This window comes from Pseudomonas cavernicola (genome assembly GCF_003596405.1).
GTDB classification, from domain to species: domain Bacteria; phylum Pseudomonadota; class Gammaproteobacteria; order Pseudomonadales; family Pseudomonadaceae; genus Aquipseudomonas; species Aquipseudomonas cavernicola.
Map to the genome: position 1 here is coordinate 741039 of NZ_QYUR01000006.1, position 114724 is coordinate 855762.

The following is a 114724-nucleotide window of genomic DNA, read 5'->3' on the forward strand; positions in this document are numbered from 1 at the left end:
CAGCTCTTCGCGGCCTTTGGCCAGGTTCATCGCCGCCTGGCGGTCCTTCGAGCACCAGACGCTCACCATGGTGTTGTAACCATGGCTACCCAACCCCTGACGCGGGAAGGCGACATAGCGCACTTCGACACCCCGACGGTTCAGCTCCGGGACTTCGCTGTGCAGTTTCTGGCAGTAGCCACAGTCGGTATCGGTGAACACGGTGATATGCGTTTTCGGACTTTTCGGCGCAAACACCACCATTTCGCTCAGCGGAATCGCATTGACTTCCTTGGCGATGGAGCGGCTTTCGGCTTTTTCCGTCAAGTTCACCGCCTCACCGTCCTTGAACTGGAACAGATAGCCTTGAATGATGAACTGGCCATCGGCGCTGGCATACAGCAAACGCCCGCCCTTCAGTTGAATCTGAAACAGACCGGGCATGGTGCTTTCCGCAATCGCCTCGATCGCCATGTCAGGTTGCAGCGACTGCAGCGTCTTGCGGATGGCCTGATCGGGATCGGCAGCCAGAGCAAGCGTGCTGGCCAAACCGAGGGCTACGGCGGCGAAAATTCGGGTCACGCGCATGGATACTCCTGTCGAGCGGCGGACGGTACAACGGTTGACGAAGCCTACCATAGAAGCCTTTGCAGGCCGACCGCAGCAGGTCGGACGGGCGTCTCAGCCTCGTGGATGGTGCTGCGCATGCAACTCCTGCAGACGTGCACGAGCGATGTGGATATAAATCTGCGTGGTCGACAGATCGCTGTGACCTAGCAACATCTGCACCACGCGCAAGTCGGCACCATGGTTGAGCAAATGCGTGGCGAAGGCATGCCGTAAGGTGTGCGGCGACAGCGATTTAGCGATCCCGGCAACCTTGGCCTGATGCTTGATCCGATACCAGAAAGTCTGCCGAGTCATCTGCTCGCCACGCTGACTGGGAAACAGCACATCGCTCGGTTTGCCGTCCAGCAGAAAGGGCCGCGCCTCCCGCACGTAGCGCTCGATCCAGATGATCGCCTCTTCACCCAGCGGCACCAGCCGCTCTTTGCTGCCCTTACCGAACACCCGCAGCACACCTTGACGCAGGTTGACCTGCTCAAGAGTCAGGCTGATCAGCTCGGTCACCCGCAGGCCACAGGCGTACAGCACTTCGAGCATGGCACGGTCGCGCAGACCGATCGGCTCACCCAACTCCGGCGCTGCCAGCAGCGCTTCGACATCGGCTTCGGATAAGGATTTAGGCAGCGGCCGCCCCAGTTTCGGCATCTCCACCTGCAAGGTCGGATCAGTTGCGATCAGGTTTTCCCGCAGGAGAAAGCGGTAGAAGCCGCGCAGCCCTGAGAGAAAGCGCGCGGTAGAACGCGCCACATAGCCGGCATCCAGACGCCAGGCCAGGTGATCGAGGATCACTTCGCGGCCAGCATCCGGCAATTCCAGGCCACGTTCCTGCAACCAGCCGTTGAAATGCGCGAGGTCGCTGCGATAGGCCGAACGGGTATGTTCTGACAGGCCTTTCTCCAGCCACAGGGCATCAAGAAAGTGGTCAATCAACGGATGGTCAAGAGCGGGCATGTGGGGGCTATGTCTGGCGTGAAGGCGACGGTAGTCTTTCACAGCCTGGCCATGTACGGCCAGGGTAGTCCGCCCCCAAGGAAACTAGATGAACGAGCAACACATCCTTCTCGCCATCGGTGGTATCGGAGCCGCCGCCCTCGCCTGCCAATGGTTGGCCTGGCGCCTGCGGGGGTGCTCTTGCTGCTGGTGATCCAATTCGTCGCGCGGCCGCTCAACGTAGCGCTCTCCACCTGGGGGCCAGCCTCAGTTGGCGAGAACGCGGGCTGCTGGCCTGAATCGCCCCGCGTGGAATCGTTGCCGCCGCGGTCTCGGCCATCTTCGCCATTCGCTTGGCCGAAGCCGGACACGAGGGTGCCGAGTTACTGGTGCCACTGACTTTCGCCGTCATCATCGGCACCGTGGTCCTGCAAAGCGCTACGGCGCGGCCGGTGGCGCGCCTGCTGAAGGTCGCGAAGCCGGCCCCGAGCGGATTTTTGATTGTCGGTGCACACCCGATGGCACGCACCTTCGGCAAGGCCTTGCAGCAACTGGGCAGTCGCGTCTTGCTGACCGACTCCAGCTGGGAAAATATCAGCGCCGCACGCATGGAAAACTTGCCGACTTATTTCGGTAATCCGGCCTCGCAACATGCCGAGGCAAATCTCGACCTGGTCGGTTTGGGCTACCTGCTCGCTCTGTCTCGGGCCGGCGAGTTGAATACCCTGGCCTGCATGCGTTTTCGCCATGAGTTCAGCCAGCAGAGCCTGTACAGCCTGGCCAGCGGCCTGGAAAATCGCCGCAGCGACAAACACCGCGCCAGTCACGAACACCGTGGTCAGGCCTTCGGTAGCGAGGCACTGACCTACTCGCAACTGGTCAGCAAACAACACCAAGGCGCCGAACTGCACAGCACCACTCTGACTCCCGGCTTCGGCTGGAGCGACTACCAAGCGTTGCATGGCACCCGCGCCGTCTTGCTATTCGCCCGCGATGCCGAGGGGCGGGTACATGTCGTGACTCCCGGGCATCGCTTGTTGCCGCAGCCGGGCTGGATATTGGTCGCCTTGATTGAACCTGACAGCAGTGCCGACAGCGACACGCCCAGCCAGTCGCACTAGGCCTACGCTCGTAGAAAAACAGCTCGTCACCCTATCTTTGGGTTGGTGACAGCCGTGCCTGGTAAAGCCATGATTGCATCTCGCCACTACAGCTTGCCGGACGCACTCCATGCCCAATCAACAGCGCTCACGCCTTGGTCAGATCCTGCTCAACAAGGGATTGATCAGCCACGCCCAACTGGAGGCGGCCATTCGACTGCAACTCACCAGCCACGTGCGCCTCGGTGAGATTCTGCTCGAACAAGGTCTGCTGACCGAGCGGCAGCTGACCAAAGCCCTGAAGAAACAAAGCAATCTACGCATCGCTGCCACGCTAGTCGCCGCCCTGCTCAGCCCTTTCCAAATGGCCAGCGCGGATATTCGCCAACCACCCAGCAGCCTCAGCCGCCAGGAAACCCCGCGGGGCTTCCAACCCTTGAGCGACTTGGAGATGAGCGATGTTAGCGCCCAAGGGTTGGACGACGTGCTGCAAGGGCTATTCATGCAGGCGGAAAATGGCGATGGGCTTGGCACGGTCAGTCAGCTGGCCAAGCTAGTCATGCCTGTGCTGAATAATCTTGAAGCGGAAACCTCGATGACTGATGTGCGCTACGACACCAGCAAACTCACGTCAGCCATCAATGCGGACGGCACACTGAACGTGCGCCTGCCCAGCTCCATCGGTGAGCTGCGCTTCGACAACATCCGCGTGACGGCTGCGCCCCCGGGCCAGAGCCTCGGCAACCTGAACCTGCAAGACATCGACTTATCACAGGCCTCACTGAAAATCAGCTTGCACCCCTGAATCGAGTGCAAGCAAAAGGCGCCTGACTGGCGCCTTTTTTATATCTACTCATTTTTGTCTGAATCAGGCTGCAGCGTTGGGCTGTACGACTGAGTCAGGCAACACCGGAACCGGATGTTTGTCCTCGTCGATGGCGACGAAGCTGAACAAACCATTGATGGCCTTCTCGCGACCGTCACTGTACATGCTCTCGACAAACACCTCGACCTCAACCTTGAGGCTGGTATTGCCGACCTTAACCACTCGACCCACTAGCTCGACGATGGAGCCGGCGGGGATCGGATGCTTGAAATCGATGCGATCAGAGGACACCGTTACCAGCGGCAAACGGCAAAACCGCGTGGCGGTGATAAACGACACTTCATCCATCCAGGCCAGCGCGGTGCCACCGAACAAGGTGTTGTGATGGTTGGTGGTCGGCGGGAATACCGCCTTGGTGACGCGGGTTTCCGACAGATCAGTACGCCGGAGGATTTCTTGCTCTCTAAGGGTCATACCACTACTACCTGAATGAATCACTGTGGCTGCCACTGTGCTGCGGATATTGTCGTTGTTGTGCGCTGCCGCCTGGGCAGGCGCTAGTAGCTTGTGTGGCGAGCTCCATTAGTTAATGAACTAACCGTACAAACCACTTGTCACTGGAAAACATGCCTTTGGCAAACTCCAGGCAAGCAGGCAAGAAAAAAGCAGCCCGTGGGCTGCTTTTTTCGCAAAGAAAACCGGGATTAAGCCAGTTTTTCCTTGATACGTGCTGCCTTGCCGGACAGGTCACGCAGGTAGTAAAGCTTGGCTTTACGCACGTCACCACGACGCTTCACAGCCAGGCTATCAACCAGCGGGCTGTAAGTCTGGAAGGTACGCTCAACGCCAACACCGTTGGAAATTTTACGAACAGTGAAAGCACTGTTCACACCACGGTTACGCTTGGCAATTACCACGCCCTCGAACGCTTGCAAACGCGAACGATCGCCTTCTTTCACTTTAACCTGAACGACTACGGTGTCGCCCGGAGCAAAAGGAGGAATCACTTTGCTCATCTGCTCTGCTTCGAGTTGCAGAATAATTTTGTTAGTCATGCTGTGCTCCTAAGACAAACCAACTGGCTTGCCATCGATACGTTAACTATCGTCCCGTTGTCGGAGATACTCCGCCAACAGCTTTTTCTCTTCTCCAGAAAGCGAGCGGCTTTCCAGAAGATCGGCGCGCCGTTCACTAGTCCGACCAAGGGACTGCTGCAAACGCCAGCGCCGGATATGTGCGTGATTGCCACTCAGCAACACGTCGGGAACGCGCTTATCCGCATACACCTCCGGTCGGGTGTAGTGCGGGCAGTCGAGCAAGCCATCCGTAAAGGAGTCTTCCTCAGCCGAATCCGCATGACCCAATGCACCGGGCAGCAGACGCGTCACCGCATCGATCAGGACCATCGCCGGTAGCTCGCCACCGGAGAGTACGTAGTCACCAATCGACCACTCTTCATCGACATGCGCTTCAATGAAACGCTCATCGATGCCTTCATAACGCCCGGCGATGAGGATCAAAGCCTCCTCTTTCGCCAGTTCGCGGACCGCCGACTGCTTCAGTTGGCGGCCTTGCGGCGACAGGTAAATCACCTTCGCCTTCTCTCCGGCGGCTTGCTTGGCATCCGCCAAAGCGCCTTCCAGAGGCTTGATTTTCATCACCATGCCCGGACCGCCACCAAAAGGCCGATCATCCACCGTCTGGTGGCGATCTTCGGTGTAGTTCCGTGGATTCCAGCAGGTCAGCTGCAATAGCCCCTGTTTCACCGCGCGGCTGGTAATGCCATATTCGCTGATGGCTGCAAACATTTCCGGGAACAGACTGATGACTTCGACGCGCAGGCTAGCCATGATTACTACTAACCAGTTGCTTAAAAGTCCGCATCCCAGTCAACCCGCATCTCGCCGGCCGCCAGATCAACCGTCAACACACAGTGCGCCGTGTAGGGCAGCAAGCGTTCACGATCATCCAGGCTGTCTGCACAGGGCTTGACCACCATCACATCATTAGCGCCAGTTTCCAGCAGGTGATCGATGCGCCCGAGCAATTGCCCGGCCTGGTCGATGACCTTCAAACCTTTTAGCTGGTACCAGTAGTACTCGCCGTCGGTCAGATCTGGGAGCAAGCTGCGGAGCACACAAATTTCGAAACCCGCGAGAAGGCGTGCCTCTTCACGGTCATCGAGCCCCTTCAGCTTTGCCACGAGGACCTTGTTCTGCAAGCGCCCGCTGGCAAGCTCAACCTGTCGAACCTCACCGTCACGCCTAAGCGTCCAGCGATGGTAATCCAGCAGGTTGTCAATCGGATCGGTAAAGGAAAAGACCTTCACCTCGCCGCGAACACCGTGCACCGAAACAATCTTACCGATGACGATCAAATCATCGGCGGGAGCTGGCGTCGCGTTCATGCTGCTTAGGCTGCTGCCTTAGCGGCATCCTTGAGCAGCTGAGCAACACGCTCAGACGGCTGTGCGCCCTGGCCGAGCCAGTAGGTAGCGCGTTCCTGATCAACGGACAGACGCACTTCACCACCAGCGGCAACCGGGTTGAAGAAGCCAATACGCTCAACGAAACGACCGTCGCGCGCATTGCGGCTGTCGGTCACGGTCAGGTGGTAAAACGGGCGCTTCTTGGAGCCGCCACGGGCAAGACGGATGGTTACCATGTGAACATCGTTCCTGTAGTCGGTGCTGCAAAACTAAAAATGCATGCTGGGCACTAGGCCCGAAAGGCCGCATATTCTAAGGATTATCAGGCTTTTTGCAAATCTCTTTTTCAGCCGCCTTATGACAGCCCCCCTTACATCTTCGGCATGCCGCCAGGGAACATCCCGCCCATGCCGCGCATCATCTTGGCCATACCGCCTTTGGCGGTGACCTTTTTCATCATTTTCTGCATTTGCTTGTGCTGCTTGATCAATCGCCCAATGTCCTGCACTTGAGTGCCGGAACCCATGGCGATGCGACGCTTACGCGAGCCGCTGATCACGTCCGGGTCACGCCGCTCGCCTGGAGTCATCGAGTTGATGATGGCTTCCATCTGCTTGAACTGCTTCTCCGCCGCGCCCTGGGCGTTACCCATTTGCGCCAGGTTGACCCCACCGATATTCGGCAACTTGTCCATCAGCCCACCGAGGCCGCCCATGCTTTTCATCTGTTGTAACTGATCACGGAAGTCTTCCAGATCGAAGCCTTTGCCTTTCTTCAGCTTCTTCGCCAGCTTGTCGGCTTTCTCACGATCGAGGTTCTGCTCAGCCTGCTCGATCAGGCTGAGCACATCCCCCATGCCGAGAATGCGCGAAGCGATACGATCGGGATGGAAAGGCTCAAGCGCATCGCTCTTCTCGCCCATACCAATGAACTTGATCGGCTTGCCGGTAATCGCCCGCACCGACAGTGCTGCGCCGCCACGAGCGTCACCATCGACCTTGGTCAGCACTACGCCAGTCAGCGGCAGCGCCTCGCCAAAGGCCTTAGCGGTGTTGGCCGCGTCCTGACCGGTCATGGCATCCACCACGAACAGTGTCTCGATCGGCTTGATCGCGGCGTGAACCGTCTGAATTTCGGCCATCATTTCGGCATCGATATGCAGACGACCGGCGGTATCGACGATCACGACATCGATGAACTTGAGCTTGGCTTCCTTGATCGCCGCTTCAGCGATGGCCACCGGCTTCTGGCTGAGGTCCGAGGGGAAGAAGGTCACGCCAATATCGGCAGCCAAGGTTTCCAGCTGCTTGATCGCCGCTGGGCGGTAAACGTCCGCCGAGACCACCATCACCGTCTTCTTTTTGCGCTCTTTCAGAAAGCGCGCCAGCTTGCCGACCGTGGTGGTCTTACCCGCACCTTGCAGGCCCGCCATCAACACGACCGCAGGTGGCGTTGTGTTCAGCGCCAGATCTTCGTTGGCCGCGCCCATTAGCTCTTCGAGCTCGGCGCGGACGATCTTCACGAAGGCCTGCCCCGGCGTCAGGCTTTTAGATACTTCTGTGCCGACTGCGCGGTCTTTGACCTTATTGACGAAGTCTTTGACCACCGGCAACGCGACGTCGGCTTCGAGCAAGGCCATGCGCACTTCACGCAAAGTATCCTTGATGTTGTCCTCGGTCAGCTTGGCCTTGCCAGTGACATTACGCAGGGTCTGGGAGAGGCGGTCGGTAAGATTTTCGAACATGCGCGTTCCTTTCAGGCTCTCTGGAGCCGAGGTTGAGCTTGCGGCAAGCGGCAGATTATAACGAAGACTCAGCAACGCCGACACCGCCAGCGGTCTTTCGTGAATTGGCGGTTTTATGCCACACTCACGGTCTTTCGGGCTCGCCTTACAAGGATTTATGCACCCTCTGCTGCCCAGCCTCGCTGCCGCCTGCCTATATGCCGGCGCTACGGCCTACCAAGGCATTCGCCTGTCCCAGCGCGTAGCGCCGGACAAACGCTTGCTGACCCTACTCGGCGTCCTCGCCCTGCTCGCCCATGGCTTCAGCCTGTTTATCCAGCTGATCACCCCGGCCGGTCTCAACCTCGACTTCTTCAGCGCCGCTAGTCTGATCACGGCTTCGGTGATCCTCTTGACGCTGCTGGCGTGCATACGGATTCCTGTGGAGAACCTGCTCCTGCTGCTGTTCCCACTGGCCTGCTTAACAGTTTTGCTAGCGCTATTTGTCCCAGCCGGCACGGTGCAAGTGATTGACGAAGAGCCTGGCATCCTGGTGCATATCCTATTGTCGATCCTGGCTTACGGCATGCTGACCATCGCTGCACTCCAGTCGCTGCTGTTGCTGCTGCAGGATCACCAACTGAAGAATAAACACCCGTCCGGCCTGAGCAAAAACTTCCCGCCGCTACAAACCATGGAAAGCCTGCTGTTCGGTTTTCTCTGGGCCGGCTGGGTGCTGCTGTCGTTGTCGCTGCTGTCCGGCTGGCTGTTCCTCGAAGACCTATTCGCCCAGCATCTGGCACATAAAACCTTGCTCGCCGGCGTGGCGTGGGTGATTTTTGCCGTGCTGCTGTGGGGCCGGCATCAGCGCGGCTGGCGCGGGCACAAGGCCATTCGCTGGACGCTGGCCGGCTTCTGCCTGCTGATGCTGGCGTATTTCGGCAGCAAGCTGGTACGCGAATTCATTCTGCACATGTAGGTCGCCGCCTGTGTACGACTTAAATCCTGCGTTCCTGATTGGCTTGCTGGTATTCCTGATTGCTTGCTCGGCGTTTTTCTCCAGCTCCGAAACCGGCATGCTCAGCCTCAACCGCTATCGCCTGCGGAATTTGGCCAAGCAAGGACATCGTGGCGCCAAGCGTGCCAGCACCTTGCTGAACCGCCCGGATCGCCTGCTTGGGATCATTTTGGTTGGCAACACCTTCGTCAACATTTTCGCCGCCGCGATCGCCACCGCCCTGGCCATACAGTTGTGGGGCGATGCAGGCATCGCGATCGCCACCGTGGCACTCACCATCATCCTGCTGATTTTCGGTGAAATCGCCCCAAAAACGCTGGCCATCCTGCGCCCGGAAGCGGTCGCCTACCCCACCAGCCTGCCGCTTATGCTGCTCTTGAAGATTCTTTCGCCGCTGGTGTGGCTACTCAATGGCGTAAGTAATGGCCTGCTCAAGCTGTGTGGTGTCGACCCGAGCAGCAAACGCAATGACGGCCTGACCACCGAAGAGCTGCGCAGCGTGGTGCGCGAATCGAGTCACGAGCTGCCGCAGAACCGCCAGAGCATGCTGCTCGGCATTCTCGACCTGGAAACCGTCACGGTGAACGACATCATGATCCCGCGCAATGAAGTCGCCGGGATCGATCTGGAAGATTCACTGGAAGACATCATTACCCAACTGCGCACCACGCCCCACACGCGATTGCCGGTGTTTCGCAACGACATCAACCAGATCGAGGGCGTGGTGCATATGCGCCAGATCGCCCGCCTGCTGACCCACGACCAACTGACTAAAGAAGCCCTCAGCCAAGCCAGCCACGAACCGTATTTCGTCCCGGAAAGCACGCCGCTGTCGATTCAGCTGGTCAATTTCCAGAAGCACAAGCGGCGCATCGGCATCGTTGTCGACGAGTATGGCGATGTGCTCGGCATCGTCACCCTGGAAGACATCCTCGAAGAAATCGTCGGCGACTTCAGCAATCAGGACGCCCTGCGTAGCCCGGACATTCACCCGCAGGACGACGGCACCCAGGTCATCGACGGCGCGGCCTATATCCGCGAAGTGAACAAGGCGCTGGGCTGGAGCCTGCCCTGCGATGGTCCCAAGACCCTCAACGGCCTGATCACCGAGGCACTGGAAAGCATTCCAGAGAGTGCCGTCTGCCTGAAGATCGGCCCGTACCGCCTGGAAATCCTGCAATCCACAGACAATCGAGTGAAGAGCGTGCGGGTCTGGCGGCCCACACCAATCGCTCAGCCCACACCGCAAAGCGAATCAGACTGAAATCGAACTGGCCAAGCCTGACGCACACCGCCTCGTTGTGCCGCGCTTAACTTAGTTGGGCTCTTCACTCAGCCACAGCGCCAGCGCCTCTCCCCAAACCCGATAACCAAGCACCGACGGGTGATAACCGTCGATCGCAAGGTAATCCTTGCGCATGGTGACTGCTGCGGGGCAATACGCCGCGCCCAACCGCTGCGCAAGCAGGCACAACTGGTTATCGAGCAGGCTTGCACGCCAACCGAGCAACTGCCGCAATAGCCAGGGTAAAGCGCTGAAATGCTGCAGGGGTGGCACCGCGGTACAGACCACTTGCGCGCCCTGCGCACGGAAATGATTAATCAACCGCTCGAGAGCGTTATGCCAGGTACGCGAAGAGCTGCACTGCGTGGTGTCGTTGACGCCAAACACCAACACCACCAAATCGGCGGGCGGCTCCTGCGCCAAGGGCAGCCAGTGCCTGCAGGCCTGCTCGGCCGTGATGCCATTCTCGCCCAATGCCCGCCATGACACTGGCCGCCCCAGCCGTTCAGCCAGAGCGCTCGCCAGTTGCCCCACCAAGGCAAAATCCAGACACGAAACGCCAACCCCCGCTACCGTAGACTCCCCGAGCAACAACAGACGCAGCGGCGCAGCTGGAAACGCCACACCTGCCAATCCATGAGTCGGACCCGCGGCCGGAGCAAGACGCAATGCGCTACGTCGAGTCTGCAGCGCTAGCGGCAGCAGCACCGGCAACAGTGGCAGCGCGACCGCCCACCAGGCCCAGCCGCGCCAAGATCTCAAAATGCGACAGTCACCGCCTGTGCCGCGCGAGTCGCCTTGGCCCGAGCGGCCTCGATCGACTCATCACGCGCAAGGGCTACGCCCATGCGGCGCTGGCCACTGACTTCAGGTTTACCGAACAAGCGCAGCGCGGTATCCGGCTCACTCAGAGCGGCGCCAAGGTTGGCGAAACTGGTTTGCGTCGATTTACCTTCGACTAGTACTACCGCAGAAGCCGAGGGGCCGAGCTGACGAATCGCCGGAATTGGCAGGCCAAGAATGGCACGGGCATGCAGGGCAAATTCGGAGAGATCCTGGGAAATCAGCGTCACCAGTCCGGTATCGTGCGGGCGTGGCGAAATTTCGCAAAACCACACCTGGTCACCTTTAACGAACAGCTCAACGCCGAACAATCCTCGCCCACCCAACGATCCGGTGACGGCAAGGGCAATCCGCTCGGCCTCGGCCCGCGCCTTCGGACTCATCACCTGCGGCTGCCAGGACTCTTGATAGTCACCCTTGACCTGGCGATGGCCGACCGGCTGACAGAACGTAGTACCGCCGACATGCCGAACGGTGAGCAAGGCAATCTCATAGTCGAAGTCGATAAAACCCTCGACGATCACCCGCCCCTTTCCCGCACGGCCACCCGCCTGGGCATAGTCCCAAGCAGCTTGCAGGTCATCCAGGCTTTTCAGCACCGACTGCCCCTTGCCCGAGGAGCTCATGATCGGCTTGATCAGGCACGGAAAGCCCAGCGCTTCAACCGCCTCCTGGCACTCTTGAAAAGAGTCGGCAAAGCGATAAGGCGAAGTCGGCAAACCCAGCTCTTCCGCCGCCAGCCGACGAATACCTTCACGATTCATGGTCAGCTGCGCCGCACGCGCCGTAGGAATCACGGTGAAGCCTTCGACCTCCAGCTCGGCCAAGGTGGCGGTGGCAATGGCTTCGATTTCCGGAACGATGTAGTGCGGCTGCTCCTGCTCGATGACCGCGCGTAGCGCCGCCCCGTCGAGCATGTCGACGACATGGCTGCGGTGCGCCACCTGCATGGCCGGCGCATTGGCATAACGGTCGACGGCAATCACTTCAACGCCCAGGCGCTGCAGTTCGATCACCACCTCCTTGCCCAGCTCACCAGAGCCGCAGAGCAAGACGCGCGTCGCACTCGGCGACAAAGGGGTTCCGATACGGGGCATGGGAGCATCCTTAGAAATAAAAGGGTTCGGCAATCAAAAAGATTTTGTCGGCTCAATCAACAACTGGCCATTGGCGCGGGCGCGCTCCAGGCAGAGGCTCAGCACGTGGCGCCGCTCGCGGTTATCCATGCGGCTCCAGCGGGTGATTTCCTCCACATTGCGCTGGCAGCCGATGCAGATATCCGCATCGTCCAGCGCACAGACACTCACGCAAGGCGAGGCCACTGGACGCTCAACGTCCATCAAGCGTCCTGCTCGACCAAATCGCGCGCGTAGCGCTGGGCGTTATGTACGTAGTGCGCGGCGCTGGCTTCGAGCATTTTCTTCTGAGCTTCAGTCAGCTCGCGCACCACCTTACCCGGTGAGCCCATCACCAAAGAGCCGTCCGGAATTTCTTTGCCTTCGCCAATCAAGGCGTTAGCGCCGATGATGCAGTACTTGCCGATCTTGGCGCCGTTGAGCACCACGGCGTTAATCCCGATCAGGCTGTACTCGCCGACCGAGCAGCCATGCAGCATGGCGTTATGACCAATGGTCACGCCCTTGCCGATGGACAGTGGATAGCCCATGTCGGTGTGCATCACCGTTCCGTCCTGCACGTTACTGTTCTCACCGATATGGATCAGTTCGTTATCGCCACGCAGCACCACGTTGAACCAGACACTGGCCCCAGGCTCCAGCTTGACCTTGCCAACCAAGGTGGCATTCGGCGCAACCCAACTGTCCGGATGCACGTCGACACTCGACTGTCCCAGGCGATATTTCATGATGTTGCCCTCAAAACTGCGACCATTCAGCCCAGGTTGATAAAGGATTCGGAAGGCTGATGCAGGGAGATCCCTGCGTCGTAAAGCAGATTGACCAATTCAACCACCATGATCGCGGTCAGGCCCCAGATTTTATATTCGCCATAGCGATAACTCGGTACATACCAACTGCGGCCGAGGTAGTCGATGCGATGAGTCATCTCCCGCGGATCGTCGCGAAAGAACTCCAGCGGCACCGTGAAGACCGAGGCGATTTCGCCATCGTTGGCCTGATACTCGACGTAAGCGGGGACAATGCCAACATAAGGTGTGACCTGAATGCCGTGCCGCGACACCAGGCTACTGAGCGGGCCAATCACTTCGACCAAACCCGCCGGCAGACCGATTTCCTCCTGCGCCTCACGCAGCGCGGTATCAATCAGATCGCGGTCTTCCGGGTCGCGCCGCCCACCGGGGAAGGCGACTTCGCCGCCATGGGTCGACAGACCACTGGCACGCAAAGTCAGCACCAGTTCCGGCGCGTCGCTGCGGGTGATAGGCACCAGCACCGCCGCCTCTGGGAAGCTATGGTCGGTCTCCAGAACGCGCGGCGTATAGCTGCGCACACGGTGGAGTAGCTCATCGAGCATGGGCATTCTCGGTCTTTTGTTCTGCTCGGCATCATGGCATGAAAGAACCGGCTCGCCCAAGCCCTGCGCCACCAGGTGGCATCATTCAGCAGCGTGACTTTGCCTCCTCGACAACTTGCCGCCAAGGCCACCCGCGCGCCAAGATGGACGACGAACACAGAGGATCCGGCATGAAGTTTTGTAGCCAGTGCGGTAGCCCCGTGACGCAGCGCATTCCGGAGGGCGATAACCGCCCGCGCTTCGTCTGCGTTGAGTGCCAGACCATCCATTACCAGAACCCGCGAATCGTCGCCGGCTGCGTGCCAGTATGGGGCGAGCAAGTACTGCTCTGCCGTCGAGCGATTGAGCCGCGCCGCGGCTACTGGACGCTCCCCGCCGGCTTTATGGAGAACGGTGAGACCATGCAGCAGGCTGCCGCCCGGGAAACGCTGGAAGAGGCTTGCGCCCGCGTGCAAGGGCTGAGCCTCTACACCCTGTTCGATCTGCCGCATATCAGCCAGATGCATGTGTTTTTTCGCGCCGAGCTGGTCGACCTGGACTTTGCCGTCGGCGCCGAAAGCCTGGAGGTGAAGTTGTTCCACGAACGTGACATCCCATGGTCAGAGCTGGCTTTCCCGACGGTCGGCCGTACCTTAGAATGCTACTTTGCCGACCGGGTAGCGCAGACCTACCCCGTGCGCAATGAGTCCGTTGAGGCCTTGCGCGCGCACTACAAGAAAACGTGACCGCCATGGCGGCTCCGATGACCTGGGATATAGCTCCGATGCGCTGGTTGTTAGCGGTTCTCTGTTTATCTTTTGCCACTTTATCCCACGCCAATGCCGCGCCGACTCTCGACGGCAAAGCCGTGGACAAGGTTCTAGTGGTGAAATCCGAGCGCAAGCTGCTGCTAATGGGACACGGCCAGGTGCTGAAGGCCTATCGCGTTTCTCTCGGCAAGCAACCCGAAGGCGCCAAACAGCGCGAGGGCGATCGCCGCACTCCAGAAGGTTTCTATTGGATCGACTGGCGCAAGAACAGTGACAAATACAACCTGGCCATGCATATCTCCTACCCGAATATCCGCGACCAGGCTAACGCGCGCAAAGAAGGGGTTCCGCCTGGCGGCATGATCATGATCCACGGCACGCCATTGGATGAGGAGTACCCGGAGTGGTATTTCCATACCCTGGATTGGACCGAAGGCTGCATCGCCATGAAGAACAGCGACATGCGTGAAATCTGGAATGTGGTAAAAGATGGCACCCTGATCGAAATCCGCCCGTAGGGTGGGTGAAACCCACCATCCAGCACCATTGGTGAGTTCCCCCCTACATCAAACAGCAAAAAGGCGCCCTCGAGCGCCTTTTTTGCTGGATGCATTTCAGAAGACCAAGTCCGACAAGCGCCACACCTCGAATGCCGGTGTCTCGTAGGGATGCGCCGTGCGCAACGCCTTCACCGCGTCGTGGATCAACTCGTCAGCCACCACCAACTCGACTTTCCACTCTGCCACTTGCTCGAGCAGACCGGCCTGACCGATGAACGGCTGACTGCCCGCCAGCGGCCGGAACTGCCCCTGCCCGAGGGCCTGCCAGCAGCAACTGTCATAGGCGCCGATACGCCCAGCACCAGCGGCAAAAACAGCATTCTTAACAACGTCCAGATGAGTTTCCGGGACATAAAAACACAGTTTGTACAATATTGCACCTCCAGCCCTGCAAACACCGGCCATTCAAGGGTTTTGATATATTTTGGGTAGAAATATTGGGTAGAATTGGTGGGTAGAATCCCCCTCCAGTGGTGTCATTATGCCAGCAAAATCCAATCACCTTGTGCAGCGCTCCACAACGTGGCATGTCCGCATAGATGTACCCGCCGACCTCCGCCACGCCTTTGGTAATCGTCGAATCCTTAGCAAATCCTTGAAGACTGGCGACAAGATGCTGGCCAAGACCATTGCCACTCAAGTGATTGGACAATGGAAAGCTTCATTTAGATCAATACGTGACGCCAAGCTGGCTAAGGGGGACGCATGGCGCGAGGAATTGGCAGACAATGCTAAAGCTCTAGGTGCAAGAATCGACAACAGCCTGCTATCAGCGATCAAGAACAAGCCCCACCCTAGCGATCCATTCTTTGCACTGTCCGAGGCAGAACAGAATGCAAAACTATCCGAGGCAGCCGCCGACCTAGCTAAAGTCGTGGCCCTCCTTTACAGGGATGGTGCAACCAGCCTCCCCTCTGAATTGATCCCCAGCTTGGAAGCTGCCCAAAAGGGCGACAGTATTGGCTTTCTCAGCTCAGCACTTAGCACCCTTCCAACCGCCCAATCACAGATCATTGCCAGACACTACAACCTGTCTCCCACCGAGGCAGCAGAAGCCCTTTCAATAGCTATCGATCCCAAGACCTATAAACCCAAGTCACCAATCAGCGCGGGTGCCATTGCAGCATTCAGGCAGCATTACGAAAGCCAGAACGACAACGCCCGCACTACCGCCGTACTCATCAGCAAGCTAGAAGCCTTCTCCTCATACCTGACCACACAGGTCAAGCCGCTGACGTTCGATACAGTGGCCGAGTACCTGGACACGATCAGCGACAAGCGCCAGACAAGGCAGGGCCACCTATGGGCCTTGCGCAAGTGGCATAAGTACGCCTGCCGGTATGTTCAGACCTACCGTGATCAGTTCGCCCACCTCCCCAGTCCATTCGCAGAACACACCCACGCAAGGGTAGGCAAGGCCGGGGGTGAATCATGGGAAGCGTACACACGACAGGAAGCAGAACAGCTACACGCCGCAGCAGTGGCCAAGGGCGACCAAGAATTAGCCGACCTAATCAAGTTTGCTTGTCTGACAGGTTGCCGGATTGAAGAGATTGGACGAATCAGCACCAGCACCACCGTGTTTGACGATAACCACCAGCCAATCGCTTTTAACGTGGAAGATTCAAAAACTGCCGCAGGTATCCGAACACTACCAATCCACCCGTCATTGCTCCCGCTGTACGTCCAGCGCCTCAAACAGACGAAGGATGGGTTCTTGTATGCAGCTAAACCAGATGCAGCCGGTAAACGCCTGAACGGCCCACAGCAACGGTTCACCAAGCTCAAGAAGGCCGAAGGGTTCACAGATCGCCACGTTTTCCATAGTTTTCGCAGCAGCACGGCAACGCAGCTAGAACAAGCCGGGGCCAGTCCACTGGTTATCTCAAGCATTTTGGGTCATCGCCGTGGAAGCATAACCTTCGACGTTTACAGTGCAGGCGCTTCACTTGGGCAGAAGGCCGAGGCAATCAAGCTACTTGAGTTCAATTTCTAACCCAGCACCAGCACACAGGCTAAACATGCCCCATCTTCCCCTATAACGTAGGGAAAATGGGGCTCTAAAATCGTTTTCTCGCTTTCTCCGTGTCCGACAACACCAAAACAAGAGAACGCGCAAAACACACTGTTTTTCCCGTATGTTTGTATTTCGTATGGTAGTGAAGTTATCCACAGAGTATGTAAAGTTTATAGAAATAGCTTTACAGAATTTCAGACCACTGTAGAGTGCTCTACCCGCTTTTGAAAACACCACAGATCGTAGTAGCGGTGTATGATCCACCGCAGATGCTCAGGTAAATAGAGTAGAATGTAAGAAAGTAGAGAAGATTAAGATCAACAGCGGTATAGCGTTAAGACAAATAGAGACAGAGATTGTGTTAAATTTCCGCTCTTGCGGGTGATCTTGGTTGCGTAATCGGCAAAAGAGATTGTATTAGCAGTACCGTTCGTCGCATATTGAAAAATAATGAATTCAATCAAATATGGCTGCGAGCCTTTAGATATGCGGGTTTCACTTGTTTAGTATATGTAAGTTAGTTTTCACCCTATTGCAATTTCGTTTGTAAGTATGATACTTTAAACTGACTGAATAAGATAAAGGTTTGGTGCAAGTATTCCGCAATGGACTTCCTACAATAGCTCTGTCCTTTCGCTCTATCCTCTTGATTCAAACTGTAATACCTCCTCTTCGCTTCACCCTCTGCTGTAAACAAACGCTGTCACTTACAAGACTGCCAGCGTAAATCAAAAAACTGTAGCCTCGACTTTCCCACTCTGTGGGTTTTGTCGTTCTTGGCGTTAGATACCGATAGACCTACAGTTATTTTGTTATCGCCATTACACACTGGCATTCAGGTTACCTCATCCCTTCCGGGTGTTGGTGTGTTCTGGCGTTTTGTTTACCTTTAATTCGTTATTCCACCCATACAATCTAAACATCACCATTAAAACGGAGGCCTATTTATGGCTGTTATTACCATTCGAAACTGCCTCATGTGCAATGCCGAAATGCAATGCACCAGGGCAAGTAAACTAATCTGCTCAAACGTCTGCCACAGCAAAATGCACAAATTCCGTGTAAAACTCGGCCTAACAAATTCCGAAATGCTCGACATTCTTAAACAACAACAAAAGGAAAATGAAAATGACTCCACCGCAACAAAATAAGCACTACCCGAGCACACCCCGCGTAAGGCTTCACCGTGCACGCCGAAAGCTACAGCTTACTTTTAAAGACTTGTTGTTCAAGCTTGATACAACTGAACAGCTTTTCACCCTTCAAGAGCAGATTGAACAGCTTTTGATTGAAGCAGAATCAAACCAGCTCTAAGCACCCCTCTAAACATCGATCAAAACAGCATTGTTATTAGTGTTTTTCAACACTAATTTCATCGAACACATCCAAGACAAGCCAACTACAGCTTATTCAGTGTGCGGGATTTTATCGCCTATAAACAAAGGATTTAACAATGAGATCAGATTATCTGTATATCGGTAATGACGTATTCAGTAAAGAGTTGATGCTAATCAGCTTGGAAAACCTCCACTACCTGCAACGCCAAGCAATTCTACTGGGCAAGTCGCCAAGTGAATTGGTTAATGAATTTATCAACCACAAGAAGAAGGAGGTAGAAGTTAATGAGTAAACGTAAATGGCCAGATGGTTCAATTCGTCGGCATCAATCCTTCCGTTTATACATCGACACTGAGGCTCTCAAGCGTCTTGAAAACTTACCAGATACAGAACACCCATCCTTAAGCTACCTAATTAATGAATTGCTTGAAGACTATCTAACAGAAAAGGAAAATACAAAACAATGAGCGTTACACATTACGCCAGCGGTGAACCACGAAAATATAGGACTTGCCGCATTTGCTTAAGCATGAAGTTTGTAAGTGAATATGAAGCCATTGAAGGTGACAAGCCTCCGTTGTCAGGTCTTCTGAATGAGCTACTGGAAGACTGGATTATTACTGAACAACTGAAAATCGAATTTAAGAAGGTGAACAAATGAAATCTAGCATCCGAATCACCCTTAGCGAGCGCTGCACACAAGAGTTAATCAAACTTATGAACCAACTCGATATCGACAGCCCCACCCACTGCGTCAATACCATCATCACTGAATACTACAAAAACCATTGTCTATCCCTGAAAGAGGAAAATTCTAATGAATCAAGCAACACCAGCACCAACCAATAACAACAAAGCAATTGCTGCCGTAAAATCTCGTTTTGTTCGCCTACCATCTGCTAATACCTACCCTCGTTTCCGTGACATTATCACAGGTATTGAGCAAGCAGACGCCGCCATTCTTTGCCATTACTACCGCAAGCATAGTAATAGTGCTGACAACACCCCTGAGGCCCAATATCTCGTTAACTGCCTTGAGTGGGTATATGGCGAAGGCTTCCAGCCTAATGCTGGCAATGTAATCAATGGTGGTTTACTAAACCTTTGGAAGCCTTCCAGCATTCAACCAAGCGGCCAGCTTGTTAAGCCTGAACAAGTACAACCATTCTTAGAATTCCTACGCCGCTGGTTTCCTAATGACCTTGAACGTCAGTATATGGGCTGGTGGCTCTCTCACACAGTACGCAAACCAGAAGTTAGAATTATCGCCACGCCAGTATTGAGAAGTGAACACGGCATAGGTAAGGGGTTTTTAGTTGAGACTCTGCTTTCTACCCTACTCGGTAAATCTTCTGTAGCGGTATGCGGCCTAAAGGACGTTGTAGGCGATTTTAACGACGTTGTAGAAGGTAAGACGCTGCTATTGATCGATGAGGTGTACAAGAGCAAAAAAAGCACTACAGACGCGCTCAAGAGCTTCCAGGGCAACGCCACTATCCCGCTGCACAGAAAGCACAAGCCAACGATCACCATTGATAACTATCTGAATTTCATCATCACCAGTAATGACCACTTACCGCTAATACTTGAGAAAGGCGATCGCCGCTTTTGGATTCCCGGTTTTATCACTCATAAAGAATCAGTCACCGAGACAGCCGAATTTATCAACACGGTGTTGAAGCCTTGGCTACAGAATGAAAATGGTTTTCAGCTTGTGCGGGATTATTTGGAGCAAGTGGATTTGTCGAAATTCCGCCCAACTGATGCACCACCTATGACAACCAGTAAGCAGGAACTTATGGGCTTTAGCACTACTGACAAGCTGGAAGAGGTGTTAGCGGACGTTGTAGAGGCTAACAAAGTGCTGACCGTTAAGTGGGTGAAGGATACTTATGGTGGTGATTTTGAGCATGGCTTGTCTGAGATGGCCATTGCTAACGCCTTGCTTGCAATCGGTTGTAAGCAGCGCCGCACTAAAACCTGCCGGTTCTACATTACTCCCGCTGGCTTTGAGTCGGGGATGTCGTTGGAATCAGGCACTAAAGAACTTGAGAAGGGTATGCCCGCACGGGGTTTCTAAGCAAAAGGTGACACTAAAAGGTGACAGGGTGACAGGTTGGGTGACAGGTTGGTGTTATAGGTGTCACCTCTGTAAAGCCCAGTATATGCGGGCTGTAGAGGAAAGGTGACAGGGTGACAGCTTTACAGCATCTTTTTCTAATTAGATGTTAGTAAGTCAATAAGAGCGAAGCGATTATTGACGTAAGCGAAGCGAAAGCTGAGCGTAAGATTCTTTCCCGCCCCTCAAAGGCACATCTAAACAAACAACTAAACCAAAAGAATTTGATTCATCAGAATCAATGCACGGGAGCGCTTTGCTCCAAATTCAATAAAAAGAGGTATTACAAATATGAGCAACAAACAAGTAGTTAAGCAAGCAATGGTATTCAGTCAAGCTGAGCTTGAGCAACGTCAAGAAGTAGCCAAAGAACGGATTATCTCCGGTTATTACCAAGAATACTCCCACACTGGTGGTCGCTGGGTATTCCCCGCCGCCGCACCAACTGAAAGTTTCTCCAACTTTGAAGCATTCCTTGATTTTGTAGGTGAGATGGCCGTAAAGGGCATTAAACGCTTTCCGCACGAATCTCCTTGGCACAGCCCTACACTTTGGCAAGTGACATATTACAAGCCAGACAAAGATATTGCAGAACTGATCGAACAAAGCAATCAGGAAGTAGAACAAGCCTACCGCCAAGAGGTTGAAGATTTTAATCAAGCTCAAATCGACCTGCTGACAGAACAGCTATTTGAACAAGAAAAGCGTAAGCAACAGAAGTTGATCGAAGAGAAAGAAGCCAAACAGCTTGCAGCAGCCCGTGTCGAGGCTGAGAAGTATGTTAAATCCCAGCTTGCAGCAGGTGCTAAGTAATATGTCTAATCTAATGAACATCCTTAAAGCAAAACACCACCCCGAGCAATACGCAGCAGAACAAGCCAAAAAGAAACAGGAAACAGCTGAGCTACTCGCATTTGTGGACGGGGTGCTTGCAGAGCATAATCGAAAGAAGGCCGAGGAAGAACAGGACACAGAAGATAAAATTCTCTTTAAGTCTGATCCATCCTCGCCGACTAGCTTCATCCCCACCGAGAAGGGGCACCAAGAATTGAAAGAGTCGATCAAGAAACTCTTTCATCGCTAGTCGACGATATTAGCAACACAATATATAGATAGAAAAACAGATAAACAATTAGGCAGCCACCTCTGGAGACCCCATGTAAACTGGCCTTGATAGCATTCTTGCTAAACCGGATAGCTTCTCCCTACACAATATATTGTGTTTTCAATCAAACAAAACAGCTCAGCCTAAAAACCTGGGCTGTTTTTACATCAAATGGTTAAATTTACAATGCCCAACACTAATTATTGGCATGTGCTCAACACTTTCTTGAAGCTCACGAACACCATTGCTCTAGGTCTGATCTGTTTTCTTATCTACAACCCTCAACCCCAAGCAGAAACACCTAGCGACCTGTCGGCTGTACACAAGCGGATAGACGGACTCATAACATACAGTGACTCTAGAATTAATGGAGTTGCAGATAAGCTAGATACCTCCATCTCAAGACTGGAATCTAGACAGTCCATCATCGAGCAGAAGATTAAAATCATTGAAGAACGGAGGTTTAAATGATTTTAATCTGGTGAATCATCGAATGTCTTAACGGGTTAAAGTCTACATCTAAATAGGTAATAGATAAATCCGCCTGCAAGGGCGACGCTGTGTACAGCTCCAAAAAGTAGCGAGTAGGTGAGTAATGCGGGATCAGTAAGAGTGCTTGAGTAAATAGCTAATCCTGCCCATATCGCAAGCAAGATAGGCCCAAGGAGTATTGCAAAAACTCGTAACGGGGTGGAGGTGCACTGCCATTTAAACTTAAGTTCTGCGAGCAGTGGAAGGCGTGCTGATGAGTATTCTAACCAGACCTCTTCATACGCAAGGGTTTTCTGACTAACCATACTTTCTTTTTCCTTTAGTGCAGAGTTTACATTTGCTGCCTGATTTCGGATCTTTTTAACAATCTCCCCTTGCTGCCGGAGAAACTCAGTAACGCTTTCGTTTCTTGAGCCCCTAGCATTGATCGCATCGCGGAGCTTTCGAAGGTTCTCTTCAAGCTTGATTTCCGCAACAAAAGACCATGCATAGCCCGGCCCTGCAACCTCAAATTCAAGTTGGCGAGTATCTATTTCGCGTATTTGTGTTTTTACTTCGTTCTTACGCGTGGCAAGCACGCCAGCAGCAGCGCCTACAGGCCCCAGAAGCACGCCACCGACTATCCCGCCACCTAAGCCGCTTTTCTGCTTGCTGCTAACGTCGCTCACTTGCTGGAGGCTGCCATGCTGAGTCAACTTTGCTTTGGCGTCCTTAATAGGTCCGCTGTATCCTGGAAGGTCAATCCAAAATTCATAGATTTTGATTGCTCCCTCTGATCCAAGTAAGGCTCCCCTGCCGGATTCAAGATCTTTCAAGCGAGCAAGCTCAAAGTCTAGTGTCTGCTGGAGACTGCTCAATAGCTCTTTAGTTTCTTTGTACTCAATCTGGGACGCTTTGAGGAGTTTCCGCTGATGAAGTACCTGTGCACGGAGTACCATCGCTGAGTCTTGTCGTAATTCTAGCTCTTGGGTTTCCATATCAGCATCTCCTAGCAGTTACATCGTGCTTTCTGCTGGTCTTTTCTTAGAGGCTATTTCAGTCTAATGATTTCCACATCATGGAGGGGGCGTAAACTACTCTTGTACGCCCCGTACGTGATTTTACCTACTTCAGCGCTCTCTAAATCTTCTGTAGTAGGGTCGTAGTTATCGTCGCTTGGGTGGCCTACTACTTTCTTGCCAGTGAGGATTGCAATGTTGGCTTTTGTAGCCAAGTCTCTCATTGCATCTACCCACAATGGGCTATACGGGGAAAAAAGCCGTGGATCGATTTCAACCTCTCCTTGATAAGACTCTCCAGTACCTAATCCCGGTCCTACCGTGAGCTTGTAGTACGTGTGCGAATACTCAGCCATTTCCAATCCCTCGGTTGTTTGTGGTAAGGGCAGATTGCCAGCAGCCAGCGGTTAGAAGCAAGCTGTGTCTGGCTTGCAGGCTTATGCACACACACTAAGGTAGTCACGGTGCTTCGCTCCCTCCCCATCGCGAATGCTCGCATGCCGTGGGGCATCTTTTCGTCCCTCATCCCCCCGCCTGTGCATCCAGAAGCTAACAGCAGCCGCTGCAAGCATGGAGTTCGTGTCTCGTCCTTCTGGTGTCATAAACGACCGTTTTTGAACCTACCTGTATTTCGAGCTTAACTAGTTTCACAAAATAGGGTTTGCACTTATGACACCGACAGGTATAATGAACCTACCTTTATGACACCAAAGAGGAATCAGGCATGAGCCGCTCCTTCCTTTACTGCCGTGTATCAACCGCAGACCAAACCACTGCCAACCAAGTTAAGGAAGTGAAAGCAGCCGGCTTTGATATTCAGCCTCAACGCATTGTCGAGGAGACTATCTCAGGTAGCACCAGCACCAGCGAGCGTAAGGGCTTCCAAAAGCTTCTTGAGCGTATGGAGAGTGGTGACGTTCTGGTGGTCACTAAGCTAGACCGTCTTGGCCGTAATGCCATCGACGTGCAGAGCACAGTGCAGATGCTAGAAGGTAAAGGTATCCGGGTTCACTGCCTCGCCTTGGGTGGCGTAGACCTCACCTCATCAACCGGTAAGATGACAATGGGCGTCCTCGCCGCTGTAGCAGAGTTTGAGCGTGATCTACTCATCGAACGTACCCAAGCTGGTCTTCAGCGCGCAAAGGCAGAAGGCACCACCCTTGGCCGTCCTGCTGCGACGAGCAAGGATGCAGTACAAGCACTGAGGCTTGAGGGTATGAGTCAGAGTCAGGTAGTTAAGGAACTTGGTGTAAGCCTTTCTACAGTTAAACGTCTATGGGCTTAGCCACTACCCACCAGCACAACACACCACACACAAGAAAGCCCCTTAGTCGGGGCTTTTCTATTGCGGGAAATAGAGCCATTTGAAGGGCTTTCAACATCACCCAAGCCCCTGCACGGAATGAAGCCAATCCCTTCAGTCTGAACGCTCTAGCCCCTGATAAATTGGGTTAATGCCCCATGCCTGGGCTACGTCAGCGGGTACAGCAGAGAGGGGCGACGATATTTGATTATCCTGTGACCGCACCACCCGACGCCCGTCCGTATAGCTTGACGATGGGTCGCCCGCGCCAAGTAAATCAACAGAACCATTCCCCAGGTGCATCGATATTTTCAGCCCATCCCCTACAGATTATTTCTCACAGGCACACAGGCTGAAAATTGGGGCTGGTGGTATGCCTTGCGGCAGGGGGCTATGTAGGAAGCACCACCTCTTCACGCATTATCAGCACGCAGTCAGGCGCTTCCTGACTACCACCAATCAAGGAGCGAACTGTGGGCAGACTTGCACTGACAAGGAAGGAAGCGCAGGGGCTTAGATTTACGATCAAGCCTGAGCATGTGGCAGAGCTGGGCGACCTGATCCGCGACGGCATCACCATTACCTTTATCGACTTAGATAGAAGTACAGCCAACCGGATGCATCAGGACGCTTGCAGCGATATTTTGGGTAGAAATATTGGGTAGAAAGGCTGGGTAGATAATGCAGCAAACTATTGATATATAATGGCTTTTCATAAGACCATTAAAAACACAGTTTGTACATCAAACTCTCCGCAAGGAAATGGCAGGGTAAACAGCAACCAACAAATGATGGCACTTTGCCTTGAGTCGACCAAGCGGCGCAGTTCACAAGTCTGTAATTGGACTTACCGACAGCCGCAGCGTTCAGCCAGACATAGAGCGCTTAGCCATAAGCCGCAGCAGCCTAATACCCGACCCAGAAGCGTCGCCACTTAGCGGTTAGTGAAGGTGCAGGCGGATTGTGACTGCCATCGCAATACGGCAGACGCCTGGATTGGCCGCAGCGACAGAGCAATAGATGTTGCTCACGCGCGATCGGCACGCTCAACCCCAGCGAGCAGTCGGCAGAGCAGTCAGGTAATTGCGGCGAGCTGCCGCAGGTACACAGCCGTAAGGTCGCACCCGGCTGAACCAGGCGCACCTCAGGAAGGATGGGAAGAACAGCGGGCGTTAAGGCCTGGGTGAAAGCGGCTGTATTCGGAGACCCGACGCTTTCACCCGGGCAGACCGGCGGCTTGCGCATGCCGGCGCCTCTTGACGGCTTAGTTAACCCAGACGCGAGCGTTGCGGAACATTCGCAGCCAGCCGCCATCTTCCTGCCACTCTTCCGGGCGCCAGGAGTTCTGTGCTGCGCGGAACACTCGTTCCGGATGCGGCATCATAATGGTGACGCGGCCGTCGCGACTGGTCAGGCCGGTAATCCCGCGCGGCGAGCCGTTCGGGTTGGCCGGGTAGGTCTCGGTAACCTTGCCGTGGTTATCAACGAAGCGCAGAGACACGCAGCCGGACAGATCGGCCTCAAGCAAAGCTTCCTCGCTTTCGAACTCGGCATGCCCCTCGCCGTGAGCGATGGCGATTGGCATCCGCGAACCGACCATATCGCGCAGGAAGATCGATGCCGACTCCTGCACCTGAACCATCGCCACCCGCGCCTCGAACTGCTCCGAACGATTACGCACGAAGTGCGGCCAGAACTCACTGCCAGGGATCAGTTCGTGCAGATTGGAGAGCATCTGGCAGCCGTTGCACACCCCAAGGGTGAAGCTGTCTTTGCGTTCGAAAAACGCGCTGAACGCATCACGGGCGCGGCTGTTGAACAAGATCGACTTGGCCCAGCCCTCACCTGCACCGAGTACGTCACCGTAGGAGAATCCACCACAAGCGACCAGACCTTTGAATGCTTCGAGGTCGACACGCCCGGCAAGAATATCGCTCATGTGCACGTCGATCGCGTTGAAGCCGGCACGGTCGAAAGCCGCCGCCATTTCCACCTGACCGTTAACACCTTGCTCACGCAAGACGGCAATCTGCGGACGGACGTTTTTCTTGATAAAGGGCGCGGCGATGTCCTGGTTAACGTCGAAGCCGAGTTTGATGCTCAGGCCTGGGTTGTCTTCGTCCAGCAGCGCATCGAACTCCTGCTCGGCACACACAACGTTATCGCGCAGGCGCTGGATCTGGTAACTGGTCTCGGCCCACTGACGCTGCAACAGACGACGCTGACCGGCGAATACCGGCTGGCCGTTGAAGCTGATAGCGACCTCAGCGTTGTTCACCGGCTGACCGATCACCGCAACGCAATCACCCAGACCCGCAGCGCTGAATTGCGCCAGCACTTCCGGGGTCGAGTCCTGATGCACCTGAATCACCACGCCGAGCTCTTCGTTGAACAACACGGCTGCCAGCTCTGCGCGATTGTCGGCCAGGGCATCGAGATAGATGTTCAGACCGCAATGCCCGGCGAACGCCATTTCCAGCACGGTGACCAGCAAGCCACCGTCAGAGCGGTCGTGATAAGACAGCAGGCGGCCATCGGCATTCAAACCCTGGATCACGGCGAAGAAGGCCTTCAGGTCTTCGGCATCGTCCACGTCCGGCGCCTGGCGCCCCAGTTGACCATGCACCTGAGCGAGGATCGAAGCGCCCATGCGGTTCTGCCCACGGCCCAGGTCGATCAGGATCAGATCCGTCTCGCCCTTATCCATACGCAGTTGCGGAGTCAGGGTCTGACGCACGTCGAGCACCGGAGCGAAGCCGGACACGATCAGCGACAGCGGCGAAGTCACGCTCTTCTCCGTGCCCGCATCCGTCCAACGGGTTTTCATCGACATCGAGTCTTTGCCGACCGGGATGGTGATGCCCAGTTCCGGGCACAGCTGCATACCGACCGCTTTGACCGTGTCGTAAAGACGGGCGTCTTCACCCGGGTGACCGGCGGCAGACATCCAGTTGGCGGACAGTTTGATGTCGGAAATCTTGGCAATTCGCGCCGCCGCAATGTTGGTCAGGGTCTCGCCTATCGCCATGCGCCCGGACGCCGGGGCATCCAGCAGCGCCAGCGGCGTGCGTTCGCCCATGGCCATTGCTTCGCCGCTATACACGTCGAAGCTGGTGGCGGTCACGGCGCAGTCGGCCACCGGTACCTGCCAGGGGCCGACCATCTGATCGCGCGCTACCAGACCGGTGATAGTGCGGTCGCCGATGGTAATCAGGAAGCTTTTGCTGGCCACGGCCGGGTGGCGCAGCACGCGCTCCACGGCCGCGTCGATATCCAGGGTCGAGGCATCGAAGTCATCGCCCAGCTCGGCTTCTCGGCTCGCCGAACGGTGCATGCGCGGTGCCTTGCCGAGCAGCACTTCCAGCGGCATGTCCACGGCATTGTTGCCGAAATGGCTGTCGGCCACAGTCAGCTGCGGCTCTGCAAGGGCCTCGCCGACCACTGCAAACGGGCAACGCTCGCGCTCGCAGATCGCTTTGAAGCGTTCGAAGTCCGCCGCATCGACCGCCAGCACGTAGCGTTCCTGGGATTCGTTGCACCAGATTTCCAGCGGGGCCATGCCCGGCTCGTCGTTTGGCACCGCGCGCAGTTCAAAACGGCCGCCACGGCCAGCATCGTTGACCAGTTCCGGGAAGGCGTTGGAGAGACCACCGGCGCCAACGTCATGAATGAAGCTGATTGGGTTGTGCTCGCCGAGCTGCCAGCAACGGTCGATCACTTCCTGACAGCGGCGCTCCATCTCCGGGTTTTCCCGCTGTACCGAAGCGAAGTCCAAATCTGCCGAACTGGTGCCGGTGGCCATCGAGGAGGCTGCACCGCCACCCAGGCCGATCAACATCGCCGGGCCGCCGAGCACAATCAGCTTGGACCCCACGGTAATCTCGGCTTTCTGCACGTGTTCGGCGCGGATGTTGCCCATGCCCCCAGCCAGCATGATTGGCTTGTGGTAACCGCGGACTTCTTCGCCACGCGGGGTAGTGATCGCCTGCTCGAAGGTACGGAAGTAGCCGGTCAGTGCCGGGCGACCGAATTCGTTGTTGAACGCCGCACCGCCAAGCGGGCCTTCGATCATGATGTCCAGCGCCGTGACGATGCGCTCGGGCTTGCCGTACGGGGTTTCCCACGGCTGTTCGAAACCCGGAATTTGCAGGTTGGAGACGGTGAAACCGGTCAGGCCGGCTTTCGGCTTGGCTCCGCGCCCGGTGGCACCTTCGTCGCGAATCTCGCCGCCGGAACCCGTCGATGCACCGGGGAACGGCGCGATGGCGGTCGGGTGGTTATGGGTTTCCACCTTCATCAGTATGTGTACCGGCTCCTCGACCGCGCCGTACTGGCGGGTTTCTGGATTCGGGAAGAAACGTCCGGCGACCGAGCCTTCGATCACCGCAGCGTTGTCCTTGTAAGCCGACAAGACCCCTTCGCCGTGCATCTGGAAGGTGTTCTTGATCATGCCGAACAGGCTTTTTTCCTGATTCTCGCCGTCGATATCCCAGCTGGCATTGAAGATCTTGTGCCGACAATGCTCGGAGTTGGCTTGGGCGAACATCATCAGTTCGATGTCGTGGGGGTTGCGTCCCAGGCTGGTGAAGCTGGTCACCAGATAGTCGATCTCGTCTTCCGCCAGGGCCAGGCCCAGCTCGACGTTGGCTTGCTCCAACGCCGCACGGCCGCCGCCGAGGACGTCGACCACGGTCAATGGCTTGGGCTGGGCATGGCTGAACAGACCAGCCGCCTGCTCCAGGTTGTCCAGTACCAACTGGGTCATGCGGTCATGCAGGCTGGCGGCGACCAGCTCGGCCTCAGCCTCGCTGAATTCGCCAACGATGTAGTAGGCGATCCCGCGCTCTAGCCGCTGAACCTTCGCCAGGCCACAGTTACGGGCAATGTCGCTGGCCTTGCTCGACCAGGGCGAAATGGTGCCGAAACGCGGCAGCACCAGGAACAGTCGGCCGCTCGGCTCTTGTACCGGCACGCTAGGGCCGTACTTGAGCAGGCGGGCGAGCACTTTCTCTTCTTCGCCGGTCAATACGCCGGTGACCTCGGCAAAGTGGGCAAATTCGGCATACACACCGCTTACAGCGGGGACCTTCTGGGTCAGTTGCTCGAGTAATTTGCCGTGGCGGAAGGCAGAAAGGGCAGGAGCGCCGCGCAGGATCAACATCTTCGGGACAGCCTCGGGAAGGGGGATGCTTTGAGGCCGTGCATTCTAGCGCAAACCGCCCGCCAAGGCACTCGTGACGGGTACTCTGCTGGTGCTGCGGCGTGAGTACCTCGACACACAAGGTTCGGACAAATCCTGGCGGCGTCTTTTGCCGCCATATGGCGTTGCCACGGAACAAAGTAGCTGGGTTATGACTCATCGTGGCGCCTTGCCTGACGACGAAGTCCACTCGCCATCCCTTCGCCAATCCTATGAGTCGAGGCCCTAACAGAGAAGCGCTGCGGCTGTCGAGATGTGGCGACCTCGATCCTTTGCGTATACTGGGCTGATGTTTGCACAAACTATGTTCCGCAGGCGCGGCCCGAAATGGCTGCTGGCGACCGGAATCCTTCTGCTGCTCTGGGGCTGTAGCGAGCCACAGCCCTCGGCCCTAGAGCGCATCCAGAAGGATGGCGTGCTGCGCGTGGTTACCCGCAACAGCCCCGCCACCTATTTTCAGGATCGCAATGGCGAAACCGGTTTCGAATACGAACTGGTTAAACGCCTTGCCGACGATCTTGGCGTCGACTTGCAAATCGAAACCGCCGACAACCTCGACGAACTGTTTGCCGGGCTAAGCCGAGAGAACGGCCCCGTCTTAGCCGCCGCCGGCCTGGTCAGCAGCAGCGGCCGCCGAAGCCAGGCGCGCTTTTCCGAGCCGTACCTGGAAGTGGCCCCGCAAGTCATCTACCGCAATGGCCAGAGCCGCCCGACCCGCCCGGAAGACCTGCTCGGCAAACGCATTCTGGTGCTCAAAGGCAGCAGCCACGCCGAGCAACTGGCCGCACTCAAGGTGCAGTTTCCCGAACTGAATTACGAGGAATCCGATGCGGTGGAGGTCGTCGACCTGTTGCGCATGGTCGATGAAGGAGAAATCGACCTGACCCTGGTCGACTCCAACGAACTGGCGATGAATCAGGTGTACTTCCCCAATGTGCGCGTGGCCTTCGATCTCGGTGACGCCAGCAGCCTGAGCTGGGCAGTGGCGCCCGGCGCGGACGATAGCTTGCTGAAGGAAGTCAACGCCTTCCTCGAGCGGGTCAAACAGAATGGCACCCTGCAGCGCCTGAAGGATCGCTATTACGGCCATGTCGACGTATTGGGTTATGTCGGCGCCTACACCTTCGCCAAGCATCTGCAGCAACGCCTACCGCGCTATGAGCAGCACTTCCGCCAGACTGCCAAGACCCGTGAAGTCGACTGGCGTCTGCTCGCCGCGATTGGCTACCAGGAATCACTCTGGCAACCCAACGCCACCTCCAAGACCGGTGTACGCGGACTGATGATGCTGACCCAGCGCACCGCCCAGGCGATGGGCGTGGCCAACCGCCTTGATGCCAAGCAAAGCATCAGCGGCGGCAGCAAGTACTTCAGCATGATCAAACAGGACTTGGCCCCCGAGCTGGAAGAGCCGGATCGCACCTGGTTTGCCCTCGCCGCCTACAACATCGGCATCGCCCACCTGGGCGACGCGCGCAAGCTGGCCGAGGCCGAAGGCCTCAATCCGAACAAGTGGCTGGACGTGAAAAAGATGCTGCCGCGCCTGGCGCAAAAGCAGTGGTACAGCAAAACCCGCTATGGCTATGCCCGTGGCGGCGAAACCGTGCACTTCGTGCAGAACATCCGCCGCTACTACGACATTCTCACCTGGGTCACTCAACCGCAGCTGGAAGGCAGCCAAGTTGCCGAAAGCGGCCTGCATGTTCCGGGCATCGACAAGCGCAAGCCCGACGCAACCACCCCACAGATGTAGGCTGGGTAGAGGCTAGGCAGAACCCAGCCTACCCACGGCGCGCCTTGAAAAACTCACTCAACATCGTGCTGCACTCCTCCGCCAGCACCCCACCTTCGACCAACACTCGATGATTGAGAAAGCCCTGGATGAAGAACTGGCCGCGGCTTTGCACCACGCCCGCCTTTGGCTCCGTCGCCCCGAACACCACTCGATTGATCCGGGCATGCACGATCAAACCGGCGCACATGCTGCACGGCTCCAGCGTCACATACAGAGTGCTGCCAGGCAGGCGGTAATTCTCCAGGCTTTGCGCCGCCGCACGGATCGCCACCATCTCGGCATGGGCGCTGGGGTCATGTCGGGAAATTGGGCAGTTGAAGCCGCGCCCAATGACTTCACCGTTTTGCACCAGCAGCGCGCCAACCGGCACCTCGCCCAGGCTCGCGCCCTCGGCAGCCAACGTCAGGGCCTCGCGCATAAAGCGCCGATCCTGACTGCGGTCGATGATCTGCGTTTTCTTCATAAATATTCAGACTTCAGATTCAAATCGTAAGCGGGCGTAGAGCGAAGCTAAGCCCAGCGCTATCCTCGCTGGGTTTCGGCAAAAAAAAGCCTCTACCCAGCTTACAACCAGAGCTTCTGCCTTCCACCTCTTCTATACCACCGCGATAGACGCCATCAGGCCGGTTTCCATGTGGTCGATCACATGGCAGTGGAACATCCACACACCTGGGTTATCCGCCACCAAGGCGACGCGTGCACGCTCGTTTTTGCCGAGCAGATAAGTGTCGGTGAAGTACGGAATGATCTTCTTCCGGTCCGAGTTCAACACCTTGAAGCTCATGCCATGCAGATGAATCGGGTGCTGGTACTGGGCCATGTTGCGCAGCTCGAAGATGTAGCTCTTACCGAGCTCCAGCTTGGCGATCGGCCGATCGGCGCAGGTCTTGTCGTTAATATCCCAAGCCTTGCCATTGATCTGCCAGAAGCTCGGCGCGGCACCATTGGCCGCATTCGCCGAGACCGCCCCGACCCACTCGAAGTTGAAGCGGAGGGTTTCAGCATTGGCCAGATCCGGCTCAGCCACCGGGTTGGCCGGCAACGCCGGTGGCCAATCACCCGCAGCGTCTGTGCTCGCCAGCGAGCGTAGCGTCGCCAGACGTACCGGGCCATTACGCAGCGACAGTTCTTGTCCCGCAGCCGGCACTCGCAAGGCCAGATCCATACGCATCCCCGGCCCTAGCCAATACTCCTTGCCCAACGGGCGCGGCGCGACCGGATTACCGTCGAGCGCATAGATCCGCGCCTCGGCGTCCGGCAGGTTGAGCCGATAGGTCAAGGTGTTATCCAGATTAAGCAGACGCAGGCGCACGACCTGGCCAGCCGGCAGATCCAAAGTCGGCAAATGCTGGCCACTGACGGTGGAAAAACTCCCCGCCGTACCACCGCGCGCCGCCTCCCGCGGGATGCTGAATGGGGTGAAGGCGCCCTGCTCGTCAATATGCCAAGTCTTCAAGCTGAGCGTGCGCTCATGCAGAAAACCGCTTGGCTCACGCTCTTCGACAATCAGCGGCCCGACCAGGCCGTGCCCAAGTTGCTGGCTACTGGAAACATGCGGGTGATACCAGTAGTTCCCGGCATCCGGCGTCTTGAATCGGTAGTCGAAATATTCGCCCGGCAGCACCGGTAGCTGCGAGACGTAGGGCACGCCATCCATTTCCAGCGGCAAACGGATGCCGTGCCAGTGAATGGTGGTTGGGTGATCGAGCTTGTTGATAAAGCGCACCCGCAACCACTCGCCCTGCTTGGCGCGCAACTCCACACCCGGCGCCTGGCCACCATAAGCCCAGGCCGGAGTGAGGTGGCCCGGCACCAACTCGAGATCCACGGGTGCAGCAATCAGTTCGTAGTCATGGCTTTGCCCATCCTGCATGCGGCCCAACCAGTAGCGCGCACCACCGGCACCGAGCCCGACAACGGCCAGCCCGGCCAAGCCACCAAGAATCTGTCGACGTGAGAAAGACACGGGGTCAGGCACCTCAAAGAAAAGGACTTCGCTGGCCCATCAGGTAATAGCGCCAACCTCTAACGGGCGGCTCACACGGGGCGGACAAAATACACCTAGCCGCAAACGACGATGAGGGCGACCTCGGCCGCCCTCATCTCTAGCTACATCATTCCCACTCGATAGTGGCCGGCGGCTTGCTCGACACATCGTAAGTCACGCGGGAGATACCTTCGATTTCGTTGATGATCCGACCGCTCACCGTTTCCAGCAGTTCGTAGGGCAAGTGCGCCCAACGGGCGGTCATGAAGTCGATGGTTTCCACCGCACGCAAGGCCACGACCCAGGCGTAGCGACGGCCATCACCGACAACACCCACCGACTTGACCGGTTGGAACACCACGAAGGCCTGGCTGACCTTGTGATACCAGTCGGCCTTGCGCAGTTCTTCGATAAAGATGTGGTCGGCGCGACGCAGCAGGTCGGCGTACTCCCTCTTCACTTCACCGAGGATACGCACGCCCAGGCCCGGCCCCGGGAACGGGTGGCGGTAGACCATGTCGTACGGCAGGCCAAGCTCCAGACCGAGCTTGCGCACCTCATCCTTGAACAGCTCGCGGAGCGGTTCGACCAGCTTGAGGTTCATCTCCTCCGGCAGGCCACCGACGTTGTGGTGCGACTTGATCACGTGGGCCTTGCCGCTCTTGGCGCCAGCCGACTCAATCACGTCCGGGTAGATGGTGCCCTGAGCGAGGAATTTGATGTTGTCCAGCTTGCAGGACTCGGCATCGAACACATCGATAAAGGTGCGGCCGATGATTTTGCGTTTCTTCTCTGGATCGGCTTCGCCGGCCAGGTTAGTCAGGAACTGCTCTTCGGCATTGGCGCGAATCACTTTGACGCCCATGTTCTCGGCGAACATGGCCATCACCTGCTCACCTTCGTGCAAGCGCAGCAGACCATTGTCGACGAACACGCAGGTCAGCTGATCGCCAATCGCCTTGTGCAGTAACGCCGCCACCACGGAGGAGTCCACCCCACCGGACAGCCCTAGCAGCACGTTGGAGCCACCGACCTGGGCACGCACTTGAGCGATGGCGTCGTCGACGATATTCGACGGTGTCCACAGCGCTTCGCAGCCGCAGATATCGAGAATGAAGCGCGACAGAATGCGCCCGCCCTGCTTGGTGTGGGTCACTTCCGGGTGGAACTGCACACCGTAATAACCGCGGTGATCGTCGGCCATGGCCGCAATCGGGCAGTTCGGGGTGCTAGCGAGGATATGGAAGCCTTCCGGCAGCACGGTGACCTTGTCGCCGTGGCTCATCCACACATCGAGACCGAGCACGCCATCGACGTCCACATGATCTTCGATGCCATTGAGCAGACGCGCCTTGCCGACTACGTCGACGCGCGCATAACCGAACTCACGCAGGCTGGAACCTTCGACCTTGCCGCCCAGCTGTTCGGCCATGGTCTGCATGCCGTAGCAGATGCCGAACACCGGTACGCCAAGGTCGAACACCGCCTTGCGCGCACGCGGGCTATTGGCCTCGTGCACCGACTCCGGGCCACCGGCGAGGATGATGCCGCGCGGCGCGAACGCGCGGATGTCGTCATCGCTCATGTCGAACGGATGCAGCTCGCAATACACGCCGATTTCGCGCACGCGACGGGCGATCAGCTGGGTGTACTGGGAACCGAAGTCGAGGATCAGGATGCGGTGGGCGTGGATATCGTGGGCCATGGCCGTCTCTCGTAGCGGAATTCACAAATGACTCGGGGCTGAATAACAGCCCCGTGACGATTCAATGCAGTGGACCTTAGCCCACGCGATAGTTCGGAGCTTCCTTGGTGATCTGCACATCGTGCACGTGCGACTCGGCCATGCCAGCGCCCGTGATGCGCACGAACTCAGGGGTCGTGCGCATCTCTTCAATAGTGGCGCAACCGGTGTAGCCCATGGAGGCGCGCAGGCCGCCCATCAACTGATGCACGATGGCACTCATCGCGCCCTTATACGGCACGCGACCTTCGATACCTTCCGGCACCAGCTTCTCAGCACCGGCCGAGGAGTCCTGGAAGTAGCGGTCACTGGAGCCTTGCGCCTGCGCCATGGCGCCCAGCGAGCCCATGCCGCGGTAAGCCTTGTAGGAACGGCCCTGGAACAGCTCGACCTCGCCCGGCGCCTCTTCGGTACCAGCCAGCATGGAGCCGATCATCACGCAAGATGCGCCAGCGACCACGGCCTTCGACAGGTCACCGGAGAAGCGAATACCACCATCGGCGATCAGCGGCACACCGGTGCCTTCAAGCGCGGCGGCAACGTTGGCGACTGCGGAAATCTGCGGTACGCCGACACCAGCAACGATGCGTGTGGTGCAAATCGAGCCTGGGCCGATGCCGACTTTGACGGCATCCGCGCCGGCTTCGGCGAGCGCCTTGGCGGCCGCGCCGGTAGCGATGTTGCCACCGATCACCTGCACTTCAGGATAGGTCTGTTTGACCCAGCGCACGCGCTCGATCACGCCCCTGGAGTGACCGTGGGCGGTGTCGACCACCACCACGTCGACGCCGGCGGCGACCAGCGCAGCGACGCGATCACCGGTATCGACACCGGTGCCCACCGCAGCGCCGACACGCAGACGACCCTGGTCATCCTTGCTGGCCAGCGGGTAGGCCTTGGCTTTCTCGATGTCGTTGACCGTCATCATGCCTTTCAGGTTGAAGGCGCCATCGACGATCAGCACGCGCTCGATACGGTGCTTGTGCAGCAGCTCGCGGGCCTCCTGCTTGTCGGCGCCTTCCTTGACGGTGACCAGACGCTCTTTCGGCGTCATCACCTCACGCACCTTGGCATCCAGGCGGGTCTCGAAACGCACGTCACGGGAGGTGACGATGCCGACCAGGTCGCCGTTGGACAACACCGGCACGCCGGAAATGTTGTTCTGTCGGGTCAGGTCGAACAGGTCACGCACGCTGGCGTCGGCGTCGATGGTGATCGGATCCTTCACCACGCCGGATTCGAAGCGCTTGACCTTGCGCACTTCGGCGGCCTGCTGCTCGATGGTCATGTTCTTGTGGATGATGCCGATGCCGCCTTCCTGCGCCATGGCGATGGCCAGGCGGGCTTCGGTGACGGTGTCCATCGCCGCGGACACCAGCGGAATGTTCAGCTCGATGCCGCGAGTCAGTCGAGTCTTGAGGCTGACGTCGTTAGGCAGAACTTCGGAATAACCTGGAATAAGAAGGACGTCGTCGAAGGTTAGAGCTTCTTGACTGATACGCAGCATGGCGGGGGGCTCCCGGACGGGAAAATGGAAGCGCGCCATTATACCCACGCAGCCCCCCTGGCTCAATGCAAACCGTTAATTAGATAGGCGCCTCACCATTTAATGCGCCAGCCCCGACGCTCAGCCCAGGCATAGCCGGGAAAGCCCTCGAGTTGTCTGGCTAGAGAAGCACCTGCACCACTGCGATCGGATAACCCAGGCGCTCGGCAAACTCCTTCAAGAAGCTTTGCTTGAAATAAGCGCCGGCCCAATTGTTGAAGATGAACCCCAGATCGGAAAAGCCGCAAGCCTGCTGGAACGGGAACGCATTGATATCGTCCTCGTATTCGCACACTGGGCAGATGAAATTATCCGTCTCGGCCGGCATCCAGTTTTCCAGATGCTCCAGCAACACCTCACCCACCTCCGCCCTGCATTCTGGGCAGCTCGCCACCCCGTCAAAACCCTGCATGGGCGTGAAGATGCAACGCTTGGTGACGATCTCCAAGCCATTCACCGTGCGACCGAACGGCAGATACCGCTCAACCGCCGCGCCCGCTGGAATATCCATGACCCGAGTCGCCCCGGCCGCCACGGCATAACCCAGCTCGCCAGGGCCCAAGCCGCATTTCGACAGTTGCCACTCGACAATATTGTTGCTCGCCAGCCAGCGCAGTACTTCCCGCGCCTTGGCCTCATGCCCGGGATAGCTGGAGATTTGCGGAACGATGATGGTCTGTTGATCACTCATGGCACAGCCTTACTTTATCCAGAGAAGAGAGGGGCGGCGAAAAAAGCCGGCAGCTTAATCGCCCGCGCCGTCGGGTCAAACTATTGCGGCTAGGGGCACTCGCAAGCAGCTGGCCCACGCTTCGAAGTGCAACGACCTTTGGCCTGACTCACAAAGCCTTTATGATGCCTTCCATGATTAAAGACCCCTTCCAGCGTCTCGGCCTCGATCGCGAAGTACTTACCGTCAGCCAACTCAACGGCCGCGCCCGCGTGTTGCTGGAGGACGTGTTCGCCAATATCTGGGTCGAGGGTGAAATTTCCAACCTGGCCAAACCCGCGTCTGGCCACATCTACTTCACCCTGAAAGACAGCCAGGCGCAGGTACGCTGCGCCCTGTTCCGGCAGAACGCCGCTCGCGTACGCCAGGCATTGCGTGACGGCTTGGCGGTGAAGGTGCACGGCAAGGTCTCGTTGTTCGAAGGCCGTGGCGATTATCAGCTGATTCTCGACAGCGTCGAACCCGCTGGCGATGGCGCTTTGCGCCTGGCGTTCGAAGCGCTGAAGGAGAAACTCAGTGCCGAAGGCCTGTTCGCCACCGAACAGAAGATCCCGCTGCCTGCGCACCCACAGAAGATCGGCATCATCAGCTCACCGACCGGCGCGGTGATTCGCGACATCATCAGCGTATTCCGCCGGCGCGCACCGCACGTCCAGTTGACCCTGATCCCCACCGCCGTGCAGGGCCGCGAAGCCACCGCGCAGATTGTCCGCGCCCTCGAACTGGCCGATGCCCGCGGCTTCGATGCACTGATCCTGGCTCGTGGCGGCGGCTCGCTGGAAGACCTCTGGTGCTTCAACGAAGAAGCCGTCGCCCGCGCGGTAGCAGCCTGCCAAACACCAATCGTCAGCGCCGTTGGCCATGAGACCGATGTGTCGATCAGTGATTTCGTCGCCGATGTTCGCGCGCCCACGCCGTCCGCCGCCGCCGAGTTGCTAGCCCCGGACTCCAGCGATTTGCAACAACGCCTGAACAGCCTGCACCGCCGTTTGATTTTGCGCATTCAGGATCGCCTCGGTCGCGAACGCTTGCGCCTGGAGGGCGTCACCCGCCGCCTGCGCCATCCCGGTGAGCGCCTGCGCCAGCAAGCGCAGCGCCTGGATGATCTGGACATGCGCCTGCGACGCGCCTTCGAACGGCAACTGAATAACCGCCGCGAACGCCTGGCCCGCTTAGATACACGCCTGGCGGCGCAGCACCCGGGGCGCGTCCTGACCCTGCTGCGCCAACGCCTGGACAGCCTGGCCGAACGCCTCCCGCGGGCGATTCGCGAGAGCCTGAAAGAGCGTCGCCTACAGCTGCAAAGCCAGGTACAAACGCTGCATGCCATCAGCCCTTTGGCCACCCTTGGCCGTGGCTACAGCATCCTCCTCGACGAACGCGGCCAGGCTATCCGCAGCGCCGGGCAAACCCACCTCGGCCAACGCCTGAAAGCCCGCCTGGGTGAAGGTGAACTGGACGTGCGCGTTGAGGACAACCACCTGACGCCGGTCACCCTTTCCCTGCTTGATTGATAATCTGCCGGCGGATGAGTCAAAGCGTCATCCGCCCTATCAGGACCAAACCATGCGATTACTTCTCGCCGTTCTGCTCTGCTTTGCCTTGCCCGTTCACGCCGAAGGCTTCATCAGCCGCCTGCTGAACAAGCCAGTGCCCGGCGGCGTAGCCGTGATTCCCCTGGGTGACGGCCCCCAGCCACCGCAGGCCAGTTACCAAGGCAAACGCGTGCTGGTGGTACGTGAAGAGGCGAAGCAGTGGATCGCGATTGTCGGCATTCCGCTGACGGTCAAGCCGGGTAATCAGAGCCTTCAGATCAAACTGCCGAGCGGCTCACAGGCCGTGCCGTTCAACGTGGACGCCAAGCTCTACAAGGAACAGCACATCACCTTGAAAAACACCCGGCAGGTCAACCCAAACCCCGCCGACCTGAAGCGCATCGAGCGCGAACTGGCCGAACAGACCCACGCCTATCAAAGTTTCAGCGCCGGCACGCCGAGCAACCTGATGCTCGATAAACCGGTCAACGGCCCGCTCTCCAGCCGCTTCGGCCTGCGCCGCTTCTTCAACGGTGAGGAACGTAATCCCCACGCAGGCCTGGATTTCGCTGTAGCAGCCGGCACTCCGATCCAATCCCCGGCGGCGGGAAAAGTGATCTTGATCGGAAATTACTTCTTCAATGGCAACACGGTGTTCGTCGACCACGGCCAGGGCTTCATCAGCATGTTCTGCCACATGTCGAAAATCGACGTGAAGCACGGCCAGCAACTGGGCCGTGGCGACGTGGTCGGTCGCGTCGGCGCAACTGGCCGAGCGACCGGCCCGCACATGCACTGGAACATCAGCCTGAACGACGCGCGCGTCGATCCGGCAATCTTTATCGGCGCATTCCAACCCTGACTTGGATGGGCATGCCCCCTCCACACGCGGAGGGGCATGCACGGGTCAGAAGCTGAAATCCACTTTGCTCCAGAGGGTGCGGCCCGGCTCATGGAGAGCCTGCGGATCATCCGCCGGATAGCCAAAGCCGGCGTTACCCGCCAGGTTCAGGTGCTCGGCGTAATCCTTGTCCAGCAGGTTGTCGATGCCGACACTGAGCTTGAGGTGCTTGCTCATACGATGGACTCCGTTGACGGACAGCACGCCGAAACCGGCGCTTTCACCGAAGTCCTTGCCGACCACGTTGCCCTGCCCTTCGGCGATTCGACCCTGGCGGGCGACCACCCGCCACAGGCCACCAGCGCTCCAGTCACCCTCCTCGTAAATCAGCCCGAAGCGCGTTTCCAGCGGCGGCATTTGCGGCAGCGCGCGGTCATCGCTGGTGTTCTTGCCCCAGGCATAAGCCAGGGTCGCGTCGGTTTTCCAATTCGCGCTCAACTGATAGGCCGCACCGAGTTCGCCACCCATGGTCCGCGCATCGACATTGTTCGCCCGGGACGACGAACCCATCATGCCGCCGCTGCTGTAAGTGAACAGGATGTAGTCGCGGATCTCGCCGACATAACCGGACGCCCAGGCCTTGAGCTGCTCGCCCTCGTACTGCGCGCCGAAATCGAACTGGGTGGTCTTCTCCGGTTCGATGCCCTCGAAGGCATTCGGCGAACCCGCCGGCCCACGGATCGGGGAAAACAATTCCCAGTAGTCGGGGAAACGCTGCACATGACCGAGCCCGGCGTAGAGGGTGGTCGGGCTGTCCTGCAGGTCATGCTCGTAGCGCAGGAAACCGCCGGGCAGGGTATCGCTGCGGGTAGTGTCGGCGGTCGGATTGGGCAGCGTCATCATCCCGGAACCTAGGGTTTGCCGGTAATCCTTGGTAGAGGCCCGGTCCAGGCGTGCACCGCCGATCACCCGGCCGCGCTCGGCGGCATACCAGGTCAGTTCGCCGAAGACGCCATAGTTGTGGAAGTCGGCGTCCTTGTTCCACGGCTGGTCGTCGTAGGTGCCGATGCCTTTGCCGCTGCGCTTGCGGTGCTCATTGGTCTGCGCATCGACGCCGGAGATCAACTGCAAGTCATCCCAGCGCAAAGTGGTCGCCAGGCGACCGCCGAGAGTACGGCGATCGACATTGGAAGCCCTCGGCCCGGCCATCCTCCCAGTGTTCGGCGGCGTGCGCAGGCTGTAGTTGTCCATCACGTGGTCGGCATAGTTGTAGTAGAGCTGCGCTTCGAGTGTCTCCAGCGTTTCACCGATGTTCGCTTTGACGAAGCGCAGCCCCAGGCTTTCGCGCTCGAACTGCGCGCCATCCATGCCGCGCCCGGCATAGCGCGCCTCGCCATCGCCCTTGCCGGCGCTGAGTTCTACCAGGGTGTCCGCGTCCGGCGTCCAACCGACGGCGACATCGCCGTTCCACTTGTTCCAACGCGAGGGCACGGTATCGCCCGCACCATCCTCGTAGTCGTCGGACTGCGAACGATTGCCGATGAAGCGCAGGTAACCTTCCGGGCCTCCCGCCGCCGCATCCAGCACCCGGTCGAAGCGACCATTGGAACCGCCGACCAGGCTGCCGCTGACTCGCGTACCCAGCTCACCGAAACGCTCGGGCTCGCGATCGAAGCGAATCGTCCCGGCCGAGGCTCCCGCCCCCCAGAGCACCGTCTCCGGGCCTTTCACAACGGTCAGCTTGTCGTAGGTTTCCGGCGAGATATAGGAGGTCGGCGCGTCCATCCGCCCTGGACAGGCACCGAGCATCACACCACCGTTGCTGAGGATGTTCAGGCGTGAACCAAACATCCCCCGCAGCACCGGGTCGCCGTTGGTGCCACCGTTGCGGATGGCGGCAAAGCCGGGAATGGTCTTCAGGTAATCGGCACCGTCACTGGCCGGGATCGGCTGGCGGGCCTGTTTCGGGTCGGTGACGATGGTCAGCGGCGAGCTTTGCGCGACAGCCGTGATCACGCTCGGCTCGAGCTGGACGGCGTGGCCGGCGTGAAGATCGACTTCATCAGCGAAGACAGCGAATGGGAGGCCGGCGAGACCGCCAATGGCGGTGAGTGCATGAAAAGCACACAGGGAGCGCAGGCGTGCAGGGCCTTTCCGCCCACAACGAGAATGTCTGGACATACGGTTTCCATGATCGGGAAAGGTGTTGCTTGGCCGACGAATGCCCACGATCAGCCGGCAGGCAAGCTGCGGACTTCAGGCAGACGACGACAGTGAGAACAAGCGATCAGGCGACCGGGAACGGCGGCGCACGGGTTCGGGCTCCGGGGAACACCGGGGAGGTGGGGACAATCTGGCTAACGACTAACAGCGACGACACGCTGACCGGCAAATCCGCCGAGGTAACGAGTGCGGGCGACGTGAGCGGTGGGCTATGGATCAGCAGACTGCAATAGCCGCACTTCTCCATGAACAGCTCAGCGGACGGCTTCTGCGTGTGGGGCACGGTCGTCGCCATCTGCTGCGCCGGGGCGTATTGCCCGTCGGAACAGGCCAGCTCGTCCATGCCGCTGAGCATCGGCATGGCGTGATCCATCGGCATCGACTGGGACACCAGCGGGCCGACATAGATCAGCAGCATGGCGAAGAGCGCCAGCCGTGTACCGATGCCTTGTCGTTGATGCCGAGTCACTGCGAGCCCTTCCCTAGGTGGCCATCCTGGGCCGCACGGGCGTTAGTAGCGCGTGCTGCATAAGGCGTAATGATCACATATGTCAGCTCCACCCCCCTGTGCGGCATGAAGACGCATAGGATCAGCCGCCCCCAAACGCAGCGCAATTCATTGCGAGTTAAGCAGGGTAGCTAGGCAGATAAAACCAAAAAACCAACGTATAAAGTTATTTCTACCAATTTTTCAACAATGTTTGCCATTGCCACGAAGCCGCACTAGGGTGAAGCCCATGAAAACCTCACATACCCTCATTTTGCTGCGCCAACACGCCTGCCTGCGCTTGGTCAGCCCGCGACTGCAGTGCTGAACAGCACGCCTCGCCCCTCTCTCGTTTCATAGGCAGGCCGCCGTTATCAGGCCTCGACTAAAAGGATTGCCCCATGAGCATGCTCAAAGACCCGTCGAAGAAATACCGCGCCTTCCCAGCTATCGACTTGCCCGACCGTACTTGGCCGTCGAAAACCATCACCGAAGTGCCGATCTGGTGCAGCTCAGATCTGCGCGACGGCAACCAGTCGCTGATCGAACCGATGGACGCGGAGAAGAAGCTGCGCTTCTTCCAGACCCTGGTGAAAGTCGGGGTGAAGGAAATCGAGGTGGCCTTCCCGTCCGCCTCGCAAACCGACTTCGATTTCGTGCGCACCCTGATCGAGGACAAGCACATCCCTGACGACACCACCATCCAGGTGTTGACCCAGGCCCGCGATGACCTCATTACCCGCACCTTCGAATCCTTGAAGGGCGCCAAGAAGGCCATCGTCCACGTCTACAACGCCACTGCGCCGGCGTTCCGCCGCATCGTCTTCAATCAGGACAAGCAGGGCGTGATCGATATCGCCGTGAACGCCGCCAAGCTGATCAAGAAGCTCGCCGCGCAACAGCCAGAAACCCAGTGGACCTTCCAGTATTCGCCGGAAATCTTCACCTCCACCGAGCTGGATTTCGCCGTGCAGGTCTGCGATGCCGTGCTCGACGTCTGGCAGCCGACCCCGCAGAACAAGGTCATCCTCAACCTGCCGGCCACCGTGGAAGTTGCCACGCCGAACATCTACGCCGACCAGATCGAGTGGTTCGGCCGGAACATCAGCCGCCGCGACAGCGTATTGATCAGCCTGCACACCCACAACGACCGTGGCACCGGCGTGGCCGCTACCGAGTTGGGCCTGATGGCTGGCGCCGACCGCGTCGAAGGTTGCCTGTTCGGCAACGGCGAGCGCACCGGCAACGTCGACCTGGTGACCCTGGCGCTGAACATGTACACCCAGGGCCTGCACCCGCAGCTGGACTTCTCCGACATCGATGGCGTGCGCAAGGTGGTCGAGGAATGCAATCAACTGCCGGTACATCCGCGTCATCCCTATGTCGGCGATCTGGTGCATACCGCGTTCTCCGGCTCGCACCAGGATGCGATCCGCAAGGGCTTCAGCCAGCAGCAGGCCGATACCTTGTGGGAAGTGCCCTACTTGCCGATCGACCCAGCCGATATCGGCCGCAGCTACGAGGCGGTGATCCGCGTCAACAGCCAGTCCGGTAAGGGCGGCATCACCTTCCTGCTCGAACAGGAATACGGCATCAGCCTGCCGCGCCGCACACAGATCGAGTTCAGCCAAGTGGTGCAGCGCGAGACTGACCGTCTCGGCCTGGAAATGAGCGCCAAGCAGATCTACGAACTGCTCGACAACGAATACCTGCGCGCCACCGCGCCTTACGCCCTGAAGGGCCATCGCCTACAGGAAGAAAACGGCACCAGCGCGGTGGATATCGAAGTCAGCGTCAAGGGTGAAACCCAGCATTGGCGTGGCATCGGCAACGGTCCGCTGGAAGCGCTGGTGGCCAGCCTGCCGCAGAAAGTCGAGATCATGGATTACGCTGAGCACTCCATCGGCGCCGGCACCAACGCCAAGGCCGCGGCCTACATCGAACTGCGCGTCGATGGCGGTCGCGCCCTGCATGGCGTCGGTATCGACGAAAACATCACTACCGCCAGCTTCCGCGCACTGTTCAGTGCATTGAACCGCGCCTTGAGCCAGGCTGACGCCCAAGCGGCCTGAACTGACTGAGCCTTAAAACAAAACCCCGCCAAATAGCGCAGTGCTGTTCACTTAAGCATACGTCTTCGCCTTTTATCCCCTCGCCCCTCTGGGGAGAGGGTTAGGGAGAGGGGTGCATGCCAGATGAATTCACTTTTGCCCGCTATTTACCCTCTCCCCCAGCCCCTCTCCCGTAAACGGGAGAGGGGAGCTCAGGCGCACATCGCTTAAGTGAACAGCATTGCGCCAAATAGCGGGGTTTTGTTTTAAGGCGGATTACTCAGCGAACCCAGATCAAGCCACATCAAGCAACAGAACCAGCGGTACAACCAGCACAAGCAGCGCCAGCAGGATCAACAAACCAATACCCACCGCTCGCCAGTTGGAATAGAACACACCGCCCCGCTGAGCATGCCCCGCCACCTGCTCGGCCCACGTCACTTTGCCGTACTGGTACATCCCCACCACCTGAGCCGCCGTGAAAGCAGCCGCCGGTATGTTCTCCGGCAGGATAAACGCCAGCACTAATAGTGCGACGAGCACCCCAACACCGGTTAGCCAGACTTTGCGCACCTCGGTGCCGCGGCCAAGGATTCGAAGATTCTGCGCAATGATATAGGCACCTGCCAACGGTGAACCAAAGACCGTCGCCCACCCCACCGCCGCCAGGCTATAGAGACGCTGCCCAGCATCGGTGCTGAGGGGAGTACTTAACTCGGCGTTCGGCGTTTGATAGGGATTGTCGGCGTCCATGCGGCACTACTGCTGATCAGTTGATAAGGAAGCTATCGGCATCCAGATACGCCGGAAAACGCTCGCGATAAGCCGCCAACGCACTAGCCGAGAGGTCAAGCAGAAAGACGCCATCACCCTCAATGGCATTCAGTAAAGACTCGCCCTGGAAATCCAGGACCTGGCTGTCACCGCTATAGGCAAAACCTTTGCCATCCGTGCCGACTCGGTTGACCGCGGCCACATAACAGAGATTCTCGATCGCCCGCGCCGGTAACAGCCGGTTCCAATGCTGGCGGCGCGCGGCCGGCCAGTTGGCGGTGTAGAGCAACAAGTCGGTGTCATGCGGATCACGGCTCCACACCGGGAAGCGCAGGTCGTAACAAATCAGCGGGCGAATCCGCCAGCCTTTCAGCTCCAGCTGCACCTGACGCTCGCCCGGGGTGTAATGCTTGTGTTCGCCGGCCATGCGGAACAGGTGACGCTTGTCGTAGTGCAGCACTTCGCCATCCGGGCGCGCCCACAGCAAGCGGTTGCGATGGCTGCCATCGGCGGCCTGGATGATCACGCTACCGGTAACCACCGCATCGAGGCGGCGCGCCTGCTCACGCAACCAAGCGTAGGCGGCGCCCTCTTCCGGCTCGGCCAGAGTGGCCGAATCCATGGAGAAGCCGGTGGTAAACATCTCCGGCAGGATGATCAGATCCGCGCCGCGTGCCTGCTCGAGCAAGCGTTCGAAATGCGCAAAATTAGCGGCCGGGTCATGCCAGGCCAGCGTGGTCTGGATCAGCGCCAGCTTCAGATCGGGCAAATCACTTAGATCGCGCATAGTTTTTCTGCCGCCTGGCCCAGAGTCTCTTCGCGCTTGGCAAAACAGAACCGCACCAGACGCAAATCCTTAGGCGCTTGCTGATAGAACACCGATACCGGAATGGCCGCGACCCCATGCTCGCGAGTCAGCCACTCGGCCATCGCCACGTCGTCCAAGTCCGGACGAATCAATGAATAGTCGACCAACTGGAAGAAGGTCCCGGCCGCCCGGGTAAAGCGAAATTTCGAGCCGGCCAACAAATCGCAGAATAGATCACGCTTGGCCTGATAGAACCCCGGCAACTCGCTGACATGCTCGGGATGCTCGGCCATGAAGTCCGCCAACCCCCACTGCACAGGGGTCACGCCACAAAAGCTGACGTATTGATGCACCTTGCGCAGTTCGGCGCTCAAGGCCGGCGGCGCCACCACATAACCGGTCTTCCAACCCGTGACGTGGTAGCTCTTGCCAAACGAGCTGACCACGAAGGCGCGCTGATACAGCTCTTCATGGCTGAGCACGCTGTCGTGCTGAGCACCGTCGAACACTAGGTGCTCATACACCTCATCGCTGATCAGGTAGATATCGCGCTGGCGGATCAACTCGGCCAGGCGATCCAAATCTGCCCGACTGATGAGTGCACCGCTAGGGTTGTGCGGGCTGTTGAGAATGATCAGGCGCGTGCGCGGGCTCAAGGCATCGCTCAGCCGCTGCCAGTCAATCGCAAATGCCGGCTGGCTCAGCGGCACATGCACGCAGCGCCCACCCGCCAACTCCACCGAGGGCTCATAGCTGTCGTAGCTAGGGTCGAAAACGACGACCTCATCGCCCGGCTGAATCAGCGCCTGAATGGCGCAGAAAATTGCCTGGGTCGCTCCCGGCGTGATAGTGATTTCATGCTCGGCGCTGACGCTGCTGCCATAACAACGGGCAATCTTTGCCGCCACTTGCTCGCGCAGCGCCGGCAGGCCAGTCATTGGCGCATATTGATTATGGCCAGCCGCAATATGCCGGCAAACCGCATCACGCAGGGCCTGCGGGCCGTCAAAATCAGGAAAGCCTTGGGAGAGATTCAGCGCACCGACTTCGGCGGCGAGCTGGGACATACGAGTAAAGATAGTGGTGCCGACATTTGGCAGTTTGCTATGCAACATGATCTCTCCTACGAACCCCTCGTAGGGTGGGTTAGGCCAGCGGCCGTAACCCACCAACCGGCCAGGGAGGGCCGGCGTTTTATCTGCTTGGCGCAAGGTCAGTGCCCTGGCGATTGGGCGGTGCCTGCGGCACCGATGGTGGGTTACGCCGCACCCGGCTAACCCACCCTACGGATGACTGCCAGACGTACGCTAATCAGCGCTTGTCTCTACGCTTCTTGTCGGCTTTCTTATGGTGCGACATCAACCGGCGCTTCTTGTTGACCTGGCGATCGGTCAGGGTGTTCTTGTTGCCTTCGTACGGGTTTTCACCGCCCTTGAACTCGATACGGATTGGCGTACCGACCAGTTTCAATACGCGGCGATAGGTGTTCTCCAGGTAGCGGACATAGGACTTGGGCACCTTCTCTACCTGATTGCCGTGAATCACGATCAGCGGTGGGTTGGCCCCGCCCAAGTGGGCATAGCGCAGCTTGATCCGGCGGTTATTAACCATCGGCGGCGCGTGCTCACTGACCGCATCTTCGAGGATCTGGGTCAGGCGGCTAGTCGGCCAACGGGTGATCGCCGACTTGAACGAGGCCTGGACCGACTGGTACAGATTGCCGACACCGGTGCCGTGCAACGCGGAAATGAAGTGAATGTCTGCGAAGTCGACAAAGAACAAGCGGCGTTGCAGCTCGGTCTTCACATAATCACGCTCGCCCGGCTCCATGCCGTCCCATTTGTTCAACGCGATGACCAGCGCACGACCGGTTTCCAGCGCGAACCCCAGCAGGTTGAGGTCGTGGTCGACCACGCCTTCGCGGGCATCCATGACGAAAATCACCACGTTGGCGTCTTTGATCGCCTGCAGGGTTTTCACCACCGAAAACTTCTCGACCTCTTCCGAGATCTTGCCGCGCTTGCGCACCCCGGCAGTGTCGATCAGCGTGTACTTCTCGCCACTACGCTCGAAGGGAATATAAATACTGTCGCGCGTGGTGCCGGGCTGGTCATACACGATCACCCGGTCCTCACCGAGCATGCGGTTGACCAGGGTCGACTTGCCGACGTTGGGCCGACCGATGATGGCGATCTTGATGCCATCCTTCTCGCTCGGACCAGGGATGCGCTTGGCTTCTTCGCCTTCGGCAACCACCTCACCCTCGAGTGGTTCGTCTTCGACCGCATCCTTGGGGAATTCCGACAAGGCCGCTTCGAGCATCTGGCTGATACCACGGCCATGGGCGCCGGCAATCGGCAACGCATCGCCCAGACCCAGGGGGCTGAACTCGGCACGCGCCAGGTCCGGGTCAATGCTGTCGACCTTGTTCGCCACCAGGAAGCAACGCTTGTTGCGCTTGCGCAAGTGCTCGCCAATCATCTGGTCGGCGGCCGACATGCCGGCTTTGGCATCCACCAGGAACAGCACGGCATCGGCTTCTTCAATGGCCAGCAGCGATTGCTCGGCCATTTTCGAGTCCATACCGTCTTCGTCACCGGAAATACCGCCGGTATCGATCAAGATGTAGGTTCGCCCTTGCCACTTAGCCTCACCGTACTGGCGATCACGGGTCAGACCAGACAGATCGCCGACAATAGCGTCGCGACTCTTGGTCAGGCGGTTAAACAGGGTGGACTTGCCGACGTTCGGACGGCCCACCAGGGCGATTACGGGAACCATGCGGCCCCTCCACTCAATTTCAGAAAACACAAAGGCCGCTGCCGTCAAACGGCAGCGGCCGGACACTAAATCACAGCTTAGCGGATGGTCAGCGCGACCAGATCTCCGCTATTGCCGAAGGCATACAGCCAATCACCGACCACCAGCGGACGTGCGCGCAAACCGTCGCTGTCGATACGCTCGCGACCAACAAAACGGCCATCCACCTGGCTGACCAGGTGCAGGTAGCCTTCAAAATCGCCGAACGCTACGTAACTGGAGAACACTTCCGGAGCTGACAGCTGGCGACGAGCCAAGGCTTCGTTACTCCACAGCGCCGACGCGGAACGCTCGTCGATACCTTCGATGGTGCCATTGGCCAAGCTCACGTAGACGTTGCCGAGCCCCTGAGCCAGACCGACGTTACTGGATGCTTCGCGCTGCCAAAGAATCCGTCCACTTTCCAGATCCAGCCCAGCGACACGGCCTTGGTAGCTCACGACATAGAGCACATTGTCAGACAGAACCAAACCGCCATCGATGTCGACCACGCGCTCCAGCTCGGAGCGGCCTTGCGGTACAGCCACGCGCTGCTCCCACACAGGCAGGCCACGCTGAGTATCAAGCGCGATCACCTTGCCACTGGAGAGACCAGCAAACGCCAAACGACTGGTGACAATCGGCGCCCCGGTGCCACGCAGCGTCAATACTGCCGGGGTGTTTTCGTAGATCCAGCGCTGATTGCCGGTTGCCGCATCAAGCGCGATCAAGCGGTCATCCTGGGTCTGCACGACGACTACGTCACCATTGGTAGCCGGTGCCGCCAGCACTTCGCTGGTAACCCGCGAGCGCCATTTTTCTTCGCCTGTGGCAGCATCCAGAGCAATCACTTCGCCCTTCAGCGTACCCAGCAGTACCAAGCCATAACCCGCCCCAACCGCGCCCGACACCGGCAAGTCGAGGTCTTGTTCCCAGAGCTTGTCGCCACTGAAACGGTTGAGCGCCATCACTTCGCCGTTTACGTCGGAGGCGAAGATCTGATCGCCATCCACCGCCGGCACCAGCATATTGAAGGAGTCGCCTTGGCCATCGCCCACCGAACGGCTCCACTCTTTTTTCAACTCGACCTCTTCAGTGAAGTCGGGCAGCTCGGCCGGCGGCAGTTCCTTCTTGCTATTGCTGCTGCAACCCGCGGCCAGAACGGCCAGGGCCAGCAGTGCGGCATATTTCCAGCGCATCACGTCACGCATCCCCTTTCGCCAAGTCGTCGAGCTTCATTTGCAGACTGCCTACCGCAGCTTCGTCCGACAGCGCTGCCTTGGCCTTCTCGTAGGCAGCATGCGCCTCATCGCGACGACCCAGCTTGACCAGCAGATCACCTTTGAGCTCTTCGCGACTGGCCAAGAAGGCCTTATCCGCATCGCCTTCAAGCAGCTTGAGCGCGTCTTCCGCCTTATTTTGCGCGGCCAACACACGGGCCAAACGTTGACGAGACAGCTCGGCCAGGGTGTCATCGGCCGGTTTGGCGACAATGGCTTGCAGCTCAGCCGCCGCATCGTCCAGCTTGCCCGTGTCTACCGCGACTTTAGCGACGAACAGGCTGCCGTACTGGGCGTAATAGGTACCACCGAAGTCTTTCTTCAGTTTGTTCGCCAGCTCAGCCACTTGGCCCGCATCCGGCTCGCCACTCGGATTAAACGCGGTTTCCAGCAACTGCTGGTAAACCATCGAAGCACCTTGAGCCTGGTTGGTCTGGTACTTCTGCCAAGCCTGCCAGCCAAAGACCACGACCAGCGCCAAGGCGCCCCCTGTCAGCAGGGGTTTGCCATTGCGCTCCCACCAGTCTTTGATCAGCGCCAGCTCTTCATCTTCAGTACGCGACGTCACCCCAATACTCCTTATTCGCTGAATGCTCAAACCTGCTTCAGGCAGGCTACCAGATGCTCAGACAAAGCATCCCAGGCAATATTTTGTTGTTCGCCCTGACCACGAAGGGGCTTGAAACCTATCACTTGCTGAGCCAGCTCGTCCTCGCCCAATACCAAGGCGAACAATGCACCGCTCTTATCGGCCTTTTTCAACTGACTCTTGAAGCTGCCAGCCCCGGCATTCACCTGCAAACGCACCCCTGGCAACTGATCGCGTAAACGCTCAGCCAGCGAGAGCCCCGCCAACTCGGCCGGCTCACCAAACGCACAGAGGTACACATCGACTTGGCGGGAAATTTCGGCGGGGACCTGTTCCAGGGTTTCCAGCAGCAATATCAGCCGTTCAATACCCATGGCGAAACCAACACCAGCGGTCGACTTACCACCCATCTGCTCGACCAGGCCATCGTAACGACCGCCCGCGCACACCGTACCTTGAGCTCCGAGCTGATCAGTGACCCACTCGAACACGGTCTTGCTGTAATAATCGAGGCCGCGTACCAGCTTGGGGTTGAGCACATAGGGAATGCCGGCGGCATCCAGGCGCGCCTTGAGGCCGTCGAAGTGGCTCCGCGACTCTTCGTCGAGATAATCCGCCATCTTCGGCGCATCGGCCAACATGGCCTGAGTTTCCGGCACCTTGCTGTCGAGAATCCGCAACGGGTTGCTGGCTAGACGCCGCTTGCTGTCTTCATCCAGCAGGTCGAGACGCGCCGACAAATATTGCACCAGGGCTTCGCGGTAATTCGCCCGCGCGGCACTGGTGCCGAGGCTGTTCAACTCCAGCTTCACCGCATCGCGAATGCCCAGCAGGCCCCAGAGGCGCCAGGTCAGCACAATCAGCTCGGCATCGATGTCCGGCCCGTCGAGGTTAAAGACCTCCACGCCAATTTGGTGGAACTGGCGATAGCGACCTTTCTGCGGCCGCTCATAGCGAAACATCGGGCCGATGTACCAGAGTTTCTGCACCTGGCCGCCACCGGAAATACCGTGCTCCAGCACCGCGCGAACGCAGCTGGCAGTCCCTTCCGGGCGCAGGGTCAAGGAGTCGCCATTACGGTCTGCGAAGGTGTACATCTCCTTCTCGACGATATCCGTGACTTCGCCGATAGAGCGCTTGAACAGCTCGGTGACCTCAACGATCGGCATGCGGATCTGCCGATAGCCATAGCCATCCAGCAGGTTTGCCACAGCACCTTCGAAGTAGCGCCAGAGCGGCGTCTGCTCAGGCAGAATGTCGTTCATGCCACGAATGGCTTGTAGAGACTTACTCACACAAAATCCTTAGTATTCTTGGCTCTAGCCACGGGCGATTAGCGCCGCGTCGGCTTCGACCTTCTCGGCCGCCTTCTGGCGTATCAGCCTTTCCAGCTCATCGACCAGATTGTCATTGGTCAGTTTCTGCGCCGGCTTGCCGTCGATGTAAATCAGGTTATTCGGCGTACCGCCGGTGAGGCCGATATGCGCCTCCTTGGCTTCGCCAGGACCATTGACGATACAGCCGATCACGGCCACATCGAGCGGTACCAAGAGGTCTTCCAAGCGGCCTTCAAGCTCGTTCATGGTCTTGACCACATCGAAGTTTTGCCGCGAGCAGCTCGGGCAAGCGATGAAGTTGATGCCACGGGAACGCAAGCGCAGCGACTTGAGGATGTCGTAACCGACCTTGACCTCTTCCACCGGATCGGCAGCCAAGGAGATGCGGATGGTATCGCCAATCCCATCGGCGAGCAGCATGCCCAAACCGACGGCGGACTTCACGGTGCCAGAACGCAGACCGCCTGCTTCCGTGATGCCCAAGTGCAACGGCTGCTCGATCTGCTTGGCCAACAGTCGATAAGCCGCAACCGCCATAAATACATCAGAAGCTTTGACGCTGACCTTGAAGTCCGGAAAATTCAGGCGATCCAGATGTTCAACGTGTCGGAGTGCCGACTCGACCAAGGCTTCCGGCGTTGGCTCGCCGTATTTCTTCTGCAGGTCTTTTTCCAGGGAGCCGGCGTTAACGCCGATGCGGATGGAAATGCCACGGTCACGCGCCGCATCAACGACCGCCTTGACGCGATCTTCGCGGCCAATGTTGCCTGGATTGATCCGCAAGCAATCAACCCCCAACTCGGCAACGCGCAACGCAATCTTGTAGTCAAAATGGATGTCGGCAACCAGGGGTACCTGAACCAGTTGCTTGATCTTGCCAAACGCTTCAGCAGCATCCATATCCGGCACAGACACACGGACGATATCGGCGCCGGCTTCTTCCAAGCGACGGATCTGCGCCACTGTGGCGGCGACATCGCAGGTATCGGTATTGGTCATGCTCTGCACAGCGATAGGCGCATCACCGCCCACCGGAACAGTGCCGACCCAAATCTTGCGCGATTGACGACGGAGGATTGGTGATTCGCCGTGCATGGTTTATTGCCCCAACTTCAAGCGTGCAGTTTCGCCACTGGTGAAGGGCGCGACATCCACCACCTGACCGTTGTAACGAACTTGTGCGCCGCGCGCATAACCCAGACGCAACTCCAGAGGAGCTTTTCCACTCAATTCCAGCTTCTCACCCGCGCGTTTCAGGCCGCTAACCAGCACTTTGCCAGAAGCATCCGTAAGTTGAATCCAGCAGTTGGCGCTGAATTCAAGAGCCACCAGACCTTCACCCACCGCTGCGACCGCAGGAGCAGGAGTAGCGGCAGCGGCAGCAGGCGCTGGAGGGGCGACAGGAGTTACAGGAGTCACAGGAGTTACAGGAACAGGTGTTACGGCGGCGACCGGCGCACTAGGCACAACCAAAGGGCTGATAGCTGCCGGCGGTGTAGCTACAGCGCCCGGCAGTTCCGCCTCGGGCTGCGCAGCCAACTCGGGAGACATTTCCGCCAAGCCAGATTCACCCTCGCTCTGCGCATCGGCTACGGCTTGATCTTCCGGCTCGTCCAGCGGGTGAATTTGCGTAGTGCCGTCGGCGCTCTCTACTTCAACGTGCTCCAGGCTAACCTCGGCCGACTCGCCAGAGCGGCCTGCCGACTGATCCTGCCACCAGAGAAAACCGATACCGGCCAGCACTAGCAGCAAGACAAAGCTGACCAAGCGCAACACGCTCTGCGACAAACGCACGGGCTCTTCGATGCGCCCCAGACCATGCACGCTGCTGCCAGTGGCATCAGTTCCGGTGTATTGGTCGAACTCCTGCACCACAAGACTCTGATCCATACCGAGCAACTTGGCGTAAGCACGCACATAGCCACGGGCAAAGGTATGCCCCGGCAGCTGATCGAACGCACCCGCCTCGAGCTGGCTCAGACGCTGAGTAGTCAAATTGAGCTGCGCAGCCACTTCGGCTACCGACCAGTCCTTATTTTCGCGGGCCTTACGCAGAGTCTCGCCTGGGTTGCTGCGAGTCACAGCTAGAGCTTCGGGATGCACCGCTTTCATCATTGCTCCGACAGGTATTGCTGATATTCCGGTGTACCGGGATAAAGGCGTTTGAGTTGCAGGCCTAGGCTAGCTGCTTTATCCCGATCTTCGAAGATGTTTGCGAGGCGCGAGCCGAGCAGCAAGCTGCGTGAGTTCTGCTCGCTGAGCGCACTAAAACTCTCATAGTAATCACGCGCGGGCACATACGCTTTGCCCTCAAAGGACAACTCGGCCATCTCTAGCAGGGCTCGTGGCTGACGCTTGTTCAGCCGCAGCGAACGCTCAAAATATTTCTTCGCTTCATCACTCTTATTCAGCTTGAGCGCTGTCATACCCAGATTTTCAAACACCCGCGAGCGCTCGGGGTACAGATTATCTTGAGCCGCTTGCTGGTAACGCTCAAAAGCTTCTTTGTAGCGCCCTTGCTCAAACAGGAAGCTACCGTAATTATTCAAAAACCGCGGGTCGTTGCTGCGCTCCGAAATCGCTTTGCGAAAATGCTCGTCAGCGAGTTCAGGCTCCATCTCGATCTGGAACAGCAACGCTAGTGCTGCGTGCGCATCGGCATTTGAGGGATCAAGCTGCAGGGCTTTCTTCAGGGGAACCTTTGCCTGCTCGGTTGAGCCTTGCTGCAGGTAGCCAATCCCAAGCTGGACGTAGGCATCACGCGCTTGGTCGCGGCCTTTACCGGTTTTCATCGGATCGACGTTGCCAGTGGACACGCAACCTACCAATAAGCTGGTGAAAAACAGAAGCAGCGCAGCGCGCAAGGTCATAGATATCCTACCTTCAGGTTCGGTTTACAGCGGTACGGGGCGTGTCAGCCTCGCTGCTCAGCTCGCGCACGGCAATGTAGCGCTCGCTACGCCGAGTACGGTCCATGACCTGACCGACCAACTGCCCGCAAGCTGCGTCAATGTCTTCGCCACGGGTCGTGCGTACGGTGACATTGTGCCCAGCCTTATACAGCAGGTCTTGGAAGCGACGAATGGCGTTGTTGCTCGGCCGCTCATAACCGGAAAAGGGGAAGGGATTAAACGGGATTAGATTGATCTTGCAAGGCACATCCTTGAGAAGTGCGATCATCTCCTCAGCATGCTCAGGCTTATCGTTCACATCTTTAAGCAAGGTGTATTCGATCGTCAGCACACGCTTCTCGCCAAGCCGTGCGACATAACGCTTGCAGGCAGCCAGCAACATCTCCAGCGGGTACTTCTTGTTGATCGGCACCAGCTTGTTGCGCAGTTCATCGTTAGGCGCGTGCAAAGAAAGCGCCAGAGATACGTCGATGACTTCGCCCAACTTGTCGATCATCGGCACCACGCCCGAAGTGGACAGGGTCACCTTGCGCTTGGAGATGCCATAACCGAGGTCATCCATCATCAGGTGCATGGCGGCGACCACATTATCGAAGTTCAGCAGCGGCTCGCCCATGCCCATCATCACCACGTTGGTGATGGCGCGATCGATCTTCGCCGGCACACTGCCGAACGACTTGTTGGCAATCCACACCTGGCCGATCACCTCGGCGGCAGTGAGATCGCTATTGAAACCTTGTTTACCGGTGGAGCAGAAACTGCAATCCAGCGCGCAACCGGCCTGTGAGGAAACACAGAGGGTGCCGCGATTGCCTTGCGGGATATACACGGTCTCGACACAGCTGCCAGACGCCACGCGGACGACCCATTTACGGGTACCGTCGGTGGAAATGTCTTCACTGACAACCTCTGGACCGCGAATCTCGGCGCAGGCCTTGAGCTTTTCGCGCAAGGCCTTGCCGACATTGCTCATGGCGTCGAAGTCATCGACGCCAAAGTGGTGAATCCACTTCATCACTTGACCGGCACGGAAACGCTTCTCCCCGATAGAGTCGAAGAACTGTTCCATTTCAGGCTGGGTCAGACCCAGTAGATTGATTTTGCCGGTAACTTCAGTCATGGCCTCACCCTCGCACGTTCGCCTTAGCGAATGCGCGCGCACACTTCGGTAGCGGAGAAGAAGTAAGCGATTTCACGAGCAGCAGCAGCTTCGGAATCCGAACCGTGTACAGCGTTGGCGTCGATGGATTCAGCGAAGTCGGCACGGATGGTGCCGGCAGCAGCTTCTTTAGGGTTGGTAGCGCCCATCAGCTCACGGTTCTTGGCGATTGCGTCTTCGCCTTCCAGTACCTGAACGACAACCGGACCGGAAATCATGAAAGCAACCAGATCGCCGAAGAAGCCACGTGCACTGTGCTCAGCGTAGAAACCTTCAGCTTCAGCCTTGGACAGCTGTTTCATCTTCGAAGCGACGACGCGCAGACCGGCTTTTTCGAAACGAGTGACGATCTCGCCAATGACGTTTTTAGCAACGGCATCAGGCTTGATGATGGAGAAAGTGCGTTGAACAGCCATGTGAAACTCCAGAAACTAAGGATTAAAGCCAAAAATTAAACCCGCGAATTATACGCGGGTTCAGGTTAAATGCGTAGGGCTCACGCCCGAGGGCTGTACGAGCTCAATCGGCTTCTTCGATCCAGGCCGCCTGAATCGCCTCAAGCACCTTCTCGCCACCGTGCCGCGGGTCATCATTGAACTCCGGCAGCGCCAGCACCCATTGATGCAAATCAACGAAATTAACGAATCGCGGATCGACCCCTGGTCGGCTATCGACCAGTTGGATGGCGATTTCCTGCACATCGACCCATTTCAGGCTCATGAACAGCTCCTTAATGTTTTTCCGAGACTTGGTTGAGGGTGTATTTGGGGATCTCTACCACCAGATCCTTATCCTTCACTACCGCCTGGCAGGACAGCCGCGACTCCGCCTCAAGCCCCCAAGCCTTGTCCAGCAAGTCATCTTCCAGTTCGTCAGATGGCTCCAGCGACTGAAAGCCCTCGCGCACGACCACATGACACGTGGTGCAGGCACAGGACATTTCGCACGCGTGCTCAATATCCAAACCGTTGCGCATTGCCGCCGCAATAATGGTCTCGCCAGGTTGCGCCTCAACCACCATACCTTCGGGGCAATGGTCGGCATTGGGCAGAAAAACGATCTGCGGCATCAGTTATTCCTCAATTTCATTCAGTCGGCGCCCAGCCAGCGCCGCCTTCACCGTGGCATCCATTCGGCGCGCGGCAAAAGCATCGGTAACCTGGGATAGGCGCTTGGTTTGCCGCTCGATAGCCGGACCATCAGCCCCAACCATCAACTCGCGCAAGTGCTGCATTTGCAACTCGATCACAACGCGCTCTTCCTCACTCAGCAGACGCTGGCCATCAACTTCCAACGCAGTCTGCACAGCTTCGAGCAGACGTTCGGCATCCACCTGCTGCTCACGCAGAGCACGAGCAACCTTGTCATCACTCGCGTTCTGGAAAGAATCCTGCAGCATGCGGGTAATTTCGCCATCGGTCAGACCATAGGACGGCTTCACCTGAATGCTCGCCTCCACGCCCGAACCGAGCTCGCGCGCAGCGACGCTCAGCAGGCCGTCAGCATCTACCTGAAAGGTCACGCGAATCTTCGCCGCACCCGCCACCATCGGCGGGATACCGCGCAATTCAAAACGCGCCAGAGAGCGGCAATCACTGATCAGCTCACGCTCGCCCTGCAGCACATGAATCTTCATGGCCGTCTGGCCGTCTTTATAAGTAGTGAAGTCTTGCGCCCGCGCCACCGGAATAGTGGTGTTGCGCGGAATGACCTTTTCCATCAGCCCGCCCATAGTCTCCAGGCCGAGCGACAGCGGAATCACATCGAGCAGCAACAGCTCTTCACCCTCGCCTCGCTTATTACCGGCCAGAGTATCCGCCTGGATCGCAGCCCCAATGGCCACCACTTGATCCGGGTCGATATCGGTCAACGGCTCACGCGCAAACAGCTCGCCCACCGCCGAACGCACGCGCGGCACACGAGTGGAGCCGCCGACCATCACTACCGCTTCGACGTCTTCAATCTCGATCCCTGCATCACGCAGCGCCCTGCGGCAGGACTTGAGGCTGCGCGCCAGCATCGACTCGATCAACGCCTCGAAATGCTCACGCGTGAGCACGCCACGCCATGCACCATGCGCCACATCAACCGACGCTGCACTGGTCAACGCCTCTTTGGCGGCACAAGCGCTGTGCAACAAGCTGCGCTGGGCACCCGGCTCGATATCCGCGGAGAGTCCCGCTTCCTGCACGATCCAGCCAGCGATCGCGAGATCGAAGTCATCGCCACCCAGCGCGCTATCGCCACCAGTCGCCAACACCTCGAAGACCCCGCCTGTCAGACGCAGAATCGAAATATCGAAAGTGCCGCCGCCCAGGTCATAAATCGCCACGACCCCTTCGGCCTGCTGATCGAGACCATAAGCCACCGCCGCCGCCGTCGGCTCATTGAGCAGGCGCAGCACATTGAGCCCAGCCAGCCGCGCAGCATCTTTCGTGGCCTGGCGCTGGGCGTCGTCGAAATAGGCGGGCACCGTGATCACCGCACCGACCAATTCGCCACCCAGAGTGGCTTCGGCGCGCTGACGCAGCACTTTCAAAATATCGGCCGACACCTCGACCGGGCTTTTCGGCCCCTGTACGGTGCCGATAAACGGCATATGCGACTCACCATCGACGAAGCGGTAAGGCAATTGCTCGCCCAGTTGCTTGACGTCAGCCAGACCACGCCCCATCAGGCGCTTGACCGACAACACAGTATTGAATGGGTCGCTAGCAGCCGCCGCCTTGGCGGCTTGCCCCACTTCCACGCGATCTGCGTGGTAGCGCACCGCCGACGGCAGGATTACCTGACCATCAGCATCAGGCAAAGGCTCGGACAGGCCACTGCGCAGTGCAGCGACCAGTGAATTGGTAGTCCCCAGGTCAATTCCCACCGCCAAACGACGCTGGTGCGGCTGCGGGCTCTGTCCGGGTTCAGCGATCTGCAGTAGGGCCATGCTTGTCTGCGTATCAGGCGCGCCGCCGAGGCAGCGCGGAGGTTAATCGTCGAGGCGCTCTTCCAACTGGCGCACTTCGTAGCTGAGCTTGTCGAGGAACTGCATGCGCCGCACTAGGCGCTCGGCCTCTTCACGACGCGCAGTTTCATCCCAACAGGCAGCAAAGCTTTCATTCAGCTCATCCTGAGCAATCTTCAGGCGGCGCTTGAAGGTTGCCACCCCAGCCAGATCCGCACTGTCCTGGAGGTCTTCCAACTCTTCACGCCAGTGCATCTGCTGCAGAAGAAACTCAGGGTCTTTTACCGTCACTTCTAGCGGCAGCTCATGACCGCGCAAAGCCAATAAATAGCGCGCGCGCTGCGGAGCATTTTTCAGCGTTCGGTAGGCTTCATTGAGGCTGGCGGAGTGTTCCAGCGCAAGCCGCTGCTCACGCTCCGAAGCATCTGCAAAGCGATCCGGATGAACACTGCGCGCCAGCTCGCGATAACGCGCGGCTAGCTGCTCAAGATCCAAGCGGAAGCTCGGCTGCAGATCAAATAAGGCGAAATGACAAGGGGTACCCACAGCAGCCTCAGATATTGAAGCTCTCGCCGCAGCCACATTCGCCGCGCACGTTGGGGTTATTGAACTTGAAGCCTTCGTTCAAACCTTCCTTGACGAAGTCGAGCTCAGTACCATCGAGGTAGACCAGGCTTTTCGGGTCGATAATCACCTTGACGCCATGACTCTCGAACACCTGATCCTCACTCTGAGCCTCATCAACGAACTCCAGCACGTAGGCCAGGCCAGAGCAGCCCGTGGTGCGAACACCCAAACGAATGCCCTCACCCTTGCCACGCCCATCAAGGGAACGACGCACGTGCTGCGCAGCTGCTTCGGTCATGCTGATAGCCATCGGAACTCCTTACTCGTAGAGCGGTTACTCGTAGAACCGTTTACTTAGAGCAAACCTTTCTTCTGCTTGTAGTCATGCACGGCCGCCTTGATGGCGTCTTCGGCGAGTACAGAGCAGTGGATCTTCACCGGTGGCAGCGCCAGTTCTTCGGCAAGCTGGGTGTTCTTGATGGTCTCAGCCTCATCCAGCGTCTTGCCCTTCATCCACTCAGTGGCGAGGGAGCTGGAAGCGATCGCCGAACCGCAGCCGTAAGTCTTGAACTTGGCATCTTCAATCACGCCTTGCTCGTTGACTTTGATTTGCAGACGCATCACGTCGCCGCAAGCCGGTGCGCCGACCATGCCGGTGCCGACATTGGGGTCTTCCGCATCCATCTTGCCGACATTGCGCGGATTCTCGTAGTGGTCAATGACCTTTTCACTGTATGCCATGGTGCTATTCCTCTCTCATCAGGTGCCGCTCAGCGGCAGCGTTAGTGTGCCGCCCATTCGACCTTGGACAGATCGACACCCTCTTTGAACATGTCCCACAGCGGCGACAGTTCGCGCAGCTTGGTAACCGCCTCGCAGACTTTCTTCGCGGCGTAATCGACTTCTTCTTCCGTGGTGAAGCGGCCGAAGGTGAAGCGGATCGAGCTGTGCGCCAACTCATCATTGCGGCCCAAGGCACGCAGCACGTAAGACGGCTCCAGCGAAGCCGAGGTGCAGGCCGAACCGGACGATACCGCCAGATCCTTGAGCGCCATGATCAGCGACTCGCCTTCGACGTAATTGAAGCTCAGGTTGAGGTTGTGCGGCACGCGGGCAGTGATGCTGCCGTTCACGTACAGCTCCTCGAGGTTCTCGACCTGCTTGAAGAAGCGATCGCGCAGGGCACGAATACGCTCGCTTTCCTGGGCCATGTCTTCCTTGGCGACGCGGAACGCCTCGCCCATGCCGACGATCTGGTGAGTCGCCAGGGTGCCCGAACGCATGCCGCGCTCATGGCCACCGCCATGAGTCTGGGCCTCCAGACGCACACGCGGCTTGCGGCTTACATAAAGTGCGCCAATGCCTTTCGGGCCGTAGGTTTTGTGGGCGGAGAAGGACATCAGATCGACCTTGAGCTTTTCCAGGTCGATCTCCACTTTGCCAGTGGACTGAGCCGCATCAACATGGAACAGCACGCCACGGGAGCGGGTCAGCTCACCGATGGCCGCGATGTCGTTGATGGTGCCGATTTCGTTGTTGACGTGCATAACCGACACCAAAATGGTGTCTTCACGCAGGGCTGCCTCGACCATCGCCGGAGTGATCAGACCATCTTCGCCGGGCTCGAGGTAGGTAACTTCGAAACCTTCGCGCTCGAGCTGCCGGGTAGTGTCCAACACGGCCTTGTGTTCGATCTTCGAGGTAATCAGGTGCTTACCCTTAGTCGAGTAGAAGTGCGCAACCCCCTTGATCGCCAGGTTGTCGGACTCGGTAGCGCCGGAGGTCCAGACGATCTCGCGCGGATCGGCGTTGACCAGTTCAGCCACATGGCGACGCGCATTCTCCACCGCCTCCTCAGCCTTCCAGCCAAACACATGGGAGCGCGACGCCGGATTACCGAAGTTGCCATCGACCAACAGGCACTCGCTCATCTTCTGCGCAACACGCGGATCGACCGGTGTCGTCGCGGAATAATCGAGATAAATCGGCAATTTCATTGATGCTCTCCTATCAGGTATAGGCCTATCAGCCAGGCGCCCTGCTCAGTCAACGGCGGACGCTTCAATCTTATCTAGGCGCGGCGCCCTGCCATTGCAGTGACGCTGATCCTGGCGCTGGGCGACTTCTTGCACCTCATGACGAGTAACAAGGTCAGCCAGGCTGATACCACTCAGAAACTCATGAATCTGCTGGCTGAGGTCGAACCACAGATGGTGAGTCAGGCAGGTGTCACCGGCATGGCAATCGCCCAGCCCCTGGCAACGAGTGGCATCAACCGACTCATTGACAGCATCAATGACCTGCGCAACCTGGATGCCGTGCATGTCTCGCGACAGCCGATAACCGCCACCTGGACCGCGCACACTGGAGACCAAATTGCCGCGACGCAGCTTGGCGAACAACTGCTCCAGATAGGACAGGGAAATGCCTTGGCGTTCGGAAATATCAGCCAGAGACACTGGCCCGTGCTGCGCATGCAGCGCTAAATCGAGCATGGCGGTAACGGCGTAACGGCCTTTGGTAGTCAGTCGCATGGCTTGTACCGCGAGTTCACTGGTTTGGCGCGAGTATGCTATTTCCGAGTATTTAGGTCAACTATAAGACCTATCAAGACACTCGGAATTAACCTTGATAAGGGCGCGCATCATAGCAAAACAGACCTAGCGCCGCATTAAGCTGCCGGCTTGTCGCCCGACTCTTTAACGTCCGCGAAATCCTCGTCACGCAAAGCTGGCAACTCTTTTGCGCAGTAGTCACTACCCAACGCTTTGAGGGCAGCGCACATGCCCTCCAGGCGACCATCTACGGCTTGCAGATGATCAAGCAGCTGACCAATGGCTTTAGCTATAGGATCCGGCATGTCCTGGCTGACGCCATACGCATCGAACCCCAGCTTTTCGGCGATAGCCTGGCGCTTAGCCTCCAGCTCATCATCAACCTTAACGATGATTCGCCCCGGAATCCCGACCACGGTAGCGCCAGCCGGCACTGCCTTGGTCACCACCGCATTGGAGCCGATCTTGGCCCCCGCACCGACAGTGAACGGCCCCAGCACCTTGGCCCCCGCCCCCACGACCACACCATCCTCCAGCGTTGGATGGCGCTTGCCTTTATTCCAGCTAGTACCGCCAAGCGTCACACCCTGATAAAGCGTGACGTCGTCACCGATTTCCGCAGTCTCGCCGATCACAATGCCCATACCGTGATCGATGAAAAACCGCCGACCTATCTTCGCCCCCGGATGAATCTCAACCCCGGTCAACCATCGGCCAAAGTTAGAGACCACTCGCGCCAGCCATTTCCAACCCGCCAGCCAAAGCCAGCCGGACAGGCGATGCAACCAGATCGCATGCAAACCGGGATAGCAAGTCAGAATCTCGAAAGCATTGCGCGCAGCCGGATCGCGATGGAATACGCTCTGAATATCTTCTCGCACGCGCTCAAACATCATCATCTCTCCGCTTATGGGGCTCACCGCGGGCAGCCTTCTGAGCTTCAGTCAAAATGCCGCGCAGGATGTTCATTTCAGACTTGTTAACCGCACTGCGACCAAATAGGCGACGCAGGCGAGACATCAAATGCCGCGGCTTCTCCGGATCAAGAAAACCAATAGCAACCAGGGTACTCTCGAGATGCCCGTAGAACAGTTCCATCTCATCCATGGTAGCCAGTTGCCCACTGCGCACCGAGGTCACCTCGAACTTCTCCACCTTCGTCGGCAGCCCCTGCGCAGCCAACCAGGCCATGCGCACCTCATAACCCAATACCTGTACCGCTGCAGCAAGGTTGAGCGAGCTGAACTCAGGATCAGAAGGAATGTGCACATGAAAATGACAGCGCTGCAGTTCGTCATTGGTCAGCCCGGCATACTCTCGACCGAACACCAGCGCTACCTCTGCACCCTGCCCAGCATGCTCACAGGCAGCTGCTCCACATTCACGCGGATCCAGTAGAGGCCAAGGAATTCGCCGATCTCTTGCACTGGTACCAAGCACCAGACTGCAGCCGACCAAAGCCTCTTCAAGCGTGGCGACTACCTGGGCGTTATCCAGAATATCGTTTGCTCCGGAAGCGCGGGCGACAGCCTCGGCACTGGGAAAGTCCTCTGGATCCACCAGCACCAAACGCGACAAACCCATGTTCTTCATGGCGCGCGCAGCCCCGCCGATATTGCCGGGATGACTGGTATTGACCAAGATCACGCGAATATTTTGCAGCAACGCAAGCGCTCACACAGACAGCAAAGGGGAGCAAATCTTACAGAACCCCCCCAGCAAACGCCATGCAGGGCACAGGCGACCCTACTTACTTGGAGGTTTTCTGCTAGAATGTTCGGCTTTCTTTAACGACCCAGGTGAAACCTCCATGCAGCCCATGCTGAATATCGCGCTGCGCGCAGCCCGCAGCGCCGCAGAACTGATTTTCCGCTCCATCGAGCGCCTGGACGTCATCTCGGTCGACGAGAAAGATGCCAAGGATTACGTGACCGAGGTCGATCGCGCCGCCGAGCAGAGCATCATCGCCGCGCTGCGCAAAGCCTATCCCACCCATAGCTTCCTCGGCGAAGAAGGCGGCCTGATCGAAGGCAGCGGTGATGGCGCCGACTACCTGTGGATCATCGACCCGCTCGACGGCACTACTAACTTCGTGCGCGGTGTGCCGCACTTTGCCGTCAGCATCGCCTGCAAATACCGCGGCCGCCTGGAGCACGCAGTCGTGCTCGACCCGGTTCGCCAGGAAGAATTTACCGCCAGCCGCGGCCGCGGCGCCGCACTCAATGGTCGTCGCCTGCGCGTAAGCCCACGCAAGAGCCTGGAAGGCGCGCTGATCGGTACCGGCTTCCCGTTCCGCGATAGCCAGATCGACAACCTGGACAACTACCTCAACATGTTCCGCAGCCTGGTCGGCCAGACCGCCGGTATCCGCCGCGCAGGCGCCGCCAGCCTGGATCTAGCCTACGTCGCCGCCGGACGCTTCGATGCATTCTGGGAGTTCGGCCTATCCGAATGGGACATGGCCGCCGGCGCACTACTTATCCAGGAAGCTGGAGGCCTGGTCAGCGACTTCAGCGGCGGCCACGAATTCCTTGAGAAGGGTCATATCGTTGCAGGTAACACCAAGTGCTTCAAAGCCGTGCTGACAGCCATCCAGCCACACCTGTCACCTTCGCTGAAACGCTAAATCCGACAGCGAATAAGAAACCCGGCCCAGCGCCGGGTTTTTTCTACCATCGGGTAGGAGGCGGGGTCACCCCCGCCGTCCTCCCACACCACCGTACGTACGGTTCCGTATACGGCGGTTCCTGCCTACTGACAAACTGCATCAGCGAGCTTGGTTTCGTTCGATGTGTCGCCCGCGTAGTCTAAGCACCCGGACAGGCTCTCGGGACTTCCGGCCCCTACCTCCTGATTGTCCAGGCCTCCGTATAAGGGAGCTTGTGCCTGCGACCCGCTCAGAGAGCACACCTGACTATCCGCTCATGGCAGGTTCAGCCCTTCATTGCTCCGGTTCCGAGCAACTACTACGGCCTCGGCTGACTTCTGCTCGCCCATCCCGTCACCTCACGATGCCGGTAGCACATGGCAGGCGAACAGATCTCCCAGGGTAATTCGCGCGACCTTCCTGCTTATGCCTGTCGGATATACGTCGTAGCGTTCCGTGCAAGTATCGGGCTTTGGCAATTATGGCTACCTCACCCTGCTACGCCGCCTAATCCGCTTCCTGTTCGTCAGGCCAGCAGTTTGCCTTCGGCTTCCTTCAGATTCGCAGTCGCCCGCGACACCCTTGCCTTCAGCTAACACTTCCCCTTGCCGGGTGTGTAGAGGACTTCCACCTCCAAGTCATCCAGCTCACCACCACAGTGAGCCAGACAGCGCCAGTCACGGCGCTACGCGCCATGCCTGGCGCACCATAAAAAAAGCGCCTCGAAAGGCGCATTTTTATTTGCATCCAAGCTACTGAGCAACCTGCCCCAGCACCAACTGCCCTTCTTTGTCGACCGGAATCCGGGCGCCCGGGTCGCGATCCATACGGACCTGCCCAACCTTACCGTCCAACTCATATTTGACGTTGTAACCCACCAGCTTGTCACTGGTATCGGTCACGGTGTTGCAGCGCGCTTCAGTAGTGGTGTAAGTGTCGTTGGCCTGCATGTTTTCCTGAACTTTGTTACCGGCATAGCCACCACCAACGGCACCAGCCACGGTGGCAATCTTCTTGCCAGTGCCACCACCAACCTGGTTTCCGAGCAAGCCACCAGCTACCGCACCTAGCACGCTACCAACAACCTGGTGCTGATCCTTGACCGGTTTCTGCCGAGTAACGGCGACATCTTTGCAGACCTGACGAGGAGTTTTGATGATTTCCTTGATCGGCTCTACAGCAAGCACTTCAGCGTACTCGGGGCCGCCACCAACCAAACTGTAAGTAGCCACAGCACCACCGGCGGTAACACCTACCGCACCAAGCACCGCACCAACGAGCATCGACTTGTTCACTTGAACCTCCTGGTTTCACTCAAACAGGCATTTACACGCCTTACTCCTAGCCTTGGAGTCAGCTATACACCCCAAGTTCCCTGCCCATGCCCGCCGTCACGCGACGACCGAGATATGCATCACAGCCCTAGGGGCGCTCATCGACCTCTTCAGCGGCGACCGGCGGAATCAGGTCCTCGACACCCAAGTTCAGCCAAATCAGCACCACGTTGGCGATATAGATCGAGGAGTAGGTACCAGCCAGCACACCAATGAACAGAGTTATGGAGAAACCAAACAAGTTATCGCCACCCCACACCAACAAAGCCACGATGGCCAGCAGGGTAGAGATAGAGGTCGCCATGGTTCGCAGCAGCGTCTGAGTGGTCGAGATATTGATGTTCTCGATCAAACTGGCTTTACGAAGCACGCGGAAGTTCTCACGCACCCGGTCAAACACCACGATAGTGTCGTTCAACGAGTAACCGATGATAGCCAGCACCGCAGCCAACACCGTCAGGTCGAAGGTAATTTGGAAAAACGAAATAATCCCAATCGCAACCACCACGTCATGCACCAACGACACGATGGCGCCGACCGCGAACTTCCACTGAAAGCGAAAAGCCAGGTAGAGCATGATGCCGCCAAGGGCCAGCAACATACCCAAGCCACCTTGATCGCGCAGCTCCTCCCCCACCTGCGGCCCAACAAATTCGACACGCTTGATCTGCGCCGGATTGTCCGCGCCAGCCTGGCGTAATGCCGCGGCCACCTGATTGCCCAACTGCGGATCATCACCAGGCATCCGCACCAGCAAATCAGTAGTGGCGCCAAAGCTCTGCACCACAGCCTCCTCATAGCCAGCCTTGACCAGCTGCTCACGCACCTTGGCGAGATCGGCCGGACGCTCATAGGTCAGCTCGATCAGCGTCCCCCCGGTAAAGTCCAGGCCAAGGTTGAGCCCCTTGTGGAACAAACTGAACAACGCCAAGGCCGTCAGGAACAGAGTCACGGCGAACGCAACGTTGCGCACGCCCATAAAGTTAATCGTACGTTTCATAGCCGCCCCTTAAACCCACAACTTCTTGAAGTCACGACCACCGAAGATCAGGTTGACCATGCCACGAGTCACCAAGATGGCGGTGAACATCGAGGTAAAGATGCCGAGCGACATGGTCACCGCGAAGCCTTTAACCGGCCCGGTACCCATAGCGAAGAGAATCCCGCCCACCAACAATGTAGTCAGGTTGGCATCCAGGATCGCCGTGAAGGCTCGATCAAAACCCTCGTGAATCGCGCGCTGCACGGACATACCGTTTTCGATCTCCTCACGAATCCGCGAAAAAATCAGCACGTTGGCGTCCACCGCCATCCCCATGGTCAGCACGATACCGGCGATACCCGGCAGAGTCAGCGTGGCACCCAGCAGCGACATCAGCGCCAGCAGCATGACCATGTTGAGCCCCAGGGCGACCGTTGCCAGCACACCGAAGAAACGGTAAATGGCGATGATGAACAGGGAAACTAAAAGCATGCCCCAAAGCGACGCATCGATCCCCTTGGTAATGTTGTCCGCACCCAAGCTCGGGCCAATGGTGCGCTCTTCGGCGAAATACATCGGCGCCGCTAGACCACCGGCACGCAGCAGCAGGGCCAGCTCAGAGGACTCACCCTTGCCCTCCAGACCAGTGATACGGAATTGGCTACCCAATGGCGACTGAATAGTTGCCAAGCTGATGATCTTTTTCTCTTCCTTGAAGGTCTGTACCGCAACCTCCTTCTCGACGCCGTCGACCACCTGCTTAACGTAACGGGTCAGCGGTCTCTGCTCGATAAAGATCACCGCCATGCTGCGCCCGACATTATTACGGGTAGCGCGGTTCATCAGCTCACCACCGTGACCATCCAGACGGATGTTCACTTGCGGGCGGCCATTCTCATCAAAGCTCGCCTGGGCATCGGTAACCTGGTCACCGGTGATGATCAGGCCGCGCTCCAGCGGCACGGCCGGCCGGCCAGGCTCGCGAAATTCGAAGGATTCGGTCGTTGCCTTGGTCGCGTCCTGGCTAGCAGCCAGACGGAACTCCAAGTTAGCGGTCTTACCGAGAATCCGCTTGGCCTCAGCCGTATCCTGCACGCCCGGCAACTCAACCACGATGCGGTTGGCGCCTTGGCGCTGCACCAGCGGCTCGGCGACGCCCAGTTCGTTGACGCGATTGCGCACGGTGGTCAGGTTTTGCTTGATCGAGTATTCACGGATCTCCGCCAGCTTGGCCGGAGTCATCTCCAGACGCAGCACCTGCAGGCCATTACGCTCGCTCGCCGTCAGCTGAAAGTCGGTAAAGTCTTTACGGATCAAGCTCTGCGCCTTTTCCAGACTTGCCTCATCGGTAAAGCCCAACTGAATCGCACCACCCTGCTCCGGTAGACTGCGATAACGCAGACGCTCCTTACGCAGCAGGCTCTTTACATCGCCCTCGTAAACCTTACGGCGCGCGTCGAGCGCCTTGTCCATATCCACTTCCAGCAGGAAATGCACACCACCGGACAAGTCCAAGCCCAGCTTCATTGGGCTCGCACCCAGACTACGCAGCCAGTTCGGCGTGGTTTGCGCCAAGTTCAGGGCCACCACATAGTCGTCGCCCAAAGCCTTACGCGCGACATCCTTGGCCGGTAGCTGATCTTCTTTCTTGAGCAGGCGCACCAGCCCACCCTTCCCCTGCGCAGCCAGGCTTGACGCTTTGACAGCGATGCCGGCGTCATTCAGCGCCTTGCCCACGCGATCCAAGTCAGCCTGCTCGACCTGCAACGCCGTGCTCGCCCCTGTGATCTGAATAGCCGGATCGTCCGGGTACAGGTTGGGCGCAGAATAAATAAAGCCGATCGCCAGCACTGCCAGGATCAGCAGGTATTTCCACAGAGGGTATTTGTTCAGCATGACGCCGCCCGCTTATGACGCGGGGCGCCTATAGCGCCCCGTCGAATGGTAAAAATGTGAAGTTAGATGGCTTTCAGCGTGCCTTTGGGCAGCGTTGCGGCAATTGCCGCTTTCTGAATCTTTAGCTCGACGGTATCGGACACTTCGATCACCACAAAGTCATCGGTAACTTTGTTGATCTTGCCCGCGATGCCGCCGGAGGTGACCACTTCGTCGCCCTTTTGCAGGTTGCCCATCAGATTCTTGTGCTCTTTGGCGCGTTTAGCCTGCGGGCGCCAGATCATCAGATAAAAGATGACCAGGAAACCGACCAGGAAAACCCACTCGAAGCCAGTACCGGCAGGACCAGTGGCAGCCGGCGCAGCGGCATCCGCAAAAGCGGCGGGGATCAGAAAGCTCATGTAACACTCCTGTTAACAAGGTCTTAGAAAGTTGATTTATCAGTCCAGCGGCGGTGTGCTAAGGCCGCGTCGGACATAGAAGGAATCGACAAAGGCGGCCAATGTACCCTGTTGAATAGCCTCACGCAAACCAGCCATCAGGCGCTGGTAATGGCGCAAATTGTGGATGGTATTCAACATGCTACCGAGCATTTCATCGCACTTATCCAGATGATGCAGATACGCGCGGGAGAAGTGTTTACAGGTATAGCAATCACAGGTCGGATCGAGCGTCGAGTCATCATGCTTATGCGCCGAATTACGAATCTTCAACACGCCGGTATCGACGAATAGGTGACCGTTACGCGCATTACGGGTCGGCATCACGCAATCGAACATGTCGACCCCGCGGCGCACGCCCTCGACCAGATCCTCTGGCTTACCGACCCCCATCAGGTAGCGCGGCTTATCGGCCGGCATCTGCCCTGGCAGATAGTCCAGCACGCGGATCATCTCCTCCTTCGGCTCCCCCACCGACAGGCCGCCAATCGCCAGGCCATCGAAGCCGATTTCATTCAGCCCATCGAGCGAATGCATGCGCAAATCCTGATGCATGCCACCTTGAACAATCCCGAACAGAGCCGCGGTGTTATCGCCATGGGCGATTTTCGAACGTTTGGCCCAGCGCAGCGACAGCTCCATGGAGACTCGCGCGACATCCACATCGGCGGGGTACGGAGTGCACTCATCGAAAATCATCACGATGTCCGAACCCAGCTCACGCTGCACCTGCATCGACTCTTCCGGCCCCATGAACACCTTGCTGCCATTCACCGGCGAGGCAAAGGTCACGCCCTCCTCCTTGATTTTGCGCATGGCACCCAGGCTGAACACCTGAAAACCACCGGAGTCGGTAAGGATCGGCCCTTGCCATTGCATGAAGTCATGCAGATCGCCATGGCGCTTGATCACTTCGGTACCGGGCCGCAACCACAGATGGAAGGTGTTGCCCAGGATGATCTGCGCACCGCTCGCTTCGATATCGCGCGGCAGCATGCCTTTGACGGTGCCGTAAGTACCGACCGGCATGAAAGCCGGAGTCTCGACGACACCCCGCGGAAAGGTCAGGCGGCCACGGCGCGCCTTGCCATCGGTGGCCAACAACTCGAAGGACATACGGCTGGTGCGAGTCATGCGGAGAACCTATCTGTTAATAAATCCAGCCTGCGTTGCCGCCCAAAAACACGCCAGGCAAGGCGCTGGACGCAGGCAATGGTCACCCCCTTGCCAAGTCCCGCAACGCCGCATGGCGTGTTTTTGGGCGCAACCCGAAGGGACGGGGCCATTTTTCCGCATGGCTGCGTCAGTCGTCGCTCATTTGGAATGACCAAACTTCTCTCCTCCTTCCTGGCCCTGCGGAAAAATGGCCTCCGTCGCAGGCAGGATCTATTAATAGATAGGTTCTAACCCTCGGGTCCGCGCGGTGCGGGATTGCGGGTAATGAACATCGCATCACCGTAACTGAAGAAGCGGTAGCCGTGCGCCACGGCCGCCGCATAGGCCGCCATGGTTTCCGGGTAACCCGCAAACGCCGAGACCAACATCAACAGAGTGGATTCGGGCAGATGGAAGTTGGTGACCAGGGCATCGACCACATGAAAGGGCCGCCCGGGGTAGATAAAAATATCCGTATCGCCACGGAAAGGCCTGAGCTGGCCGTCCCGAGCCGCGCTTTCCAGCGAGCGCACACTGGTCGTGCCCACGGCAATCACCCGCCCGCCGCGCTGACGGCACGCAGCGACCGCATCCACCACATCCTGGCCCACCTCCAGCCATTCGTTGTGCATGTGATGGTCTTCGATACGCTCGACCCGCACCGGCTGAAAGGTGCCCGCGCCGACATGCAACGTAACAAAGGCTGTCTCTACGCCCTTATCGCGAATCGCCGCCAGCAACGCCTGATCGAAATGCAGCCCGGCCGTAGGCGCAGCGACAGCCCCGGCGCGCTCGGCATACACGGTCTGATAGCGCTCACGATCCGCCGCGTCGTCCGGACGATCTATATAAGGAGGTAAAGGCATATGGCCGACGCGCTCCAGCAGCGGCAATACATCCTCACTGAAACGCAGTTCGAACAACGCATCATGCCGCGCCAGCATCTCTGCCTCGGCGCCGCCATCGAGCAAAATCAGCGAGCCTGGCTTGGGGGATTTACTCGAGCGCACATGCGCTAACACCCGTCGCGTATCGAGCACCCGTTCAATCAGCACTTCCAGCTTGCCGCCTGAGGCCTTCTGGCCAAACAGTCGTGCGGGAATCACTCGGGTATTGTTGAACACCATCAAATCGCCAGGACGCAGATGTTCCAGCAGATCGGTAAATTGACGGTGAGCCAGTGCCCCAGTCTCGCCATCGAGGGTCAGCAGCCGGCTGGCATGGCGCTCGGCCAGCGGGTGACGAGCAATCAGGGACTCAGGCAGCTCGAAGTTAAAATCGGCAACACGCATGATGAGGGGTCATTTTGCAGGGCCGCGAAGTTTAACGGAAATACCTCAATTTGACCACGCAACACGATTGACCAAGGGCAAACCTCTCCCTATACTGCGCGCCCAATGTGCCCCGGTGGCGGAATCGGTAGACGCGGCGGATTCAAAATCCGTTTCTTCACAGAGTGGGAGTTCGAGTCTCCCCCGGGGCACCATTCATCTCGCAGCGACTTTTTTACAGTCGCTGGTCAGACCCGCAACACCCCATCATCAATGCAGTTTTGCCCTCGCCGAATCGGCTCGAAAGCAGCGGAAAGCGGTGCAAAACCACGCTCAAAACTCGCCGTTTTCGGGGTTGTTTTCCATCCTGAAGTTAGCGTAGAGTGCTCCCACTGTGTTTGCATGGGTCGCTTTGAATCGTGACCTGGTGCAGTAGATCCTTAGATTTGCTACATCCCGCCCGACTTCTCTTACTCTCTGCAACCAGTCCAGCCCTCTATTGTTAGAGGCTGTCATCAACTCTAGTTCCAAGGAAATAAGATATGTCGAATCGTCAAAACGGTACCGTCAAGTGGTTTAACGACGAGAAAGGTTTTGGTTTTATCACCCCAGAAAGCGGTCCGGATCTGTTCGTACACTTCCGCGCTATCGAAGGTAACGGCTTCAAGAGCCTGAAAGAAGGCCAGCGCGTTAGCTTCGTTGCGGTACAAGGTCAAAAAGGCCTGCAGGCTGACCAGGTTCAAGTCCTGGCCTAAGCCTCCGCCTGAACGAAAGAGCCTCTGATCGCAACATCAGGGGCTTTTTTGTGCCCAGGCTTTTTGCCAGTCTGAGCCCGTAGAATCGCGCACCTCCTTTCGCAGCGAGCCCGCCATGCCGAAACATCAGCTACGCCCACAAGGCGACTTCCCCATTGCCGGCCTACCACGCCGCCTGGCGGCAATGTTTTACGACTCGCTACTCTGCGTGGCGCTGTTAATGGTAGTGACCCTGGCCTACCAGCAGATTGTCTTGAGAATGATCTTCGGCGTAGAGCGCCTAAGAGAAATGGCCGACAGCGGCGCCCTCAACGGCGACCCGATTCTTTCCACCCTGCTGCTTTTCAGCCTGTTCGGCTTTTTCAGTAAGTTCTGGACTCACTCCGGCCAGACGCTGGGCATGCAGGTTTGGGGGGTTCGTGTGCAAAATGCCGACGGCACTGCGATTACCCTGTGGCAGGCACTACTACGCTTCATCGTCGCCATCGCCTCCTGGCTGTGCCTGGGCCTGGGTTTCTTCTGGATACTCTGGGACAAGCAAAAACGTAGCTGGCATGACATTTATTCCGACTCCCGCCTCGTGCAACTACCAAAGAACTCGCAGAAAAAGTAAAAACAGCCCCCTACACAGCCGGCATCTACCGGCCGTGTGAAAACTCCAGCCCAGTCCTGAGGTTCGCGTCGCTACGCGTAATCCTCAGAAGTTTTCCGAGCTGACTTGCTCAGAAAGAGTGAGGGAGCGCCGGACTTGATCATTAATTGATCAACGCATGGCGCTCAAATAGTTTTCACACGGCCGATCTAGCCGGCTTTTTTATGCCTGAAAACCCAGTGCTGTGGGATCTCTGCAACCCAGACATCTCCAACCCATACCTCAGCCCATACATTCTAGATGGCTGCAAAAACGGCACTGTCAGCGAACCACTCGACCGGATCAAAACGACCGATCCAATATAGATAGTCCGCCCCGCCTTCCGTGATACTCGGTACGGGCAAGCCTTCCTGGCAGTTCAGCCTCTGGATAGGCGCTGGAGGATCGAGCCCCCTTCACATTGCTTCCTCTACCTCTGGTACCTCTGCGCGCAAAGGCTCGACTCTGACCGTAAAGTTTCTCTGCTGACCCTGCTCCTCAATCTGATGGACGCCAATGCCCGTAACGGTGCCGGACGTACCGGCGGCAAACGCGCCTTGCTCGACCCTGACCTTGAAATCGTGTCTGGATTCGCAGTCACAGTCCGCGGCTCCCGCGAACGGGCCTGGGTTGAAAGTTGCATCCTGGTGAAAATGCGCAAATCCAGGGTGCGCGTCTGCCACAAACTCGTTCTGGTCTTCGTCGAGCTCGTCACTGGGGTCGAGTGCCCGGCCCCTGATTCCTCTCAGCAATTGAAATTGGTTGTCCAGTGTCAGGTCCCAGGTGATGCGCAGACCAAAACTGTCCACGGTTGCCGCGACCTCCTCCACAAACTGAATGGAGATGGGCGTTCGGTCGGCGATCTTCAGCGTCAGGCTAAGCGTGCCCTTGTTGCGCCCCTCTCCGGGATTGCCGGTAAAGACACAATTGCTCACTTGGGCGTCATCAAACGTTATCGACCAGCCGGTATCCCGATTGGCGTCTGCCAACTCACATACGCCAGCGCTTGCCGGGCTTGTATAGAGCCCCACGCCGGCCATGCTGATTGCAAACGGAAGTGAGTAGATCTTTAACCATTGAGGAAACATGGTTTTTCTCCTTCGCAAGAATGAGAAATAACGTCTTCATCCGTTTCTGTCCGCCGTGCAATGGCTTCTGCCCTCGCCCTGTGCGAGCTAAACACCGCTTGGAATGCTTGAACGCTCGCATGCACAGATCGGTCGATGGTCAACACCAAGCCTTGTCGCACACCCTAACCGCCGCTGGTGGGAGTTCGTGCCCGCGATTGTCGGCCTGATGGACCCGTTGGTAACTCTAGGCGCTACAAAAGCTGACTGCTGTGCACATCTTGCAGAACGCTATGCGTTTTTTGCGGAGTTATGCCAACTGGAGGGATTCAGTCGATATTGGGATGGTGTGACACCGATACGTTGGTGAAACATCCGGGTGAAATGAGATGCGTTAGGGAAGCCGACGGCGCAGGCTACCTCGGAGATCATGGCATGAGGGTTGCTCAACAGCTCCAAGGCACGCTGAAGCCTGTATTGGCAGAGATATTCGCCGAAGGTTAGGCCATAGGCATGCTTAAAGGCCCGGCTGAACTCGTAGATGCCCATGTTGCAGAAGCTGGCAACATCTTGCAGCCGAAGCGGCTCTCCATAGTGAAGTTCTACATAGGTCACGGCGCATTGAGCCTCCTGCTGGGCAAGATCAGGGATGCCGAAGCGGCTCTCCAATGGGATGGGCGGCGCGGGCATCGCGATTTCCCGCCCACCGTCGCGACCTAATGGCAAAACCGACAGAAGTGGCTCGATCCGACTCCAGAGTTCTTCAGCTGATACCGGTTTTACCAGATAGTCCCAGACCCGGGTGCGAAACGCCCAGACAGCCAGCGCCTCCGAGTGATGGACCGTGAGCATCAGGATAGGCAAGGAAGGGTGGGCCTGTTTGGTCGAGCGTAACGCCTTCAGGGCCGCTAGGTTAGGGTAATCGTACTCAAAGCATGCCAACAGCGGTGATGTCTGGTCGATACTCTGAGGTATGGCAGCCATCTCAACGACGTGCTGGATGCGAAAATGCGCGTCCAAGTCACTCACCGAACTGTGTTCTATCCTGCTGGTGCGAAGGTCTGTCCAGACGAGACACGGCAAATTCATCACTTTGCCTCCTGTCGCTCTTGTTGTTAGGGCAACTATTGTAGTTGAACAGCGCGACGACGCCGCCCATCAGCAGGAATGCCTGCCGAAGCGACGGATATCCAACTGCCCTTGCTGCCCGCAGTGACCTTGAAATACAGCCCGTGACCGTCGTTCGCGAGCCCTTTAACGCCCGACTTCAGCAGATGGCTGACCTTCACAGCAGACAGCTTGCTCATATAAGAATCTCCCAGCCCATACCATCACTGAGCGGGGATGATGGACGCTCTGGATTCCAGCGGAAGATTATTTTCTAGAGACCCCGTATTTAATGGCTCGCGAAGAAATCATACGGAGGAAGGCGGATGCCAGTGGATGATTGGAACGCCGGCATCTAGCCGGCTTTTTTACATCAGAGCCAATCAACCCGCGCGGCGCAGCATCCAAATACCCGCCAGACCGCAGATCGCGCTCGGGATCAGTATCGCCAGCAACGGCGGGAAGCCAAATACCAAGCTCGAAGGCCCCAAAAGATCCTGTGCGATACGGAACACAAAGCCGACCAGCACACCAGTGAACACCCGCTGCCCGAGGGTTACCGAACGCAGCGGGCCAAAGATGAAGGAAATCGCCATCAACACTAGCGTTGCGGTCACCACGGGTTGCAGCACCTTGGTCCAGAAGGCCAGCCAGTAACGGCCGTTGTTCAGCCCTTGCTCCGCCAGATAGTGGATGTAACGCCACAACCCGGTGACCGATAACGCCTCTGGCTCCAGCACCACGGTGCCGAGCAGTTGCGGGCTCAACTCGACATCCCAGCGCTCACTGGGCGACTCGACCACTTCGGTCTGGCGCTCACGGAAATGCGTGGTCGCCACATCTTCCAACTGCCAATGATCGCCCTGATACAGGGCGCGCTTAGAGAAGCTGGACGACAGCAAATGCCGCTGATCGTCAAACCGGTAGCGTGTCACCCCGTAGAGCACGCCATTCGGCTGCACCGCGTTGATATGCACAAACTCATCACCTTGGCGATGCCACAGACCGCGCTTCGCACTCTGCGCCGCCCCTCCACCTTGCGCCATGGAGCGACTGGCCTGCCCCAAATTCTCACTCCAGGGCGCCAGATATTCACCGATCAGGATGCCCACCAGCATCAACACCAGCATCGGCTTCATCACCGCCCAGACGATTCGCCCGACCGAGACACCTGCCGCCCGCATGATGGTCAGTTCGCTATTGCTCGCCAGATTGCCAAGACCAATCAAGCAACCAATCAAGGCCGCCATTGGCAACATGTCGTAAACCTTACGCGGCGCCGTCAGCAGCACATACCACGCGACATCAGACAAACCATAACCACCCTCGATATCAGGCAGCTCGTCAATAAAGGAAAACAGCATGGCCAAGCCGACGATGATGCCCAGCACCGCGAGAATCGCGAAGAACACATTAGTGCCGATGTAGCGATCCAACCTAACCATGAGCCAGCTCCTGCGCAGCACGACGACCCGCCCACTTCAGACGCAACGGCTCCCAATACAGCAGCGCAAGACCAATCAACAAGAACACCCCATGCACCCACCAGAGCCCTAGGCCCATAGGAATCTTGCCCTTGTCCAGCGCACCGCGCGCGGCGATCAACAGGGACAGGTAAGCCATATAAAGAAGAATCGCCGGCAGCAGTTTAAGGAAGCGACCTTGACGCGGATTGGCCCGGGACAGCGGCACCGCCAACAAGGTAACGATAAAGACCAGCAACGGAAGCGAGAGACGCCACTGCAACTCTGCCTGGTACTTCGGATTATCGCTGCCAATCAGCTCGCCCGTAGGAACCGCCTCGCGCTCACTGATCTCACTACTGACCTGTGGCTTGAGCAGCAAGACGCCGTAGGTGTCGTACTGAATCGCCCGGTAGTCGGCCTGACCGGGATTTCCATCATAGCGGTAGCCTTTTTCCAGAATCAGGTAACGACTGCCATCGGCCTGGATCTCCTGGCGCCCCTTCTGCGCGACCAGTACTGTGATGCCGCGCTCCTTGTCACCCGCTGTGGAAAGACGCTTTTCCGAGATGAAGATACCGCCCAGCTCACTGCGATCGTTCGACATGTCCTGGGTATAGGTGACCCGCGAACCACTCTTCATCGCCTGGAAGCGCCCAGGCACCAGCGTGTCGAACTCGGTCAGGGCATCCTGCTCATTGAGGATCCGCGCCACCTGAGTCACCCCTTGCGGTGCCAAGCCCAGGCTCAACCAGGCCACCAACAGCGCAACCAGCGTCGCCGGCGCCAAGCTGTAGGCCAGCAGGCGCTGCTGGCTCATGCCGGTCGCCGACAGCACTGTCATTTCACTGTCGAGATAGAGCCGACCGTAAGCCAGCAAAATACCGAGAAACAAGCCCAGCGGCAGGATCAACTGCAGGAAGCCTGGCAGCCGGAAGCCCATGATCAGGAACAACACGCCCGGATCTAGAGCCCCTTGCGCGGCCTGAGCCAGGTATTTGATGAAGCGCCCACTCATGATGATCACTAAGAGCACGGCACTCACCGCGCTCAAGGTCACCAGCACCTCGCGAGACAGATAACGGAAGACGATCAAACCAGACACTCCAGGGTTGTCAGGCTCAGGCGGCTAAGCTCAAACTAGCTGCCTGTTGCCGGCCCGCCTGAGGCGGACCACCGAAAAAATACGCGGCATTATCCTGCAATACCGACCTGTTGTCTTGGGGACACCTCGCCATGGAATTTGTTGTCAAAAGCGCACGCCCAGAATCTCTGAAAACCGCCACCCTGGTCGTCGCCATCGGCGAAGGCCGCAAGCTCAGTGAAGCCGCCAAGGCCGTGGACAGCGCCAGCGACGGCGCCCTCACGACCCTGCTCAAACGCGGCGACCTGGCCGGCAAGCTTGGCCAAACGCTACTCCTGCACAGCCTGCCCAATCTCAAGGCCGAGCGCGTACTGCTGGTCGGCGCCGGCAAGGAAAGTGAACTCTCTGACCGCCAATTGCGCAAATTGATCACCGCCGTGCAAGGTGTTTTGAAAAACCTAGGCGGTAATGACGCGGTACTCGCCCTCGATGAGCTGAAAGTCAAAGGCCGCGACGCTTACGCGAAAACCCGCTTGCTGGTGGAAACCCTGGCCGATGGCGAATATGCCTTCGAACGCTTTAAAAGCCAGAAAAGCGAAGCCCTCGCCCTGAAGAAGCTGACCCTACTGACCGAGAAAGCCTCTCAGGCTGACGTCGAGCGCGGCGCAACCCAGGCCCAGGCGATCGCTGCCGGCATGGCCTTCACCCGCGACCTCGGCAACCTGCCGCCAAACCTCTGCCACCCGAGCCACCTGGCCGAAGAGTCCAAGGCCCTGGCCAAGGCGCACAAGAACCTCAAAGTCGAAGTGTTCGACGAGAAGAAGCTCAAAGAACTGGGCATGGGGGCATTCCTCGCGGTAGCCCAGGGCAGCGAACAGCCACCCCGGCTGATCGTGCTCAACTACCAGGGCGGCAAGAAGGACGACAAGCCCTTCGCCCTAGTCGGCAAAGGCATCACCTTCGACACCGGCGGCATCAGCATCAAGCCGGCCGCCAGCATGGACGAGATGAAGTACGACATGTGCGGTGCTGCCAGCGTACTCGGCACCTTCAAGGCCGTGCTCGAACTGCAGTTGCCCATCAATGTCGTCGGCCTGCTGGCCTGCGCCGAGAACATGCCGAGCGGCGGCGCCACCCGCCCGGGTGACATCGTCACCACCATGAGCGGGCAGACCGTGGAAATCCTCAACACCGACGCCGAAGGCCGCCTGGTGCTGTGCGACACCCTGACCTACGCCGAGCGCTTCAAGCCGCAAGCGGTAATCGACATCGCCACCCTCACCGGTGCCTGCATCGTTGCGCTGGGTAGCAATACCTCGGGCCTGATGGGCAATAACGATGCCTTGATCCAGCAGCTGCTCAAAGCCGGCCAAACCGCCGACGACCGCGCCTGGCAACTGCCGTTGTTCGACGAATATCAGGAACAGCTGGACAGCCCCTTCGCCGACATCGCCAATATCGGCGGGCCGAAAGCCGGCACCATCACTGCTGGCTGCTTCCTCTCGCGCTTCACCAAAAAGTACCACTGGGCGCATCTGGATATCGCCGGCACCGCCTGGGTCAGTGGCGGCAAGGAAAAAGGCGCGACTGGCCGCCCGGTTCCGCTACTGACCCAGTATTTGCTGGATCGGGTCAAATAATGTTTTTTGGCTCTCAAAGCGTTGCGAGAATGTAGGGTGGGTTAGCCGCCTGGCGGCGTTACCCACCGCCAGGCAATCGCATTGTTTCAGGAACGCCCGACAGACCATGACCCGCGTTGAATTCTACGTCTTATCCTCGACCAGCTCGGCGGATCGTCTGCGCGCCGCCTGCCAGTTGGCTAGCAAGGCCTGGCGCCATGGCATGCCGGTCTTCCTGCGCTGCGCCGACGAGGCCCAATGCGCAGAGGTCGACGAACTGCTCTGGCGCTTCAAGGCGGAAACCTTTGTGCCACATAGCCTGTATCGGGATGACCCACTGGCGCCCGTCGTGCTGGGGCTTAATGATGAGCCGGCCGCGCAGCAGGGCCTGCTGATCAACCTCGACCCGAGCCTTTCGCCGTTCATCGAACGTTTCAGCCGAGTGATCGAAATCGTCAATCAAGAGCCCGAGCAACTGCACAGCTCGCGCGAGAATTTCCGTACCTATCGTCAGCGGGGCTATGACCCGCAACGAGTCGAACTGTAGCCTTACCCCATGGACACGCCAAAACCACCGCAAAAGCCCACCCACTTGCTGGATGACCTCGAGTCGATCCGCGAATTTCTGGCGGGCGATGAAAGCCTGGAACCACCGCTGCTCACCGACTCCATCGAGCTAGGCGAGATTCCACTGTTATCCGATATCGTCTCGCCAGGTGAACCGCCAGCACCGCCGGTCAGCCCGACTGCGCCGCCTCCCAGCGCACCAATCGCCCCTGCACCACGGCCGACAACGCTGGCTGAGAGCGTGCAACAGGCAGTTCTTGGCAACCGCTCCAGCGAACTGCTGCGCCTGGACAACGAACTGCGCGCCGCCGCACAGTTGATCCTGCAGGATGTCATCGACGACTTCGTACCGCAGATAGAAGCCGAGCTCAAACGCCGCCTGGAAGCGCGCCTGACCCGCCTGCTGCCCCCGCGCAAGCCGTAGGGCAAGAAAATATAGCCCCGCGATTTTTCCACCGTGCAAGACATTCAGCCGACCCACCAAGAGCTGGTGGATAAACAGAGCGTTATCCATATATGGACTCCTCCCGGTTTGCCTGCCAGGCCAGCCGTCGCTACGGATAACGCCACGCGTTATCCGCCTTACGCCCCGAACGCCATCCCCGTTATACTTGTCGGCTTTCCGATTAGCCGCCAATAGGGTCCCGCCCCGCATGGACAAGACCTACCAGCCGCACGCCATTGAAACCTCCTGGTATGAAACCTGGGAATCGAAGAACTATTTCGCCCCGCAAGGCGCCGGCGACTCTTACACCATCATGATTCCGCCGCCGAACGTCACCGGCAGTCTGCACATGGGTCATGGCTTCAACAACGCCATCATGGACGCGCTGATCCGCTTCCGCCGCATGCAGGGCCGCAACACCCTATGGCAGCCGGGCACCGACCACGCGGGCATCGCCACGCAGATGGTGGTGGAGCGCCAACTGGCCGCCCAGGAGATCAGCCGCCACGACCTCGGCCGTGAGAAATTCTTGGAGAAAGTCTGGGAGTGGAAGGAGCAGTCCGGCGGCACCATCACCCGGCAGATTCGTCGTCTCGGCTCCTCCGTGGACTGGTCGCGCGAGCGCTTCACCATGGACGATGGCCTCTCCGAAGCGGTCAAGGAAGCCTTCGTGCGCCTGCACGAAGACGGCCTGATCTACCGTGGCAAGCGCCTGGTCAACTGGGACACCAAGCTGCACACCGCGATTTCCGACCTCGAAGTGGAAAACCACGACGAGAAGGGCCACCTGTGGAACCTGCGCTATCCGCTGGCCGATGGCGCCAAGACCGCCGAAGGCCAGGACTACCTGATAGTCGCCACCACCCGCCCGGAAACCATGCTCGGTGACGCCGCCGTCGCCGTGCACCCGGACGACCAGCGCTACCAGGCGCTGATCGGCAAGTTCATCGAGCTGCCACTGGTGGGTCGGCGCATTCCGATCATCGCCGACGACTACTGCGACCCCGAGTTCGGCACCGGCTGCGTGAAGATCACCCCGGCCCACGACTTCAATGACTACGAAGTCGGCAAGCGCCACAACCTGCCGCTGATCAACGTGCTGGACAAGAACGCCGCCATCCTGGCGAGCGCCCAGGTGTTCAACCTGGACGGCAGCGTCAACGACGAAGTGGATGCCAGCCTGCCGCACGAATACGCCAGGCTCGACCGTTTCGACGCGCGCAAGCAGATCGTCGCCGCTTTCGAAGCCCTAGGCCTGCTGGAAAAGGTCGACGACCACGCACTTAAAGTGCCGAAAGGCGACCGCTCCGGCACCGTGATCGAGCCGTGGCTGACCGACCAGTGGTACGTCTCCACCAAACCGCTGGCCGAGCCGGCGATTGCCGCCGTGGAAGATGGCCGCATCCAGTTCGTGCCCAAGCAGTACGAGAATATGTACTTCTCCTGGATGCGCGACATCCAGGACTGGTGCATCAGCCGCCAGCTCTGGTGGGGCCACCGCATTCCGGCTTGGTACGACGAAGCCGGGAATGTCTACGTCGGCCGCGACGAAGCGGAGGTGCGCAGCAAACACAACTTGGGCGACATCCCGCTACGCCAGGACGACGACGTCCTCGACACCTGGTTCAGCTCGGGCCTGTGGACCTTCTCCACCCTCGGCTGGCCGGAACAGACTGAATTCCTCAAGACTTTCCACCCGACCGACGTGCTGGTCACCGGCTTCGACATCATCTTCTTCTGGGTCGCGCGGATGATCATGCTCACCATGCATCTGGTGAAGAACGACAACGGCAGCCCGCAGGTGCCATTCAAGACCGTGTATGTGCATGGTTTGGTGCGCGACTCCCTGGGGCACAAGATGTCCAAGTCCAAGGGCAACGTCCTCGACCCGCTGGACATCGTCGACGGCATCGAACTGGAAACCCTGGTGGAGAAACGCACCATCGGCATGATGCAGCCCAAGCTGGCCGAAAAGATCGCCAAGCAAACTCGCCAGGAATTCCCCGAAGGCATTGCCAGCTACGGCACCGACGCCTTGCGCTTCACTTTCTGCTCGCTGGCTTCCACCGGCCGCGACATCAAGTTCGATATGGGCCGCGTCGAGGGGTATCGCAACTTCTGCAACAAGTTGTGGAACGCCGCCAACTTCGTACTGGAGAACACCGACAACCAGGACTGCGGCGTGAACGGAGAAGCGGTCGAGCTGTCCTCGGTCGACCGCTGGATCATCTCCCAGCTGCAGCGCACCGAAGCCGAAGTGACCCGTCAGCTCGAGCAGTTCCGCTTCGACCTGGCCGCGCAGGCACTCTATGAGTTCATCTGGGACGAGTACTGCGCCTGGTATCTGGAGCTGGTCAAGCCGGTGCTGTGGGACGAAAGCGCGCCTATCGAGCGCCAACGTGGCACCCGCCGCACGCTGATCCGCGTGCTGGAAGTCGTACTGCGCCTGGCGCACCCGTTCATGCCGTTCATCACCGAAGAAATCTGGCAGCGCATCAAGGCGCAGGCCGGCGCTTGCGGTGAAACCATCATGCTGCAGCCTTGGCCGGTGGCCAACGAATCGCGCATCGATGCCGCCGCCGAAGGTGATATCGAGTGGGTGAAGGCGCTGATGCTCGGCCTGCGGCAGATCCGAGGCGAGATGAACATCTCCATGGCCAAGCGCATCAACGTGGTATTGAGCAATGTCAGCGCCGAAGACCAGCGCCGCCTGAGCGCAAATGAGCCACTGCTGAACAAGCTGGCCAAGCTGGAGTCCGTCACCGTACTGGCGCACGGCGACGAAGCACCGATGTCCGCCACCGCCCTGGTGGGCGAGATGCACGTGTTGGTGCCGATGGCTGGGCTGATCGACAAAGACGCCGAGCTGGCCCGACTGGACAAGGAAATCCAGCGCCTGAGCCAGGAGGTACAGCGCGTCGGTGGCAAGTTGAACAACGCCAGCTTCGTCGACAAGGCGCCGCCGGAAGTGATCGCCAAGGAGCGCGCCAAACTCGCCGAGGCCGAACAGGCCGTCAGCAAGTTCAATGAGCAACGCAAACGTATCGCCAGCCTGTAAGCATTGAGCCTCAGCACAAGGCCCGCAGCATGCGGGCCTTGTGCTTTATCGACGGCACAACTCGTAGGGGGACAACGCTTCACCTGTCCACCGATTCCGGGTCATCATCCGGTCACCAATGGCACAGCCTGGTGGAAGGATGAAGCGTCATCCACCCTACCCGCCTGACCTGGCGCATATGAGGAGCCTAGATGGACGTCAGCAAAACCAAAACCAGCTTCTACCGCCGCCTCTATGTGGCCTATCTGATCGACACCGACGTGGCCAGCGTACCCGCGCTGATGGACGCCACCGGTATGCCCCGGCGCACAGCCCAGGACACCATCAGCGCATTGGCCGACCTGGATATCGACTGCGTGTTCGAACAGCAGGACGGAGCACGCAATCATACCGGGCGCTATGTGATCCGCGACTGGGGCGCCATCGATAAATGCTGGATCAAAGCTAACCTGAAACAGATCAAAGCGGTTCTTGAATACCCCTGACAGGCATCCAAACACTGCTTCACTTCTGCACGCAAAGTAATACCGCGGGTGACTTGTTCGGCCCTTAATGCAAAACCTGCGTTCCCCCGAGAGCTCATTGGCGAGAGCAAAACCGTGCACAAATACAAGCGACTGCTCATGGTGCTGCTGTTTCTCGCAGTGCTACTCGCCGTGTTCCAGCTTTCCGGCCTGCGCGAACATTTCAGCCTGCAGTTTTTGCGCGAGCAGTTGCTGGAAAACAAACTCAGCGGGCTACTCATTTTCATCCTGCTATTCGCCCTGGGTAATCTGATCCAACTGCCTGGCTGGATCTTCCTCGCCGCTGCCGTGCTGGCCTTCGGCCGTACCTGGGGTGGGCTGGCGACCTACGTGGCGGCGACGTTCTCCTGCATCGTCACCTTCTTCACTATTCGCTGGATGGGTGGCGACGCCTTGCGCGAGCTGAACAACCGCTTCGCGAATAGAATCCTGAGCCAGCTCGACGCCCACCCGGTTACCAGCATCGTCTTGCTGCGCGTGCTGTTTCAAACGGTGCCGCCGCTGAATTACGCTCTCGCCCTCTCCGGCGTGAAGTTTCACCAGTACTTGCTCGGCACCCTGCTCGGGTTACCCTTGCCGATCTTCCTGTACTGCCTGTTTTTCGATTATTTGGCTAAAACGCTGCTTGCGGTTTAGCAGGCCGTTGAACTCAGCATGGCCGACGTAACGCGGCCACCCAATTGCACATGAACGGGCTCAGCCCACCAATCAGGTTGTCATGCGAAATAAGCACCAAGGCAAGCATCCCGCGAAGAACACCAGCGCCGCGCCGGTCGAAAAACCCAGCCTGCACCCGCGCAATCGACATCAGGGCCGTTATGACTTCCCGCAGTTGATCAAAAGCAGCCCGGAGCTGGGCGCATTCGTGATCATCAACCCATACGGCAAAGAGAGTATCGACTTCGCCAATCCGGCGGCGGTGAAGGTTTTCAATCGCGCCTTGCTGCAACAGTTCTACGGCATTCGTGGCTGGGATATTCCCGATGCGTATCTGTGCCCGCCGATCCCCGGTCGCGCCGATTACCTGCACTATCTGGCCGACCTGCTTGGCGTCAGCCATGATGGCGTGATCCCTCGCGGCCCAGCCCTGCATGTGCTGGACATCGGCGTGGGCGCCAACTGCATCTACCCGCTGATTGGCCAGCACGATTACGGCTGGCGCTTCGTCGGCGCAGATATCGACGCCGTCTCGCTGGCCTCGGCCGCGGCCATCCTGAAAGCCAATCCGCCGCTGACAGAGGCCATCGAACTGCGCCGCCAAACCGACGCGGGACATATCTTCCAGGGTCTGATCGGGGCCGATGAGCGCTTCGATGTCACCCTGTGCAACCCCCCCTTCCACGCCTCGCTGGACGAAGCCCGGCGCGGCAGCCAACGCAAATGGAAGAACCTCGGCAAGCTCGACCCGAGCCGCAAGCTGCCAGAGCTGAACTTCGGTGGTCAGGGTGCTGAACTGCATTGCGAAGGTGGGGAAGCCGCCTTCATCGCGCGGATGGCCGAAGAAAGCGCAGATTTCGCCCAACAAGTCTTCTGGTTCAGCACATTGGTCTCCAAGGCCAGCAACCTGCCGGCCATGCAGACCACCTTGAAGACCCTGGGCGCCACCGATATTCGCGTGGTCGACATGGCTCAGGGGCAGAAGCAAAGCCGCTTCATCGCCTGGACCTTTCTCGACAAGAATCAGCGCCGCGCCTGGCGCAAAGCACGTTGGGCTGCGGCTAGCCAGGACTTACCGTAATTTCAGTAGGGCGCTCACATTAATGTGGGCGCCTCACCGGGCTGCCAGAGCGAGTACTTGCGCATGGCTGAGGTAAATAAAGCCGACTGCAGAAACTCATCCAGCCAGCGCCGCAACTGTGGGTAGGGGCTTTGCTCGAACCAGGCGCTATCCACTTGGGAGAACTGGCGGATGAAGGGCGCGATGGCGATATCCGCCAGACTCAGTTGATGACCCAGCAAGTAAGGTTGGTCAGTCAGCCGGCCTTCCAGCAGCGCGAGAAACTCTTCGCCCTGCGCACGGTAATGCTCGAGCGAGTGCTCTGGATGGCGCACGGCGTACTTGTAGCGATCCAGATGTTTTTTGAAGACCTGATCATTTTCCTGAATCAGCTCAATTGCCTGTTCATAACCCGCTGGCACATTCGATAACAGCCAGTTATCCGGGTCATTGTTGGCCAGCGCCCAGTGCATGATCTCCAGACTTTCTTCGAGCACCGTGCCCGCGCTGGTTATCAACACCGGCACCGTGCCTTTGGCTGAGCGGGCCAGCATCTCTGCCGGTTTGCTTTTTAAACTGACCTCACGCAACTCGACCCGGCAGCCGGCATAGAGCAAGGCCATCCTGGCTCGCATGGCATAGGGGCAGCGGCGGAATGAATAAAGAATCGGCAGTGGCATGCTTCGGTACGCTCGGTGTGCGGGTTGTGAGTTCGAAAGAGCTAAGTGTTAGACCGCGATGAGGGTCGACGCTAGAGCGTCGAGGGCTGCGCTCCCACGCGGAGCGTGGGAGCGATCAACTAGCCGGCGACCGCGAAGCGCCGATCAAGCGAGCTATAGCCCATCCCCACCGCCTTGTGCACCTTGAGCTGCACCGGAATGCGTTCCTTCAGCGCCTCGACATGGCTGATTATGCCGATCATCTTGCCGCTGGCGTTCAACGCATCCAAGGCGTCGAGGGCGACTTCCAGGGTTTCGCCGTCCAGGGTGCCGAAGCCTTCATCGAGGAACAGCGAGTCGATGGAGGTTTTATGGCTGACCAGATCGGAGAGGGCCAACGCCAGCGCCAGGCTGACCAGGAAGCTCTCGCCGCCGGAAAGGGTTTTGCAGTCGCGCGCCACGTCGCCTTGCCAGGTGTCGAGCACTTCCAGTTCCAACTCACCGCTGCTTCTGCGCGCCAACTGGTAACGCCCATGCAGGCGTTGCAGTTGCTGGTTGGCCAGATAAACCAGGTGATCGAGGGTCAGGCCCTGGGCGAATTTACGGTACTTGGCGCCGTCGGCTGAGCCAATCAGGCTGTTGAGGTGCTGCCAGAGGTCGTACTCGCCCTCTTTGGCGCTGATCTCGCTGAACAGCGCCTGCTGGCCCTGCCGCCGCGCTTCATCGCCTTGCAGCTGAGCGCGGATTTCACCCTGGCGTTGGGTCAGGGTTTTGATCGCGCTATTCAGGCTTAGCAGCCGCTCATCCAACTGCTCGCAACTGAGTTCGGTTTGCGGCGTGGCCTGCAATTGCGTCAAAGCCTGCTCGCTCGAGGCTTTGAGCGCCTGGGCTTCGGTCAGGGCTTTTTCCAGGCGGGTCTTGAGGCTATGCAGAGCGGCCTGCTGTTCATCCGTCAGCAGAGCGGCGCGGAAGCTTTGCTCGTCGGCGAAGGGGCTTTGCGCCAGGGCGTTGCTCCAGGCTTGCAACTGGCTTTCGAGGTTGAGCCGCGCCTGGCCCAGTTGCTCATTGAGGGTCTGCTGCTTACCGATCAGTTCACTGGCCTGTTTCTGCGCCGCGCTGTACAACGCCTCTACCTGAGGCAGTTGGCTTTGCGCCTCGGAGGATGGCTCAAGCGCTGGCAGCTCAGCCAGATCCAATTCGTCCCAGCGGTGCTGCCAGACAGCTTCCTGCTCACGCGCGGCATTCAGCGAATGTTCAAGATCGCGTTGCGCGGCTTCGAGTTGTTGACGTTGCTGCTGTTGCTGCTGCCAGGCCTGCCATTCCTGATCACGCTGGTGCAGCCAACTGGCACCGTCTGCGGGCAAGCTGTAACCCATCGCGACCAGGGCGCTACTCAGCGCAGCCTCCTGCTCGGTGTGCTGTTGCTGAAGCTGTTGCAGGCGCGTGGCGGTATCGGCTTGCTGGCTTTGGTTGTTCTGCTGGTCCTTGTGCAATAACGCCTGTTTTTGCTCGGCCTCGTTGCAGGCATTTTCACTCTGCTGGCGTGCGGAGCGGGCGCTTTCCAGTGCGGCTTTGAGCGTATCCAGCTGACTAAGGCGTTGCTGAATGCTGCCGAGCCGGGCTGCGTGTTGCTGCTTATGCGCAGCCAGAACCTGAGCATCGGCAAGCTCAATGCCCAGGGTCTGGCACTGCTGCTGCCAACGCTCGGCCTGTTGCTGGCGCTCCTGTTCACAGCGTTCCAGTTGCTGGCGTTGCTGTTCGATGCGCTCGACCAGGGTGGCGAATTCGCCCTTCAGGGTTTCGCCCTTGTCCCGCACGGTTTCAAGCTCGGCCGTCTTCGCGTCCAGGGCCTTTTGCGTGTCGGAGACGTCCAGTGCCTGGTACGCCGTGACCGCCGGGTGTTCGAGCGAGCCGCACAGCGGGCAGGCTTCTTCCGGCTGCAGTTGGGCTCGGTAGACCTCCAGCGCCTGGATGCGCTGCTCCTGTTTCAGCAGTGTTTCCTTATCGCGAACCTGCTGTTGCAGGTCTTTGTACTGGCCGCGCAAGGTGCCCAGCTCCAGCTCTTTATCCGCCTGCTGGCGGCGCTGCTCGGCCAGTGTTTTTTGCAATTGCGCGGCTTGTTGCGCGAGCTGTTGGCGGACCTGAGCGATCTGCTCCAGCCGCTCCAACCCATGGCCCTGACCGAGCAACGCCTGCCACTGCTCACGCAGGGCGGCTTCGGTTTTGGCTTCCGGCGCACCCCTACCGTCCACCTCACCGGCCAACAGGTGTTCCAGCCCCACCTGCTGCTCGGCTTCGCTGTTGCGCGCACTGGCCAGGCCCGACTGTGCGCTGGCCAACACGAGGGCTTGCGCCTGCAACTGGCCGCTTAGCGCTTCGGCTTCGCGTAGCCCTTGCGTTTGTTTGTGCAACTGGGCGTTGAGTTCATCGCCCAGTTGCTGCCGCGCGGCGAACTGGCTGCGCCAGGCGCCCAGTTGTTCGCCCAGTTGGCTGCGCTGGGGATGCTCGGCGAGTGCTGCTTCGAGCTGTTGGCGCTGCTGACTCAGTTGAGCCAGCGCCCCTTGCCGCGCCTGGGCGATCTGTCGGCTCAACTGGCTGGCCTGCCAGAGGCTCTGACTGACTTGCCGGACGGCCTGCTGCTGCGCCGTATTGGTCTGCGCCAGTGCTTGTTCGATCTGGGTCACGGTCTGCTGCGCGCGCTGCCAGGCGGCATGGCTGGGTTGCAGTTTTGCCGCTGGCTCGCTGGCGGCCAATTGCTCGAGTTGTGGCCGGGCCTCGTTCAGCGCCTGCCAGGCTTGCTGTTCGTTGCTGTGCGCAGCGTGCTGCTGGCTTTCGGCCTTGGCCAGGTCGTCGCGCCACTGGCGCTGCGCCTGCAACTGGCGTTGCTGGGTGACCAGGGCCGCTTCCTGGGTGATCAGCTCAAGCGCTTCGGCTTCCAGGTTTTGCCGTTGCTCGAGCGTCAGCAGCTCGACGCCTTCGGCCCTGGCGCGCAGCTGATCCAACACGGCTTTGACCTCACGGGTCTGCTCGAACACCCGCTGGGAAATCTGCCCGTAGATGTCGGTGCCGGTCAGCTCCTCCAGCAGCTCGGCGCGTTGATTGGCGTTGGCTTCGAGGAAGGCGGCGAAACCGCCCTGGGCCAGCAACATGGATTTGGTGAAACGCTCGAAATCCAGCCCGGTGAGGCTTTCGGTCAGGCGGTATTTTTCGTTGATCTTGTCGGTGAGAATGCTGCCTTCGCCGCTCTCTGCGTCAATGCGAGCCAGTTCGACCTTCGGCGCTTGCAGGGCACCGTCACTCTTGTCGCGGGCGCGGCGCTGGCTCCAGAAAGCGCGGTAACGCAGGCCTTTAACCTCGAACTCGACCTCCGCCAGGCAATCGGCGGTGTGCCGGGTCATCAGCTCGTTGCTGCTTGCCGACAACGTGCTCATGCGCGGCGTGCGGTGGTACAGCGCCAGGCAGATGGCATCGAGCAACGTGGTTTTGCCGGCCCCGGTCGGCCCGGTGATAGCGAACAGGCCGTTGTCCTTGAAGGGTTCGGCGTTGAAGTCGATCTTCCATTCGCCTTTCAGCGAGTTGAGGTTCTTCAAGCGCAGGCTGAGGATTTTCATGCCTTGCCCTCCTGCAACTCGCCGACCACCTGGCGGTACAACCCCTGCAAGCGGGTTTGCAGGGCCTCGTCCAGCGCCTCACTGCTTAACCGCTGAGCGAATACGTCATCGGTACTCAGCTCGTCCAAGGTCTCTTTGGCGCTGACCTGCAAACTGGCTTGGGCGTTGCCGCGCTCGCGGCGGATGCGCAGCACTTCGACCGGCAAACCTTCGGTAAGCGTCTGAATGCGTACCTGCAGATCACTCAGGTAATCATCGGCACTGACCAGCACTTCCAGCCAGACCGGTTGCTCCGGCCGGCCTTGTTTAGCCGCCTCGGCGATGGCGCTTTGCAGTTCGCTCAACGAACCGCGCACCGACAACAACGGCTGAAAACGTGGCACCGGCAGCGCTGTGATGCTCTGCAAACCGCGGCCATCGAACTCCACCAGCAGCACTTCCTTGGTCTGCTTGGCCTCATCGAAGCTCAGCGGAATCGGCGAGCCGCAGTAGCGGATATGCTCCAGCCCACCGACCTTTTGCGGCCGGTGAATATGCCCGAGGGCGATATAGGCCGCCGGCGGAAAAGCACTAGTGGGGAAGGCCTCCAACGCGCCGACGTAGATCTCCCGCACCGACTCGCTGGCACTGGCGCCGACGGTGGTCAGATGGCCGGTGGCGATGATTGGCAACTCGCCGCCCAGTTCGTCGCGCTTGGCTTCGGCCAGTGCGTAGAGTTTCTGGTAATGCTGGTGAATCGCTTCCTGCAGCGACAGTTGTTTGTCCTGTGCGCTCTGCCCCGCCTGGCTTTGCAGCACGTCGCGCGGGCGGATAAACGGGATGCCACAGAGGAGCGCGCCCGGCTGGCCATCACGCGTGTGCAGCACCAGCAGTTGTTCCTCCAGCTGCTCACTGACGCCGGGAATCACTCGGGTATTGAGGTGGGCCAAGAGGCTTTTGCTCTCGCCGAGCATCGCCACCGAGTCATGGTTGCCGCCGAGCACCACCAACTCCGTGCTGCTGGCGCGCAGGGCGACGATAAGGTCATTGTACAACTCACGGGCATAGCTCGGCGGCGCACCGGTATCGAAGATATCGCCGGCAATGATCAACGCATCTACGCAATGAACTGAGCACTGCTCGATCAACCAGGCGATAAACGCCTGATGCTCGGCCTGGCGAGTTTTACCCATGAAATGCTGGCCAAGGTGCCAGTCGGAGGTGTGCAGAATGCGCATGCCGGAAAATCACTTGTGCGGAAGCGGGATAGAAATGCCTGCAACCATGTCATCTACTTCGAGACAGTGCAAAGGGAGTCGCGGGGCGACTCCATGTTGGGCATCGCGGCGCTCAGCGCCAACCTACGGGGCGGCGTAAAGCTATCAGGGGAGCGCAAGGTAGGTTGGTGCTGAGCCGAAAGCAATGCCCAACAACCGGCCTACACGGCCGGGCTTTTGGGTGGGACGCCGTTCGTTCATTGAATTCCCGCCCCAGGCGGGAATTCAATCAAGTTCGAGACCGAGCATTGGGAGCCGCTGGCGACTCCATGTTGGGCATCGCTGCGCTCAGCACCAACCCACGCCTGCGAGCTGTCCTTAAGTGAACGGGCAATTCGCACTGGTTACGCTATACAGACAGTTGAAAAACGCCGATAGGACATCACATGCGCCGCATCATCAAAGACCTGAAAATCATGTTGCTTGCCAACCTCTGGATAGTGCCGGTGTTGGCCGCCCTGGTGGGCGCGGTGTTCTATTTCGTGGCGCCGCCACCGCCGATGTCGGCGACCATAGCGACCGGGCCGGAAGGCGGGGGTTATGCGGCGTTTGCCGAGAAGCTGAAAAGCGAGTTGGCCAAGCAAGGCTTTGCGCTGACTTTGGTGCCCAGCGCCGGCTCGCAAGACAACCTGCAGCGCCTGCTCGCCAAGCACAGCGAGGTGCAGCTTGCGCTCGTGCAAAGCGGCCTGGAGCGCCAGCTCAGCGACCAAGAGCGCACCCAGCTGCGAAGCCTCGGCGCGGTGTATCAAGAGCCGTTGTGGTTGTTCTACCGCACCGCGGTGAACCTCGACCGCATTGCCGATCTCCTGCCTCTGCGCTTGGCCCTTGGCAGCCCCGGCAGCGGCACGCAAGCGGCCACCGAGGCCATTCTCAGCGCCAATGCGATCAGCCCGGAGGAGTATCCCGCCGGCTGGCAGGCGATTGGCGGTACGGTGGCAGTCAACGCGCTGAGCAACGGTGAGCTGGATGCGGCATTTCTGGTCGGCCCAGCGGAAAGCCCCCTGGTGCAGCAACTCGCCGCAAACCCGCAAGTGACCCTGGCTAGCTTCCGCCGCGCTGCGGCCTACGAGGCACGTCTGCCGTTCTTCGCCCGCGTCACAGTCGGTGAGGGGCTGCTCAACTTGGCGCAAAACACCCCGCCGCAGGACATCGTCACCCTCTCGCCGGTCGCCACCCTGGTGGTCAACTCGGACTTCAGCCCGGCGCTGGCACCTTTGATTCTGCAGGCCACGCGCGAGGTGATGAAGAACGGCACCTTACTCGACAAGGCCGGCGCGTTCCCCACCGCCATGCCGGTGACCTTCGAGCTCTCCAGCGATGCCGAGCATTACTACACCAGCGGCCTGCCGCTGTTGCAGCGGCATCTGCCGTTTCGCATTGCCTCGCTGGCGGATCGCTACATCATTCTGCTGATCCCACTGCTGGTGATCCTCTTCCCGCTGTTCAAAGCCATCGGCCCGTTGTATCGCTGGCGCATCCGCGCGCGGATTTATCGCTGGTACAAGTACCTGCGCGAAGTCGACCGGCAGATCGACTCCGGCACGCTGCCGGAACAACTCGACGTCGAAATCGAGCGGCTGGAGCAGCTGGAAGACAAGCTAGCCAAGGTCGAGGTGCCACTCTCCTATTCCAACGAACTGTACGAGTTGCACGTCCACCTGCGCTATGTGATCGAACGTTTGCAGGCCTTGCAGCGCAGACGGGCGACCAAGGCCGAGCAGGTCGGGTAAACTGACGCGCCTCGCCCTGTCCGCCCCGATACGAGAACGCCATGCCGATCCGCCATTGCATTGTCCACTTGATCGACAAAAAACCCGACGGCACGCCCGCCGTGCTGCACGCCCGCAACACCGAACTGGCCGAATCGCAAGCCATCGAGAACATGCTGGCCGACCTCAATGAGAGCTACAACGCCAAGCAGGGCAAGGCCTGGGGCTTCTTTCAAGCGGAGTCCGGCGCCTACCCGTTCAGCGGCTGGTTGAAGGAATACAACGAGGGCGGCCAGGACTTCACCGCCTTCAGTCGTCAGGCGGTGGAGCATCTGCAAAAGCTGATGGAGGAATCCAACCTCTCCACCGGCGGCCACGTGCTGTTCGCCCACTATCAGCAAGGCATGACCGACTACCTGGCGATCGCCTTGCTGCATCACAGCGAAGGGGTGGCAGTGAACGCCGCACTGGACGTGACCCCGGCCAAACACCTGGATCTTGGCCAGCTGCACCTGGCGGCGCGGATCAATATCTCCGAGTGGCAGAACAACAAGCAGTCCAAGCAATACATCTCCTTTATCAAGGGCAAGAACGGCAAGAAGGTCTCCGAGTACTTCCGCGACTTCATCGGCTGCCAGGAAGGCGTCGACTCGCCAAGCGAGACCCGCACCCTGCTGAAAGCCTTCAGCGACTTCGTCGAAAGCGAAGACCTGCCCGAAGAGCAGGCCCGGGCGAAAACCGACACATTGGTCGACTACGCCACCAGTCAGGCCAAGCTGGGCGAACCCATGACCCTGCAGGAACTCTCCGGGCTGATCGACGAAGAACGCCCACGGGCCTTCTACGACCACATCCGCAACAAGGACTACGGCCTGTCGCCGGAGATTCCGGCGGATAAGCGCACGCTGAGCCAGTTCCGCCGCTTCACCGGCCGCGCCGAGGGTTTGTCGATCAGCTTCGAGGCGCACCTGCTAGGCTCCAAGGTGGAATACGACGAGGCGCAGGACACCCTGATCATTCGTAACCTGCCGACCCAATTGCGCGACCAGCTCAAGCGTCGTAAGGACTGACCCCGTGAGGTAAAGCATGCCGCGCCTGCCCGACGCCCTGCTGGAAGATTGCCGGTGCGATCCGGCGGCGCCCTTTGCGAAGGATCCGGTGCGTCACGTTGACTTCGTCAAGCAACGCCACCGGGCTGGAGCAGGCCTGAACCCATGCGTCCATCCGCTATCAACCTGTTGAGCGCCCTTGTGCTGCTGAGCGCGTCGGCGTCCCCACCGCAAGACGTGCTGCACGCCGATGAGGTGCGCTTCATCGTCGCCAACGCCGAGTTCACCCTGTTGCACGAGATGGGCCATTTGCTGATCGCCGAACTGGAACTGCCGGTGCTCGGCCGCGAGGAGGACGCCGCCGACCAACTAGGCTTTATCAGCCTGTACCTCTCCAACGGCCATCAGCGCAACGCCGGCTTCTACGCCAAGCTCTTGGATGTCGCCGATTACTGGCGCCTGGAGTGGCAACGGCCGAAACCCGACAATGAGGAAGTCCATGCCTGGGACAGTCACGGCCTGGATGCCCAGCGCTTCTACAACCTGGCCTGCCTGATCTATGGCAGCGACCCGGATGTGCTGGAATGGGTGCCGGAGATCACCGGTCTGCCAGTGGAACGCGCCCTCTACTGCGATCAGGAATATGCCCAGGTGCGCCGGGCATTAGCCTGGGTCGAGCAGCACCACGGGCGGGCGCCGGGCACGCCGATCCAGCATCGCCTCCAAGTGCTCTACGACCCGCCGGGCCCGCGCCTGGAAAACGGCCCGCGCCTGCTCGAGCAGATCCGCAGCACCGGCGTGGTGGAAGCCATAGCCGCACGCGCCAGCGAGACCTATCAGTTGCCGCGCGATGTGGTTCTGCGCCTGACCAATTGTGGTGCGTCGGACGCCTGGTACGATCGCACCGGCGGCGAACTGGTTCTCTGCTATGAGAGCCTGGCGCACTTCCAGACTCTCGCCCGACAGCTGCCGCGCCTGCGCCAGGCTATGCCGGATTAATGCGCCTCGAGACGAAAGCCCAAGCGCGGAAAATGCACATGCAGCAGCCCGGCGCGCTCGTCCTCGCGGCGCAGGATCAGCTCTTCGCTGCCGGCAAAGACCAACTCGCCTACCACCGGATCGATGCCATAGTCAGTCGCGGCCACAGTCACCTGCTGGCCGATCTTGAAACCGTTGGGTTCATTGAATACCTCATCCGGCAGCGCCGCCGGAGTCGCCGCACGGGCGATTTCAATGGCATCAAAGGCAGCCAGCTCACTGGCCGAGCCGTGACCGAAACCCAGCACGCGACCGAGCCAGACAGCCACGGCCGGATAATCGTCCACCAGTGGCGCGGTGACTGGCGTGGCCCTGAGGAACCACAATGGGTGCGCCAGGGCGAAGTCGGCAAGCGACGGCTCGCCGAACAGGAAGTCACCGTCTTCGCGGGCTAACTGCTGCTGCAGACGTGCCATCAACGTCGGCCACTGGTGCTTGGCTTGCTCCAGCGGTAGCCGGGTTGTCGTGCCGCCACTGAATAGCCCGGCACGGTCGGCCATGAAGCCTTTGATCACCTCAGGCGGTAGTTTGCCGAACCGCACGGCGATGGACTCCGGCTGGAACGCCAGGCTTACCGCATGCTGGAACACCAGCGAGTCGGCCCAACTGGCAAAACTGGCGACGTTGAACTCCTGACCCTCTGGAAACAGCGCCGGAGTGGCTTTTTCGGCCTCCAGGCGCCGGGCGATCAGCGCGCTATCACAGTAAATGTCAGCACCGACTTGCAATACCGGGGTCTTGCGGTAACCGCCAGTCAAGGCCGTCACGTCGGGTTTCGGCATCACCGGCGGAATCATTACCGAGCGCCAGGACAGTTGCTTGAAGCCCAGCATCAGCCGGACTTTCTCGGCGAACGGAGAGGTAGGGTAATGGTGCAGGATCAACTCGTGCATGACAGGCTCCGAGGCACTGAGGGAAGCCAGCAGCTTACTCGCCAGCGCGACTGCGCGCCTACCCGATCAGCTTGATGGACTGCTATCAAGCTGGCCGATAACACCGGCTGTGTGAAAACGACTGCAGGCTTCGCGCGTCATACAGCCTGAACAGCCGCTGCCAACACCAAAGCTTCCTTGGCTTTTTTCGTCAGTTGCTTGATCGAGCGCTCGCGTCGCAAGGCTTCGCTTTTGTCGCGGCATGCTTCGACGTACACCAAGGCGACCGCCGGGCTGGAATGGAAGAAGCGCGCACCGCGACCACTCTGATGGGTAACGAAACGCCGCTGCGGGTCATCACTGATGCCGCAATACAGCGCACCATTGGCCGCACGCACCAGGTAGACGAACCAGGGCTTGGGCTCTGCCGCACTCATGTCCAAAACTTGTCCCGCATCCGCTCGCAGTAGGCCACCAACGAGGGAAACTCGCGCGCCAGCCGGCCCAACGGAGTGTCCAGGCTGCACAGGGTCAGGTTGGCCAGGATGCCGTAGGCCGACGCGTCCGCACTGCACGGCTGCACGCCGCCAAAAAACGGTGCAGCGCCGAGCAGATCGCTCAGCGCCTGCAGATCCTCACGAGCGAATGCCAGCAGCTCCACCGCTGAATGCCGAGCAATGCCCTGAGCCAGCAGCGACTTGCGGATTTTCTTCTGCACTAAACCCGGCACCAGCAGCCGTAAAGGCGCCGGCAATTGGCCGAAGAATGCCGGTTTGAGCTGCCCCCAACCCTCCGCGTCGAGCCAGCGGAAATACACCATCAAAGGGCTCAGGTGCTCGTCACACAGGCGGGTAATCGCCACCATCCGGCCACGGCCTGCGGCATCCAGATGCCGATCCAGCGGCAGCTCCAAACGCTCGCTCAACGTCCGCAGGATCACCGCCGAATCGGCGATCAGCTCATCGTCCAGCTTGATAAACGGCAGTTTGCCTTTCGGGGCTTTGCGCGGGTCGAATAGCGTTTTTACCTGATAGTCCAATCCGCACATGCGCAGAAAGGTTTCCACCTTGAGGCAGTACGGGCTGGGGTTGGGTACATTGAAAGCCGCGGGGAATTGGCACAGCGTGATCATCGGCAGCATCCTGCATGGAGTTCGTCGGCGAGCTTAGGCAATATTCATCTCCACGGCCACAAGCCACCTACGCAAATGGGAGCCTTGCATGAATATTCAGATCTTCACCACCGGTGGCACCTTCGACAAGGTCTATTACGACGCGCTTTCCGACTATCAGATCGGCGAACCGATGGCCCCGGAAATTCTTCGTGAGGCCGGGGTGACCTTTGACTTTCAGGTCGAAAGCCTGGTGAAAAAAGACAGCCTGGAGATGACCGATGAAGACCGCGAACTGATCCGCGTCAAGGTCGCCGCCTGCCCGGCCAAGCACATCCTGATCACCCACGGCACCGACACCATGACCTTGACCGCTGATGTGCTGAAGGACATTCCCGGCAAGGTGATTCTCTTCACCGGCGCCATGCAGCCCGCACGCATGCGCAACACCGATGCGCCGTTCAACCTCGGCGTGGCCATCGGCGCGCTGCAATGCCTGGCCGAGGGCATCTATGTGGCTATGAGTGGGCGCATCTTCGAGGCCGGCAAGGTCAAGAAGAACCGCGCCGCCGGACGTTTCGAGGACAGCGCCGGCTGATTCGCTACCCTGTAAGACTGCAGGAGCGAGCTCTGCTCGCGAACAGGCTCAACGCCTAGTTGATCGCGAGCAGAGCTCGCTCCTACATCCGTCAAGAACACCCGGCCCGATAGATCTCCAAGCCCTTCATCGCCTGCTTACGAATCGCACCCTGCACGGGCGGCGCCCAACCGAGCAAAACACCTTTCATGCCCAATGCCTGACGCGCCCAGCACCACAGGTCGAAGTGATCGTGGTGCTCGATAATCTTGCCGTCACGGAAGACAAAGCGCGCCTGGATCCGATTGACCACCGTGCGGCCGGTCTGGCTGAACAGGTAAGTCGCAACCCAGCGCGCACTGCCCTGCTGGTCGTCGGCCTGCACGTCGGAGTAAGTCAGGGAAAAGTTCTGCGCACGGCTCGCCAGCATGCGCCACATGTCACCGGCCTCCCGACCCTGCAGGTCGGTGAACACCGGATCACTGAAGCGCACATCTTCGGCATAACAGGCCGCCATGGCCTCGCCATCCAAACGCTGGAAGGCCTGGTAGAAGCAACTGATCAATTCGGCGTTGGGGTGGCTCATGGAGGGCTCCGGCTCATGGGATGTTGGCCATTGTGGGCAGATACGCAGCAGCCGGCGATTGGCTATATCGACAACTTTGTGTCAGAAATAGCCAAACTTCTTTATTGGCCGCCGAGCATGCTGAACATCGCTATTTATGTGTGTCCGCAAACGGTTTGCTCCAGCCTGAGCATGGCTAACGATGCGTTTGTGCTGGCCAATCAGTTGGCCGGACAAGCGTTGTTCAAGCTGCAGCGCTTCAGCCTGGACGGTCAATCGGTGGATCTGGGCTTTGCCAGCATCCGGGTGGATGGTGATTTGAGCCTAGCCGAGCAAGCAGACCTGATCCTGCTCCCCGCGACCGGCAGCGCTATCGAGCAAACCCTGGCCGCCAACGCCGGCCTGCTGCCCTGGCTTGCCGCTCGCGCACCAAACCAACAGCTTGCCAGCCTGTGCAGCAGTGCCTTTCTGCTGGCGGCGGCAGGCGTGCTCGATGGCCGCCACGCCACCACCCACTGGGCCTTGGCTAACCCATTCCGCCAGCGCTTCCCGCAGGTGCAATTGGAAATTGACGAGCTGCTGACCCATGACGGCAACCTGCTCTGCTCGGGCGGCGCGCATGCGGGCCTGGATTTGTGCCTGTATCTGATCGGCTGGCATGCCGGCGACTGGCTGGCTCAGCGAGTCGCCGCGGCGCTGGTGTTCGAAACCCAGCGCGGTCGCCAGTCACGCTTCGCCCCGCTGCTGCCGGAATCCGACAGCAGTGACAGCCAACTTAATCCGCTGCTGCAATGGTTACAGCGGCACTACGCCGAACCCGTGGATTTACAGCGCCTGGCCGAACGCGCGAACTGCTCGCCGCGTACCCTGCTGCGGCGTTTTCGCGCCAGCACCGGGCTGACGCCCAACGACTATCTTCAACGGCTGCGCATCAGCGCCGCGCAAACGGCCCTGCGCCATTCTTCCCGCTCGTTGGAACAAATCGCCGCCCAAGTCGGTTATGCCGACCGCGCGGCCTTCGCCAAGCTGTTCAAACAACTCTGTGGGGAAACACCAGGCGCGTTTCGTCGGCGCTTGCGCGATAAACCTGTAGGGGCGAATTCATTCGCTGCCCCGAACAACAACTGCCTGACAACAACGCCGAACCCGTAGGAGCGGGCCATGTCCGCGAAGCGCATACGCCTGTGTTCGCTAGCAGAGCTAGCTCCTACAGAGAGTGGCAGTGGCGCAATTGCCTGGCAACAATGCCAAATCCGTAGGAGCGAGCTCTGCTCGCGAAGCTCTCGCGTTGCAGCTTTTCGCGGGTATGGCCCGCCCCTACAAAGAGTTGCAGCCTGACGTAACAGATAGCGGGTACAGAACCAATCAATTCGCCCCTACATCAGCCGCGTTGCGCTGGACAAAAAAGGGAGCCTTGCGGCTCCCTTTTTCAACTCGGCGTTACTCAGTGCAGGATCTGACTGAGGAACAGCTTGGTCCGCTCGTTCTGCGGGTTGTTGAAGAACTCGTTCGGCGGCGCCTCTTCGATGATCTCGCCCTTGTCCATAAAGATCACCCGGTTCGCCACGGTGCGGGCAAAGCCCATCTCGTGGGTCACGCAGAGCATGGTCATACCGTCCTCTGCCAAGCTGACCATGGTATCCAGCACCTCCTTGACCATTTCCGGGTCGAGCGCCGAGGTGGGCTCGTCGAACAGCATGATCTTCGGCTTCATGCACAGCGCGCGGGCGATGGCCACCCGCTGTTGCTGACCGCCGGAGAGCTGTCCCGGGTACTTGAGGGCCTGCTCGGGGATACGCACGCGCTCGAGGAAGTGCATGGCGGCTTCCTCGGCCTGGCGCTTGGGCATCTTGCGCACCCACATCGGCGCCAGGGTGCAGTTCTGCAGCACGGTGAGGTGCGGGAACAGGTTGAAGTGCTGGAACACCATGCCCACCTCGCGACGGACCGTCTCGATGTGCTTGAGGTCGCGGGTCAGCTCCACCCCGTTCACCACGATGCGCCCCTGCTGGTGTTCCTCCAGGCGGTTGAGACAGCGGATCGCCGTGGATTTGCCCGACCCCGAAGGTCCGCAAATGACGATGCGCTCGCCCTGCTTCACATCCAGGTTGATGTCCTTCAGCACATTGAACTGGCCGTACCACTTATGCACGCCCTGCATCAGGATCATGCTCTGATCGGCGGCGGCGGACTGCTTGATCGGTTCACTCATAACAAACTCCTAACGCTTGTGGCCGGTGTCCAACTTGCGCTCCAAATGCATGGAGTAGCGGGACATGCCGAAACAGAAGATCCAGAACACCAGGGCGGCGAACACGTAGCCCTCGGTGGCCATACCCAGCCAGACGGGGTCGGTGGTGGCTTGCTTGATGCTGTTCAACAGGTCGAACAGGCCGATGATGATCACCAGACTGGTGTCCTTGAACAGGGCGATAAAGGTGTTGACGATGCCCGGGATCACCAGCTTGAGCGCCTGCGGCAGAATCACCAGGCCCATCATCCGCCAGTAGCCGAGGCCGAGCGCGCCGGCCGCTTCGTACTGGCCCTTGGGGATGGCCTGCAGGCCACCGCGCACTACCTCGGCGATATAGGCCGACTGGAACAGGGTCACGCCGATCAGTGCGCGCATCAGCTTGTCGAAGCTCAGCCCTTCCGGGAGGAACAGCGGCAGCATCACCGAGGACATGAACAGCACGGTGATCAACGGCACACCACGCCAGAACTCGATAAAGGTCACGCTGATCACGCGGATCGCCGGCATGTCCGAACGCCGTCCCAGGGCCAGCAAGATACCCAGAGGCAAGGCCCCGGAGATACCGACCGCGGCGATCACCAGGGTAAGCATCAAGCCGCCCCATAGGCTGGTGGACACAGTGCTCAGGCCGAAGAAGCCACCGTGCAGCAGCCAGTAGGCCAGCAGCGGATAGACCACCAGGAAGCCCAGCCCATAGACAGCTTTGCGCGGCATCGCCGGAATGAACAGCGGCGCGGCGCCGATGACCGCCAGCCAAGCTGTCAGATCCACCCGCCAACGCAACTCGGACGGGTAGAAGCCATAGATAAACTGGCTGAAGCGCTCCTTGATGAACACCCAGCAGGCGCCCTCGCTGGTGCAGTCGGCACGGCTGGTGCCAGTCCAGTCGGCCTGAATAAACGCCCATTGCAACAGCGGCGGGATGATCAGCCAAACCAGGTAGATGGCGAACAGGGTCAGCAGGGTATTGAACCAACTGGAGAACAGATTGGCACGCAGCCAGCCAACCACGCCGACACTCAGGAGCGGCGGTGGTAGATCCGGTTTGAAGGTATGAATGGTCATGCGCTTTTCCTCACCGCTCGATCAGCGCAATGCGCTTGTTGTACCAATTCATCAACATTGAAATGCTGAGGCTGATGGCCAGGTACACGCTCATGGTAATGGCGATCGCCTCGATCGCCTGTCCGGTCTGGTTGAGCACCGTGCCGGCGAACAGCGAGACCATATCCGGATAACCGATACCGGCGGCCAGCGAGGAGTTCTTCGCCAGATTGAGGTACTGACTGGTCAGCGGTGGGATGATCACGCGCAGGGCCTGCGGGATGATCACCAGACGCAGCGTGATCCTCGGCTTTAGGCCGAGGGAGCGGGCGGCCTCGGTTTGCCCGTGGCTGACCGCCTGGATGCCGGAACGCACGTTCTCGGCGATAAAGGCCGCGGTATAGACCGTCAGCGCCAGGACCAACGCCATCAGCTCGGGAATCATCACCCAGCCGCCGCGGAAGTTGAAGCCTTGCAACTCGGGCACGCTCCAGGTGAAGGGGTTGCCGAACAGCAGCACGCACAGCCCCGGCACCGCCACCAGCAACGCCAGAGAAACCCAGGGTGTGGGGAAAATCGCCCCGCTCGACTCGCGCCGCGCCTTGGCCCAGCGCACCAGCACGACGATACCGACCAGGGTCAGCAGCACGGCGATCAGGAACGGCAAAAAGCCTTCGGCCGCCCCCGGCGAGGGCATATTGAGCCCGCGGTTGCTGAGGAAGAAGGTCTCACCGACGCTTATGCTCTGCCGCGGCCCCGGCAGCGGCAGCATCACCGCAAAGTACCAGAAGAAGATCTGCAGCAAGGGCGGAATATTGCGGAAGGTCTCGATGTAGACGGTGGCCAACTTGTTGATCAGCCAGTTCGGCGACAGCCGCGCGACGCCAATGATGAAACCGATAATGGTCGCAAAGACGATGCCGATGACCGAGACCAGCAAAGTGTTGAGCAGACCGATGACGAACACACGGCCGTAGGTATCGCTTTCCGTGTAGTCGATCAGGTGTTGGGCGATGCCAAAACCGGCACTGTTCTGCAGGAAGCCGAAGCCGGAAATAATCCCCCGTTGCGCCAGGTTGTGTTGCGTGTTGTCGAACAGGTACCAGCCAAACGCCACCACGGCGATAACGGCAATAATCTGGAATAGCCACGCGCGCACCTGTGGGTCGGTCCATACCGAACCTCGGGCGCGTGGGGCATTAGCAATAGTTTGCATAGCAACCCTCTTGGAAACCTCACGCCCGCAGGAGCGGGCGCAGAGTTCACGGAATCAAGAAAAACAGCAGCGCTCCAGACCCGGAGCGCTGCTGCAGATGGTCAGCGCACCGGCGGTGCGTATTGCAGACCACCCTTGTTCCACAGGGCATTAAGGCCACGCTCGATCTTCAGGTCACTGCCGGCACCGACGTTGCGATCGAAGATTTCCGCGTAGTTACCGACTTGCTTGACGATCTGCACGGCCCAGTCTTTCGGCAGTTTCAGATCCTTGCCGAACTCGCCTTCAGTGCCGAGCAGGCGGGCGATATCCGGGTTCTTGGTGCTTTTGGCGGTCTCGACGACGTTCTTCGAATCGATGCCCAGCTCCTCGGCATTGACCAAGGCGAACAGCGACCAACGCACGATTTTGAACCACTCATCGTCACCCTGACGCACTGCCGGGCCGAGCGGCTCCTTGGAGATCACTTCCGGCAACACCACGTACTGATCCGGCGCGGCCAACTTGATGCGCTGCGCATAGAGCTGCGATTGGTCCGAGGTCAGCACGTCGCAACGACCAGCCTCCACAGACTTGGCGCTCTCATCGGAGGTGTCATAAGTGATCGGGGTGTACTTCAGGCCATTGGCGCGGAAGTAGTCGGAGAGGTTCAGCTCAGTGGTGGTCCCGGCCTGAATGCAGACGGTGGCGCCATCGAGTTCCTTTGCGCTGGAGACGCCCAGCTTTTTGTTCACCAGGAAGCCTTGGCCGTCGTAGTAGGTCACGCCGGTAAAGCTCAGACCCATGGCCGCATCACGCGAACTGGTCCAGGTGCTGTTACGCGAGAGGATGTCGACTTCACCGGATTGCAACGCCGTGAAGCGTTCTTTGGCCGTCAGCGGGCTGAATTTAACCTTGCTGGCATCGCCGAAGACCGCAGCGGCTACAGCGCGGCAAACATCTACGTCGATCCCCAGGTAGTTGCCCTTGCCGTCGGCGTAGGAGAAGCCTGGCAAGCCATCACTGATACCGCATTGCACGAAGCCTTTTTTCTTCACCGCGTCCAGGGTTGCGCCCGCCTGAGCGAAGCTGCTGACGCCGAGCACCGCTGCAGCGGTCAGCACAGCCAGGGTGGATTTCACCATCTTCATTAAAACCTCCAGTTGCTGTTGTTGTGTTTGGAGTCTCGGCCCTACCGCCGTACCCTTATGAGGCACGTTCAACCCTCTCGATAACAGCAGGGTCAACCGGGGTGCAGACCTAAGGAGTGAGTCTAGTTGGCGATAGTCCTCTCGGCCAAAAACTCACCCCCGCCCATTGTTCGAATGGACTGGAGAGGGATTATCTCGTTCGCTTGAGCGCCAACCTGCGGCGCGTGACGAATCTGTTGAGAGTCCCAGATCGTTTGCTTTGACTACGCAGCGCCCAGAAATCCGGAGTGTTACCCGCTGGGCCTTGCGATCAGTCAGCGCAAAACATAGCAAAGCCCGTACCAGCGCCTTCTGCAAAGCACTATTCAGGCAGGTCAAGGGCAAAACTTGTAACCTTGCGACAACTTCTTCACTGATTCGCCAAACCCTCGGCGAGTCCACGCCCTGTCTAAGGGCGCTCGCACCGCACTGGAGCCGCTCATGCACGAAACCCTGATACTTCAGCCCACACACGCCGCCGACGCGTGCGTCATCTGGTTGCACGGTCTGGGTGCCGACCGCTATGACTTTCTGCCGGTGGCCGAGGCATTGCAGCAACGTCTGCTCAGCACCCGCTTCGTGCTGCCGCAAGCACCAACCCAAGCGGTGACGATCAACGGTGGCTATGTCATGCCCAGCTGGTACGACATCCTCGCCATGAGCCCAGCCCGGGCGATCAATTGCGAGCAGTTGGAAGCCTCGTCACAGAAAGTCATCGAGCTGATCGAAGCGCAACGCGACAGTGGTATCGATCCCGCACGGATTTTCCTCGCCGGCTTCTCCCAGGGCGGCGCAGTCGTGCTGCACACCGCTTTTATGCGTTGGCAGGGGCCACTGGGCGGCGTGCTGGCACTGTCCACCTACGCCCCCACCTTCAGCGCTGAACTGCAGCTGTCGGATACAAAAAAACAACTGCCGGTTTATTGTTTGCATGGCACTTTCGATGATGTGGTGCTGCCAGCGATGGGCCGCGCCGCGCATGATTGCCTGGTCACACAGGGAGTGCCGGTGACTTGGCAGGAATACCCGATGAGCCACGAGGTGTTGCCGGAAGAAGTGCGCGATATCGGCACTTGGCTGGCGGCGCGCTTGGGCTGAACTCTTAGAGTCTGTTCACGAGCTCGCGAGCTAAGGTCAGGCAAGGCGAAGTCGGGCGAAAAAGCGCAGTTTACGAGTTGTAAATGAGCATTTTTAGCCCGATTTCAACGCCGCATGGCCGACGCGCAGCAGATCATGAATAGGCTCTTACAAACAGGCAGCAAAAATCACCATGAGCCAAACCGCCGTTCCCGCTATCGGTTCGCTGCGCGATACCGAATCGATCGAACAGATCTCTCTTCAAGACCGCGGCATGCCGCCCAGCACTTATGAGCTGCTGCGGCGCAGTGCGGCACGCAGCCCGGATGCCACGGCGTTGACCTTCCTGTTACAGGGTAATAGTGAAGAGACGCCCTATCAGCTGAGCTACGCCGAGTTGTTCGGCAAAATCACCCAGACCGCCAACGCCTTCCACCGCCTCGGCGTGCGCCCAGGTAAAGCCGTGTCGTTCCTGCTGCCGAACCTGCCACACACGCACTTCACCCTCTGGGGTGGCGAGGCCGCGGGTATCGTCAATGCGATCAACCCGCTGCTGGATGCCGAGCACATCGCCGAACTGATCCGCGCATCTGACTCCGAGGTGCTGGTGACCCTGGCGCCCTTCCCCGGCACCGATCTGTGGGACAAGGTCGCCGGCCTGCGTGAACGGCTGCCGGAGTTGAAATCGATTGTCACCGTCGACCTCGCCAACTACCTGCCAGAGCCGCAACGTAGCGGCTTGCAAGCCCAGCGCGGCGCGCTACCGACGGACGTGCTGGACTTCGACGAACTGATTGGCGCCTGCCCGGACGATCACCTGGAAAGCGGCCGGGTAATTCAGCCGGACGACATTGCCTCGTACTTCCACACCGGCGGCACCACCGGCACCCCGAAGCTGGCGCCGCACAGCCATCGCAACGAAGTCGCGATGGCGATGATCCTCGCCATGGCGATCGACCTGAACGAGCAGGACATCACCCTCTGCGGGCTACCGCTGTTCCACGTCAACGGCGTGATGGTCACCGGCTTGGCGCCGTTCTATGTCGGTGCCGAAGTATTGCTGGCGACGCCGCAAGGCTATCGCAACAGCAGCCTGATTCAGAACTTCTGGAAAATCATCGAACGCTACCGCGTGAGCTTCTTCAGTGGCGTACCGACTATCTATGCCGGCCTGCTGCAAGTGCCGAGCGCTGGCCACGATCTGTCCAGCCTGCGCTATGCCCTGTGTGGCGCGGCGCCGATGCCAGTGGAGCTGATTCGGCAGTTTGAAGGTAAAACCGGGCTCAAACTCATCGAAGGTTATGGCCTCACCGAAGGCACCTGCGGCAGTTGCGGCAATCCCCCGGCCGGCGAGCAACGGCCTGGCTCGATTGGCCTGCGCATGCCGTATTGTGAAGTGAAGATCGCCGTACTCGACGAGCAGGGCCAGTACCTGCGCGATGCTGCGCAGAATGAGATCGGCAACCTCTGCCTGCGCGGCATCACGGTGTTCAACGGCTACCTGCAAGCCGACAAGAACAAGGGCATCTGGGTCGACGGCGATTGGTTCAATACCGGCGACCTCGGCCGTATCGACGCCGACGGCTACATCTGGCTGACCGGGCGCAGCAAGGATCTGATCATCCGCGGCGGGCACAACATCGACCCGCAGATGATCGAAGAGGCCCTGCACAAGCACCCGGCCGTGGCCATGGCGGCCGCGGTGGGCAAACCCGACGTCAAGGCCGGTGAGCTGCCCGTGGCCTACGTCCAGCTCAAACCCGGTGTGACGGTAACCGAAGCCGAACTCCGCGAGCATGCCGCCGCGCATATCCCAGAACGTGCAGCGATCCCCAAAGAGGTGTGGATCATCGATGCAATCCCGGTCACCGCGGTGGGTAAAACCTTCAAACCGGCCCTGCGTTTCGATGCCATTCGTCGTGTTTTCGAGGAACACCTGCGTCACCTTGATCCGACCATTCGGGTCGAAGTCGTCGCCGATGATCGGCATGGGCAGCTGGCACGGATCCATGTAGCGCAGTTGGATACGGCGCAGCGGGCGGCCATCGAAAGCTGTCTGGCCGGCTTTGCGGTGAGATGCGAGCTAGTCGCAGGTAGGGTGGATTAGCCGCGCAGCGGCGTAATCCACCAAACCGGGCAACACCTAGCGGCCTGTTGGTTCGCGACAAGCGGTGGAAGCCCCTCCGGGGATTCCACCCTACTAATCTGAACGCCGAGCGTTCAGGAATCCGCTAAGCGCCTGGGCGACCATTGGTCGGCCCAACTTTGCGCGAGGATTTCGCGCTACTAATGTCATTCAAGGTAGCCGCCCACACGAAAGGAAGCGTACGCGATGCCCTCCGTCTCCCGCAGCCAGCCTGGCCAACCGCCCTTGCGATGAAAACCGCGCATTGGCAGGGAGACCTGCAGCAAATCCGGCACCTGCGACTGTTTCAAAACGTCGCCGCCAGTAGCCTTGCACTGCTACTCAAAGAGTTTTGCGCCTGCGAATTAGAGGCCGATGAAGTCCTGCTGTCACCGTTCAACCGCAATCAGCACCTCTATCTTCTGCTCGAAGGCCAGCTCAAGGTCTACCTCGGCTCGCTGGATAACCAGGCGGTCAGCACCCTAGAAGCGGGTGAGTGCGCCGGCGAGATCAGCTTTATCGACAACCACCCCCCCTGCGCCTATGTGGTCGCCGCCGTGCCGAGCCTGGTGCTGCGCCTGCACCGGGAATCCTTGATCACCCTGTTCACGCAATCGCCGCAACTGATGCAGAACCTGCTGGAGTTGCTCTGCGAGCGCGTGCGCCAAGGCAACCAAATCATCCTCGACAGTGAGCAAAACGCCAATATCGACGCCCTTACCGGCGCCTTTAACCGCCGCTGGTTGGAGCAGGTGTTTGAGCGCGAGAACACGCGCTGCGCCTTCAACAGCCAACCGATGTGCCTGTTGATGCTGGATGTCGACCATTTCAAAGCCTACAACGACCAGCATGGCCATCTGGCCGGCGACTATGCCTTGTGCCTGCTCGCGCATACCCTGCGCAACCAGTTACGGCCGAAGGACAGCCTGACCCGATATGGCGGCGAGGAATTCGTCATCCTGTTGCCGGAAATGACCGCAGAAGAAGGCCGCAGCATCGGTGAACGACTGCGTCAGAGCCTGGAGCAAGCCAGCTCCTTCTACTCCCCAGTCGGCGTATTGCCAGGTGTCACCATGTCCATCGGGCTGGCGCAAATGCGCGCCAGCGATAGCCTGCAAAGCCTGATCGCACGTGCCGACAGCGCGCTTTACCAAGCCAAGCAGCAAGGCCGCAACTGTCTCTGCGGCTAAAACCTGCGCTGGCAACGGCTGCGCCGCGCCGATGCTGCGGTGCGTGGTGCTTGCCATCCTCATGCACTGCAGCTCACTGCGGTGTCTGCGCTCCAGGCTTCTTGCCTTGACCCGGCTCGCTCGCTGCCAATCCCAGGTTTAATCACGGGAAAATGCCTGTATAGCTCTGCTAGAGTCGGCGCATAACAACAACAGGGACGCCCCCATGCGCAAACTCCTGATTGCCCTCGTGCTCCTAACCATCCTTGGCCTTGGCGTGTTCTTCAGCCTGCCTAACCTGCTCGACCGCAAGCTCAATAGCGTTGCTACGCCTGCGCCGTACCCGGCCAGCGCCGATGCAAAACAGCTGCACAGCACCTTGTTTATCGCCGACTTGCATGACGACGCCTTGCTCTGGGAGCGCGATCTGCTCAAACGCGCGGATTACGGCCACTCGGACTTGCCGCGGATGCTTGAAGGTCGGGTTGCCCTGCAGGTGTTTTCCACCGTGACCAAGACCCCGCGCGGCCTGAATTATGAGAAAAATGCCAGCGACAGCGACAACATCACCCTCTTGGCCATGGCCCAGCGCTGGCCGCGCGCGACCTGGACCAGCCTCCTGGAGCGCGCCCTCTACCAAAGTCAGAAACTGCATCAGGCCGCTGCCGATAGCGCGGGCCGCCTGGTGGTGGTGAGAAATCGCGCCGAACTTGCCAGCTTTATCCAAGCCTGGAAAAAGGATCCTCAGCGCCTCGCGGCCATTCTCGCCACCGAAGGGCTGCACCCGTTGGAGGGCAAGCTTGCGAATATCGACCGCCTGTATGACGCGGATTTTCGCATCGCCGGGCTGACCCACTTCTTCGACAACGAAGTCGGCGGCTCCGCCCACGGTCTGGAAAAGAGCGGACTGACGCGCTTTGGCCGCCGCGTGATTGCGCGCCTGGAAGAGAAAGGCATGCTCATTGACCTGGCCCACGCCTCACGGCCACTGATCGACGACGTGCTGGCCATCGCCACGCGCCCGGTACTGGTCTCCCATACCGGCGTCGAAGGCACCTGCCCAGGCACACGCAACCTCAGCGACGCGCACATCCAGCGCATTGCCGCCACCGGCGGAGTGATCGGCATCGGCTACTGGGACGCCGCCGTGTGCGACACCTCGGTCGCCGCTATCGTCAAAGCGATTCGTTACACGGCCGATAAAATCGGTGTCGAGCATGTGGCCCTGGGCTCTGACTTCAACGGCACCATCCATGCGCCCTTCGATACTACTGGCCTGCCCCAACTGACCGAAGGTCTGCTAAAGGCGGGCTTCAGCGCCACAGATATCGCCGCGATCATGGGTGGCAACGTGCAACGCCTGCTCCTGCAGAGCCTGCCGGATGCCTGAGAGACTGTTTTGAAATTGTCTGCGCATCGGTGATGCTGCGTTGTGCCTTGTGACCCACATGGATGTGGGGAATGCCGCTACCCGTAGGCGACCCCATGGATGGGGGAGGTAGGAAAAATGCCGGGAGCATTTTCGAGAACGGGTGCGGCCCTGACCTTCGCTCGACGATTTCAACAACAGTCTCTAAGCAACGCTCAACAGCCCGCAGCGTCGGAGCCTGAAGGTTCTGGCGCGCATCCAGCCGCAACATTTCGCCACACCGGCTTCTTGCTTTACACTGGCAAGCGTTCATTCCTTAATCAATTGAAGAGATTCCCGTGCTCAAAGCACTTAAGAAAATGTTTGGCAAAGGCGAGGGCGAGCTGCCCGCGTCTGGCCCCGTTGCAACCTCTTCCGCTCCCACTACCGCAGTCGATGGCGCCGCTCGCCAGCGTCAGCCTAAGCCTGCGCAAACCGCTCGCGAGCCACAAGCCGCCAAAGCCGACAGCCAAGCCCGCAGTGCCACGGCCAAGAGCGACGGCCCGAAAACCGAGAAGCCGCGGCGCGCACGCCCTGCGCAAGCGCCGGCCAGCACCTGGAAGCTGGAGGACTTCGCCGTCGAACCGCAAGCCGGCAAGACCCGCTTCCATGACTTCAAGCTCTCGCCAGAGTTGATGCACGCCATCCACGACCTCGGCTTCCCTTATTGCACGCCGATCCAGGCCGGTGTTCTGGGCTTCACCCTGCAAGGCGAGGACGCCATCGGCCGGGCGCAGACTGGCACCGGAAAAACCGCGGCCTTCCTGATCTCGATCATCACCCAGCTGCAGCAAACCCCGCCGCCGAAAGAGCGCTACATGGGCGAACCGCGGGCACTGATCATCGCGCCAACCCGCGAACTGGTGGTGCAGATCGCCAAGGACGCCGCCTTGCTGACCAAGTACACCGGTCTCAACGTGATGACCTTCGTCGGCGGCATGGACTTCGACAAGCAGCTCAAACAGTTGGAAGCCAAGCACTGCGATATCCTGGTCGCCACTCCCGGCCGCCTGCTGGACTTCAACCAGCGCGGCGAAGTGCATCTGGACATGGTCGAAGTGATGGTGCTGGACGAAGCCGACCGCATGCTCGACATGGGCTTTATCCCGCAGGTACGGCAGATCATCCGCCAGACTCCGCCCAAAGGTGAGCGCCAGACCCTGCTGTTCTCCGCGACCTTCACCGAAGACGTGATGAACCTGGCGAAGCAGTGGACCACTAACCCGGCCATCGTCGAGATCGAACCGGAAAACGTCGCCAGCGAAACAGTCGAGCAGCACATCTACGCCGTCGCCGGCAGCGACAAATACAAGCTGCTGTACAACCTGATCTCCCAGAACGACTGGGAGCGGGTGATGGTCTTCGCCAACCGCAAGGACGAGGTACGGCGCATCGAGGAGCGCCTGGTCAAGGACGGCGTCAGCGCCGCGCAGATGTCCGGCGATGTGCCGCAGCACAAGCGGATCAAGACCCTGGAAGACTTCCGCACAGGCAAGATCCGCGTGATGGTCGCCACCGATGTCGCCGGCCGCGGCATTCACATCGACGGCATCAGCCACGTGATCAACTTCACCCTGCCGGAAGTGCCGGACGATTACGTGCACCGCATCGGCCGCACTGGCCGGGCCGGCGCCAGTGGCGTGTCGATCAGCTTTGCCGGCGAGGACGACTCGTACCAGCTGCCACTGATCGAAGCGTTGCTGGGGCGCAAAATCACCTGCGAAACCCCGCCGACCGAGCTGCTCAAGTCGGTGCCGCGCAAGCATTGAGTCTTGGTGAATAAAAAGGCGAAGCTTGGGCTTCGCCTTTTTTGTGCCCAGGCCCCCAGTATTCCGGTTGTGCCTAAGCCAGACTCAGGCAACGTCAAACGGGGAAACGGAGGCCTGTCATGACCCGCAAACTCGACGCCCATGATCTCGCCCGCGCGGTCACCGCCGGCGTGCTGCAACCTGGCCAAGACCAGGCGCTACTGGCCTTCCTGCGCCAGCAGCCGGACAGCCGCGCCAGTTTTCAGCTGGCGCATATTGCTTACTACTTCGGGGCGCTGCTGATCATGGGCGCCCTGGGCTGGCTGCTCACCGAAGCCTGGATGCGGATCGGCGATGTCGCCCTCCTTACAATTGCCCTGATCTATATGAGCCTGTTCACCGCCTGCGCCATCAGCCTGTGGAATCGCGGCCAGCCGATTCCCGGTGGCCTGCTGGGGGCGGTGGCGGTCAGCCTGACGCCGCTGGCTGTGTTCGCGTTCGAGCGACTGACCGGGCTCTGGCCGTTGGACGATGGGCAAGGCGACTACCACAACTATTACCTTTACGTGCAAGGCGGCTGGCTGGCCATGGAAGCGGCCACCGTCATCGTCGGCCTGCTGATGCTGCGCCTGCTGCCCTTCCCCTTTATCGTGATGCCGATGGCGGTGGCGCTATGGTTTATGTCCATGGACCTGACCGAGCTGGCCTTTGGTAGCGCGTTCGACTGGGAGCAGCGGCGCTGGGTATCGCTGTGGTTCGGTCTGGCGCTGATCCTGACCAGCCTCTGGGTCGACGGCCGCACTCAGCAAGATTTTGCCTTCTGGGGTTATCTCGCAGGACTCGCGGCGTTCTGGGGCGGGCTGAGCCTGATGGACAGCCACAGCGAACTGGGCAAGGCGCTCTACTGCGCGATCAACCTCGGGCTGATGGGCCTGGCGGTGCTGTTGCGCCGCCCGCTGTTTATGGTGTTCGGCGCCCTCGGTGTAGCCGGTTATCTAGGCTATCTGGCTTATGAGGTGTTCGAGGATTCGCTGTTGTTCCCGATCATTCTCACCCTGATCGGCCTCGGCGTGATCGGTCTGGGCCAGGCCTACCAGAAACGCCGTGATGTCCTCACTGCCAGACTGCGCGCTCAACTGCCGGAAAGCCTGTTAGCTTTTCTCCCAGCCCTGGGCCGCTAGCGGCACCGACTCGTCGAGCAAACATGGCCTCGCTTTGCCCACCCGACAAGCCCCCAGCCATCGGGCCGGTGTGCCCTTGCCAGCGGTCGTCTCTGCTCTTGCTGAAAAATACTTAAAAGTCCAATATGGACAAATTAGTTTGTTTTTCAGCCCCGGAGCGGAACCATGCCCAGCGCCACCCCCTATGTGATCCAGCACGCCGAGGCCGAGCAATTGCTCGCCAAAGTCGACGTACACCAGGCCATGAGCAAGATGTTCCGCGACCTGGCTGCCGCCAATGCCGTGCAACCTGCACAGCAATTGGTAGAGTTCCCCAACGCTGCCGGCGACTTTATCAATTACCTGGGAGTACTGGCGGCAGAACGGGTCTACGGGGTCAAGACCTCGCCCTATATCAAGAGCGAGCACGGTGCGCTAGTCACCGCCTGGACCCTGCTAATGTCGATGGACAGCGGTCAGCCCTTGCTGCTCTGCGATGCCGGCGCGCTGACCACCGCGCGAACGGCCGCCACCACTGCCGTGGCGGTAGACGCGCTGGCTGTACCACAGGCCAAACGCCTCGCCGTGATCGGCAGCGGTCCCGTAGCGCGCGCCCATGTGCAGTATGTGAAAGGCCTGCGTGACTGGCAGAGCATCCACCTCTACTCACCCAGCCTCGCCCAGCAAAGCGCGGCTGCGCGCACCGAACTGAACAACCTCGACCCACGCCTGCAACTGAGCGCCAGCCTGGCGGAGGCGGTCGCAGACGCCGATGTGATCATGCTCTGCACCTCGTCGGCCAGCCCGGTATTGGACCCGGGCACGCTGAGCAAACCGGCGCTGATCACCTCGATCAGCACCAATGCCGTGCGTGCCCACGAGGTGCCGCCACAGGCGCTGGCACAAATGGATGTGTACTGCGACTACCGCGCCACCACGCCAGGCTCCGCCGGTGAAATGCTCTTAGCCCGCAGCCAGCATGGCTGGAGCAACTCCGCCATTCTCGGTGACTTGCCGGAACTGCTGACTGGCACGGCGCGCCGACCCGATTATCAGCGCCCGGTGTTCTTCCGTTCCATCGGCTTGGGCCTGGAAGATATCGCGCTGGCCAATGCGCTCTACCAGCTTCATCGGCAAACCCAGTAAGAACCTGTCCAAGATCGTCGCGAGCGCAGCAGATATTGAACAGGCACTAATACCGCCGCAGGACGCAATAGGAGCCCCCATGCTCGAAGCAGATTTCATCATCATTGGTGCCGGCATTGCCGGGGCCTCCACCGGGTTCTGGCTGTCCCCGCATGGTCGCGTGCTCGTCCTCGAGCGTGAGTCGCTGCCCGGCTATCACTCCACCGGCCGCTCTGCCGCGCTCTATACCGTGGCATATGGCAGCCCACAGGTCCGCGCGCTGACCGCCGCCAGCCGGTCCTTCTACGATGCGCCGCCGACAGGCTTCAGCGAGCACCCGATCCTCAGTCCCCGCGGCGAGATGGTGGTGGATTTCAGCGGCGCCCCCGAAGAGCTGGAGCGCCAATACCTGAGTGGCAAGACCAGCGTCCCCGAGATACAACTGCTGAACGCCGACCAGGCCTGCGCCATCGTGCCAGTATTGCGCCGGGAAAAGGTGCACGGCGCGATGCTCGACCCGAGCGCCGCCGATATCGATACCGATGCCCTGCATCAGGGTTATCTGCGCGGTATCCGTCGCAATAATGGGCAGATCCACTGCGACAGCGAAGTCACTGGCATCGATCGCGTAGACGAGGCTTGGGAAGTACGTACGAGCAAGGAGACCTACCGCGCGCCGGTGCTGATCAACGCCGCTGGTGGCTGGGCCGACAAGCTGGCCGAACTGGCTGGTGTGCAGCCTTTGGGGCTGCAGCCGAAACGCCGTGCTGCATTCATCTTTGCGCCGCCGGAAGGGCTGGATACACATACATGGCCGTGCCTGGTGAGTCTCGACGACTCCTTCTATATCAAACCGGACGCCGGAATGCTGCTCGGCTCACCCGCCAATGCCGACCCGGTCGAGCCGCATGATGTGCAGCCGGAAGAACTGGATATCGCCATGGGTATCTACCAGATCGAAGAGGCCACCACGCTGAGCATCCGCCGGCCAACTCGTACCTGGGCAGGATTGCGCTCCTTCGTCGCCGATGGCGATCTGGTCGGCGGTTACGATCTGCAAGCACCGGGTTTTTTCTGGGTGGCGGGACAAGGCGGGTATGGCATCCAAACCTCCGCGGCGATGGGTGAAGCCTGTGCAGCACTGATCCGCCAACAACCGCTACCACAGCACCTGAGCCGCTTCGGATTGAACGCAGCCATGCTCTCCCCGGC

The 114724-nt window shown here is 59.2% G+C and carries 109 protein-coding genes, 1 tRNA gene and 1 pseudogene (2 of these 111 only partly in view); 42 read left to right on the plus strand and 69 right to left on the minus strand.

The features are described 5' to 3' along the window. On the minus strand, positions 1–567 hold the 5' portion of the coding sequence (locus D3879_RS19590; protein ID WP_119955915.1) for a DsbC family protein. It extends 159 nt beyond the left edge of the window; the window shows 567 of its 726 coding nt (coding positions 1–567); it begins with the start codon at positions 565–567; the stop codon falls past the left edge of the window. A gap of 93 nt (positions 568–660) precedes the next feature. Then, entirely contained in the window at positions 661–1557 is an 897-nt protein-coding gene (xerD, locus tag D3879_RS19595) for a site-specific tyrosine recombinase XerD (protein WP_119955916.1), read from the minus strand. A 174-nt stretch (positions 1558–1731) separates the two neighbouring features. Between xerD and D3879_RS19600 the strand changes: the two are divergent. Next, positions 1732–2657: pseudogene (locus D3879_RS19600) on the plus strand (cation:proton antiporter); the annotation flags it as partial. 109 nt (positions 2658–2766) lie between these two features. Continuing rightward, entirely contained in the window at positions 2767–3441 is a 675-nt protein-coding gene (locus D3879_RS19605; protein ID WP_119955917.1) for a cyclic di-GMP-binding domain-containing protein, MshE-related, read from the plus strand. Positions 3442–3504: 63 nt separating this feature from the next. Here the strand turns inward: D3879_RS19605 and D3879_RS19610 are convergent, their stop codons facing one another. The 6 genes from D3879_RS19610 to ffh all read right to left on the minus strand — a co-directional run bounded on the left by D3879_RS19610 (position 3505) and on the right by ffh (position 7634). Further along, positions 3505–3936 (minus strand): acyl-CoA thioesterase, encoded by a 432-nt coding sequence (locus tag D3879_RS19610; RefSeq protein ID WP_119955918.1) that lies wholly within the window; start codon positions 3934–3936, stop codon positions 3505–3507. A gap of 230 nt (positions 3937–4166) precedes the next feature. Then, entirely contained in the window at positions 4167–4517 is a 351-nt protein-coding gene (gene rplS, locus D3879_RS19615; protein WP_119955919.1) for a 50S ribosomal protein L19, read from the minus strand. A 42-nt stretch (positions 4518–4559) separates the two neighbouring features. After that, a complete protein-coding gene (trmD, locus tag D3879_RS19620) occupies positions 4560–5312 on the minus strand; it encodes a tRNA (guanosine(37)-N1)-methyltransferase TrmD (protein ID WP_119955920.1) in 753 nt (250 codons plus the stop codon). 20 nt (positions 5313–5332) lie between these two features. Beyond that, complete coding sequence (gene rimM / locus D3879_RS19625; RefSeq protein WP_119955921.1) at positions 5333–5869, minus strand: ribosome maturation factor RimM; 537 nt, start codon at positions 5867–5869, stop codon at positions 5333–5335. 5 nt (positions 5870–5874) lie between these two features. Continuing rightward, complete coding sequence (rpsP, locus tag D3879_RS19630) at positions 5875–6126, minus strand: 30S ribosomal protein S16 (protein ID WP_119955922.1); 252 nt, start codon at positions 6124–6126, stop codon at positions 5875–5877. 134 nt (positions 6127–6260) lie between these two features. Beyond that, positions 6261–7634 carry a signal recognition particle protein gene (ffh, locus tag D3879_RS19635; protein WP_119955923.1) on the minus strand — a complete coding sequence of 458 codons (1374 nt, stop codon included), beginning with the start codon at positions 7632–7634 and terminating at the stop codon, positions 6261–6263. Positions 7635–7791: 157 nt separating this feature from the next. Here ffh and D3879_RS19640 point away from each other — a divergent pair, with 157 nt between their 5' ends. After that, positions 7792–8592, plus strand: a complete 801-nt coding sequence (locus D3879_RS19640; RefSeq protein ID WP_119955924.1) for a cytochrome C assembly family protein — start codon at positions 7792–7794, stop codon at positions 8590–8592. Between the two features lie 10 nt (positions 8593–8602). Continuing rightward, entirely contained in the window at positions 8603–9895 is a 1293-nt protein-coding gene (locus tag D3879_RS19645) for an HlyC/CorC family transporter (protein WP_119955925.1), read from the plus strand. 51 nt (positions 9896–9946) lie between these two features. Here D3879_RS19645 and D3879_RS19650 read toward each other — a convergent pair whose 3' ends face one another. The 5 genes from D3879_RS19650 to D3879_RS19670 are packed head-to-tail and all read right to left on the minus strand — an operon-like array spanning position 9947 to position 13252. Further along, positions 9947–10678, minus strand: coding sequence for an SGNH/GDSL hydrolase family protein (locus tag D3879_RS19650; protein ID WP_119955926.1), 732 nt, complete (start codon positions 10676–10678; stop codon positions 9947–9949). Continuing rightward, entirely contained in the window at positions 10675–11856 is a 1182-nt protein-coding gene (gene purT, locus D3879_RS19655; protein ID WP_119955927.1) for a formate-dependent phosphoribosylglycinamide formyltransferase, read from the minus strand. The genes D3879_RS19650 and purT overlap by 4 nt, the downstream gene beginning before the upstream one ends. Positions 11857–11889: 33 nt before the next feature. Next, a complete protein-coding gene (locus D3879_RS19660) occupies positions 11890–12102 on the minus strand; it encodes a DUF1289 domain-containing protein (protein ID WP_119955928.1) in 213 nt (70 codons plus the stop codon). Next, positions 12099–12623 carry a gamma carbonic anhydrase family protein gene (locus tag D3879_RS19665; RefSeq protein WP_119955929.1) on the minus strand — a complete coding sequence of 175 codons (525 nt, stop codon included), beginning with the start codon at positions 12621–12623 and terminating at the stop codon, positions 12099–12101. Before D3879_RS19665 ends, D3879_RS19660 begins: the two co-directional genes overlap by 4 nt. A 26-nt stretch (positions 12624–12649) precedes the next feature. Next, positions 12650–13252 carry a CoA pyrophosphatase gene (locus D3879_RS19670; RefSeq protein ID WP_119955930.1) on the minus strand — a complete coding sequence of 201 codons (603 nt, stop codon included), beginning with the start codon at positions 13250–13252 and terminating at the stop codon, positions 12650–12652. Between the two features lie 170 nt (positions 13253–13422). Between D3879_RS19670 and D3879_RS19675 the strand changes: the two genes are divergently transcribed. Together D3879_RS19675 and D3879_RS19680 are read left to right on the plus strand one after the other, a co-directional pair. Next, the gene (locus tag D3879_RS19675) at positions 13423–13977 is read left to right on the plus strand and encodes an NUDIX hydrolase (RefSeq protein WP_119955289.1); all 555 of its coding nucleotides are present in this window, start codon (positions 13423–13425) and stop codon (positions 13975–13977) included. Positions 13978–14015: 38 nt separating this feature from the next. Beyond that, positions 14016–14519 carry a L,D-transpeptidase family protein gene (locus tag D3879_RS19680; protein ID WP_119955291.1) on the plus strand — a complete coding sequence of 168 codons (504 nt, stop codon included), beginning with the start codon at positions 14016–14018 and terminating at the stop codon, positions 14517–14519. Between the two features lie 96 nt (positions 14520–14615). Here the strand turns inward: D3879_RS19680 and D3879_RS19685 are convergent, their stop codons facing one another. Continuing rightward, positions 14616–14933 (minus strand): YqfO family protein, encoded by a 318-nt coding sequence (locus D3879_RS19685; RefSeq protein ID WP_119955288.1) that lies wholly within the window; start codon positions 14931–14933, stop codon positions 14616–14618. Positions 14934–15042: 109 nt separating this feature from the next. On the opposite strand from D3879_RS19685, the gene D3879_RS19690 reads away from it, so the two are divergent. The 6 genes from D3879_RS19690 to D3879_RS19710 all read left to right on the plus strand — a co-directional run bounded on the left by D3879_RS19690 (position 15043) and on the right by D3879_RS19710 (position 21119). Beyond that, positions 15043–16557, plus strand: coding sequence for a tyrosine-type recombinase/integrase (locus tag D3879_RS19690; RefSeq protein WP_119955290.1), 1515 nt, complete (start codon positions 15043–15045; stop codon positions 16555–16557). Between the two features lie 1149 nt (positions 16558–17706). Then, positions 17707–17892 (plus strand): hypothetical protein, encoded by a 186-nt coding sequence (locus D3879_RS19695; protein ID WP_119955284.1) that lies wholly within the window; start codon positions 17707–17709, stop codon positions 17890–17892. Positions 17893–18200: 308 nt separating this feature from the next. Continuing rightward, complete coding sequence (locus tag D3879_RS26375; RefSeq protein ID WP_147411176.1) at positions 18201–18383, plus strand: hypothetical protein; 183 nt, start codon at positions 18201–18203, stop codon at positions 18381–18383. A 350-nt stretch (positions 18384–18733) separates the two neighbouring features. Next, on the plus strand, positions 18734–19996 hold the full coding sequence (locus tag D3879_RS19700) for a primase-helicase family protein (RefSeq protein ID WP_119955931.1): 1263 nt from the start codon (positions 18734–18736) through the stop codon (positions 19994–19996). 330 nt (positions 19997–20326) lie between these two features. Next, complete coding sequence (locus tag D3879_RS19705; RefSeq protein ID WP_119955932.1) at positions 20327–20848, plus strand: hypothetical protein; 522 nt, start codon at positions 20327–20329, stop codon at positions 20846–20848. A 1-nt stretch (position 20849) separates the two neighbouring features. After that, positions 20850–21119, plus strand: coding sequence for a hypothetical protein (locus D3879_RS19710; protein ID WP_119955933.1), 270 nt, complete (start codon positions 20850–20852; stop codon positions 21117–21119). A 527-nt stretch (positions 21120–21646) separates the two neighbouring features. Here D3879_RS19710 and D3879_RS19715 read toward each other — a convergent pair. Next, complete coding sequence (locus D3879_RS19715) at positions 21647–22609, minus strand: hypothetical protein (protein ID WP_119955934.1); 963 nt, start codon at positions 22607–22609, stop codon at positions 21647–21649. A gap of 53 nt (positions 22610–22662) precedes the next feature. Further along, positions 22663–22986, minus strand: coding sequence for a hypothetical protein (locus D3879_RS26380; RefSeq protein WP_147411192.1), 324 nt, complete (start codon positions 22984–22986; stop codon positions 22663–22665). 368 nt (positions 22987–23354) lie between these two features. Between D3879_RS26380 and D3879_RS19720 the strand changes: the two genes are divergently transcribed. Then, positions 23355–23915 carry a recombinase family protein gene (locus tag D3879_RS19720; RefSeq protein ID WP_119955935.1) on the plus strand — a complete coding sequence of 187 codons (561 nt, stop codon included), beginning with the start codon at positions 23355–23357 and terminating at the stop codon, positions 23913–23915. A gap of 491 nt (positions 23916–24406) precedes the next feature. Beyond that, on the plus strand, positions 24407–24598 hold the full coding sequence (locus tag D3879_RS19725; protein ID WP_119955936.1) for a hypothetical protein: 192 nt from the start codon (positions 24407–24409) through the stop codon (positions 24596–24598). Positions 24599–24839: 241 nt separating this feature from the next. On the opposite strand, the gene D3879_RS27665 is transcribed toward D3879_RS19725, so the two are convergent. Beyond that, entirely contained in the window at positions 24840–25247 is a 408-nt protein-coding gene (locus D3879_RS27665) for a CDGSH iron-sulfur domain-containing protein (RefSeq protein ID WP_338014896.1), read from the minus strand. After that, positions 25198–29094 (minus strand): phosphoribosylformylglycinamidine synthase, encoded by a 3897-nt coding sequence (gene purL / locus D3879_RS19735; protein WP_119955938.1) that lies wholly within the window; start codon positions 29092–29094, stop codon positions 25198–25200. Before purL ends, D3879_RS27665 begins: the two co-directional genes overlap by 50 nt. A gap of 328 nt (positions 29095–29422) precedes the next feature. Here purL and mltF point away from each other — a divergent pair, with 328 nt between their 5' ends. Next, positions 29423–30886: a membrane-bound lytic murein transglycosylase MltF gene (mltF, locus tag D3879_RS19740; RefSeq protein ID WP_119955939.1), complete on the plus strand. Its 1464-nt coding sequence runs from the start codon at positions 29423–29425 to the stop codon at positions 30884–30886. Positions 30887–30914: 28 nt separating this feature from the next. Here mltF and tadA read toward each other — a convergent pair whose 3' ends face one another. The 5 genes from tadA to D3879_RS19765 all read right to left on the minus strand — a co-directional run bounded on the left by tadA (position 30915) and on the right by D3879_RS19765 (position 36896). Further along, positions 30915–31391, minus strand: coding sequence for a tRNA adenosine(34) deaminase TadA (gene tadA / locus D3879_RS19745; protein ID WP_119955940.1), 477 nt, complete (start codon positions 31389–31391; stop codon positions 30915–30917). A gap of 132 nt (positions 31392–31523) precedes the next feature. Next, complete coding sequence (locus tag D3879_RS19750) at positions 31524–32894, minus strand: multicopper oxidase family protein (protein WP_119955941.1); 1371 nt, start codon at positions 32892–32894, stop codon at positions 31524–31526. Between the two features lie 148 nt (positions 32895–33042). Continuing rightward, a complete protein-coding gene (guaA, locus tag D3879_RS19755; protein ID WP_119955942.1) occupies positions 33043–34620 on the minus strand; it encodes a glutamine-hydrolyzing GMP synthase in 1578 nt (525 codons plus the stop codon). A gap of 76 nt (positions 34621–34696) precedes the next feature. Next, positions 34697–36166, minus strand: coding sequence for an IMP dehydrogenase (gene guaB / locus D3879_RS19760; RefSeq protein ID WP_119955943.1), 1470 nt, complete (start codon positions 36164–36166; stop codon positions 34697–34699). 160 nt (positions 36167–36326) lie between these two features. Beyond that, positions 36327–36896 carry a sugar ABC transporter ATPase gene (locus D3879_RS19765; protein WP_119955944.1) on the minus strand — a complete coding sequence of 190 codons (570 nt, stop codon included), beginning with the start codon at positions 36894–36896 and terminating at the stop codon, positions 36327–36329. A gap of 173 nt (positions 36897–37069) precedes the next feature. Between D3879_RS19765 and xseA the strand changes: the two genes are divergently transcribed. Both xseA and D3879_RS19775 read left to right on the plus strand, forming a co-directional pair. Further along, positions 37070–38449 carry an exodeoxyribonuclease VII large subunit gene (gene xseA / locus D3879_RS19770; RefSeq protein ID WP_119955945.1) on the plus strand — a complete coding sequence of 460 codons (1380 nt, stop codon included), beginning with the start codon at positions 37070–37072 and terminating at the stop codon, positions 38447–38449. A gap of 52 nt (positions 38450–38501) precedes the next feature. Continuing rightward, positions 38502–39332 carry a M23 family metallopeptidase gene (locus D3879_RS19775; RefSeq protein ID WP_119956362.1) on the plus strand — a complete coding sequence of 277 codons (831 nt, stop codon included), beginning with the start codon at positions 38502–38504 and terminating at the stop codon, positions 39330–39332. 45 nt (positions 39333–39377) lie between these two features. Here D3879_RS19775 and D3879_RS19780 read toward each other — a convergent pair whose 3' ends face one another. Together D3879_RS19780 and D3879_RS19785 are read right to left on the minus strand one after the other, a co-directional pair. Continuing rightward, positions 39378–41492 (minus strand): TonB-dependent copper receptor, encoded by a 2115-nt coding sequence (locus D3879_RS19780; protein ID WP_119955946.1) that lies wholly within the window; start codon positions 41490–41492, stop codon positions 39378–39380. Positions 41493–41598: 106 nt separating this feature from the next. Continuing rightward, positions 41599–42003 carry a DUF2946 domain-containing protein gene (locus D3879_RS19785; protein ID WP_119955947.1) on the minus strand — a complete coding sequence of 135 codons (405 nt, stop codon included), beginning with the start codon at positions 42001–42003 and terminating at the stop codon, positions 41599–41601. A 419-nt stretch (positions 42004–42422) separates the two neighbouring features. Here D3879_RS19785 and leuA point away from each other — a divergent pair, with 419 nt between their 5' ends. Further along, positions 42423–44093 (plus strand): 2-isopropylmalate synthase, encoded by a 1671-nt coding sequence (gene leuA / locus D3879_RS19790; protein WP_119955948.1) that lies wholly within the window; start codon positions 42423–42425, stop codon positions 44091–44093. Between the two features lie 273 nt (positions 44094–44366). Here leuA and D3879_RS19795 read toward each other — a convergent pair whose 3' ends face one another. The 22 genes from D3879_RS19795 to trmJ all read right to left on the minus strand — a co-directional run bounded on the left by D3879_RS19795 (position 44367) and on the right by trmJ (position 63473). Then, positions 44367–44825 carry a hypothetical protein gene (locus tag D3879_RS19795; protein ID WP_119955949.1) on the minus strand — a complete coding sequence of 153 codons (459 nt, stop codon included), beginning with the start codon at positions 44823–44825 and terminating at the stop codon, positions 44367–44369. A 16-nt stretch (positions 44826–44841) separates the two neighbouring features. Continuing rightward, on the minus strand, positions 44842–45633 hold the full coding sequence (locus D3879_RS19800; RefSeq protein WP_119955950.1) for an amidohydrolase: 792 nt from the start codon (positions 45631–45633) through the stop codon (positions 44842–44844). After that, a complete protein-coding gene (locus tag D3879_RS19805) occupies positions 45621–46769 on the minus strand; it encodes a pyridoxal phosphate-dependent aminotransferase (protein ID WP_119955951.1) in 1149 nt (382 codons plus the stop codon). The genes D3879_RS19800 and D3879_RS19805 overlap by 13 nt, the downstream gene beginning before the upstream one ends. Before the next feature lie 196 nt (positions 46770–46965). Then, positions 46966–48435, minus strand: coding sequence for a ribosome biogenesis GTPase Der (gene der, locus D3879_RS19810; protein WP_119955952.1), 1470 nt, complete (start codon positions 48433–48435; stop codon positions 46966–46968). Between the two features lie 77 nt (positions 48436–48512). Beyond that, the gene (bamB, locus tag D3879_RS19815; RefSeq protein WP_119955953.1) at positions 48513–49664 is read right to left on the minus strand and encodes an outer membrane protein assembly factor BamB; all 1152 of its coding nucleotides are present in this window, start codon (positions 49662–49664) and stop codon (positions 48513–48515) included. Next, positions 49657–50301, minus strand: coding sequence for a tetratricopeptide repeat protein (locus tag D3879_RS19820; protein WP_119955954.1), 645 nt, complete (start codon positions 50299–50301; stop codon positions 49657–49659). The genes bamB and D3879_RS19820 overlap by 8 nt, the downstream gene beginning before the upstream one ends. A gap of 26 nt (positions 50302–50327) precedes the next feature. Then, positions 50328–51617 carry a histidine--tRNA ligase gene (hisS, locus tag D3879_RS19825; protein ID WP_119955955.1) on the minus strand — a complete coding sequence of 430 codons (1290 nt, stop codon included), beginning with the start codon at positions 51615–51617 and terminating at the stop codon, positions 50328–50330. Between the two features lie 24 nt (positions 51618–51641). After that, the gene (ispG, locus tag D3879_RS19830; RefSeq protein ID WP_119955956.1) at positions 51642–52754 is read right to left on the minus strand and encodes a flavodoxin-dependent (E)-4-hydroxy-3-methylbut-2-enyl-diphosphate synthase; all 1113 of its coding nucleotides are present in this window, start codon (positions 52752–52754) and stop codon (positions 51642–51644) included. 3 nt (positions 52755–52757) lie between these two features. After that, on the minus strand, positions 52758–53771 hold the full coding sequence (locus D3879_RS19835; RefSeq protein ID WP_119955957.1) for a RodZ domain-containing protein: 1014 nt from the start codon (positions 53769–53771) through the stop codon (positions 52758–52760). Next, positions 53771–54529 carry a type IV pilus biogenesis/stability protein PilW gene (gene pilW, locus D3879_RS19840; protein WP_119955958.1) on the minus strand — a complete coding sequence of 253 codons (759 nt, stop codon included), beginning with the start codon at positions 54527–54529 and terminating at the stop codon, positions 53771–53773. The genes D3879_RS19835 and pilW overlap by 1 nt, the downstream gene beginning before the upstream one ends. Positions 54530–54542: 13 nt before the next feature. After that, on the minus strand, positions 54543–55691 hold the full coding sequence (rlmN, locus tag D3879_RS19845) for a dual-specificity RNA methyltransferase RlmN (RefSeq protein WP_119955959.1): 1149 nt from the start codon (positions 55689–55691) through the stop codon (positions 54543–54545). Between the two features lie 23 nt (positions 55692–55714). Further along, on the minus strand, positions 55715–56146 hold the full coding sequence (gene ndk / locus D3879_RS19850) for a nucleoside-diphosphate kinase (protein ID WP_119955960.1): 432 nt from the start codon (positions 56144–56146) through the stop codon (positions 55715–55717). Between the two features lie 103 nt (positions 56147–56249). Beyond that, complete coding sequence (iscX, locus tag D3879_RS19855) at positions 56250–56450, minus strand: Fe-S cluster assembly protein IscX (RefSeq protein ID WP_119955961.1); 201 nt, start codon at positions 56448–56450, stop codon at positions 56250–56252. A gap of 10 nt (positions 56451–56460) precedes the next feature. Beyond that, a complete protein-coding gene (gene fdx / locus D3879_RS19860; RefSeq protein WP_119955962.1) occupies positions 56461–56799 on the minus strand; it encodes an ISC system 2Fe-2S type ferredoxin in 339 nt (112 codons plus the stop codon). 3 nt (positions 56800–56802) lie between these two features. Beyond that, positions 56803–58668: a Fe-S protein assembly chaperone HscA gene (hscA, locus tag D3879_RS19865; protein ID WP_119955963.1), complete on the minus strand. Its 1866-nt coding sequence runs from the start codon at positions 58666–58668 to the stop codon at positions 56803–56805. A 42-nt stretch (positions 58669–58710) separates the two neighbouring features. Then, the gene (gene hscB / locus D3879_RS19870) at positions 58711–59232 is read right to left on the minus strand and encodes a co-chaperone HscB (protein ID WP_119955964.1); all 522 of its coding nucleotides are present in this window, start codon (positions 59230–59232) and stop codon (positions 58711–58713) included. A 7-nt stretch (positions 59233–59239) separates the two neighbouring features. Continuing rightward, a complete protein-coding gene (gene iscA / locus D3879_RS19875) occupies positions 59240–59563 on the minus strand; it encodes an iron-sulfur cluster assembly protein IscA (RefSeq protein WP_119955965.1) in 324 nt (107 codons plus the stop codon). Between the two features lie 44 nt (positions 59564–59607). Next, a complete protein-coding gene (gene iscU, locus D3879_RS19880; RefSeq protein ID WP_119955966.1) occupies positions 59608–59994 on the minus strand; it encodes a Fe-S cluster assembly scaffold IscU in 387 nt (128 codons plus the stop codon). A 41-nt stretch (positions 59995–60035) separates the two neighbouring features. Beyond that, the gene (locus D3879_RS19885) at positions 60036–61250 is read right to left on the minus strand and encodes an IscS subfamily cysteine desulfurase (RefSeq protein ID WP_119955967.1); all 1215 of its coding nucleotides are present in this window, start codon (positions 61248–61250) and stop codon (positions 60036–60038) included. A gap of 45 nt (positions 61251–61295) precedes the next feature. Continuing rightward, positions 61296–61787 carry a Fe-S cluster assembly transcriptional regulator IscR gene (gene iscR, locus D3879_RS19890; protein WP_119955968.1) on the minus strand — a complete coding sequence of 164 codons (492 nt, stop codon included), beginning with the start codon at positions 61785–61787 and terminating at the stop codon, positions 61296–61298. 137 nt (positions 61788–61924) lie between these two features. Then, on the minus strand, positions 61925–62701 hold the full coding sequence (gene cysE / locus D3879_RS19895) for a serine O-acetyltransferase (protein WP_119955969.1): 777 nt from the start codon (positions 62699–62701) through the stop codon (positions 61925–61927). Further along, positions 62694–63473, minus strand: a complete 780-nt coding sequence (gene trmJ / locus D3879_RS19900; protein ID WP_119955970.1) for a tRNA (cytosine(32)/uridine(32)-2'-O)-methyltransferase TrmJ — start codon at positions 63471–63473, stop codon at positions 62694–62696. The genes cysE and trmJ overlap by 8 nt, the downstream gene beginning before the upstream one ends. A 145-nt stretch (positions 63474–63618) precedes the next feature. Between trmJ and suhB the strand changes: the two genes are divergently transcribed. Beyond that, positions 63619–64434, plus strand: a complete 816-nt coding sequence (gene suhB, locus D3879_RS19905; protein ID WP_119955971.1) for a type III secretion system regulator SuhB — start codon at positions 63619–63621, stop codon at positions 64432–64434. Between the two features lie 773 nt (positions 64435–65207). Here the strand turns inward: suhB and D3879_RS19915 are convergent. The 6 genes from D3879_RS19915 to queA form a co-directional block, all read right to left on the minus strand. Further along, a complete protein-coding gene (locus D3879_RS19915) occupies positions 65208–65750 on the minus strand; it encodes a glycine zipper 2TM domain-containing protein (protein ID WP_119955972.1) in 543 nt (180 codons plus the stop codon). Positions 65751–65877: 127 nt separating this feature from the next. Continuing rightward, positions 65878–66789 (minus strand): protein translocase subunit SecF, encoded by a 912-nt coding sequence (gene secF / locus D3879_RS19920; RefSeq protein ID WP_119955973.1) that lies wholly within the window; start codon positions 66787–66789, stop codon positions 65878–65880. A 9-nt stretch (positions 66790–66798) separates the two neighbouring features. After that, on the minus strand, positions 66799–68667 hold the full coding sequence (gene secD / locus D3879_RS19925) for a protein translocase subunit SecD (RefSeq protein ID WP_119955974.1): 1869 nt from the start codon (positions 68665–68667) through the stop codon (positions 66799–66801). Positions 68668–68729: 62 nt separating this feature from the next. After that, the gene (yajC, locus tag D3879_RS19930; protein ID WP_119955975.1) at positions 68730–69068 is read right to left on the minus strand and encodes a preprotein translocase subunit YajC; all 339 of its coding nucleotides are present in this window, start codon (positions 69066–69068) and stop codon (positions 68730–68732) included. 39 nt (positions 69069–69107) lie between these two features. Further along, positions 69108–70223 (minus strand): tRNA guanosine(34) transglycosylase Tgt, encoded by a 1116-nt coding sequence (gene tgt, locus D3879_RS19935; protein ID WP_177412475.1) that lies wholly within the window; start codon positions 70221–70223, stop codon positions 69108–69110. A 287-nt stretch (positions 70224–70510) separates the two neighbouring features. Then, a complete protein-coding gene (gene queA / locus D3879_RS19940) occupies positions 70511–71554 on the minus strand; it encodes a tRNA preQ1(34) S-adenosylmethionine ribosyltransferase-isomerase QueA (RefSeq protein ID WP_119955977.1) in 1044 nt (347 codons plus the stop codon). Between the two features lie 109 nt (positions 71555–71663). Between queA and D3879_RS19945 the strand changes: the two genes are divergently transcribed. The 3 genes from D3879_RS19945 to D3879_RS19955 all read left to right on the plus strand — a co-directional run bounded on the left by D3879_RS19945 (position 71664) and on the right by D3879_RS19955 (position 72901). Continuing rightward, positions 71664–71748, plus strand: a tRNA-Leu gene (locus tag D3879_RS19945). A gap of 327 nt (positions 71749–72075) precedes the next feature. Continuing rightward, positions 72076–72288 carry a cold-shock protein gene (locus tag D3879_RS19950; protein ID WP_119955978.1) on the plus strand — a complete coding sequence of 71 codons (213 nt, stop codon included), beginning with the start codon at positions 72076–72078 and terminating at the stop codon, positions 72286–72288. 115 nt (positions 72289–72403) lie between these two features. Beyond that, positions 72404–72901, plus strand: a complete 498-nt coding sequence (locus tag D3879_RS19955; RefSeq protein WP_119955979.1) for an RDD family protein — start codon at positions 72404–72406, stop codon at positions 72899–72901. 434 nt (positions 72902–73335) lie between these two features. Here the strand turns inward: D3879_RS19955 and D3879_RS19960 are convergent, their stop codons facing one another. From D3879_RS19960 to lptF, 5 genes are all read right to left on the minus strand, one after another. Continuing rightward, positions 73336–74007, minus strand: a complete 672-nt coding sequence (locus D3879_RS19960) for a hypothetical protein (RefSeq protein ID WP_119955980.1) — start codon at positions 74005–74007, stop codon at positions 73336–73338. Positions 74008–74277: 270 nt separating this feature from the next. Beyond that, on the minus strand, positions 74278–75075 hold the full coding sequence (locus D3879_RS19965) for a helix-turn-helix transcriptional regulator (RefSeq protein WP_119955981.1): 798 nt from the start codon (positions 75073–75075) through the stop codon (positions 74278–74280). Positions 75076–75110: 35 nt separating this feature from the next. Beyond that, positions 75111–75293, minus strand: a complete 183-nt coding sequence (locus tag D3879_RS19970) for a hypothetical protein (protein ID WP_119955982.1) — start codon at positions 75291–75293, stop codon at positions 75111–75113. A gap of 183 nt (positions 75294–75476) precedes the next feature. Next, the gene (lptG, locus tag D3879_RS19975; RefSeq protein WP_119955983.1) at positions 75477–76538 is read right to left on the minus strand and encodes an LPS export ABC transporter permease LptG; all 1062 of its coding nucleotides are present in this window, start codon (positions 76536–76538) and stop codon (positions 75477–75479) included. Beyond that, positions 76531–77652, minus strand: coding sequence for an LPS export ABC transporter permease LptF (gene lptF, locus D3879_RS19980; protein WP_119955984.1), 1122 nt, complete (start codon positions 77650–77652; stop codon positions 76531–76533). Before lptF ends, lptG begins: the two co-directional genes overlap by 8 nt. 140 nt (positions 77653–77792) lie before the next feature. Here lptF and D3879_RS19985 point away from each other — a divergent pair, with 140 nt between their 5' ends. The 7 genes from D3879_RS19985 to rlmF all read left to right on the plus strand — a co-directional run bounded on the left by D3879_RS19985 (position 77793) and on the right by rlmF (position 85591). Continuing rightward, positions 77793–79280: a leucyl aminopeptidase gene (locus D3879_RS19985; RefSeq protein ID WP_119955985.1), complete on the plus strand. Its 1488-nt coding sequence runs from the start codon at positions 77793–77795 to the stop codon at positions 79278–79280. Between the two features lie 106 nt (positions 79281–79386). Next, positions 79387–79806 carry a DNA polymerase III subunit chi gene (locus D3879_RS19990; RefSeq protein WP_119955986.1) on the plus strand — a complete coding sequence of 140 codons (420 nt, stop codon included), beginning with the start codon at positions 79387–79389 and terminating at the stop codon, positions 79804–79806. A 9-nt stretch (positions 79807–79815) separates the two neighbouring features. Continuing rightward, positions 79816–80250, plus strand: a complete 435-nt coding sequence (locus D3879_RS19995) for a DNA polymerase III subunit chi (protein ID WP_119955987.1) — start codon at positions 79816–79818, stop codon at positions 80248–80250. A gap of 229 nt (positions 80251–80479) precedes the next feature. Next, positions 80480–83329 carry a valine--tRNA ligase gene (locus D3879_RS20000; protein ID WP_119955988.1) on the plus strand — a complete coding sequence of 950 codons (2850 nt, stop codon included), beginning with the start codon at positions 80480–80482 and terminating at the stop codon, positions 83327–83329. Positions 83330–83520: 191 nt separating this feature from the next. Then, positions 83521–83814 carry a winged helix-turn-helix domain-containing protein gene (locus D3879_RS20005; protein WP_119955989.1) on the plus strand — a complete coding sequence of 98 codons (294 nt, stop codon included), beginning with the start codon at positions 83521–83523 and terminating at the stop codon, positions 83812–83814. A gap of 114 nt (positions 83815–83928) precedes the next feature. Then, a complete protein-coding gene (locus tag D3879_RS20010; protein ID WP_218567847.1) occupies positions 83929–84489 on the plus strand; it encodes a VTT domain-containing protein in 561 nt (186 codons plus the stop codon). 82 nt (positions 84490–84571) lie between these two features. Further along, a complete protein-coding gene (rlmF, locus tag D3879_RS20015; RefSeq protein WP_119955991.1) occupies positions 84572–85591 on the plus strand; it encodes a 23S rRNA (adenine(1618)-N(6))-methyltransferase RlmF in 1020 nt (339 codons plus the stop codon). A gap of 14 nt (positions 85592–85605) precedes the next feature. On the opposite strand, the gene D3879_RS20020 is transcribed toward rlmF, so the two are convergent. The 3 genes from D3879_RS20020 to sbcD all read right to left on the minus strand — a co-directional run bounded on the left by D3879_RS20020 (position 85606) and on the right by sbcD (position 91057). Then, the gene (locus D3879_RS20020) at positions 85606–86250 is read right to left on the minus strand and encodes a glutathione S-transferase (protein WP_177412461.1); all 645 of its coding nucleotides are present in this window, start codon (positions 86248–86250) and stop codon (positions 85606–85608) included. Between the two features lie 119 nt (positions 86251–86369). Next, the gene (locus D3879_RS20025; RefSeq protein WP_119955992.1) at positions 86370–89840 is read right to left on the minus strand and encodes an SbcC/MukB-like Walker B domain-containing protein; all 3471 of its coding nucleotides are present in this window, start codon (positions 89838–89840) and stop codon (positions 86370–86372) included. Further along, complete coding sequence (gene sbcD, locus D3879_RS20030; RefSeq protein ID WP_119955993.1) at positions 89837–91057, minus strand: exonuclease subunit SbcD; 1221 nt, start codon at positions 91055–91057, stop codon at positions 89837–89839. Before sbcD ends, D3879_RS20025 begins: the two co-directional genes overlap by 4 nt. Before the next feature lie 425 nt (positions 91058–91482). Between sbcD and D3879_RS20035 the strand changes: the two genes are divergently transcribed. The 3 genes from D3879_RS20035 to D3879_RS20045 all read left to right on the plus strand — a co-directional run bounded on the left by D3879_RS20035 (position 91483) and on the right by D3879_RS20045 (position 94853). Beyond that, positions 91483–92826, plus strand: coding sequence for a TAXI family TRAP transporter solute-binding subunit (locus D3879_RS20035; protein ID WP_119955994.1), 1344 nt, complete (start codon positions 91483–91485; stop codon positions 92824–92826). Between the two features lie 41 nt (positions 92827–92867). Further along, the gene (gene yejK, locus D3879_RS20040) at positions 92868–93875 is read left to right on the plus strand and encodes a nucleoid-associated protein YejK (RefSeq protein WP_119955995.1); all 1008 of its coding nucleotides are present in this window, start codon (positions 92868–92870) and stop codon (positions 93873–93875) included. A gap of 144 nt (positions 93876–94019) precedes the next feature. Further along, on the plus strand, positions 94020–94853 hold the full coding sequence (locus D3879_RS20045; RefSeq protein ID WP_119955996.1) for a DUF4344 domain-containing metallopeptidase: 834 nt from the start codon (positions 94020–94022) through the stop codon (positions 94851–94853). On the opposite strand, the gene D3879_RS20050 is transcribed toward D3879_RS20045, so the two are convergent. The 3 genes from D3879_RS20050 to D3879_RS20060 form a co-directional block, all read right to left on the minus strand. After that, positions 94850–95785 carry a glutathione S-transferase family protein gene (locus tag D3879_RS20050; RefSeq protein WP_119955997.1) on the minus strand — a complete coding sequence of 312 codons (936 nt, stop codon included), beginning with the start codon at positions 95783–95785 and terminating at the stop codon, positions 94850–94852. The genes D3879_RS20045 and D3879_RS20050 overlap by 4 nt on opposite strands. A 137-nt stretch (positions 95786–95922) precedes the next feature. Next, on the minus strand, positions 95923–96201 hold the full coding sequence (locus D3879_RS20055; RefSeq protein WP_119955998.1) for a GIY-YIG nuclease family protein: 279 nt from the start codon (positions 96199–96201) through the stop codon (positions 95923–95925). Next, positions 96198–96896 carry a glutathione S-transferase family protein gene (locus tag D3879_RS20060; protein WP_119956364.1) on the minus strand — a complete coding sequence of 233 codons (699 nt, stop codon included), beginning with the start codon at positions 96894–96896 and terminating at the stop codon, positions 96198–96200. Before D3879_RS20060 ends, D3879_RS20055 begins: the two co-directional genes overlap by 4 nt. A gap of 88 nt (positions 96897–96984) precedes the next feature. Here D3879_RS20060 and D3879_RS20065 point away from each other — a divergent pair, with 88 nt between their 5' ends. Continuing rightward, entirely contained in the window at positions 96985–97473 is a 489-nt protein-coding gene (locus tag D3879_RS20065) for an asparaginase domain-containing protein (protein WP_119955999.1), read from the plus strand. A gap of 91 nt (positions 97474–97564) precedes the next feature. Here D3879_RS20065 and D3879_RS20070 read toward each other — a convergent pair whose 3' ends face one another. Continuing rightward, the gene (locus tag D3879_RS20070; RefSeq protein WP_119956000.1) at positions 97565–98038 is read right to left on the minus strand and encodes a nuclear transport factor 2 family protein; all 474 of its coding nucleotides are present in this window, start codon (positions 98036–98038) and stop codon (positions 97565–97567) included. Positions 98039–98155: 117 nt separating this feature from the next. Between D3879_RS20070 and D3879_RS20075 the strand changes: the two genes are divergently transcribed. Continuing rightward, the gene (locus D3879_RS20075) at positions 98156–99169 is read left to right on the plus strand and encodes a GlxA family transcriptional regulator (RefSeq protein WP_119956365.1); all 1014 of its coding nucleotides are present in this window, start codon (positions 98156–98158) and stop codon (positions 99167–99169) included. A 292-nt stretch (positions 99170–99461) separates the two neighbouring features. Here the strand turns inward: D3879_RS20075 and D3879_RS20080 are convergent, their stop codons facing one another. The 4 genes from D3879_RS20080 to D3879_RS20095 form a co-directional block, all read right to left on the minus strand. After that, positions 99462–100229: an amino acid ABC transporter ATP-binding protein gene (locus D3879_RS20080; RefSeq protein ID WP_119956001.1), complete on the minus strand. Its 768-nt coding sequence runs from the start codon at positions 100227–100229 to the stop codon at positions 99462–99464. Positions 100230–100238: 9 nt separating this feature from the next. Continuing rightward, positions 100239–101336 carry an amino acid ABC transporter permease gene (locus D3879_RS20085; RefSeq protein ID WP_119956002.1) on the minus strand — a complete coding sequence of 366 codons (1098 nt, stop codon included), beginning with the start codon at positions 101334–101336 and terminating at the stop codon, positions 100239–100241. 10 nt (positions 101337–101346) lie between these two features. Further along, positions 101347–102531 carry an amino acid ABC transporter permease gene (locus D3879_RS20090; protein WP_119956003.1) on the minus strand — a complete coding sequence of 395 codons (1185 nt, stop codon included), beginning with the start codon at positions 102529–102531 and terminating at the stop codon, positions 101347–101349. A 101-nt stretch (positions 102532–102632) separates the two neighbouring features. Then, positions 102633–103661: an amino acid ABC transporter substrate-binding protein gene (locus D3879_RS20095; protein ID WP_119956004.1), complete on the minus strand. Its 1029-nt coding sequence runs from the start codon at positions 103659–103661 to the stop codon at positions 102633–102635. Positions 103662–104141: 480 nt separating this feature from the next. Here D3879_RS20095 and D3879_RS20100 point away from each other — a divergent pair, with 480 nt between their 5' ends. The 8 genes from D3879_RS20100 to D3879_RS20135 form a co-directional block, all read left to right on the plus strand. Then, complete coding sequence (locus D3879_RS20100; RefSeq protein ID WP_119956005.1) at positions 104142–104798, plus strand: alpha/beta hydrolase; 657 nt, start codon at positions 104142–104144, stop codon at positions 104796–104798. A 172-nt stretch (positions 104799–104970) separates the two neighbouring features. Then, complete coding sequence (locus D3879_RS20105; protein ID WP_119956006.1) at positions 104971–106884, plus strand: acyl-CoA synthetase; 1914 nt, start codon at positions 104971–104973, stop codon at positions 106882–106884. Between the two features lie 269 nt (positions 106885–107153). Then, positions 107154–108092, plus strand: coding sequence for a GGDEF domain-containing protein (locus D3879_RS20110; protein ID WP_119956366.1), 939 nt, complete (start codon positions 107154–107156; stop codon positions 108090–108092). Between the two features lie 205 nt (positions 108093–108297). After that, a complete protein-coding gene (locus D3879_RS20115) occupies positions 108298–109461 on the plus strand; it encodes a dipeptidase (RefSeq protein ID WP_119956007.1) in 1164 nt (387 codons plus the stop codon). 317 nt (positions 109462–109778) lie between these two features. Continuing rightward, positions 109779–111248, plus strand: coding sequence for an ATP-dependent RNA helicase RhlB (rhlB, locus tag D3879_RS20120; protein ID WP_177412462.1), 1470 nt, complete (start codon positions 109779–109781; stop codon positions 111246–111248). Between the two features lie 119 nt (positions 111249–111367). Then, complete coding sequence (locus tag D3879_RS20125) at positions 111368–112408, plus strand: DUF2157 domain-containing protein (protein WP_119956009.1); 1041 nt, start codon at positions 111368–111370, stop codon at positions 112406–112408. 165 nt (positions 112409–112573) lie between these two features. Beyond that, positions 112574–113533 carry an ornithine cyclodeaminase family protein gene (locus tag D3879_RS20130; protein ID WP_119956010.1) on the plus strand — a complete coding sequence of 320 codons (960 nt, stop codon included), beginning with the start codon at positions 112574–112576 and terminating at the stop codon, positions 113531–113533. A gap of 79 nt (positions 113534–113612) precedes the next feature. Then, positions 113613–114724, plus strand: the 5' portion of a protein-coding gene (locus tag D3879_RS20135; protein WP_119956011.1) for an NAD(P)/FAD-dependent oxidoreductase. Its footprint extends 13 nt past the window's final position; only the first 1112 of its 1125 coding nucleotides appear in the window; its start codon is at positions 113613–113615; its stop codon lies off the right edge, out of view.

Coding starts and splice junctions, on each gene's coding strand:
- xerD (WP_119955916.1), bottom strand. CDS start 1,557: ATGCCCGCTCTTGACCATCCGTTGATTGACCACTTTCTTGATGCCCTG.
- D3879_RS19605 (WP_119955917.1), top strand. CDS start 2,767: ATGCCCAATCAACAGCGCTCACGCCTTGGTCAGATCCTGCTCAACAAG.
- D3879_RS19610 (WP_119955918.1), bottom strand. CDS start 3,936: ATGACCCTTAGAGAGCAAGAAATCCTCCGGCGTACTGATCTGTCGGAA.
- rplS (WP_119955919.1), bottom strand. CDS start 4,517: ATGACTAACAAAATTATTCTGCAACTCGAAGCAGAGCAGATGAGCAAA.
- trmD (WP_119955920.1), bottom strand. CDS start 5,312: ATGGCTAGCCTGCGCGTCGAAGTCATCAGTCTGTTCCCGGAAATGTTT.
- rimM (WP_119955921.1), bottom strand. CDS start 5,869: ATGAACGCGACGCCAGCTCCCGCCGATGATTTGATCGTCATCGGTAAG.
- rpsP (WP_119955922.1), bottom strand. CDS start 6,126: ATGGTAACCATCCGTCTTGCCCGTGGCGGCTCCAAGAAGCGCCCGTTT.
- ffh (WP_119955923.1), bottom strand. CDS start 7,634: ATGTTCGAAAATCTTACCGACCGCCTCTCCCAGACCCTGCGTAATGTC.
- D3879_RS19640 (WP_119955924.1), top strand. CDS start 7,792: ATGCACCCTCTGCTGCCCAGCCTCGCTGCCGCCTGCCTATATGCCGGC.
- purT (WP_119955927.1), bottom strand. CDS start 11,856: ATGCCCCGTATCGGAACCCCTTTGTCGCCGAGTGCGACGCGCGTCTTG.
- D3879_RS19665 (WP_119955929.1), bottom strand. CDS start 12,623: ATGAAATATCGCCTGGGACAGTCGAGTGTCGACGTGCATCCGGACAGT.
- D3879_RS19670 (WP_119955930.1), bottom strand. CDS start 13,252: ATGCTCGATGAGCTACTCCACCGTGTGCGCAGCTATACGCCGCGCGTT.
- D3879_RS19675 (WP_119955289.1), top strand. CDS start 13,423: ATGAAGTTTTGTAGCCAGTGCGGTAGCCCCGTGACGCAGCGCATTCCG.
- D3879_RS19680 (WP_119955291.1), top strand. CDS start 14,016: ATGCGCTGGTTGTTAGCGGTTCTCTGTTTATCTTTTGCCACTTTATCC.
- D3879_RS19690 (WP_119955290.1), top strand. CDS start 15,043: ATGCCAGCAAAATCCAATCACCTTGTGCAGCGCTCCACAACGTGGCAT.
- D3879_RS19695 (WP_119955284.1), top strand. CDS start 17,707: ATGACTCCACCGCAACAAAATAAGCACTACCCGAGCACACCCCGCGTA.
- D3879_RS26375 (WP_147411176.1), top strand. CDS start 18,201: ATGAGTAAACGTAAATGGCCAGATGGTTCAATTCGTCGGCATCAATCC.
- D3879_RS19700 (WP_119955931.1), top strand. CDS start 18,734: ATGAATCAAGCAACACCAGCACCAACCAATAACAACAAAGCAATTGCT.
- D3879_RS19705 (WP_119955932.1), top strand. CDS start 20,327: ATGAGCAACAAACAAGTAGTTAAGCAAGCAATGGTATTCAGTCAAGCT.
- D3879_RS19710 (WP_119955933.1), top strand. CDS start 20,850: ATGTCTAATCTAATGAACATCCTTAAAGCAAAACACCACCCCGAGCAA.
- D3879_RS19715 (WP_119955934.1), bottom strand. CDS start 22,609: ATGGAAACCCAAGAGCTAGAATTACGACAAGACTCAGCGATGGTACTC.
- D3879_RS26380 (WP_147411192.1), bottom strand. CDS start 22,986: ATGGCTGAGTATTCGCACACGTACTACAAGCTCACGGTAGGACCGGGA.
- D3879_RS19720 (WP_119955935.1), top strand. CDS start 23,355: ATGAGCCGCTCCTTCCTTTACTGCCGTGTATCAACCGCAGACCAAACC.
- D3879_RS27665 (WP_338014896.1), bottom strand. CDS start 25,247: ATGGCGGCTGGCTGCGAATGTTCCGCAACGCTCGCGTCTGGGTTAACT.
- purL (WP_119955938.1), bottom strand. CDS start 29,094: ATGTTGATCCTGCGCGGCGCTCCTGCCCTTTCTGCCTTCCGCCACGGC.
- mltF (WP_119955939.1), top strand. CDS start 29,423: ATGTTTGCACAAACTATGTTCCGCAGGCGCGGCCCGAAATGGCTGCTG.
- tadA (WP_119955940.1), bottom strand. CDS start 31,391: ATGAAGAAAACGCAGATCATCGACCGCAGTCAGGATCGGCGCTTTATG.
- guaA (WP_119955942.1), bottom strand. CDS start 34,620: ATGGCCCACGATATCCACGCCCACCGCATCCTGATCCTCGACTTCGGT.
- guaB (WP_119955943.1), bottom strand. CDS start 36,166: ATGCTGCGTATCAGTCAAGAAGCTCTAACCTTCGACGACGTCCTTCTT.
- D3879_RS19765 (WP_119955944.1), bottom strand. CDS start 36,896: ATGAGTGATCAACAGACCATCATCGTTCCGCAAATCTCCAGCTATCCC.
- xseA (WP_119955945.1), top strand. CDS start 37,070: ATGATTAAAGACCCCTTCCAGCGTCTCGGCCTCGATCGCGAAGTACTT.
- D3879_RS19775 (WP_119956362.1), top strand. CDS start 38,502: ATGCGATTACTTCTCGCCGTTCTGCTCTGCTTTGCCTTGCCCGTTCAC.
- D3879_RS19780 (WP_119955946.1), bottom strand. CDS start 41,492: ATGTCCAGACATTCTCGTTGTGGGCGGAAAGGCCCTGCACGCCTGCGC.
- leuA (WP_119955948.1), top strand. CDS start 42,423: ATGAGCATGCTCAAAGACCCGTCGAAGAAATACCGCGCCTTCCCAGCT.
- D3879_RS19795 (WP_119955949.1), bottom strand. CDS start 44,825: ATGGACGCCGACAATCCCTATCAAACGCCGAACGCCGAGTTAAGTACT.
- D3879_RS19800 (WP_119955950.1), bottom strand. CDS start 45,633: ATGCGCGATCTAAGTGATTTGCCCGATCTGAAGCTGGCGCTGATCCAG.
- D3879_RS19805 (WP_119955951.1), bottom strand. CDS start 46,769: ATGTTGCATAGCAAACTGCCAAATGTCGGCACCACTATCTTTACTCGT.
- der (WP_119955952.1), bottom strand. CDS start 48,435: ATGGTTCCCGTAATCGCCCTGGTGGGCCGTCCGAACGTCGGCAAGTCC.
- bamB (WP_119955953.1), bottom strand. CDS start 49,664: ATGCGTGACGTGATGCGCTGGAAATATGCCGCACTGCTGGCCCTGGCC.
- ispG (WP_119955956.1), bottom strand. CDS start 52,754: ATGCACGGCGAATCACCAATCCTCCGTCGTCAATCGCGCAAGATTTGG.
- D3879_RS19835 (WP_119955957.1), bottom strand. CDS start 53,771: ATGAAAGCGGTGCATCCCGAAGCTCTAGCTGTGACTCGCAGCAACCCA.
- pilW (WP_119955958.1), bottom strand. CDS start 54,529: ATGACCTTGCGCGCTGCGCTGCTTCTGTTTTTCACCAGCTTATTGGTA.
- rlmN (WP_119955959.1), bottom strand. CDS start 55,691: ATGACTGAAGTTACCGGCAAAATCAATCTACTGGGTCTGACCCAGCCT.
- ndk (WP_119955960.1), bottom strand. CDS start 56,146: ATGGCTGTTCAACGCACTTTCTCCATCATCAAGCCTGATGCCGTTGCT.
- iscX (WP_119955961.1), bottom strand. CDS start 56,450: ATGAGCCTGAAATGGGTCGATGTGCAGGAAATCGCCATCCAACTGGTC.
- fdx (WP_119955962.1), bottom strand. CDS start 56,799: ATGCCGCAGATCGTTTTTCTGCCCAATGCCGACCATTGCCCCGAAGGT.
- hscA (WP_119955963.1), bottom strand. CDS start 58,668: ATGGCCCTACTGCAGATCGCTGAACCCGGACAGAGCCCGCAGCCGCAC.
- iscA (WP_119955965.1), bottom strand. CDS start 59,563: ATGGCTATCAGCATGACCGAAGCAGCTGCGCAGCACGTGCGTCGTTCC.
- iscU (WP_119955966.1), bottom strand. CDS start 59,994: ATGGCATACAGTGAAAAGGTCATTGACCACTACGAGAATCCGCGCAAT.
- D3879_RS19885 (WP_119955967.1), bottom strand. CDS start 61,250: ATGAAATTGCCGATTTATCTCGATTATTCCGCGACGACACCGGTCGAT.
- iscR (WP_119955968.1), bottom strand. CDS start 61,787: ATGCGACTGACTACCAAAGGCCGTTACGCCGTTACCGCCATGCTCGAT.
- cysE (WP_119955969.1), bottom strand. CDS start 62,701: ATGTTTGAGCGCGTGCGAGAAGATATTCAGAGCGTATTCCATCGCGAT.
- suhB (WP_119955971.1), top strand. CDS start 63,619: ATGCAGCCCATGCTGAATATCGCGCTGCGCGCAGCCCGCAGCGCCGCA.
- secF (WP_119955973.1), bottom strand. CDS start 66,789: ATGAAACGTACGATTAACTTTATGGGCGTGCGCAACGTTGCGTTCGCC.
- secD (WP_119955974.1), bottom strand. CDS start 68,667: ATGCTGAACAAATACCCTCTGTGGAAATACCTGCTGATCCTGGCAGTG.
- yajC (WP_119955975.1), bottom strand. CDS start 69,068: ATGAGCTTTCTGATCCCCGCCGCTTTTGCGGATGCCGCTGCGCCGGCT.
- tgt (WP_177412475.1), bottom strand. CDS start 70,223: ATGTCCTTCGAGTTGTTGGCCACCGATGGCAAGGCGCGCCGTGGCCGC.
- queA (WP_119955977.1), bottom strand. CDS start 71,554: ATGCGTGTTGCCGATTTTAACTTCGAGCTGCCTGAGTCCCTGATTGCT.
- D3879_RS19950 (WP_119955978.1), top strand. CDS start 72,076: ATGTCGAATCGTCAAAACGGTACCGTCAAGTGGTTTAACGACGAGAAA.
- D3879_RS19955 (WP_119955979.1), top strand. CDS start 72,404: ATGCCGAAACATCAGCTACGCCCACAAGGCGACTTCCCCATTGCCGGC.
- D3879_RS19960 (WP_119955980.1), bottom strand. CDS start 74,007: ATGTTTCCTCAATGGTTAAAGATCTACTCACTTCCGTTTGCAATCAGC.
- D3879_RS19965 (WP_119955981.1), bottom strand. CDS start 75,075: ATGAATTTGCCGTGTCTCGTCTGGACAGACCTTCGCACCAGCAGGATA.
- D3879_RS19970 (WP_119955982.1), bottom strand. CDS start 75,293: ATGAGCAAGCTGTCTGCTGTGAAGGTCAGCCATCTGCTGAAGTCGGGC.
- lptG (WP_119955983.1), bottom strand. CDS start 76,538: ATGGTTAGGTTGGATCGCTACATCGGCACTAATGTGTTCTTCGCGATT.
- D3879_RS19985 (WP_119955985.1), top strand. CDS start 77,793: ATGGAATTTGTTGTCAAAAGCGCACGCCCAGAATCTCTGAAAACCGCC.
- D3879_RS19990 (WP_119955986.1), top strand. CDS start 79,387: ATGACCCGCGTTGAATTCTACGTCTTATCCTCGACCAGCTCGGCGGAT.
- D3879_RS19995 (WP_119955987.1), top strand. CDS start 79,816: ATGGACACGCCAAAACCACCGCAAAAGCCCACCCACTTGCTGGATGAC.
- D3879_RS20000 (WP_119955988.1), top strand. CDS start 80,480: ATGGACAAGACCTACCAGCCGCACGCCATTGAAACCTCCTGGTATGAA.
- D3879_RS20005 (WP_119955989.1), top strand. CDS start 83,521: ATGGACGTCAGCAAAACCAAAACCAGCTTCTACCGCCGCCTCTATGTG.
- rlmF (WP_119955991.1), top strand. CDS start 84,572: ATGCGAAATAAGCACCAAGGCAAGCATCCCGCGAAGAACACCAGCGCC.
- D3879_RS20020 (WP_177412461.1), bottom strand. CDS start 86,250: ATGCCACTGCCGATTCTTTATTCATTCCGCCGCTGCCCCTATGCCATG.
- D3879_RS20025 (WP_119955992.1), bottom strand. CDS start 89,840: ATGAAAATCCTCAGCCTGCGCTTGAAGAACCTCAACTCGCTGAAAGGC.
- sbcD (WP_119955993.1), bottom strand. CDS start 91,057: ATGCGCATTCTGCACACCTCCGACTGGCACCTTGGCCAGCATTTCATG.
- D3879_RS20035 (WP_119955994.1), top strand. CDS start 91,483: ATGCGCCGCATCATCAAAGACCTGAAAATCATGTTGCTTGCCAACCTC.
- yejK (WP_119955995.1), top strand. CDS start 92,868: ATGCCGATCCGCCATTGCATTGTCCACTTGATCGACAAAAAACCCGAC.
- D3879_RS20045 (WP_119955996.1), top strand. CDS start 94,020: ATGCGTCCATCCGCTATCAACCTGTTGAGCGCCCTTGTGCTGCTGAGC.
- D3879_RS20050 (WP_119955997.1), bottom strand. CDS start 95,785: ATGCACGAGTTGATCCTGCACCATTACCCTACCTCTCCGTTCGCCGAG.
- D3879_RS20055 (WP_119955998.1), bottom strand. CDS start 96,201: ATGAGTGCGGCAGAGCCCAAGCCCTGGTTCGTCTACCTGGTGCGTGCG.
- D3879_RS20060 (WP_119956364.1), bottom strand. CDS start 96,896: ATGATCACGCTGTGCCAATTCCCCGCGGCTTTCAATGTACCCAACCCC.
- D3879_RS20065 (WP_119955999.1), top strand. CDS start 96,985: ATGAATATTCAGATCTTCACCACCGGTGGCACCTTCGACAAGGTCTAT.
- D3879_RS20070 (WP_119956000.1), bottom strand. CDS start 98,038: ATGAGCCACCCCAACGCCGAATTGATCAGTTGCTTCTACCAGGCCTTC.
- D3879_RS20075 (WP_119956365.1), top strand. CDS start 98,156: ATGCTGAACATCGCTATTTATGTGTGTCCGCAAACGGTTTGCTCCAGC.
- D3879_RS20080 (WP_119956001.1), bottom strand. CDS start 100,229: ATGAGTGAACCGATCAAGCAGTCCGCCGCCGCCGATCAGAGCATGATC.
- D3879_RS20085 (WP_119956002.1), bottom strand. CDS start 101,336: ATGACCATTCATACCTTCAAACCGGATCTACCACCGCCGCTCCTGAGT.
- D3879_RS20090 (WP_119956003.1), bottom strand. CDS start 102,531: ATGCAAACTATTGCTAATGCCCCACGCGCCCGAGGTTCGGTATGGACC.
- D3879_RS20095 (WP_119956004.1), bottom strand. CDS start 103,661: ATGAAGATGGTGAAATCCACCCTGGCTGTGCTGACCGCTGCAGCGGTG.
- D3879_RS20100 (WP_119956005.1), top strand. CDS start 104,142: ATGCACGAAACCCTGATACTTCAGCCCACACACGCCGCCGACGCGTGC.
- D3879_RS20105 (WP_119956006.1), top strand. CDS start 104,971: ATGAGCCAAACCGCCGTTCCCGCTATCGGTTCGCTGCGCGATACCGAA.
- D3879_RS20110 (WP_119956366.1), top strand. CDS start 107,154: ATGAAAACCGCGCATTGGCAGGGAGACCTGCAGCAAATCCGGCACCTG.
- D3879_RS20115 (WP_119956007.1), top strand. CDS start 108,298: ATGCGCAAACTCCTGATTGCCCTCGTGCTCCTAACCATCCTTGGCCTT.
- D3879_RS20125 (WP_119956009.1), top strand. CDS start 111,368: ATGACCCGCAAACTCGACGCCCATGATCTCGCCCGCGCGGTCACCGCC.
- D3879_RS20130 (WP_119956010.1), top strand. CDS start 112,574: ATGCCCAGCGCCACCCCCTATGTGATCCAGCACGCCGAGGCCGAGCAA.